The 83,045-nt window shown below is 59.2% G+C and carries 70 protein-coding genes, 1 tRNA gene and 1 pseudogene; 41 read left to right on the plus strand and 31 right to left on the minus strand.

Features of this window, described 5'->3' with window-relative positions:
• The 4 genes and pseudogenes from Q1A59_RS15490 to Q1A59_RS15505 form a co-directional block, all read left to right on the plus strand.
• Nucleotides 1–626 (plus strand): annotated as a pseudogene (locus Q1A59_RS15490) (hypothetical protein); the annotation flags it as partial.
• Nucleotides 627–748: 122 nt separating this feature from the next.
• On the plus strand, nt 749–2,473 hold the full coding sequence (gene argS / locus Q1A59_RS15495; RefSeq protein ID WP_298400508.1) for an arginine--tRNA ligase: 1,725 nt from the start codon (nt 749–751) through the stop codon (nt 2,471–2,473).
• 14 nt (nt 2,474–2,487) lie between these two features.
• Nucleotides 2,488–3,297, plus strand: a complete 810-nt coding sequence (locus Q1A59_RS15500) for an HAD-IIA family hydrolase (protein WP_298400511.1) — start codon at nt 2,488–2,490, stop codon at nt 3,295–3,297.
• A gap of 312 nt (nt 3,298–3,609) precedes the next feature.
• Nucleotides 3,610–4,482 (plus strand): hypothetical protein, encoded by an 873-nt coding sequence (locus tag Q1A59_RS15505; protein ID WP_298400514.1) that lies wholly within the window; start codon nt 3,610–3,612, stop codon nt 4,480–4,482.
• Here the strand turns inward: Q1A59_RS15505 and Q1A59_RS15510 are convergent.
• Nucleotides 4,448–5,386 (minus strand): metallophosphoesterase, encoded by a 939-nt coding sequence (locus tag Q1A59_RS15510; protein ID WP_298400516.1) that lies wholly within the window; start codon nt 5,384–5,386, stop codon nt 4,448–4,450. The two genes, Q1A59_RS15505 and Q1A59_RS15510, sit on opposite strands and share 35 nt — an antisense overlap.
• Nucleotides 5,387–6,031: 645 nt before the next feature.
• Here Q1A59_RS15510 and uvrC point away from each other — a divergent pair.
• The 5 genes from uvrC (at nt 6,032) to Q1A59_RS15535 (ending at nt 13,044) form a co-directional block, all read left to right on the plus strand.
• Entirely contained in the window at nt 6,032–7,996 is a 1,965-nt protein-coding gene (gene uvrC / locus Q1A59_RS15515) for an excinuclease ABC subunit UvrC (protein ID WP_298400518.1), read from the plus strand.
• Between the two features lie 15 nt (nt 7,997–8,011).
• Nucleotides 8,012–9,619: a carboxyl transferase domain-containing protein gene (locus tag Q1A59_RS15520; protein WP_298400521.1), complete on the plus strand. Its 1,608-nt coding sequence runs from the start codon at nt 8,012–8,014 to the stop codon at nt 9,617–9,619.
• Nucleotides 9,620–9,626: 7 nt separating this feature from the next.
• The gene (locus tag Q1A59_RS15525; protein WP_298400523.1) at nt 9,627–10,796 is read left to right on the plus strand and encodes a DUF58 domain-containing protein; all 1,170 of its coding nucleotides are present in this window, start codon (nt 9,627–9,629) and stop codon (nt 10,794–10,796) included.
• Between the two features lie 54 nt (nt 10,797–10,850).
• Entirely contained in the window at nt 10,851–11,768 is a 918-nt protein-coding gene (locus Q1A59_RS15530) for a pseudouridine-5'-phosphate glycosidase (protein ID WP_299645213.1), read from the plus strand.
• 238 nt (nt 11,769–12,006) lie between these two features.
• A complete protein-coding gene (locus Q1A59_RS15535) occupies nt 12,007–13,044 on the plus strand; it encodes an RNA polymerase sigma factor RpoD/SigA (RefSeq protein ID WP_298400531.1) in 1,038 nt (345 codons plus the stop codon).
• A gap of 51 nt (nt 13,045–13,095) precedes the next feature.
• On the opposite strand, the gene Q1A59_RS15540 is transcribed toward Q1A59_RS15535, so the two are convergent.
• The 4 genes from Q1A59_RS15540 to Q1A59_RS15555 all read right to left on the minus strand — a co-directional run bounded on the left by Q1A59_RS15540 (nt 13,096) and on the right by Q1A59_RS15555 (nt 18,484).
• Nucleotides 13,096–14,376 carry a S41 family peptidase gene (locus Q1A59_RS15540; protein ID WP_298400535.1) on the minus strand — a complete coding sequence of 427 codons (1,281 nt, stop codon included), beginning with the start codon at nt 14,374–14,376 and terminating at the stop codon, nt 13,096–13,098.
• 130 nt (nt 14,377–14,506) lie between these two features.
• Nucleotides 14,507–16,228: a penicillin-binding protein 2 gene (locus Q1A59_RS15545; protein WP_298400538.1), complete on the minus strand. Its 1,722-nt coding sequence runs from the start codon at nt 16,226–16,228 to the stop codon at nt 14,507–14,509.
• A 70-nt stretch (nt 16,229–16,298) separates the two neighbouring features.
• Nucleotides 16,299–17,366: an ATP-binding protein gene (locus tag Q1A59_RS15550; protein WP_298400723.1), complete on the minus strand. Its 1,068-nt coding sequence runs from the start codon at nt 17,364–17,366 to the stop codon at nt 16,299–16,301.
• 275 nt (nt 17,367–17,641) lie between these two features.
• Complete coding sequence (locus Q1A59_RS15555; RefSeq protein WP_298400541.1) at nt 17,642–18,484, minus strand: hypothetical protein; 843 nt, start codon at nt 18,482–18,484, stop codon at nt 17,642–17,644.
• A 188-nt stretch (nt 18,485–18,672) separates the two neighbouring features.
• On the opposite strand from Q1A59_RS15555, the gene Q1A59_RS15560 reads away from it, so the two are divergent.
• Nucleotides 18,673–19,176, plus strand: coding sequence for a MarR family winged helix-turn-helix transcriptional regulator (locus Q1A59_RS15560; protein ID WP_298400544.1), 504 nt, complete (start codon nt 18,673–18,675; stop codon nt 19,174–19,176).
• A gap of 10 nt (nt 19,177–19,186) precedes the next feature.
• Here the strand turns inward: Q1A59_RS15560 and Q1A59_RS15565 are convergent, their stop codons facing one another.
• The 3 genes from Q1A59_RS15565 to Q1A59_RS15575 all read right to left on the minus strand — a co-directional run bounded on the left by Q1A59_RS15565 (nt 19,187) and on the right by Q1A59_RS15575 (nt 23,689).
• Nucleotides 19,187–20,200, minus strand: coding sequence for a glycosyltransferase family 2 protein (locus Q1A59_RS15565; RefSeq protein ID WP_298400547.1), 1,014 nt, complete (start codon nt 20,198–20,200; stop codon nt 19,187–19,189).
• A 159-nt stretch (nt 20,201–20,359) separates the two neighbouring features.
• Nucleotides 20,360–22,522: a heterodisulfide reductase-related iron-sulfur binding cluster gene (locus Q1A59_RS15570; RefSeq protein WP_298400550.1), complete on the minus strand. Its 2,163-nt coding sequence runs from the start codon at nt 22,520–22,522 to the stop codon at nt 20,360–20,362.
• A 132-nt stretch (nt 22,523–22,654) separates the two neighbouring features.
• Entirely contained in the window at nt 22,655–23,689 is a 1,035-nt protein-coding gene (locus tag Q1A59_RS15575; RefSeq protein WP_298400552.1) for an ABC transporter ATP-binding protein, read from the minus strand.
• Between the two features lie 223 nt (nt 23,690–23,912).
• On the opposite strand from Q1A59_RS15575, the gene Q1A59_RS15580 reads away from it, so the two are divergent.
• Nucleotides 23,913–24,560, plus strand: coding sequence for a CBS domain-containing protein (locus Q1A59_RS15580; RefSeq protein ID WP_298400554.1), 648 nt, complete (start codon nt 23,913–23,915; stop codon nt 24,558–24,560).
• Between the two features lie 34 nt (nt 24,561–24,594).
• On the opposite strand, the gene Q1A59_RS15585 is transcribed toward Q1A59_RS15580, so the two are convergent.
• On the minus strand, nt 24,595–27,447 hold the full coding sequence (locus tag Q1A59_RS15585) for an N-acetylmuramoyl-L-alanine amidase (protein ID WP_299645214.1): 2,853 nt from the start codon (nt 27,445–27,447) through the stop codon (nt 24,595–24,597).
• 222 nt (nt 27,448–27,669) lie between these two features.
• Here Q1A59_RS15585 and Q1A59_RS15590 point away from each other — a divergent pair, with 222 nt between their 5' ends.
• Nucleotides 27,670–30,297 (plus strand): ATP-binding protein, encoded by a 2,628-nt coding sequence (locus Q1A59_RS15590; RefSeq protein ID WP_298400558.1) that lies wholly within the window; start codon nt 27,670–27,672, stop codon nt 30,295–30,297.
• Nucleotides 30,294–31,481 carry a hybrid sensor histidine kinase/response regulator gene (locus tag Q1A59_RS15595; RefSeq protein WP_298400560.1) on the plus strand — a complete coding sequence of 396 codons (1,188 nt, stop codon included), beginning with the start codon at nt 30,294–30,296 and terminating at the stop codon, nt 31,479–31,481. Before Q1A59_RS15590 ends, Q1A59_RS15595 begins: the two co-directional genes overlap by 4 nt.
• Before the next feature lie 5 nt (nt 31,482–31,486).
• Here the strand turns inward: Q1A59_RS15595 and Q1A59_RS15600 are convergent, their stop codons facing one another.
• The gene (locus Q1A59_RS15600; RefSeq protein WP_298400562.1) at nt 31,487–33,271 is read right to left on the minus strand and encodes an ABC transporter ATP-binding protein; all 1,785 of its coding nucleotides are present in this window, start codon (nt 33,269–33,271) and stop codon (nt 31,487–31,489) included.
• Nucleotides 33,272–33,324: 53 nt separating this feature from the next.
• Nucleotides 33,325–35,073 carry an ABC transporter ATP-binding protein gene (locus Q1A59_RS15605; protein WP_298400565.1) on the minus strand — a complete coding sequence of 583 codons (1,749 nt, stop codon included), beginning with the start codon at nt 35,071–35,073 and terminating at the stop codon, nt 33,325–33,327.
• A 304-nt stretch (nt 35,074–35,377) separates the two neighbouring features.
• Here Q1A59_RS15605 and pufB point away from each other — a divergent pair, with 304 nt between their 5' ends.
• The 5 genes from pufB (at nt 35,378) to Q1A59_RS15630 (ending at nt 39,658) form a co-directional block, all read left to right on the plus strand.
• Nucleotides 35,378–35,539, plus strand: a complete 162-nt coding sequence (gene pufB / locus Q1A59_RS15610) for a light-harvesting antenna LH1, beta subunit (RefSeq protein WP_298400567.1) — start codon at nt 35,378–35,380, stop codon at nt 35,537–35,539.
• Between the two features lie 32 nt (nt 35,540–35,571).
• Nucleotides 35,572–35,742 (plus strand): light-harvesting protein, encoded by a 171-nt coding sequence (pufA, locus tag Q1A59_RS15615; RefSeq protein WP_015941356.1) that lies wholly within the window; start codon nt 35,572–35,574, stop codon nt 35,740–35,742.
• A gap of 251 nt (nt 35,743–35,993) precedes the next feature.
• Nucleotides 35,994–37,238 (plus strand): cytochrome c-554 Puf2C, encoded by a 1,245-nt coding sequence (gene puf2C, locus Q1A59_RS15620; protein ID WP_298400575.1) that lies wholly within the window; start codon nt 35,994–35,996, stop codon nt 37,236–37,238.
• 170 nt (nt 37,239–37,408) lie between these two features.
• Complete coding sequence (chlG, locus tag Q1A59_RS15625; protein ID WP_298400577.1) at nt 37,409–38,341, plus strand: chlorophyll synthase ChlG; 933 nt, start codon at nt 37,409–37,411, stop codon at nt 38,339–38,341.
• Between the two features lie 30 nt (nt 38,342–38,371).
• The gene (locus Q1A59_RS15630; protein WP_298400579.1) at nt 38,372–39,658 is read left to right on the plus strand and encodes a geranylgeranyl diphosphate reductase; all 1,287 of its coding nucleotides are present in this window, start codon (nt 38,372–38,374) and stop codon (nt 39,656–39,658) included.
• On the opposite strand, the gene Q1A59_RS15635 is transcribed toward Q1A59_RS15630, so the two are convergent.
• From Q1A59_RS15635 to nifJ, 8 genes are all read right to left on the minus strand, one after another.
• On the minus strand, nt 39,550–40,020 hold the full coding sequence (locus Q1A59_RS15635; protein ID WP_298490457.1) for a M20/M25/M40 family metallo-hydrolase: 471 nt from the start codon (nt 40,018–40,020) through the stop codon (nt 39,550–39,552). The two genes, Q1A59_RS15630 and Q1A59_RS15635, sit on opposite strands and share 109 nt — an antisense overlap.
• Entirely contained in the window at nt 39,930–40,388 is a 459-nt protein-coding gene (locus Q1A59_RS15640) for a peptidase dimerization domain-containing protein (protein ID WP_299645215.1), read from the minus strand. The genes Q1A59_RS15635 and Q1A59_RS15640 overlap by 91 nt, the downstream gene beginning before the upstream one ends.
• A gap of 48 nt (nt 40,389–40,436) precedes the next feature.
• Complete coding sequence (locus Q1A59_RS15645) at nt 40,437–40,769, minus strand: M20/M25/M40 family metallo-hydrolase (protein WP_298490461.1); 333 nt, start codon at nt 40,767–40,769, stop codon at nt 40,437–40,439.
• Nucleotides 40,770–41,006: 237 nt separating this feature from the next.
• Nucleotides 41,007–41,141, minus strand: a complete 135-nt coding sequence (locus tag Q1A59_RS15650) for a hypothetical protein (RefSeq protein ID WP_299645216.1) — start codon at nt 41,139–41,141, stop codon at nt 41,007–41,009.
• A gap of 92 nt (nt 41,142–41,233) precedes the next feature.
• Nucleotides 41,234–41,776 carry a TetR/AcrR family transcriptional regulator gene (locus tag Q1A59_RS15655; RefSeq protein WP_298482249.1) on the minus strand — a complete coding sequence of 181 codons (543 nt, stop codon included), beginning with the start codon at nt 41,774–41,776 and terminating at the stop codon, nt 41,234–41,236.
• A gap of 298 nt (nt 41,777–42,074) precedes the next feature.
• A complete protein-coding gene (locus Q1A59_RS15660) occupies nt 42,075–42,485 on the minus strand; it encodes a cupredoxin domain-containing protein (protein WP_298400590.1) in 411 nt (136 codons plus the stop codon).
• Nucleotides 42,486–43,145: 660 nt separating this feature from the next.
• A complete protein-coding gene (locus tag Q1A59_RS15665) occupies nt 43,146–44,213 on the minus strand; it encodes a dihydroorotate dehydrogenase-like protein (protein WP_298400592.1) in 1,068 nt (355 codons plus the stop codon).
• Nucleotides 44,210–47,788: a pyruvate:ferredoxin (flavodoxin) oxidoreductase gene (gene nifJ / locus Q1A59_RS15670; RefSeq protein ID WP_298400594.1), complete on the minus strand. Its 3,579-nt coding sequence runs from the start codon at nt 47,786–47,788 to the stop codon at nt 44,210–44,212. Before nifJ ends, Q1A59_RS15665 begins: the two co-directional genes overlap by 4 nt.
• Nucleotides 47,789–48,028: 240 nt before the next feature.
• Between nifJ and Q1A59_RS15675 the strand changes: the two genes are divergently transcribed.
• The 11 genes from Q1A59_RS15675 to Q1A59_RS15725 all read left to right on the plus strand — a co-directional run bounded on the left by Q1A59_RS15675 (nt 48,029) and on the right by Q1A59_RS15725 (nt 57,868).
• A complete protein-coding gene (locus Q1A59_RS15675) occupies nt 48,029–48,586 on the plus strand; it encodes a DUF2064 domain-containing protein (RefSeq protein ID WP_298400596.1) in 558 nt (185 codons plus the stop codon).
• 136 nt (nt 48,587–48,722) lie between these two features.
• On the plus strand, nt 48,723–49,853 hold the full coding sequence (hrcA, locus tag Q1A59_RS15680) for a heat-inducible transcriptional repressor HrcA (protein ID WP_298400598.1): 1,131 nt from the start codon (nt 48,723–48,725) through the stop codon (nt 49,851–49,853).
• 33 nt (nt 49,854–49,886) lie between these two features.
• The gene (gene grpE / locus Q1A59_RS15685) at nt 49,887–50,462 is read left to right on the plus strand and encodes a nucleotide exchange factor GrpE (protein WP_298400600.1); all 576 of its coding nucleotides are present in this window, start codon (nt 49,887–49,889) and stop codon (nt 50,460–50,462) included.
• A 150-nt stretch (nt 50,463–50,612) separates the two neighbouring features.
• Nucleotides 50,613–52,454 (plus strand): molecular chaperone DnaK, encoded by a 1,842-nt coding sequence (gene dnaK / locus Q1A59_RS15690; protein WP_298400602.1) that lies wholly within the window; start codon nt 50,613–50,615, stop codon nt 52,452–52,454.
• 63 nt (nt 52,455–52,517) lie between these two features.
• Nucleotides 52,518–53,636: a molecular chaperone DnaJ gene (gene dnaJ / locus Q1A59_RS15695; RefSeq protein WP_298400604.1), complete on the plus strand. Its 1,119-nt coding sequence runs from the start codon at nt 52,518–52,520 to the stop codon at nt 53,634–53,636.
• Nucleotides 53,637–53,694: 58 nt separating this feature from the next.
• On the plus strand, nt 53,695–54,453 hold the full coding sequence (gene rlmB, locus Q1A59_RS15700) for a 23S rRNA (guanosine(2251)-2'-O)-methyltransferase RlmB (protein ID WP_298400606.1): 759 nt from the start codon (nt 53,695–53,697) through the stop codon (nt 54,451–54,453).
• A 102-nt stretch (nt 54,454–54,555) separates the two neighbouring features.
• A complete protein-coding gene (locus Q1A59_RS15705) occupies nt 54,556–54,708 on the plus strand; it encodes a hypothetical protein (protein ID WP_172812265.1) in 153 nt (50 codons plus the stop codon).
• A 13-nt stretch (nt 54,709–54,721) separates the two neighbouring features.
• Complete coding sequence (locus Q1A59_RS15710; RefSeq protein ID WP_298400611.1) at nt 54,722–55,372, plus strand: N-acetyltransferase; 651 nt, start codon at nt 54,722–54,724, stop codon at nt 55,370–55,372.
• 44 nt (nt 55,373–55,416) lie between these two features.
• Nucleotides 55,417–56,682, plus strand: coding sequence for a Glu/Leu/Phe/Val dehydrogenase (locus tag Q1A59_RS15715; RefSeq protein ID WP_366144861.1), 1,266 nt, complete (start codon nt 55,417–55,419; stop codon nt 56,680–56,682).
• Between the two features lie 107 nt (nt 56,683–56,789).
• Nucleotides 56,790–57,158 carry a response regulator gene (locus Q1A59_RS15720; protein WP_298400617.1) on the plus strand — a complete coding sequence of 123 codons (369 nt, stop codon included), beginning with the start codon at nt 56,790–56,792 and terminating at the stop codon, nt 57,156–57,158.
• 20 nt (nt 57,159–57,178) lie between these two features.
• Nucleotides 57,179–57,868, plus strand: coding sequence for an HAD family hydrolase (locus tag Q1A59_RS15725; RefSeq protein ID WP_299645217.1), 690 nt, complete (start codon nt 57,179–57,181; stop codon nt 57,866–57,868).
• Between the two features lie 85 nt (nt 57,869–57,953).
• Here the strand turns inward: Q1A59_RS15725 and Q1A59_RS15730 are convergent, their stop codons facing one another.
• From Q1A59_RS15730 to Q1A59_RS15745, 4 genes are all read right to left on the minus strand, one after another.
• Nucleotides 57,954–58,211, minus strand: coding sequence for a hypothetical protein (locus Q1A59_RS15730; protein WP_298400624.1), 258 nt, complete (start codon nt 58,209–58,211; stop codon nt 57,954–57,956).
• A gap of 140 nt (nt 58,212–58,351) precedes the next feature.
• A complete protein-coding gene (gene trxB, locus Q1A59_RS15735) occupies nt 58,352–59,311 on the minus strand; it encodes a thioredoxin-disulfide reductase (protein WP_298400628.1) in 960 nt (319 codons plus the stop codon).
• Between the two features lie 299 nt (nt 59,312–59,610).
• Nucleotides 59,611–60,789, minus strand: a complete 1,179-nt coding sequence (locus Q1A59_RS15740) for a DUF58 domain-containing protein (protein ID WP_298400631.1) — start codon at nt 60,787–60,789, stop codon at nt 59,611–59,613.
• 172 nt (nt 60,790–60,961) lie between these two features.
• Entirely contained in the window at nt 60,962–62,524 is a 1,563-nt protein-coding gene (locus Q1A59_RS15745; protein WP_298400634.1) for an ATP-binding protein, read from the minus strand.
• 455 nt (nt 62,525–62,979) lie between these two features.
• Here Q1A59_RS15745 and Q1A59_RS15750 point away from each other — a divergent pair, with 455 nt between their 5' ends.
• The 8 genes from Q1A59_RS15750 (at nt 62,980) to Q1A59_RS15785 (ending at nt 70,146) form a co-directional block, all read left to right on the plus strand.
• A complete protein-coding gene (locus Q1A59_RS15750; RefSeq protein ID WP_298400637.1) occupies nt 62,980–63,270 on the plus strand; it encodes a helix-turn-helix domain-containing protein in 291 nt (96 codons plus the stop codon).
• Nucleotides 63,271–63,358: 88 nt separating this feature from the next.
• Entirely contained in the window at nt 63,359–63,724 is a 366-nt protein-coding gene (locus tag Q1A59_RS15755) for a roadblock/LC7 domain-containing protein (protein ID WP_066782371.1), read from the plus strand.
• Nucleotides 63,725–63,796: 72 nt separating this feature from the next.
• Nucleotides 63,797–64,291, plus strand: coding sequence for a roadblock/LC7 domain-containing protein (locus Q1A59_RS15760; protein WP_015941405.1), 495 nt, complete (start codon nt 63,797–63,799; stop codon nt 64,289–64,291).
• A gap of 66 nt (nt 64,292–64,357) precedes the next feature.
• On the plus strand, nt 64,358–64,945 hold the full coding sequence (locus Q1A59_RS15765; RefSeq protein WP_066782374.1) for an ATP/GTP-binding protein: 588 nt from the start codon (nt 64,358–64,360) through the stop codon (nt 64,943–64,945).
• 48 nt (nt 64,946–64,993) lie between these two features.
• Nucleotides 64,994–65,794, plus strand: a complete 801-nt coding sequence (locus Q1A59_RS15770; protein WP_299645218.1) for a DUF4388 domain-containing protein — start codon at nt 64,994–64,996, stop codon at nt 65,792–65,794.
• A gap of 91 nt (nt 65,795–65,885) precedes the next feature.
• Nucleotides 65,886–67,403 carry a bifunctional phosphoribosylaminoimidazolecarboxamide formyltransferase/IMP cyclohydrolase gene (gene purH / locus Q1A59_RS15775; RefSeq protein ID WP_298400654.1) on the plus strand — a complete coding sequence of 506 codons (1,518 nt, stop codon included), beginning with the start codon at nt 65,886–65,888 and terminating at the stop codon, nt 67,401–67,403.
• Nucleotides 67,404–67,499: 96 nt separating this feature from the next.
• Nucleotides 67,500–68,120, plus strand: coding sequence for a bifunctional phosphoribosyl-AMP cyclohydrolase/phosphoribosyl-ATP diphosphatase HisIE (gene hisIE / locus Q1A59_RS15780; protein ID WP_299645219.1), 621 nt, complete (start codon nt 67,500–67,502; stop codon nt 68,118–68,120).
• Nucleotides 68,121–68,145: 25 nt separating this feature from the next.
• Entirely contained in the window at nt 68,146–70,146 is a 2,001-nt protein-coding gene (locus tag Q1A59_RS15785) for a response regulator (RefSeq protein WP_298400658.1), read from the plus strand.
• Nucleotides 70,147–70,152: 6 nt separating this feature from the next.
• On the opposite strand, the gene rimM is transcribed toward Q1A59_RS15785, so the two are convergent.
• The 4 genes from rimM to ffh form a co-directional block, all read right to left on the minus strand.
• Entirely contained in the window at nt 70,153–70,662 is a 510-nt protein-coding gene (gene rimM, locus Q1A59_RS15790) for a ribosome maturation factor RimM (RefSeq protein ID WP_298400660.1), read from the minus strand.
• A gap of 62 nt (nt 70,663–70,724) precedes the next feature.
• On the minus strand, nt 70,725–70,952 hold the full coding sequence (locus tag Q1A59_RS15795; RefSeq protein WP_066782385.1) for a KH domain-containing protein: 228 nt from the start codon (nt 70,950–70,952) through the stop codon (nt 70,725–70,727).
• A gap of 23 nt (nt 70,953–70,975) precedes the next feature.
• Complete coding sequence (gene rpsP, locus Q1A59_RS15800; RefSeq protein ID WP_298400665.1) at nt 70,976–71,245, minus strand: 30S ribosomal protein S16; 270 nt, start codon at nt 71,243–71,245, stop codon at nt 70,976–70,978.
• 119 nt (nt 71,246–71,364) lie between these two features.
• The gene (gene ffh / locus Q1A59_RS15805; RefSeq protein WP_298400668.1) at nt 71,365–72,717 is read right to left on the minus strand and encodes a signal recognition particle protein; all 1,353 of its coding nucleotides are present in this window, start codon (nt 72,715–72,717) and stop codon (nt 71,365–71,367) included.
• A 310-nt stretch (nt 72,718–73,027) separates the two neighbouring features.
• Here ffh and Q1A59_RS15810 point away from each other — a divergent pair, with 310 nt between their 5' ends.
• From Q1A59_RS15810 to Q1A59_RS15825, 4 genes are all read left to right on the plus strand, one after another.
• Nucleotides 73,028–73,501 carry a PAS domain S-box protein gene (locus Q1A59_RS15810; protein WP_299645220.1) on the plus strand — a complete coding sequence of 158 codons (474 nt, stop codon included), beginning with the start codon at nt 73,028–73,030 and terminating at the stop codon, nt 73,499–73,501.
• The gene (locus Q1A59_RS15815; protein ID WP_299645221.1) at nt 73,494–74,996 is read left to right on the plus strand and encodes a PAS domain S-box protein; all 1,503 of its coding nucleotides are present in this window, start codon (nt 73,494–73,496) and stop codon (nt 74,994–74,996) included. The genes Q1A59_RS15810 and Q1A59_RS15815 overlap by 8 nt, the downstream gene beginning before the upstream one ends.
• Before the next feature lie 40 nt (nt 74,997–75,036).
• Nucleotides 75,037–77,484, plus strand: coding sequence for a PP2C family serine/threonine-protein phosphatase (locus tag Q1A59_RS15820; RefSeq protein ID WP_299645222.1), 2,448 nt, complete (start codon nt 75,037–75,039; stop codon nt 77,482–77,484).
• A gap of 77 nt (nt 77,485–77,561) precedes the next feature.
• Complete coding sequence (locus Q1A59_RS15825; RefSeq protein ID WP_299645223.1) at nt 77,562–78,086, plus strand: hypothetical protein; 525 nt, start codon at nt 77,562–77,564, stop codon at nt 78,084–78,086.
• Between the two features lie 86 nt (nt 78,087–78,172).
• Here the strand turns inward: Q1A59_RS15825 and ftsH are convergent, their stop codons facing one another.
• The 4 genes from ftsH to Q1A59_RS15845 all read right to left on the minus strand — a co-directional run bounded on the left by ftsH (nt 78,173) and on the right by Q1A59_RS15845 (nt 82,620).
• On the minus strand, nt 78,173–80,143 hold the full coding sequence (ftsH, locus tag Q1A59_RS15830) for an ATP-dependent zinc metalloprotease FtsH (RefSeq protein ID WP_298400678.1): 1,971 nt from the start codon (nt 80,141–80,143) through the stop codon (nt 78,173–78,175).
• A 345-nt stretch (nt 80,144–80,488) separates the two neighbouring features.
• On the minus strand, nt 80,489–81,031 hold the full coding sequence (gene hpt, locus Q1A59_RS15835; protein ID WP_298400680.1) for a hypoxanthine phosphoribosyltransferase: 543 nt from the start codon (nt 81,029–81,031) through the stop codon (nt 80,489–80,491).
• A 2-nt stretch (nt 81,032–81,033) separates the two neighbouring features.
• Nucleotides 81,034–82,455, minus strand: coding sequence for a tRNA lysidine(34) synthetase TilS (gene tilS, locus Q1A59_RS15840; protein WP_299645224.1), 1,422 nt, complete (start codon nt 82,453–82,455; stop codon nt 81,034–81,036).
• Nucleotides 82,456–82,545: 90 nt separating this feature from the next.
• Nucleotides 82,546–82,620, minus strand: a tRNA-Met gene (locus tag Q1A59_RS15845).
• Between the last annotated feature and the right edge of the window lie 425 nt (nt 82,621–83,045).

The raw sequence follows: 83,045 nt of genomic DNA on the forward strand, positions 1-83,045 counted from the left end.
TTAGCGGGATGGTGCAGCGAGTGGCCGATATGTGGGCCGATGCCAACCTGCCGACCCATTATGGCATGTGCGGCGGCATGGCGTTCGCCGCTGCCGACTATTTTCGCGCGGGTACGCCATTGCCGCGCGGTAAGGATTGGAACGATCTGCCACTCGATGACTCGCCTCGCTCGCGCGCGTTGCGTGACTATCTCTGGCAGCGGCAGGTCGAGAGTTTTGTCACCAATGCGCCGCAACTGTTGGCGTGGATGGTAATGCTGCATATGCCATTGCCGTTCGCCGGTCCGGGCTGGCTGCTCGAACGCACCAAAGCCCAATGGCGCACGCTGAAGGCCAAGATCGACGCCGGCGAGCCATGGCCGATTTGTTTAATCGGCAGTTCCCGCTCGCCGTTTGATAATCATCAAGTACTGGCGATTGGCTACGACGAAACTAGCCCCGATACCAGCGTGATCAGCCTCTACGATATGAATAGCCCCGGTCGCGCGCAGACTATCACCCTCGATATGCGCGGGTGCGAATTGATCGCGTTCGAGACCAGTCCGAGCCCGGCTCGTGGCCAATTGCGCGGCTTCTTCGTCGAGCAGTATACGCCGCAACCGCCGCCAATCTTGCCGGCAGCATAGAGAGAATGCAACGGCCCGGCAAGGGTTTGCCTTGTGCGCACATTACGTCTTGACGGCTGCTCGCTGCGTTCCGCGCAAGATACGGTATACTAAAGGCCGGAATTGCATAAGGGAGCAGAACTATGCGCTACGCGCTCGAACGCTTCATTACCGAAATTACAGACGCGATTGCCGCCACCGGCAAAGTGCCGGTCGAGCTTATCGAGATTACAACCCCTAAACCGAATATTCCCGCCGACCGCACCTTTGTCGCGTTTAAGGCAGCCAAGACGCTCGGCGTTGATCCGGCAAAGCTGGCCGCTGAACTCGCTGCCGCTATCGCGCCGCCCGCCAGCTCACTGATCGGTGAGGTGACGGCCACCGGCGCCTTTCTCAACTTCTCGCTGCACCCGCAACGGCTGGCGGCGGCTGTCTTGACCGAGATCGAGACCGCCGGTGAAGCGTATGGCACTGTGGCCGATGGCGCCGGGCGCACGGTGGTGATCGACTATTCCTCGCCCAACATCGCCAAGCGCATGCACGTCGGCCACATCCGCTCGACGATCATCGGACAGGCGCTCGTGCATATCTTCCGCGCGCTTGGCTATCGCGTGATCGGCGACAACCATCTCGGCGATTGGGGGACGCAGTTTGGCATTATTTTGGCCGCAATGCAACGCTATGGCCGTCCGCAAAACGAGGGTGAAGCGGCGATGGCCGAACTTGAGGCGCTCTATGCCCGCTACAACGCCGAGATGAAAGACAATCCCGCCCTCGAAGACGAGGCCCGACGCTGGTCGCTGGCGCTCGAACAGGGTGATCCAACCGCCCGCGAGCTCTGGCAGTGGTGCGTTGATCTCTCGCTGCGGGCGGCGCAGCGTAACTACGACCGGCTCGGCATCCGCTTCGATTACGCCTATGGCGAAAGCTTCTACGAGGCGATGCTGCCCGGTGTAATCGAAGAGGCGCTTCGTTCCGAAGCAGCCTTCCGCGATGTTGATGGCGCGGTGGTGGCCGAACTCGATAAGCTGCCCAAGTTTATCATCCAGCGCAACGATGGCGGCACCGTCTATATGACCCGCGACATCGCCACGATTAAATTCCGCCTCCAAGCGTTTAACCCGTCACACATCATTTACGTGGTCGATGCCCGCCAAGAACTACACTTCCGCCAGCTCTTCGCGATAGTGCGGGCGATGGGCTATGCCCGCGATGTCGAATTGGTGCATGTACCTTTCGGCGTGATTACCACACCCGATGGCCAGCCCCTCTCGACCAAGAAGGGCAATATGGTCTACCTCGAAACCCTGCTCGACGACGCGGTAGCGCGAGCGCGCGCCTTGGTCGATGCCAAGAGCGCCGATCTGCCGCCTGCAGAGCGGGCCGCTATCGCCGAGGCAGTGGGCATTGGCGCGGTGATCTACAACGATCTGTATCAAGACCCGCGCCGCAACATCACCCTCGATTGGGATCGCATGCTCTCGATCGAGGGCAATAGCGCAGCGTACCTGCAATACTCGCACGCGCGCTGCCGTTCGATCCTACGCCGCGCTGCCGAGGAAGGGGCAACGCTGGCTGCTGCCGATCCTGCCTTGCTCACCCACCCCAGCGAGCAACGTCTGATCCGCCATCTGGCCCGCCTGCACGAAGCGGTACGCGAGGCCGGCGCGCGCTACGCGCCGTTCGTCATCGCCGACTGGTGCTACACCACTGCCCGCGAATTCGGTATCTTCTTCGAGCAGTGCCCTGTCTTGCGCGCCGAAACGCCAGCCCTGCGCGCCGCCCGGCTGCAATTGGTCGCAGCGACGGCTAATGCTCTGCGTAATGGCTTGGCCCTACTGGGCATCCGCGCGCCCGACCGAATGTAACAAGGGAGATGGGCATGCTCGCTTTCACTACCATCCGCGCCGTGTTGTTCGATATGGATGGCGTGCTCTACCGGGGGCAAACCCCGCTGCCCGGTGTAGCCGATCTGTGGCAGTTTTTGACCGAACGCCAGATCGCTTTCGCCTGCATCACCAACAACGCCTCGATGACGCCGCAGCAGTACGAGGCCAAGCTAGCGGCGATGGGCATCGCGCTGCCGGCTGAGCGCGTGATCACGTCGGCACAGGCCACGGCCCGCTATCTGCGCGAGCAGTACCCACCCGGCACGCGAGTGTTTGTGATTGGTATGCAAGGCTTGCGCGAGGCGCTCTTCGCTGACGCTCACTTCGTCGAGGATGATCACGCGCCGGAGTTGGTCGTGCAGGGGGCCGATTTTACGCTCACCTACGAGCAGCTCAAGCGGGCAACGCTGCACATCCGGCGCGGCGCTCGCTTCATTTCCACCAACCCCGACCGCACCTTTCCCAGCGAAGAGGGACTGATCCCCGGCGCCGGTGCGATCGCCGCCGCTCTCAGCGCCGCCACCGATGTTACGCCGCTGGTCATCGGCAAACCGGCTCCCACGATGTTTCTGATCGGTGCGGCTATGCTCGGCGTAACCCCAGCCCAAACCCTCGTCGTCGGTGATCGGCTCGACACCGACATTGCTGGCGCAATCGCCGCCGGTATGCCATCGGTATTGGTCTTGACCGGCGTCAGCACAGCGGCGGAAGCGACTTCCGGCCCGATCCATCCTGATCTCATCGTCACCGATCTGCCCGATCTCTTGGCCCGCTGGCGAGCGGCGGCGAGCCATGGGTCATAGAAACGGATAGCCACGACGCTGGCGAGCCGGACGGCTGGTCGGCTCCAACAACGGACGCAGGGGAATTGGTATCATCCTCTGCGTCCTCTGCGGTAAACTATTCCCTCTTCACGGCGGGAGAGTGGCCTAGATACATAGACCAAGCATTCATGCTCGGCACCTGCACACACCCGCACCGCTCTGCGCTATCATACATGGGTTAGCTCCATGCCACCATTCCACCCAGAGGGCTACGCATGCATAAGCCGACGCCAAAAGGCTGGGCGTCGAACCTGACCCTACCGGGCCAGACGCAAGCACAAGAGCACAGCTATGATTCAACCTGCTATTGTCAGTTATAACCGCGCACAGGTGATCGAAATCATCCGCACCCAATCACCCGAAGCGATTCGCGCTCGCTTGCGCGCCGGCGACTTCGATCAGGTACTTGACCCCGACGGCCATGCCCTGCTCGATGAGTTACTGACGGCATGGATTCAACGTGCGGTTGGCCCGCTGACACTCCGCGATGCGATGCTGATCGATCCCTACCGCGGCCGGCAGGTATACGGCATTCTTTGTGCAATGACTGTTCGCCAGCGGGTTGAAGTGCCGGCGGATATGGCAATCTATCTCCCCGCCGCACCAACCGATCTGGCCCAACTGCCACCGCCCTTAGCCGGCCTGCCGGAATTAGCAGCCTTGGCCGCCCAAGCCGCCCAAACCGGCCTCACCCTCGCGTGGCAGGCTCAACGCTACGACTTTGCCCCGCCCTCTAACTTGCTTGAACTAACTCCACCGCCGCCAGCGCCTTATCGCAACGATCTCGTCTTTGAACAACCCACCGGCTTGCGCCGCTGGATCGCCATCGTGTTAGCGGTATCCGGGGTGATTGTGTTGATCGTACCACTGCTCTTCGGCCACATTCCCGAACACCCGGCAAGCTGGCCACTAGCCTTGCTCACACTGGCCTTGATGATCGGCATCAAGGCCGGCCCGCTCGGCTACCTCGGCGCATTCTGCATCTGGTTGGTCGCCAATTTACCATCATTGCGCCAAGGCACGCCGCCGATCAGCCTCTGGCCGGATATCCCGCTCGTTGCGCTAGGATTGCTGCTCTTGTGGCGTGATCGCCGGGTGCGCGCGATGTGGCAGTTCATCCGCCGCCAATTCAAGCGCCGGCACGACGTAAGCGATGCAGACTAACTTCAGGTGGGCAGCCAAAGCGTAGTGGTAGCCCGCCTACCCCGCGCGTAACGAACAAATGCATCGCACCGACGCGGAAGTGGCCCATATCGTAGCGCCAGCCGTGCCGCGGCAGGCAAAGCGGGCCGAGAACCGGTATGCGCACGTGTCCGCCGTGGGTATGCCCGGAAAGTTGCAGGTGGAAACCGACTGCCGCTGCTTCATCAGCAATATCGGGGCAGTGCGCCAGCAAGAGGCGAAAGTCGTGATCTGGCGCGCCACCCAATGCCAACCCCAAATCAGGCTGCCCATCCCAGTGATCATCAACCCCCGCCAGCAACAGCCGCGCGCCATTGCGCTCGATCAACCGGTGGCGATTAATTAGCAGCTGCACTCCATGCTCGCGCAAAAGCTCGGCAATGTGCGGCATCCCTTCCCAGTAATCGTGATTGCCGGGCACGGCATACACGCCAAGCGGTGCGCGCAGCCGACCCAATACCTCCGGCAATCGCGTAATGGCCGCCCGCGTCTGCACCAGATCACCGGTCAACACGATCAGCTCCGGCTGCGCCGCCAGCAGATGCTCGATCGCGCGCTGAGCATTAGCAAAGCTGTAGCGATGGCCGAGGTGCAGATCACTCAACTGGCCGATGGTCAACCCATCAAGACCGGCGGGTAAATCGGCAAATGGCAATTCATGCTCGACCAACTGCAACCGCCGCGGCTCAATCGCCAGTGCATAACCGGCCCCCGCCGCTCCTGCCCCGACCAGCGCCGCCGCCACCACCGGCCCGCCGTAAACACTGGCCACACCGGCCAGCACCCCGCCCGCTAGCCCGACCCCGATCCAGCGCGGCGAATAGCGCAACCGCGGTTGCGGTTTTGGTTTCGTTGTCGGTTGTGATGATGAAATAATCGATGCCATATCCACACCTGTCATGTGGTGACAGAATATCATCCCTCTGTAGAGCCGCACCGCCGTGCGGCGTCATCACGAGCCAGCACCTATCACCCCGCCCGGACGACCACCGCCACAAATAGCGCGCAGGATAGGTCTGTCTCATCATGCAGCCCATCCTGCGCCATTACGCCCCCTCGCCATTGACAATATACCACGAAGATGAATAATACCTGAATATGAGGGGTAACACGTGACATTGTGACTGGATCGTCATCGCTGGCCGTACCTTCCCCCTCTCCCAGTTCACTTCAAGCGCGGACAGCAAACCTGAGCGAAGATACGGTTTATGGCTTTGGGATGTGCTGGCTCAACCTCACCCCTGTCCCCTCGCCCGCCAGCGCGGGAAAGGGGCGCTGCTGCGTTCGGCTCAGCTATGCCTCTCCCGCGTTGCAGCAGCTCCCCCTCGCCCGCCGTCGGGGGGGAGAGGGGGCCGGGGGTAAGGGCCATCAGCCCGCGTAGCAGGTTCGTAGGGTTCTCTCAGATCAAAGGTTCTGTCTGCTCTTGAACCTCATTCACGGGAAAAGGGGCTGGGGGTGAAGGTGCAACCCTACCATTCATTGGTAGCTACATTCGCCGAGAATTCGCTCGTTTTGGATTATACTACCGCGTATGGATCTCTCTCACACTGCTGTGCGTGATCACGCCGCTTTTCTCGAGCGGCTCCGCTTAGTGCCCGATCAGCCGGGTGTCTACCTTTGGAAAGACGCCACCGGTCGCTTGCTCTACGTTGGCAAGAGTAAGCGGCTGCGTGACCGCATGCGCTCGTATTTCGGCTCGCCGCGCAGCCTTACCGGCAAAACGCGCCGGCTGGTCAGCCATATCGCCGATTTTGAAATTATCGTCACCCAGAGCGAGTTAGAGGCGCTGCTGCTTGAGATGAATTTGATTAAACAGCATCGCCCGCCGTATAACATTTTGCTTAAAGACGATAAAACGTATCCGTATATCAAAGTCACCGTCAACGAAGAGTGGCCGCGCGTCTTCGCCACCCGGCAGGTGCTCAACGACGGCGCGCGCTATTTTGGCCCCTACGCCAGCGCCGGCTCGGTCTACCATGCCCTTGATATTCTCAATCGCCTGTTCGCCTTCCGCCCGCCCTACGAATGCAAAGACGACAAGTTCAACCGCCACCGCAAGCTCGGCAAACCCTGTCTCTACCACCAGATGCGCCGTTGTTTGGGGCCGTGTGTACCGGGGTTAGTGACGAAAGAAACCTACCGGCAGGCGATCGACTCCGTCTGCCGCTTCCTTGAGGGCAAGAGTGACCAAATCGTGCGCGAGTTGCGCGCGCAGATGGAAGAGGCCGCCGAGCGGCTTGAGTTCGAGCGCGCCGCCTATCTGCGCGATCGGATTCAAGCTATCGCCAAGATTTCCGAGCGCCAGCAGGTGTTGCGCACGGTTGATACCGACCAAGATGTGATCGCGTTTGCGCGCGAAGACGGTAGCGCCGTAGTGCAGGTGCTCTTTATTCGCGGCGGCAAGCTGATTAACGCCGAACCATTTACCTTGCAGGGGGCCGAAGACGAGAGCGACGAGGCGTTGCTCACGTCGTTCCTTACTCAGTTTTACCAGAACGCTCCCAGCATTCCGCCGAGCCTGTTGCTAGCCGATCATGTCGAAGAGCCGCTGATTATCGCGTCGTGGCTGCAACAGAAGAGCGGGCACCGAGTCGAGATTACCGTGCCCCGCCGTGGCGAGAAGAAGCAATTGGTTGAGATGGCTGCTGCCAATGCCCGCCAGAAATTGCGCGAGATTCGCGAGCAGTGGCTCAATTCCGAGCAGCGAGCAGTCGCGGCATTGAGTGAGTTGCGTGATCTGCTGGAGTTGCCTGCCCTGCCGCGCCGGATCGAGTGCTACGATGTCTCGAATACCCAAGGCCAGCAGTCGGTGGCCAGCATGGTCGTCTTCGAGCACGGCGAGCCGCGCCCGGCCCATTACCGCCGCTTCAAGATCAAGACGGTCAGCGGCGCGAATGATGTCGCCTCGTTGCGCGAGGTGATCAGTCGCCGTTTCCGCCGTGCCGCCGAGGCTCTCGGCGAAGCGCAGCAGGCCGCTGCCGCCGTCGAGATCGAAGGCGACAGCGAGCCATCAGCTACCGAGACAAGTGACGCCGATCGGCAGGCGCTCGAACGCTGGGCCGATCTGCCCGATCTGCTGCTGGTTGATGGCGGGCCAGCGCAGGTGGCGGCGGCGCAGGCCGCCTTGCACGAATTGGGTTTTGCCCAGATTCCAGTAGTTGGTGTGGCCAAAGGCCCCGATCGCAACCGGTTTGATCTGGTGCGCGCTGGCAGCGAGCCGCTCGTGTTGGCCCGCGATAGCAAAGCACTGGCGCTGGTGCAGCGTATCGACGAAGAGGCCCACCGCTTCGCTATCGCCTACCACCGCAAACTGCGCAATAAGGCCGCTCTGCGCTCACCGCTCGAAGAGATTCCGGGCATTGGCCCTAAACGCAAACGCGCCTTGCTCAAGGCGTTTGGTTCCCTTGACGGTATCCGCCGGGCAAGCGTTGACGAGATCGCCGCTGTGCCCGGCATGACCCGCAAAGCCGCTGAAGAGTTGAAGAGTTTGCTCTAGCCGCCGGAGGCAGCGATGTCGATCATTCATTCGCACGTGCAAACCAACAGCCCCGATTTTCAAGCCAATTTCGCCCACCACCAAGCATTGGCTGCCGACCTGCGTGAACGGTTGGCTCAAATCCGGCAGGGTGGCGGCTCCGAACAGCGCCGCCGCCACGAAGAGCGTGGCAAGCTTTTTGTCCGTGACCGGATCGACACCTTGATCGACCCCGATAGCGCCTTTCTCGAAATTGGCGCGCTGGCGGCCTACAACGTCTACGAGGAAGAGGTGCCCGCCGCCGGAATTGTCTGCGGCATTGGCCGCGTCGCCGGTCGCCCGGTGATGATTGTCGCCAACGATGCCACCGTCAAGGGCGGCACCTACTTCCCGCTCACGGTCAAGAAGCACCTGCGCGCCCAAGAGATTGCCCGCGAAAATCGCTTGCCCTGCATCTATCTCGTTGATAGCGGCGGCGCCTATCTGCCCTTGCAGAGCGAGGTCTTCCCCGATCGCGACCACTTTGGCCGCATCTTCTACAATCAGGCCCAGATGTCTGCCGAGGGCATTCCCCAGATCGCCTGCGTGATGGGCAGTTGCACCGCCGGCGGGGCCTATGTACCGGCCATGAGCGATGAAGTGGTGATTGTGAAGGGCAACGGCACCATCTTCCTCGGCGGGCCGCCGCTGGTCAAGGCCGCTACCGGCGAAGAGGTCACCGCCGAAGAACTGGGCGGGGCCGATGTCCATACCCGGATCTCCGGCGTCGCCGACTATTTCGCCAACGACGACCGCGAGGCGCTCGCGATTGTGCGCGATATTGTCGCCAATCTGGGGCCGCGCCAGCGCGCCCAATGGGAGCTGCGCGATCCTGAACCACCGCGCTACGATCCGTGCGAAATCTACGGCATTTTGCCGCGCGATTTCCGCCAGAGTTACGACGTGCGCGAGGTGATTGCCCGCATCGTTGATGGTAGCCGTTTCCACGAATTCAAAGCTCGCTACGGCACCACGCTCGTCTGTGGGTTTGCCCACATCGAAGGCTTTCCAGTTGGTATTCTCGCCAACAACGGCATCCTGTTCAGCGAAAGCTCGCTCAAGGGCGCGCACTTCATCGAGCTGTGCAGCGCGCGCAATATTCCGCTCGTCTTTTTGCAAAACATCACCGGCTTTATGGTCGGCAAGCAGTACGAAAACGGCGGCATCGCCAAAGACGGGGCCAAACTGGTGACGGCGGTGAGCTGCACCAATGTGCCGAAGTTTACCGTCATCATCGGCGGCAGCTTCGGGGCCGGCAACTACGGCATGTGCGGGAGAGCCTACCAGCCACGCCAGCTCTGGATGTGGCCCAATGCCCGCATTAGCGTTATGGGAGGAACGCAGGCCGCGAACGTGCTCCTCACGGTGCGCCGCGATAATCTGCGCGCTCGCGGCCAAGACATGACTCCCGAAGAGCAAGAGCGGTTTATGGCGCCAATTCTAGCCAAATACGAACAGGAGGGCCATCCGTACTACGCTAGCGCCCGTCTGTGGGACGATGGCGTGATCGATCCGGTCGAGACGCGCCGGGTCTTGGCGCTCGGTCTAGCTGCCGCCGCCGAAGCGCCGGTGCAACCGACCCGCTTCGGCGTCTTTCGCATGTAGGCGCGCGATGACCTTCCTCCGCGCCATCACCATCGTTCTGCTGATCTGGCTGTTCTTCGATTCTAAGCCGGTGATCAGCCTGACCGTGTATGTTTTAATCGGTGTGCAGGTGATCGCGTGGCTCTGGCCGCGAATCGCGGGTCAGCAGATCGAATGGCGGCGGCAAGCGCCTCTTGTAGTATCACCCAACGAGCCGGGCGAAATCACGATCACGATCACGTACCGGGGTCGCTTGCCACTGCCATACCTTGTCATTACCGAAGACATCCCGCCCGCCCTCAGCACCGACGCGCGCAAGCGGTGGGTGATCAGTCTCAAACCCGGCCAACAACAGGTGTTGCGCTATACCATCCAAAGCCGCCAGCGTGGTCTCTACTGGCTTGGGCCATTGCGGATATCGATTGGCGCTGTGCTCGATCTGAACGAAGTCCAGTTGGTCGAACAGCAGCAGACCCCGGTGACCATCATTCCCTCGGTGGTACCACTGCCGCTGCTCGCGCTGCCGGCTGGGTTGCCCTTCAGCCACGAACGGCAGCGCCTAAGTCTGTTTGACGATCCGGCGCAAAAGATGGGGGTGCGCCCCTACCGTCCCGGCGATTCGCCGCGCCGGATGGATTGGAAGACCAGCGCCCGGCTCGGCGAGTTGCAGGTGCGCGAATTGGCGCCGGTCATCGCCCGCGAAACACTGATCGCGCTTGAGTTTAGCGAAACCGCTTACCGGGGTCGCTTCGCCCGTGATGATCGCGAGCGAGCGGTGATCGCCGCCGCGTCGCTGGCAACCGCGCTGATGAACCGCCGCCAAGCGGTTGGTCTGTGCAGCAACGGCTACGATCCGCTGACCGATGATCGCATCGCTCCGTTACCACCGGCGGCTGAACTCGAACATCTCCGCGAGATCTTAGCCCGGCTCGGACGGATTGAGCCTGAGCGCAGCAGCCCGTTCCTTACCGATCTCATTGCCGCTGACCGGTACTTGAGCTGGGGTGGTACACTGATGATTATCACCGCCGCGCTGGATGAACGCTGGCTGGTTGATCTCACAACGCTCAGCCAAAGTGGTTTGCGCATCGCCGTAGCCTTGGCCGAACCGGGGCCAACCGATATCTTACTGGCGCGCCGCTATGGCCTGACTGCCTATCGAATTGATCGCACCGGCGCTATCGTACCGGAGGCGTAAAAGCGCCGCCACCCGTCGTTTATACCGGTGCAGCATTATTGCAGGAGGTTCCGTATGCTCCGCATCGCTGAAGAGGTTGCAACTGCTCTGGAAGAGGCCCACGCCGTCGTCGCCCTTGAAAGCACCCTGATCAGCCATGGATTGCCCTACCCCCATAATCTGGCCGTAGCCGAAGGGCTTGAGGCCGAAGTGCGTGCAGCGGGGGCTGTGCCGGCGACTATCGGCCTGATCGAAGGCGTGCCAGTGATCGGGTTGAACGGCAACGAATTGGAACGGCTAGCCACCGGCGGCGAGCAGGTGCGCAAGCTGAGCCGGCGCGACATCAGCGCCGCGATTGTTGATCGAGTTGATGGCGCCACCACCGTGGCAGCGACAATGGCGCTAGCTGCCGCTGCTGGTATCGAAGTCTTCGCCACCGGTGGGATCGGCGGCGTTCATCGCGGCGCCATCCACAGTTGGGATGTGAGCGCCGATCTGACCGAACTGGGCCGCACGCCGGTGCTGGTGGTCTGCGCTGGCGCCAAGGCGATCCTTGACCTGCCGGCTACCCTCGAATACCTTGAAACGCAAGGCGTACCGGTAGTTGGCTATCAGACCAACGAATTCCCTGCGTTCTATACCCCGCATAGCGGCTTACCGGTCGCCGCCGTTGCGGCTGACGCGCTAGCAGCGGCACGGATGTGGCGCATGCAACGCCGCTACCGCACCTTTGCCGCGCCGGGAGGTATGCTGCTCTGTGTGCCGCCCCCCGAACGTAGCGCCCTCGAACGCGAAGCGGTCGAAGCTGCCATTGCACGCGCACTGGCGCGCGCTGAAGCGGAAGGGGTGCGCGGGCCAGCGGTCACCCCCTTCCTCTTAGCCGCAATGGCCGAAGAGACCAGCGGCGAAAGTATCGAAACTAACATTGCCTTGCTGCGAAACAATACCCGTGTCGCTGCTGAAGTCGCCGTTCGGATCAGTGAATTAGGATAAACGAGCATGTGAACAAATGGTGTGCAAAGTACTTGACAAATTGCGTTATTACTCGTATACTAACACTCGCTGTTACCAGATAGAGCAGCAAGTGTCGCCATATCCTTGGCGGTTCTATCCTCACACGTTACCCCGTTTTGTTACGTGCTGGGCGCCTCTGATGGCATCTCCGCTTGCGCGGAGATAAATGGTATTTTGTCCTATCATAGCTGCATAGTTCAGGCAGGAGTGCCCGCCAATGCTCAAGCGACGACCATCAAGCTGGGAACACGAAGATGCGCCGCTCTCTACGCACGAGCGCGCTGACCGTTTCGGGCACGAAGAAGATTTGCTCTCACCCGATCTGAGCGAGGTTGAGCGGATCGAGCCATCCCTCGATGCCGTACAGCACTATCTGCAAGAGATCGGTCGTGTCTCATTGCTCACCGCTGCCGAAGAGATCGAATTGGCCGAGCGGATCGAGCGCGGGAATGAAGCGGAAGCGCGTCTCGCTTCCGCAACCGATCTCACACCACGTGAGCGGTGTGAACTACTCAAAGCCGTGCAACAAGGCGAAGATGCGCGCCGCCACCTGATTCAGGCCAACCTGCGGCTCGTGGTCAGTATCGCTAAGAAGTATGTTGGCCGCGGCCTCTCGCTGCTCGACCTGATCCAAGAGGGTAATATCGGCTTGATGCGGGCCGTTGAGAAATTCGATCACCATAAAGGCAATCGCTTCAGCACCTACGCCACATGGTGGATCCGGCAGGCCGTCACGCGCGCTATCGCCGAGCAAGGCCGCACCATCCGACTGCCCGTGCATATGAGTGAGTCGGTTGGGCAAGTTAAGCGTATTGCTGACCGCTTGGCCCAATCGCTCGAGCGCCAGCCGACCGCCGAAGAGATTGCTATGGCCCTCGGCCAGCCGGTCGAGCGCATTCAGCGCGTGCTTGAAGCATCACGCCGGCCCGTCTCGCTCGAAACGCCGGTTGGCGATGAGGGTGAGCATACGCTTGGCGATTTCATCACCGACGAGGAGCTGCCAACTCCCGGTGAAGTGGCCGCGCAGAAGTTGTTGCGCCGCGATCTGTGCGCTGCGCTCGACCAGCTCAATGAACGCGAGCGCCGGATCATCGATCTGCGCTACGGCCTTATTGATGGTCGCCGCCGCACGCTCGAAGAGGTCGGGCGCGTGCTCGGCATGACCCGCGAGCGCGCGCGCCAAATCGAGGCTGAAGCTCTCCGTCGCCTACGCAGCCCCGAAGTCGGTCAGCATCTGCGGGATTATCTTGAATAAGGTTGTGACCGGCGGGGGATAGGTTGCCAACCTATCCCTCGCCGCTGTCCCTCACCGCATCCACTCGAGCGCCAGTCCAACCCATGGATCAGCCTCTAACCGGAAGCGTGTCCAGTCACTGGTTGGCTGCACGTCAGGCTGCACCCCGTGCCCTTCTAAATCAGAACCGTCATTGAGCCGGAAACCTTCCTGCGCTACCCACAACCGCGCCCCGCCAGTAATTTCGTAGGCGTAGATCGTCTCGGTGTTGCCGGCTGATGGCATTCCAATGACAATCGCGCCCGCTTCGCGCTGCAAGATTGCTGCCAGTAGCTCGGCATACGATGCTGTGCCGCGATCGATCAAGACGGCAACTGGCAGGCCGCGCAGATCGGGATCACGCGCTGCCACCACCAACGGGATTTCCCCTTTCCGGCTGATAAATGCGCCTACCTCGCCGGTGACAAAATGGCCGAGCAACCCGCTCAAGACATCGCGCCAGCCCCCCGGATTGCTGCGCAGATCAAGGATGACGCCGCGCAACGGGCGTTCAGCGCCGAGTTGTTGCAACGCTGCTGCCACCTGATCATGCATGTCGCGCACCCACAACGTGCTAACGGCTACATAAGCGATATCATTGCTCAACCGCAACACCAACGGCTCGATCCGGCCTTCGACCCGTTCGCGCACTAACTCCAACTCGCGCGAACCACCCTCTGGTTGGGCGACAAGCAGGCGAACACGACTCCCCAATGGCCCTTCAATCGAACCGAGCGTGAAGGTCTGCCCATCAATCGCTACGATCCGGTCACGCGGGCGCAAACCGGCCTGCGCCGCCGGACTCGCTGGAAAGACATGTTGGATCAGCAAGCCATCACTGAGCCGCAGCGTCGTGACCCCAATCCCAACCTGCTCTTCCCTCCCACTCGTCAGCCGATCTTCGGCCACCACCGCCTGCGGCGGCACAAAGCGCGAATGATCGTCGCGTAACAGTGCTACCATCGCGCTGATCACGTTGAAGAAGGCAGAGTCATCTTCGGCTGCCAACGCTCGCGGGCTATATTCAGCTCGCACTGCGGCCCAATCAACCCCGTTAAAGGTAGGGTCGAGGTAGTGCTCATTAATTGTCGTCCAAACCTCGGTAAAAATCTGTTGGCGAAGGGTGGCATCAAGCGGCGGGAGTGGTGTTGGTGTGGCAACGCTGGCCGCCGTAACAGCCGGCACTGGCAGTGCGGTCGCTGTTGGTTCTGGTTGAACCGTGGTTTGCCGCCCACAGGCGATCAGGCTGCCAGCTACCACCCAGAGGATTGCCCAACGGAGAACTGTGACGACGACGGTTCGTATGCAGCGCATACAATCTGAAGCCTCCCCCCTGCGGGGAGAGGCACGGGGTGAGGTATGCCAACGGTGAGTGATGCTACGAACTCGGTCTCGCACCCTACGAACCTTGCCAGTCTGTACCATGCCCATCACCGGCGCGCCATCATTCCACTGCAAAGGCCGCCGCCAACACCTCGCCAGCCAAGCGGGCAGCTGCGCCGCTCCCCTCGCCACCCTGCTCAATGATCACTGCCACCGCGTAACGCGGGGCATCGATCGGACCGATCGCGATAAACCAAGCATGCGGCGGCGCGCCGGGGACATGCTCGGCAGTCCCCGACTTGCCACCCACTGGTTGCGGCACAAACTGCGAAATAACGCTGCCAAAACCGTACTGGGCAACCGCCGCCATATAGTCGCGCATCCGGCGGGCATTCCCGCTCGACATCACCCGGCGGATCCCATTCGGCGACGCTCGCCAGATTTCACTGCCATCAGGGCGGGTGATCCGCTGCACCAAATACGGTTGCATCATCACGCCATCGTTAGCGATCGCTGCCGCCACCAACGCCATCTGCAACGGTGTCACTAATAACTGCCCTTGCCCGTAGCCGGTATCGGCTAATGCCCGCGGCTGATCGAGAAAGTCAGGCCGCACCGCCAGCAGACTCGGCTCAGACGGCACATCACGCAACGGGCGAAATCCTGTGGGCACCCGGTCGGGTGTGAAGATATTAAAGCGTTGCGCGACTTCAGCCAAACGCTCGGCACCAAGCCGCACGGCGTATTGGGCAAAGGCGGTATTGCACGAGAACGCGTATACCCGCTCTAAGGTGGCCGGTTCGCCAATCCGCGCGCCGAGGTTGTCAACCGCATTAACGATAGGCGGTGCGTCAGGTTGCGGGAAATATTCATTCGGACAGGTAATCTGGTTTGGTTGCCCTTGCAGCGGGTGTTCCAACACCGCTACTGCTGTCACCGTCTTGAAGGTCGAACCCGGTGGATAACGACCCTGCGTGGCCCGGTTGAGCAATGGCTGCCCAGAGTCATCACGGTTCAACTGAGACCAATAGTCGCTCACCCGGCGCCGCTCGGCGGCTAGATCGGGCGCTGCCGGATCAACCACAAGCTGGCTCGGATCGAAGCCGGGCCGGCTAACGAGGGCCAAGATTGCACCACTACGCGGATCGAGCACTACGACTGCGCCGCGTCGATCGCCAAGCAACGCTGCAACCCGTGCCTGCAATTCAGCATCGAGCGTTAGGGTCAACGAGTTACCCCGTTGCCCTTCCCCTGTCCATTCACTAAGTAGCATCTGCCATTCGTTACCGCGCTCACCTGACAGATAGGCATTGTACGTGGCTTCAAGACCGCTTTGCCCGTAGCGAGGGCTAAAAAACCCCAACACCTGCCCAAAGGCGGTCATGTCATATTGAGCAGCGAGCGGATAGGTACGGCGGGCAATGCCGTTGACCGAGACACTCTCGGCGAGCGTGCGTCCTCGCCGGTCGAGAATCGCGCCCCGCACCACGCGCTGCGTCGCTAAGACTGGGCGAACATTGCTGGTGGTGCTACCATCGGCACTCGTGACGATATAGTTGCTGATCACACCCGCCTGAACAAACTGTTGGCGGAGCAGTTGCAGGCTCAGCATTAGAAAACCAATCATAACTACTGCCCCCAACCGAGCAACCGTGCGCGCAAGATCACTGCCCGGCGGGGTGTCGCTGAACCGGCTGATCAACACTAACCCGGCCAATGGCCCGCCAATCCAGAGGAAGAGCAACCAACGGGATTCTTGCTCAACCGGTAGTGAGATGCCGTACCCTAATAACGCCAGCGCCAAGACGAGCGCCGGCGCATGCCAAAAACGGCGCGGTCTCATGCGTTTAGAACTCCTCGCCAATTCCTCCACTGCTAGCGCAGCGAGTGCCTATCGGCATGATACCGCAACTTCATGGTTCGAGGGGAAGCGTTACCCGCACGGTCAGGCCACCCTGTTCGCCTTCAAAGACGGCGAGCTGGCCGTCGAATTCCGCGACTCGGTAGCGCAGTGCACGCAGAGCATGCAAATGCGGACGCTCATAGGTGCCATCGAGCAAACCAACGCCATCATCTTCGACTTGCAACGTCGCCGCCTGATCATCAATATGGAGCCAGACCTTACATGACGAGGCGTGGGCATGGCGGCGCACATTCGCCAGCGCTTCTTGAGCGGCGCGCAACAGCACCCCTTGTTGGGCCGCCGTCAACTTCTGCACCGCACCATCAATCTGGCACGCCACTTGTAAGCCGCCGCGCTGCCGTTCACCATCAACTAACTGGGTGATGGCAAGGCGCAGGTCTGGCCGTAACGAGACCGCAGGCGCCAATTCGGCCCCGCGCCGGCTGCCAGATCCGGAAATGGATGGCGGATACCATTCCGGCGCTGTCCCGATGTGCTCGCTACCCGGTAACGTTGGGCGGCGCAACGCTGCTGGCGGGGCTGAAGCATCGAGGTGTAACAGCGTCCGCCCTCGCGCACGATCCGGCGGCATGCGCCGCCACGCCGCGAACGCCGCCCAACCCAGCGCGAAGAGCAGCGGCACACCCGCCCGCATCCCAGCCAGATCGGTAATGCCGAGGATTGAGCCGCCGATCAAATGCAACAGCCCAGCTCCGATCCCGCTGATCAGCGCGCCTTGCCAACTAAACAGTAACGCTGGCGCAATCAGGCTGCTCAAGGCATACGGCCCAAACGGCAGCAAGCCACCGCCACTCAAGATGACCACCAGCCAGCCTAACAACACATCAAGGATGAGTAACACTGGCCGGCGTTGCATCAGGCGCAGATAGCCCTCTGCTTGGCGAGTAATCACGAGCGTGACTAGCAATACCACTAGCAAGAGACCAGCGTGTTGGGGAAGACTCGCAACTGCGTAGCCGGGTAAGGTCAACGCAAGCCCGGCAATGAGCCATGCCAGCCAGCGATAACCGGCGAAGAGAAAGACGGGGTTGAGGCGCTGTCGCCACTCATCAATCATGTGTCGCACGCGCTTTCTCCCGGCGGCGGCCGGAAGGATGAGGTCGCCGCGATGAATCTGGGGTACGATCAATAAAGCATGAGTAAGTGTAGCAGAAAGCCTGCAACGCGGCAAGACCGATCTTCACGACACTTGTTTGGAAGATTGATGATGCCTAGAGCTAGCCCAAACAGACGGCGCTTCAGTGATCACAACCAAGCGACAAGCATCGCGTTAAGAGTCTTTATTGCAATCACTACCAATCTCAGCTATGGCCCGGCGCAGTCGCCACCACCTTAGCGCAATGACATATATGCCACACCGCCTACCAATGCTATCCCCACAAGGCTGTATTCAAGCAGAAGCCGACGATTCAATTGACCGATACAGGCATAGCCCAACAATCCGACGACAACATACAATACCGTCACCAACACCACTCCCGCCAACAGAAAGGTGGTCTGCCAATAGTTGAGAGCCCACATCAGCTCGGCGATCCCGATGCCGGCAACCAGCGCCACCCCAAACGAAACCGGCCGGCGCTGGATGTTGAGCAGCGCATAGATGAGGAACGCAGATACCAACGCCACCATTGTCGCCGAATAGAGCGTGCGATAGCGCGTATAGTAAATCGCGCTAAAGCTGCCAAACGCGATGAGATAGCCGATGATATGCAACACGATCTGCGCCGGCGTATGGATCTCGGCCCGCCGGTCGAGACTAAAATATTGCGCCGCGAGTGTCACGATTAACATCCCGGCAGTGACTATCAACGCTAGCAAGAAGGCCGTCCCGCCCAACACTGAATTGAAGAGTTGCCAGAAGGCGTAGGCTGCTACCACACTCAGCCCCGGCAGGAACCAGAATGCTGGAGTTACACTGCGTAATGGCCCGAACGAACGGACAATCCAGTTCATCGGGTGCGGATGCGAGCGCGCAACCCAATCGGCGCCCATTGCCGCTAACAATGCTAGTGAGCCGATTAACAACCATGATAGGCTGATTTCAGGTAGATCGCCGCCAAACGCAAAGCGTGGATTGACCGTACTGGTGTCGATGAGAAACACGATTACCAGCCCGATTGTGACGATAAACGCAATCGTAACAATCTGCTCATAACGCGGTTGTGGTGATTGCACGCCCCGTTCTCCTTAAATGAGTAGAAACTGTTTCATTTGAAACAATATTGACACGCCAGTCATAGTCATGTTATAGTTGCATGTAGCAGGAATTATACGGTAGACAACTATTACTCCTGTTTGCCTAGTGACACTATTTTATTTGACTCCTACCCCTGCGCCTCCAGCGCACTAGTGAGGAGACAGCGATGAGCCTCTCCACCGAGCCTACCGGACGGCAGCAGAGTAGTGAGACGACGCCTGAGCTTGAGGCATATACCTTGCTGCGTCAGGTTCACTCGATGCTCGAGACGTACAATCGCTACGATCTGCGCGGTGAGGATTTGACGGTTCCGCAATTTATGATCCTGAATTATGCGTCGCGTAGCGGTGTGCCGCTCAGCGAGATCAGCGCACGCATGATGTGCGACAACTCCAATTTGACCGGTATTGTCGATCGTCTGATCGCCAAAGGGTATGTCGAGCGCCGTCCCGATCCGAACGATCGCCGGGTGAGCCTCATTTGCCTCACCGAAGCCGGCGCTGAGAAATTGCGTAATTTGCGCCCGCGCCATCACGAACGCTTGCGCAGGCGGATGCGTTCGCTCTCTGAGCACGAGGTGCATCAATTGCGCGAATTGCTGCGCTCATTGTATAGCGGGTTGCTTGCGCCAGTTGAGGATGACCGCAATGGGCAAGAGGCGAACGACTAAGCCCTGCCATTTATCCCACGCTGAGATAATCCCGGCCCGGTTGATAGCCCATCTCCGCTAACCAGCCATCGATCAAGTCGCGCGCGCCATGGTTGGTGACGTACACCAGCACGAATGGCCGTGGCTGGCGGTCGAGCCATTTCGGTGCATGCACCGGCGCGCCCCAAATGGTTTGGCCGATTTTGGCTGGATCAATATCGATCCATGCCGCTGGCGGAAAGCCGCGTTCGATCAGCCGGCGCGCCCGTCGGCGCGTAACTCGGCCTGCCCCCCAATAAACCAGCGCCCGCCCGCTGTGTAGCCGTGGATCATTGGCTAAGAAACAAGCCCGTAATTCGTCAAAAGCGGCGCGGGCATAGCGCGGATCGGTGCGCGTCGCGCGATCGGGTCGCTCGCGCCAAGCCAGCAGATTGCGCGGTAGTTTGGCCATCTGCAACCCCGCTGCATGCATCCGTAGCCACAATTCGTAGTCTTCGGGCCACGGTTCATTAGTGTAACCGCCCAATCTCTGCACTGCCTCGCACCGGAACATCACCGAGGGGTGAGCAAAGGGCGACTCAACGTAGATCTCAGCCGCCACCTGTTCCGGTGTAAGCACCCGATTCTGCCAACGCAGGTATTCGCGTAAACCGGCTCGCACTTCCCGCGCCGGAAAAGCCACCACCCGGCTAGCAATCAGAGCGAGCTGAGGCTGCGCCATTAAGGCCTGATATTGCAGCGCCAGCCGATCTGGGTGCATCACGTCATCAGCATCCATCCGGGCAATGATCGGCGCGCGTGCTAACGCAAGACCGAGATTGAGCGCCGCCGTCAATCCGATCCGTCCGGCCTTGATCGGCACGATCCGCGCGTCACCCGCCGCCGCTGCGGCGACAATGGCCGGCGATTCGTCGTCAGAACCATCGTCAATCGCCAGCACTTCGTAGTCTGTGAAACGCTGCCGCGCCAGCGAACGCAAACAGGCCGGCAAGGTCGTTGCCGCATTGCGGATGGGCAAGATGATTGAGATACGTGGTACAGTCATGAATATGTAACGCAAAGGCGCAACGAGCGCCAAGGACATTGAGGATGGTGACTAACGAGTGGAAAAACCACCCCAATCCCAACGCTTTGCGCCCTTGGCGTCCTCTGCGCCTTCGCGTTTCACCCTCTACGGCGTAGGGAGACGGACGAACGTCCGTCTCTACATACCACGCTCATCGCCGGACGCCGTGCCGCTAACGCTCTCTAACAACATTTCGGCCACATCGCGCCGCTGCAACGTCTCGGCGCGACCGGTGTTCTTGGCCGCATCTTCAAACATCACCATGCAGAATGGGCAGGCAACCGCCAGCGTCTGCGGTTGCGGCGCAACGAGCTGTTCCAGCCGGATCACATTCACATTGCGCTCACCCCAGCGTTCTAGCCAGACGTTGCCGCCGCCGCCGCCGCAACACATTGCCCGCTCGCGGTTGCGCTCCGGCGCTTCGACCAGCTCAAGGCCGGGGATGCTACTCAGCAAGCTGCGCGGATCATCGTAGATGTCGTTGTAGCGCCCGATATAGCAAGGATCGTGGTAGACTACGCGCTCTCTCACCGCTTTGGCCGGCTTGAGTTTGCCCTCGCGCACCAAGCGGGCCAAAAACTCGGTGTGATGGACGACCTCGTAATCAATGCCGGCCCGCCCGCCGAACTGCGGGTACTCGTTCTTGATACTGTTGAAGCAGTGGGCGCAGGTGGTGACGACCGTGCGGAACTTGTATTGGTGCATAGTCTCGATCGCCTGTTGGGCTTGGGCTTGAAAGAGCATCTCTTCGCCCATGCGACGGGCCGGGTCGCCAGTGCAGCACTCCTCTTCGCCGAGGATGGCGAAATCAACCCCAGCTTGTTGCAGCAGTTGCACCATGGCCCGCGCCACTTTGCGCGATCGTTCGTCATAGCTCGGCGCACAACCAACCCAATAGAGCACCTCGACCTGCTCTTTCTCGGCTAGCACTGGCACATCTAGCCCTTCCGTCCACGCGCTACGCTCGCGGGCCGGCAGCCGCCATGGGTTGCTCTGCCGCTCGATCCCTTCTAGCACCCGCTTAACGCCTTGCGGTACCTCGCTCGCGATCATCGTCAAGTGGCGACGCATGTCAACGATGTCATCAACGTGCTCGATCATCGCCGGGCATTCATGCACGCAAGCATTGCAGGTGGTACAAGCCCACAGCTCCTCAGGTTCGATCAACGTGCCAATCAATGGCATCGTCTCGGCAGTCACGCCGTTACCATTCAATTCGGCCAGCTTACGCACCGTGCCATCTTTGAAATGGATAGGATCGCCGCGCTGCAAGTCGGCTAGCTTGGTGATGATGTACTTCGGCGAGAGCAACGCACCGCTGGCATGAGCCGGGCAGACACTCTGGCAGCGACCGCAACGCATACAGGCATCAAGATCCATCCGCCGCTTCCACGTCAGATCGGCCAGCGTCGTCACACCTAGACGCGGCTCGTCTTTCTCGATCTCAGCCTCAAGGTTGGGGATCGGATCGAGCGCGCCTTTTGGTTGCAAGTCGCGGAAGAGTGTATTCAGCGGCGTGTAGATAATATGGCGGAACTTGCTGAACGGCAGCGAGGCCATGAATAGGCCGGTCGCGGCAGCGTGGGTATACCAAAGCACCGGATGGATGGCGAGCGCCACCGGACTACCGTCACCGAGGCCGATTGCGCGGAAGATGGTGGCTAGCGCAAAGCCAACATACGCCAGCTTGGCCCACTCTTGCTCGTAAACCGGCACACCGCCGATAGTCTGGTTCGCGATCCGCAACCCCTCGATGAGAAAGCCGCCAATCCCCAAAAACAACAGCACCCCCAACACCCAACTATCGGTGCGCCGGTTATCGAGCCGGTCAGGCTTGGTGCGGTAGCGCCGCCACGTTGCCCACAGCAAACCGGCGACGAAGGCTAAACCGAGCGTATCGAGGATGAACTCATACGCCTTGTAGAAATCGCCGACCAAAATCTTGCCGGCCTGCTCACCCATCAGCGGAATGGTAAAATCTTCTTCGACCGCAATAATATCGGTGCCGATGAACAGAGTGAGAAAGCCAAAGAAGATCAAAGCGTGCATCACGCCGGCCCGGCGGTCGCGCAGCACCTTCTTTTGACCAAGACTCTGGCGGGTAAACTCAAGCAAGCGGGTGATCGGATTGCCGATCCGGTTGGCGGGCCGTCCGCGTCGCCAACGGGCGATATCGCGCAGGATGCCCCATGCCATCACCGCAGTGGTAATCAGAACCGTCAAGTAGAGGAACGTTGCGCCAATCGTATGGTCAATGTTCCAATAGATCTCGCGGATCGCGATAATCTGCTCTTGCTCCATTGCCTTTCTCCGCACAAATGCCGGCGCCCGGAACTGGGCCGATCATAGCATTCGTGCTGCAAAGCGTCAATGCGACAAGGATGGCATACGACATCACGCTCGAAACGCCGCCAGTACCGGCACCCTTCTGCATCACTCGGCAAAGGCCACCAACGCCCCCCGCACCACGACATTGACCCGTGTGCCCACTGGCACATCGTGCCACGGGGCCAGACGCGCTGTGATCATAGCACCGTCGCTCAGGCGCACCTCGTATCGCACATCGGCACCGAAATAGTTACGCTCGACGATCTGGTGCGGCGATTCGTCATCGACCTCTAATTCGATCGCTTCGGGCCGGATCATTACGCTGACCAAGCCATGGTGCGGGGTCAGCAACGGCAGGCGCCCGATCACGCTCTGCGCAACCAGACCGTGCGCTTCCGCTGGAATAAAATTAGCAGCACCGACAAACGAAGCGACGGCGCGATTGGTCGGACGCTCATACAGGTCACGCGGCGGTGCAACCTGCACAATCCTCCCGTTGATCATGACCCCGACCAGATCGGCAATGCTGAGTGCCTCTTCCTGATCGTGAGTGACGAAGAGAGCCGTCGCGCCTTCGCGGCGCAGAATCTGGCGTACTTCATTGCGCACCGCCATACGCAATCCGGCGTCGAGGTTCGAGAAGGGTTCATCGAGCAAGATCAAGGTCGGACGGGGAGCCAAGGCGCGTGCCAGTGCCACTCGTTGCTGCTGCCCGCCCGACAATTCGTGCGGCATGCGCCGGCCAGCATCAGCCAACCCCACCAACGTCAGCAACTCATGCACCCGCGTCTCGCGTTCAGGACTACGCGGCAAGCCGTAGGCCACGTTTTGCGCCACGCTGAGATGGGGAAAGAGGGCGTAATCTTGAAACACCATCCCCACTCGACGCTGTTCGGGAGGGATGCCAGCCCCGCATGGCCCCACCACCGTGCGCCCGCCGATCATAATGACACCGCTATCGGGCTGCTCGAAACCGGCAATCAGGCGCAGCAACGTGGTCTTGCCGCAGCCCGATGGGCCGAGCAGGGCCATAAACTTGCCGGCAGCCAGCTCGAGACTGACTTCATTGACCGCCGTGAGCGATCCGTAATGGCGGCTCAGGCGTTGAATGGAGAGCGCGGTTGTTTCGATTGAGATCATGGTTTACGGATGGCGTAGAGGGCAGAGCGGCGCTCGGCCCGCACAATACGGATAGCGTAGAAGGCAGAGCGGCGCGCTGCCTGTACCGGTCTTTCGATTCGGATTGTAACATACCCGTGAAAGTTGTTACCCATTTACTTCGCACAATACAGGCGCATGGTATAGTTGAAGATAGAGAGCAGCGAAGGCGCTGCTCGTGACGAGGCGTCAGGGAGGTAGCGTTATGTTTGTTGGCGAGCGGATGTCGCATCCCCCGATTACGGTAACTCCAGAAACGTCGATCCACGATGCAATGCACTTGATGCGTACCGAACATATCCGGCGCGCGCCGGTGGTTTCCCACGGTCGTCTGGTCGGTATTGTCTCGCTGAAAGACCTGATCAACGCCTCGCCTTCGCCAGCAACGACGCTGAGCGTGTGGGAATTGAACTACTTGCTAAGCAAGCTGACGGTTGACCGCGTGATGACCCGCGATGTCTATACGGTTTCGGTTGACACGCCGATCGAGGAAGCGGCGCGAATTATGGCCGACCGACGGGTAGGCGGGTTGCCGGTCATGCGCGGGAATGAGCTGGTCGGTATTATTACCGAGACCGATCTATTTAAGATCTTTCTTGAGCTCATGGGCGCACGCAGCCCCGGCATCCGGGTGACGGTGAGCATGGCCGATGAACCGGGATCGCTCGCCAAACTCACGGCAGCGATTGCCAATAGCGGCGGGAATATCATTGCGCTTGGCACCTTCGCCGGCGAGACGGCGGCTATGTCGGAAGTGACCTTTAAGGTCAGCGGAATGGCGATCGATCAGGTGCGCGAGGTGATTACGCCAGTGGTGGCGAAAGTGATAGATGTGCGCGAGACGCATCCATAATAGCAGCGCGGTAGGCACAACGTCTGCGTTGCCCCTACCGCGTGACCCACGGCAACATTGCACGGTAAATCGTCATCGCGCTATCGACCCGCAATGGCAACGAGAGGATTTCGCTCTCGTTGCCGTTGGTATCAATGGCCTGATAGCGCAAGCGGTATTCGCCATCGGCCAGCGCCTCGATCTCGATCACGTTATCAGTCGTGGTAATCCACGTTTCGCCATCCCACGAGTAGCGTAGCCGCGCGCTGCCGCCGCCTAAATCAGATGCACTTAGCCGTAGACCGGTGAGTGTGCGGAAATGTGATCCAACCCCCTCACCTTGGGCCAACCCATCACGCACAAGCTCAAAATCGTCAGCCCCCGGCGCTTTGACCCGGTAGCCAACCGCTGCTCCGCCCTCCAACTCAAAATATTTGATCGCAAGCGTATGCAACCCGGCAGTGAGCGAGATAGTGCCGGTCACCGTCGTAAAGGGATGAATACCAGCATTTGCGACAACCAGTTGCTCGTTGACCCACAGCCATGCCCCGTCGTCGCTGCTCAGCTCGAAGGTATATTCACCGCTCACCGGCGCGACAAAGGTGCGAGTCTGTTCGATCAGAAAGTGGTTGCTCAGGCCGGGCAACGGCCCGCCGCCACCCCAATCGCGCAACTCGCCATACCAGACGAAACTGCCGAGCAGTGCGCCACGCCGGATGCTGAGCGGGTTTTGCGTGCGGGCAAGCAGCCGTTCCGGGGTGTTGGCCAATTCGTACACCATCGCCAGCGGTTGCAAGCTCTCATTATAGCGGGCCGGCTGCGGCGGCTGCCGTTCCGGCGTGATCGTAATCTGCTGCTCAGCTTGTGCCGTGGTCACGTAGGCCACATACTCTTGGATCGCGCCAGCCCGCAGCGTCACCGTCCCCGGAGCCCGGAACCGCACATAGCCGACAATGGTCTGGGTTTGGCCGGGGTCAAGCCGCCCGCTGATCCCCCATCGCCACGGGTAGCCACCGGTTGCGCCGGCGCAGCTTACCTCGCGATCTACCGGCCCCAACATCACCCGGAAGGACCCAGCTTCTTTGGGAAAGGTTGGGTAACTCTGATTAGGCGCGCCAAGGAAGCATTCGCCTTCATCGTAGACGTACCCTTCGCGCTCGAACGTGCCGGCGCTGAGATCAAACACACTTCCCCCCAGTGGATCTTGGCCATAGATCGGTGCTGCGCCGGCATTGCGCACGGTAAAGCGCACCGGCAATACCTCGCCAGCGGCAATGGTTGTGGCGCCATACTCCACCGCTACTAGTTCAAGGCGCTGGTTAGCGGTATCAATCGGCTGCCATTGCATGGCATCAAACAGCACGGCCCGCCGGTCGCTTAACGGTTCGCCAGTCAGATCCGAAAGAGATATGCTCGCAGTGCTGCCGGCAAAGTTATACACCCCGAGCTCGACCCAACCTTGCTGAGTCGCTTGGTCAACCACCCGTTCGACCACCCCGTTGGCAGTCGTGATCCGGTAGCGCGCTTGCCGGCTGGGATTGAGATTGGCGCAATTGGCCGGAATATGCACCAGTACCCGATAGACGCCGGAGGCCGGCAGATTGGGTCGCCACGTTGCCCAGTTGGCACTTGCGGATGGTTGATTGGTGGCGTAGGTATAGAGCGCGCTGCCGCCATAGCCGCAGGCGCTCTGATACCACGTAGCGTTGCTGCGCGTAAAGCCGCTCTCGTGTTCTTCGATCACCAGATCGCCGTTGTCGGGTTGGCTTTCGCCGGCAAGCCGGGCCTGCACCCGCTGGCGAACCAGCGGCAACAGGTTAAACAACCGGTCGCCGGGGCAGGTAGTGTAGCCGTTAGGGGTAACCTGCCGGTGGCCGCTGATATGGTCAATCACGGCGCCGGGATTGAAGGGAGCACAGTAGCGCGAGATCGAGCAGCCGTAGTAGAAGCTGCGCCCCATCGGATCGATCCGCTTTTGATCTGCTTTCCACGCCAGTAGCGCCACGAGCGAGTCAATCGCAGCCGCGGTTGGCTCAACCGTGCTATAGTTACCGATCAGCGAGACCCCCATTGAACCGTAATTGGCCGTATCGTGAAAGCCAACCACATCATCGCCGCCAGCCCGCCCTTCGTAGATCACGCCATCGGGGTCGATCAGATAGTTATAGCCGATGTCGCCCCAACCACGGGTATACGTATGGAACGACCAGATCGAACGCACCACATCAACCCACGTCTGGCCTTCGGCCAAGGTATTTGAGCCAGCAGTATGGTGAACCACCAAATGGCGCACCGGGTAATAGGCTGGCGGTGCTTGCGGGCTGGTCTGGCCGTGCGGATTGCCCCATGCCGTGCGGCTCACTACCGGCGGGCGCGAGACGGCGGCGACTTCCGCGGATGGCGTTGCCACCGGAACCGCCGGGCCAAACCGGCTATCGACCGTGTTGACCGCAACCGAGCGAAACGCGGCAGGATCATTAGTTTCAACCCGCACCTGATACCAGTTCCGATCTTCACCGGCATAGACAATCTCGCTCCAGTGCAGATCATCGCCATCACCAGCCTGCCAGAGTTCCTCATCCTCGGCCACAATGGCCCAATCACTCCACATCACACCATCGCTGCTCACCCGTACCATCACGACCGGCGCACTAGCCGGATCAGCCGTCCAGTTCAGCAGCAAATGGGTAAACGGGCGCGGCGCGGGAGTCGGCGCAGTTTGATACCCGCTAGCGGTTGCCAACAGAGGCAGAGCGGCTGCCGGTGCGGTCGTCATATCGGTGGCAAAGAGCTGCGTATCGGGCCGGCCATCGGCATTGGCAGCCGGGGCTGCCGGCACCGGCGTTAACGGCAGAAGCAGCGCCCAGAGGAGGCCGATGGAGAGGAGAAGACGAATGCCCGTAATCATCGTACACCTCGGCGAATAGGTTTTCATCTGCCCTCATTCTAACGATAGCTCGTCGTAAAAGCGAGAGGCTGGGGTGACGAATCGATGACAGCCACCCTGTAAGCCATCCGTCATCTGCACCCGATTGCTGATTGGGGAAACTTCTGTTACCATACACAAAGGTTTAATTAACCAGTCAACCAAACCGTGCTCTGAGCTTCATCGCCATATTTGCCAGCGTTTATGAACGCCATTCGCTCAAGCATTCAACTCAAAATCCTGCTGCTGCTGCTCGGTCTTGCCTTACCACCGCTGATTATCGTCGGCTGGCTCGGACTGAGCAGTTTGAATATTGCCCGTGAAACGGCGGTAGTCGAGGGCACGAATGGTCTACGCCAACAGGCCACCTCCAGCTTGCGCCAGCGCGCCGCCGACAAAGCGCAGTTGTACGATACGGCGTTGATGAGCGTGCAGCAACAAGTCGAGACAGTGGCCGGGTACGCACTCGATCGTTATAATGTGCCGGTCATCGCCTTCAGCAGCGACCGGGTATGGATCGCGCCGCGCCCCACCGATGACTTGCTGCGCCAATACGCCAATCAAGCAGCCTACGTGCGCCAGATGATCCCCCTCCTGCGTGAAATGGTTGCGAAGAATCCACTCGTCAACATTGGGTACATTGCGCTGGAAGAGGGTGGGATCCTCGCGTTTGACAACGAAGCGGTCATTGACCAACTACTGACGCTCGAAGCGTTCGACCCGCGGGTGCGCCCGTGGTATCGCAAAGCGCGTGACGCCGGCGCAACGGTGTGGACGGAACCATACGTTGATGCCAATACCGGTTTGCTCGCCACAACCTGCGCCAGCCCGCTCTACGACCGGCAGGGCCGGTTTATCGGGGTGGTAGCGTTCGATCTCCTGCTCAAGACCATCCAGCAAGACCTCCTTACTGTTGATGTTGGTTCAAGCGGATATGCGTTGCTGATTAATGCCGACGGCGATGTGATCGTGCGCCCAGATATGCGAGCTAATGTGCGGTGGGATCAACCGTACCGCACCGAGAATCTGCTCGAGTCAACCAATACCGATCTGCGCGCTGTGGCTGAAATGATGGTTGGCCGCCAATCGGGGGTGCAATTGATCCAAGAGCAGGATCAGGCGAGCTATGTCGCCTTCGCGCCGATCACCACTGCCGGCTGGAGCGTAGCTCTGATCATTCCCGCGAATGAAATTGACGCCCCTGCGATCACCGTCGGCCAGCGCCTCAGCGAGAGCCAGAGCCGGCTGTGGAACCAATTAGTGGCTGTGTTGCTGATGATCATTGTCACCATCAGCATGCTTGGCCTCTTGCTTTCGCTCTCGTTCACCAACCGGATCAGCGTGCTGCGCGAGGGTGTGCAAGCGGTAGCCGGCGGCGATCTGACTCAACGCCTTCCCGCTGCGGGTAGCGATGAGATTGGGCAGTTGGTCGATGCCTTTAACCGCATGACCGACACTTTGCAAAGCAAGATTGCCGAACTCGAAGAAAACGCGCGCCAATTGGCCACCCTGAATGCCGTCTCGAACGAACTGAAAGGCATTCTCTCGTGGCCCGTCTTGCTCGAAACGATCCCTAAGGCCGTGCGCGAACGATTTGGCTTCGATCGGGCCGTGCTCTATCTGGTTGACGGCGAAGTCCTGCGCGCGGTCAGCGCCTCATTCGGCCCCGGCAACGAGTTGCAAGCGCAGCAGTTTCTGGCGGTGGCAAACGCGAAACCGCTGCGGCTCGATGGCAATAGCGTCGAAGCTGATGTGGTGCGCAGCCGGAAGGCGATAATCGTTGATAATCCATGGGAGAATCCTTGGGTTGATCAGACCAAGCAGGCTGCTTCGGCCAGCCGGTCGTATGTGCAAGCCCCTATCTTCGGGCGCAACGATGCGGTGATTGGGATCATTTCCGCCGATTACAAACTGAGTCAGCGTCCGGTGCAGACCCGCGACGCCGCGCAATTGCTGATGTTTGCCAGCATGGTCGGCCTGACGATTGAGAACGTACAACTGTACAACGACCTCGAACAACAAGTAGCGCAACGTACTGAAGAGCTGCGCGCTGCGCTCGAACGGGCGCAACTCGCCGACCGGCGCAAGAGCGATTTCCTCGCCAGTATCAGTCATGAATTACGCACGCCGCTGAACGCGATCATCGGCTTTTCGACCGTCTTGCTCGACGATACCGACCAACCGTTGACGCCGACCCAACGCGAAGATGTGCAGAGTATCAATCGCAATGGGCGGTTCTTGTTGCACTTGATCAACGAACTGCTTGATCTGGCACGCATTGAAGCCGGTCACCTAAATCTTGAAATTAGCCCAGTTGATCTGCAACAGGTGGCCGGTGAAGTGTGTGACACGGTGCAGACACTGTTGCGCAACCGTCCGGTTACGCTGCGCAACGCCTTACCGGCGACGCTGCCTAAGGTAGCGGCTGATAGTGACCGGTTGCGCCAGATTCTGTTTAATTTACTCTCGAATGCGATCAAATTTACCGAACGTGGTACTATTACAGTAAGCGCGCAAATGTATGATGAGGTCAATGGCGATGGTAAAATTGAGCGGTACGTGGCGGTAAGCGTCTCTGACACCGGCATCGGTATTCCGCTCGAGCGGCAACAAGATATCTTTGGCGAGTTTGTGCAGATCCATGGCCGGCGTTCACGCCTCGGTGGCACAGGGCTAGGGTTGGCGATTACCCGCAAGCTGGTGCTAGCCCAAGGCGGCCGGATCTGGGTTGACAGCACACCGGGTATTGGGTCAACGTTCACCTTCACCTTACCCGTTGCCCAATCAGCGTTGCTTGCTGCGCCGGTTAGGGCCAATGTCGTCATGTCATGAGCCAACCAGCACAGATCTTATACATCGAAGATAATCCTGATAATCAACGTCTGGTGCAGCGGGTGCTCAGCGCTCGCGGCTATCAGGTAGTGATTGCTGAAGACGGGCCAAACGGGTTGGCGCTCGCCCGTACAAGCCATCCGACGCTCGTGCTTGTCGATCTCGGCATTCCCGGCCTCGATGGCTACGAAACGACCACGCGCCTACGCTCGCTGCCGCATTTGCGTGGCGTGCCGATTATTGCCTTGACCGCTGATGCATCGCCGGGCTCGCGCGAGCGGGCCTTGGTCGCGGGGTGCGATGGCTATTTGAGCAAGCCGATCGATGCCCGTGCACTGCCGGCCCAAATCGCCGAATTCATCGAGGGGCGGCGCGAACGATTGCCGGAAACGATGGAGACGGCGCTGCTGCGGTCGTATAACCAAAAACTGGTTGAGCGGCTAGAGGCGCGGGTACGGGAGTTGACAATCGCCAATGCCCAACTGCAAGACCTCGACCGGCTTAAAGATCAGTTCCTCGCCACCCTCTCGCACGAATTGCGCACCCCGCTTACCTCGCTGCTTGGTTATCTCGAACTCTTCGATCGCGGCATGCTTGGCCCGCTCAACCCGCAACAAGAAGAAGCGGTGCGCGTGATGCGGCGCAGCGGCGAGATTTTGGCGCGTCAGCTCAACAATTTGCTCTACTTTCAAGAGATCCGCAGCCGCGCGCTCAACTTTGTGGCCTTGCAGCCGCTTGATGTGCTGCGTCCGCTGATCGCGATGTTCCGTGAACGAGCAGCGCAGGCGCAGTTGCAGTTCGATGTGGCACTCTCGGATATCCAACCGATTGAGGTTGATCGATCAGCATTTGAGCATTTAGTGCGCAACTTGCTGGATAATGCCTTCCAGTACAACAAACCGGGTGGGAAGGTGTGCTTCATTGTGCGCGATGAGCCGACCCGCTTGATTATGCGGGTAGAGGATACTGGGATCGGGATCGCGCCCACCGAACACGAAAAGATCTTTCTCCCCTTCTATCAGGTTGATCATTCGTTGGCCCGCGGCCATCCCGGCAGCGGACTTGGGTTGGCGATTGTGCGCCATATCGTCGAAGCGCACGGTGGCCAAATCGCGTTGCGCAGCGCGCCGGGTGAGGGCAGCGCGTTCACCGTCGCCATCCCGCGCCGGTCGGTAGGGGTATAGCACCGTTATGCCCCTACGTCAGCAAATTGCAATTGGTAGAGCCGGTAGTAGTAGCCACGCCGAGCCAATAGCTCGTCGTGGGTGCCATCTTCGACCACCCGCCCCTTGTGCAGCACGATAATCCGATCCACGTGGCGGATGGTGCTAAGGCGGTGGGCAATAATGATACTGGTACGGTTGCGCATCAAGCGAGCCAAGGCCGCTTGAATCAACGCCTCGGTTTCGGTATCAACACTGCTGGTCGCTTCATCGAGAATCAGCAACACTTCAGGGTTAAACGCAATCGCGCGGGCAAAGGCGAGCAACTGGCGCTGGCCGATCGAGAGATTCGCACCACGTTCACGCACTTCGTACTCGTACCCGCCGGGCAGCCGTTCAATGAAGCGGTGCGCACCGACCAGCTCGGCGGCGGCGCGCACCTGCTCATCGCTGATCGCGTTGTTGTGCAGGCGAATATTGCTGGCAATTGTCCCGCTGAAACAGATCGGGTCTTGGGGCACGGCGGCGATATGGCGGCGCAACTCGGTTTGTGCGAGCTCGCGAATGTCGATGCCGTCGAGCATAATGCTCCCGGCTTGCACATCGTAGAAACGCGCCAGCAGGCCAACCAGCGAACTCTTGCCGGCGCCGGTCGCGCCGACGATTGCGACCGATTGGCCGGCAGGAATATGTAAGTTGATCCCGCGCAGCACCGGTTCCGCCGGATCGTAGCCGAACACCACATTGCGCAGCTCGATTTCGCCGCGCACCGGCGTGGGCAGCGCACGGGGATGGGCCGGATCGCGCACTTCGGCTTGAGTATCAAGGACGGCAAAGATACGCTCGGCGGAAGCCATCGCCGATTGCAGGATGGTATACCGCTCAGCGAGATTGCGAATCGGCTGAAACGCGCGCTCAAGGTACTGGATAAAGGCCGCCAGCATACCAAGCGATGCCCAACCGGCCAGTACGCCGTTGCCGCCGCCCCACAGCAGCGCCGCAGTGCCGATCGCCGCTAGCAAGTTGACCGAGGGGATAAAGATGGCAAAGATCAAGACTGAGCGAATGTTGGCTTGCATATAATCGTCGCTCAGACGGGCAAACGCAACGCGACTGCGCCCTTCACCGTTAAAGAGCTGCGTCACAAGCATGCCGCTGATCTGTTCACTGAGGAAAGCGTTGATTCGGGCCAATCGCTGCCGCACCAGCCGGTAGGCCGAGCGCATCAACCGCTGGTAGATCGCAACGATCACCACCAGCACCGGCAAGGTGGCGATGCTGATCAAGGCCAACCGCCAATTGAGCACAAACATCACCACGATAATGCCAATCAAGGTGAGCAGATCAGCCACGATCATCACTACCCCTTGGGTGAGAAACTCGTTGAGCGCATCGACATCGTTCGTGATGCGGGTGATCAAGCGGCCCACCGGGTTGCGGTTAAAGAACGACAGGCTCATGTGCTGAATGTGGCGAAAAATTGCCACCCGCAAGTCTTTCATCACCTGCTGACCAACGCTGTTGATAAAGTAGGAATGGCTATAACGAAAGGCGAAATTAGCCAACAGTGCGCTAAGAAAAGCGACGAAATAGGGCCAGACGCCATCAACCGCACCGGCGCTGATTGGGCCGTCAATCGCCTGCTGAACGAGCAACGGTGGCAGCAGATCGGTCAAAATCGCACCGATCAACAACCCAATGGCAACGCTCAACCGGCCCCAGTACGGGATCACGTAACCGGCCAAGCGGCGCACCAGTCGGCCATCGTAGGCTTTGCCAAGGATGGTATCGTCATCAAACCCGTGTGACATGAGCAACTCCGATATGTATTTCGTAGTCGTAAGGATACAGCGGCACTGTATCCCTACTCTTCGCGTTCGAGTTCAGCGGCGAGCAACTCACGGCGATACATTGCGGCGTAGCGACCGTTCAGCGCCAACAACGCCTGATGCGAACCCTGTTCAACAATCCGGCCCTCATCGAGCACAATAATCTGATCGGCGTCGCGCACGGTGGCGATCCGTTGGGCGATGATAATGGTGGTGCGTCCGGCCATCTCGGCGCGCAAATCGGCCAGAATTTGGGCCGCAGTATGGGTATCGACACTGCTCAGCGCATCGTCAAGAATGAGAATACGCGGATCGCGCATCAGAGCACGGGCAATCGCTACCCGCTGCTTTTGGCCACCCGACAACGTCACGCCACGTTCACCAACCATCGTCTCCAAGCCGCCGGGAAACTGGTCGAGATCGTTTACAAGGCGCGACACGGTAATCACGTGTTCCAGCCGGGCAGGATCGATCGTCTCGACGCCGAAGCCAACATTCTCGCGCAGTGGGATGCTGAACAGAAAACTCTCTTGTGGCACATAACCAATCATGCGGCGCAAAGCGGCCAGATCCAACTCACGCACATCAACACCATCAACCAACACCTGACCCACATCTGGATCCCGTACCCGGCCTAGCAGATGTACCAGCGTCGTCTTGCCGGCACCGGTCGCGCCGACGATGGCCAGCGTTTTGCCGGCAGGCACGGTAAACGACAGATCGCGCAATAACCAGCGATCGGCGGAGTGATCGGCGCGAATGCCCACCTTGCGGAACTCGATCGCGCCATGACCGGCGGGCTGGCGCGGCGCAGGAGGCGACGCAATCGTCGGTTGGCGACGTAACACCTCACCGAGCCGTTCGAGCGAGGCGATCGCCTGCTGCGACAGATTGACCATCCAACCCAGAATGATCATCGGGAAGGCCAGCAGCGCCAAATAGGCATTAAACTGCACCAACTCGCCGATCGTCAACGTCCCGGCAGCCACCATCCGCCCGCCCACCAACAAGATCAGCGCGGCAATCAGGCCAAGGCAAAGGGTCATTGCCGGCCACAACAGGCCAGAGAGCAGCACATAGCGCAGATTAAGATCGCGGTACCGTTCGTTATCGGCAGTAAAGACGGCAACTTCAGCCTCTTCTTGGGCAAAGGCTTTAATCGTGCGAATGCCGGCAAAATTCTCTTGGGCGCGGGTTGACAGCACCCCAAACTGATCTTGCACCCGGTGAAAGATCTGGCGCATACGGCTGCCAATCGCGACAAAGACAACAGTCGCGATCGGCAACAGCAAGATAACAATCAACGCTAGCAATGGTTGGACAACCAGCATCAGCACCGCCGCGGCCAGAAAGGTCAGCAACGCCGTCGCCGCGCCATTGAGGCCGGGGCCGAGAAACTGGCGCACGGCGCTGAGATCGTTGGTCATACGAGCCATCAAATCGCCAGTGTAGTGCTGATGGTAAAACGCCTGATCAAGACTGAGCAAGCGGTCAAACAGATCGGCGCGCAGATCGTTCTCGATGTAGTACGAAGTGACGGCAATCAACATCCGTTGGGCGAATTTCATCACTCCATCGACAACAGCCAGACCAATCAACGCACCGCCGAACCAAAGCAACTGCTGCGAGGAGAGATGGCCACTGGCGACACTATCCACCGCTATGCGCAAGACAAGCGGAGCAAGCGCGCTTACCGCTGCGCCGAGCGCGGCAACCAGCCCGCCGAGCAGCAGCCGGCGGCGGTAACGGCGCAGATAAGGAAACAGCAGGCGCAGATGAGTCATAGCAACTCCTGACAAAGCAAATATCGCCCTTGCAGTATAAAAGATTGCCAACCGGGTGTCGTCAGTCGCAAGGTGGAAGCGAGTTGCGCTACGCCACGCAAATCGCAACCTACAATTGTCTTTTTTCTTAAAAGCAACGGATTGACATTTTTCGTTGACTTCTATATAATTTAAGCAACACACCACTGATGCATGGTCTTCACCAAACGCCGCTGAGGGGCGCAGAGGAGAGCGGAAGCGTTGTGGAAGACTGGCCGGGTGTCAAAGGAAGTCGTGTTGGTAGCAGAAAAGTGGAGGTTCGCCCATGCGCGACGATGACGATCTGGTTCCACCGAAATGGCGTTCTCTGTTCAACAACCAAGACTGGCTGTTGCATGACATCGTGGTGAAGTCGTTCTACGGCTTCGGCGCCATCGCGGTGGTCGCGCACTTGCTGGTCTATCTGTGGAAGCCGTGGCTCCCCTAAGCAATGGCCTATAGTGTGAGGAGGAACAATTCATGCAGCCTCGCAGCCCGGTGCGGACGAATATCGTCATTTTCACCATTCTCGGTTTTGTGGTAGCGTTGCTCATTCACTTCATCGTGCTGAGCAGCCCAGAGTACAACTGGCTGTCGGATTCAGGCGGCGCTCTGTTGCTGAGCACAGCGCGTGCGCTGTTCGGGATCTGATCGATGGCGGGCCGGCCACGGCTCGCGTGAGACGGCAACCGCCAGCAGAGACGCTGCTGGCGGTTGTTGTTCGTAAGCAGCAAGGAATCTACGCTTTTTTTGCACATAGATAAAAAATTGACCTTCTGAACCAATTCGTGTATACTTAAGATCAGGCACGAAGTGACAGGCGGCGTAGCCCTTCCGCCGCGATCTCACGTTTGCATCGGCGCCGGCATCGTCGGGCAGCCGATCTGGAGCAGGAGAGACCCATGCAATCGTCACGACCAAGTGATCGGCAATTGGCGATCGTTGTCTCGGTGGCGGTGGGAATTATTGTTGCAGTCATTACCACAGCCACCTTCTGGTGGGTCTACGATCTGACATTGGGCCGCGCACAACGGGTAGCGGCACAATTAGCGGGCGTACGCTGGAGTCCGAGCGACGGCATTAAGGTAATCACAGAATCGCAACCAGTTACCCCCACCGATGGGCGGCAGAATTGGTTGGGCCAGCAAGCATGGACGGAAGGTGTACAAGCTGGCCAAGCTTGGGTCCAGCAGTATCCTAACACCGTAAACGTACAGGTGCTGGTCGGCATGAGTTCAGCGCAGATCTGGACGTACATGCAACAGTATGTATCTGGCGCGCTTGGTGTAGGCTGCCAATATTGCCACAACATTAACAACTTTGCTAGCGATGAGTATCCTCAAAAGATAGCAGCGCGCAACATGCTGCGGCTCGTTCGTGATGTCAACGCCGAGTTTATTGTCAATTTGCCCAACTGGAAGGGCAACTACGTGCAGTGCGCCACCTGCCATAACAATGCACCCAACAATCTTGAGAGCTTTGGCGCACAGTTTATCAATTCGGTTCCACCGATTAAGGTAACGGTTGATCCGCTCGATGCAAACGGCCAAGCGATCCTTGATCCCGCGCTCAAACCGGAAGCCATCCGTGATCAGGTGCTGCTCAAGGATGCGGTTCTTTACTACATCTATAACTATCAGGTCTGGAAACCGTTCGATCCGGCAGTTCCCGACAGCGGACGAGGATCGCTGGCGTTGACCTACGATGGCGGCCGAACGCAGGATCAGGTGACGATCAACCAGAACGTGATGAATTATCAATCTTGGTCGCTCGGAGTCGGTTGTACCTTCTGCCACAATTCGCGCAACTTTGTTGCCTATGAGCTGAATCCGGCCGGCGATAATGTGCTTAATCCGGCCTACGCTTACAACAAGTTGAAGGCGCAGCGCATGCTGTTGCTGACCACATGGCTGGCTGAAAATTGGACGAAGTATGGCGCGATCGGCAAGCCGGAAGTGCCAACTGGCCGCGACGCTGCCAGCCGCTATTCGTACCAACGGCTTGGCGACGGGCAGGTTTACAATGTGCCCGGCTGCTATACCTGCCACCGCGGCAACAGTATTCCGCTGGCCTCGATCAATCAAGCAGACATTCCCAACAACGATGCTGGCGTGGTGATTTTGCCACCGCAGATCCGCGGACGTTGACAGTATGTGCCGGGGGCATTGGTAAGCTCCCGGCGATCCTACTTTGCGATGGGTTGACGCGAAGACGCAACGGCGCACAAGTTGCGCATGCTGGCTACTGCTGGTATGCAAGCTACGGTATTGGTGATCGACATCGCTAGCCGCGGCTTCTGAACTAGAGAGCACTCGTTATGAGCGACATGAGCGACCGCACCGGATTGAATCCTCCACCGTCGCTGCCACTAACTGATCAGCCCCAACCGCGCTATGCGTGGTTCACCCGTTCCATCCAATTAATGAAGCCGGTCACGTGGTTTGCACCGACGTGGGCGTTTATGTGCGGCGCGATTGCGAGCGGCGCGCTCGGATGGAACGAGTCGATCGGGCGCTTGCTGCTCGGTATGTTTATGGCTGGGCCGGTGTTGTGTGGCTTGTCGCAGGTCGTGAATGATTATGCCGACCGCGAGGTCGATGCGATTAACGAGCCACACCGGTTGATCCCCTCGGGCAAAGTCTCGCTGCGCCATGTCTATATTCTGACTGCCATCTTGACGTGGATCGGGGCAAGCATTGCGCTCTTCCTTGGCCGGAACGTGGCGTTCTTTGTCGCTCTCGGCTTGATCTTTGCGCTGGCCTATAGCCTGCGCCCGGTGCGCGGCAAGCGAAATGGCTGGATCGGGAACGCACTGGTGGCGATCTCATACGAAGGGTTAGCATGGATGGCTGGGCATGCCGCGTTTGCTCCGCTGACCGGTGAGAGCGTAACGATTGCGCTGCTCTATTCGCTCGGCGCGCACGGGATTATGACAGTCAATGATTTCAAGAGCATCAAAGGCGATACCCTGATGGGTATCCGCTCGATTCCGGTGCAGTATGGCAAGGTGATGGCGGCGCGCATGGTGGTGACGACGATGGGCGTAGCCCAGATCGCGGTGATTGGGTTGCTCTACCATTGGGGTCACCCGGTGGCAGCTACCGTGGTCTTGATCTTGCTGGCGGCACAAAGCATTCCGAACGCGCGCTTTATCCGTGATCCCGAAAACAATGAGGTCTTTTTCAACGCCACCGCGATTATGCTCTACGTCTGGGGCATGTTGGCGGCGGCGATCGGTCTGGCGGCGTGATGGGCGTAAGCCCCTAGAAGTGTGATGTTGATGGCACCACGAGTTCTCGTCGTTGGCGCATCGGTCGGCGGAGCGACCGCAGCAATTACGCTGCGGTCGTTCGGTATTGAAACCATCATGATCGAGAAGGAGTTGGTGAAGGCTAAACCATGCGGCGGCGCAGTGCCGCCGGCAGCCTTTCACGAATTTGATTTACCAACCAGCTTGATCGACCGCAAGGTGCGCCAGTGTCTGATTGTATCCCCCTCTGGTCAAGAGACTCACGTGCCGGTGGCGGGGACGGTTCCGAGTGACGATGATTATGTCGCGATGGTGCGGCGCGAGGTGTTCGATAGCTTTTTGCGCCAGCGCGCCCAAGAACGCGGCGCTGAACTGATCCACGCCCAGTTGACCGGTTTGCGGGTTGACCGGCGCGGGGTAGAGGCGACGTACCGTACCCCAACGGGCCACGAGGGTTCGGTGTGGGCCGACGTCGTGATCGGGGCCGACGGCGCGTACTCGCCAACGGCTAAATTCCTTGGCCTGCCCAACTTGCCGCGGGCAGTGGCAATGCAAGAGCGAATTAAGTTGCCGCCCGACAAGATGGCGCGCTGGGAAGAGACGGCTGACCTGTACCTTGGCCGCGAAGTCAGCCCCGACCTGTACGCATGGGCCTTCCCCAAACGCGACCACATCGCAGTCGGCATTGGCGCTGGCCCCGGCCACGGCTCAGCAGCCAAGCAGTTGCTGGCCAATCTCAAACGGCGGCTGGGCCCGGCCCTCGATGGCGGGCAGGTGATTCTGCGCGAGGCCCACGCCCTGCCGATGGAACCGCGCCCACATATGGCTTTTGACCGGGCAATGCTGATTGGCGACGCGGCCGGACTAGTGGTGCATACCTCTGGTGAAGGCATCTATTGGGCAATGAAGAGCGGGCAGATGGCGGCGCAAACGCTGGCCGAGTATCTCGATGTGCCGAGCGCGGCCAATTTGCGCCACTACGAACGGCGCTGGTGGAAGCAGTACGGCACGATGTACCGCTTCCTGCGCTTTTTGCAGATCTGGGGCTATGGCAACGAGCGGCAGATGGAGGTCTTTACCGAAATGTGCCGCAATTACGATGTGCAACGACTCACCTTCGACAGCTATATGCACAAGAAGATGGCCCCGGCGCCGTGGCTGGCCCAGTTGCGCATGACCGCCGAGATTATTGCCAGCGAGGTGCGCAATTATGTCCGCCCACGCACACCGTTACGCGAACAGCTCGGTTTGATGGTGGTTGAAAAGGCACGGGCCATGGCGGCTGACGAGGCGATAGCGGCCAATTCAGCCAAATAGCGCGCTACCATCTCGCTACCGCCGAACAGGCAAGGTAGCGCGATTTTTTCATTGGGCGCGTGCAGGTTGTCGTCGGGTAGGCCAAAACCGGTGATGATTAACGGCGCGCACAGGTATGTCTGAAATGTCGCCGCAATCGGCAAGGTGCCACCGTCAATGGTAAACGTTGCCGGATTGTCAAAGGCGGCGGTGAAGGCATCTGAAGCGGCTTGTACAGCGGGGTGGCGATAATCAACCAGCACCGGATGCGAGGTGCTCAGCACTTCAACGCTTAACGTGACGCTCGGTGGCGCGAGCCGCTGCAAAAACGCATGCACGAGTTCGGCAATCTCATGCGGGGCTTGCAGGGGAACCAGTCGCATTGAGAGCTTGGCTGTCGCTTGGGCTGGATCACCGTCTTCTTCCCCGGCCCGGTAAAGCCGCCGCCAATGCCGTGAATGTCGAGCGTCGGGCGGATGCTGGCCCGTTCGAGCACGGCACATTCGGTCTCGCCAGACAATGCCGGCGTGCCGGTCAACGCCAGCCATGCCTGCTCGCTCACCGGCAGTTGGGTGATCAATGCGCATTCGGCGTCATCAACCTCACGAACGTTGTGGTAAAAGCCGGACACTAACACGCGCCCCGTGTCACCGTCTTGCAGAGCAGTCAGTAGGCGCACCAGTACATTGAATGGATTGTCTACCACCCCGCCAAAGGTACCCGAATGGAGATCGGTCGCCAGTCTGCGCATGGTCACTTCGAGATAGCAGTTGCCGCGCGTGCCGTAAAGAATGAGCGGCTATTGCGGGCTGAGCATCATCGAGTCGACGAACAGAACGGCATCACAATGCAGCCGCCCGGCAGCCGCAACGACAAAGTGGTGGAGCGCGGTGCTGGAAACTTCCTCTTCGCCTTCGATGAGCAGCTTAACGTTGACCGGCAACCGGCCACTCGTTTGCAACCACGCTACGAGCGCGGCCATCACGGCCATCACCTGCCCTTTATTGTCAGAGGCGCTGCGGACGTAGAGGTCATCGCCGATGATGATTGGGGTGAAAGGCGGCGTGCGCCATTCGGCGAGAGGATCGGCGGGCTGAACGTCGTAATGGCCGTAGATGAGCAGAGTTGGCACCGCCTCAGCGCCAAGTCATTCGCCGTAGACAGTGGGTAGACCACCCTCAGCTATGATCTCAGTGTAGCGCATGCCAATCTGGCGGAGATAGGCGGCTAGCTATTCGGCGGCCTGCACTATATCGGCCTGATGAGCCGGATCTAGGCTCACGCTGGGAATGCTGAGGAATGCGCACAGCGCCTCAACGTTGGCGAGCACGGTGTTCGGCGAGATAGGCGAGAGCGGCAGGTAACGCGGTCACTGTGCTTCTCCTCTCAGGTACTCAACAATACTGCTCGGTTGGCTGGGAGCGTTAATCACGTTGATGATCGCCAGCAACTCGCTCGCGAAGACGCGGCAGAGGGTGGGAGCGAGCTGATCAAGCTGGCGCACCAGCTCACCATACCCGCCCAAGGAGCAGACCAATTCGCCGTAGCCGGTGAGGCGAGCGTCGTGCTGGCCATCGCCTATTCAACCCAACGTGGCTATTGCGCATACAGAGGCAACAACTGCTTAAAGGCAGCCACGCGGGCCGGATCAGCGAGATCGAGCCGGATTCCGGCTGGATCGAGCGGGCCACCGATAACATAGCCGGAGAGGATCCACGTAAGGCTGTGGATGATGAGGCGAAGATTGGGAACAGCCGGCGCGATCGCGCTGGCAGTCTGCGCTCGTTGCCACAGATCGAGCGCCAGCGTAGAGAGCGGCAGCGAAACCTCAACCTCAATCGTCGCCAACGAGTCGTCTTGTTGCAGCCACCGCTGTAACCAAAAACGGCGCAATTCAAGGTAGGGCAAGGACAGATCGACGAGGGCATCAATGATGAACACGTGTTCGCGCTTGACCAAGCGACCCAAGACGGCGCGATACCGATCGAATGTACTACCGCAATGACTATGAATTGGCACGACCGAGCGACTGGTGGCAGTTGCTAGTGTTCGCATCGAGATGCAATGATAACCATCACCGGCAAGCAGCGCGGTCGCCGCAGCCATCATCCGCCCGGCGCTGCTCTCAATTGGGTTCAACGTCTGCCATTGCTGAGCATCTCCGGGCAGGATAAACGATAACGCAAGACCACACTACGTCACGCTAGCCCAACCACGCCTCCCGCAACAGGCGCTCATCCGGCGATGACAGCATGCCAGCGTGAGCGTTCGTTCGTTGCTTCCGCACCATTGCGTTGCGCCATGTCATCAATCGTTCGATGGAATGATGTTAGTATGAAGAGCAGGCAGGGGCGCGTCAAGAGGCGATACCTGAGAAATGCCACAGGCGTACAGCAGCGCTATACGCCTGTGGTTTACGCTCACTTACGACTGAGATTTACGGTTGCGCCACTTGCAACGTACCCGACATCCCGGCGGTAAAGTGGCCTTCGATGCCGCAGAGAAATTGATATTGGCCGATCTGTTCAGGTGCGGTGAACGTAACCGTTGTCGTTTCACCGGGTTTCACTTCAATTTCCCAATAGATATTTTCTTCATCTTCATCACCAAAATTCTCGCCAACGTTTGTACCATATTTCATAATTACAAATTCATGCTCTATTGCACCTTTATTAGTAATGTTGAGAGTAATCTCTTTCCCCGGCGGAATAATGAAGGTGTTTGGTTCATACTTATAATCGGTCATAACAACATCGATCACCGTTGCCGGCGCTTGGCGACGGCCACAAGCGGTCAGCGAAATCATCGCGAGCACTAACGCGAGTAACACCAGCCCGACTTTGTTCATTGTCCTCTCCTTGAGAAAACGATGCCAATCATTGGCGTCAATTGTGGAGGTTACGGCAATCGTCAATCCGACCTTTGAAACCCGTGATCAATTTAGCGAGGGCATAGATATTCCTCACCGCACAGTGATCCTGTCCCTCCTTGCTAGGTAGCGACTGGGGTGAATCGCATGCAAAATTCGATGAAAGAACATCATCCTTCATCGCTTAGGAATGGTTGCCCCTCATTCCCTACACAGCATATTTGGTTTTCCTCATCAGGAACCGATATAGTGAATATACATCAATCCATTTCGATTGTCAAGTGTTATCTGAATATACAAATATCTGAATATATCAAAATGATTTCATATCGTAACCACCGGCCAGCAACAGGGCGCGCGTCCGTCTGTCATTGCGAGGAAGCGGCGGCCCCCAGCCGCGCTGAGGAGCACTCGACCGCAGCGATCTCCCTCTTCAGGGGAATGGGTCGCTGTGCGGATATACCCCATCCTCGCGGGAGATTGCCTCGCTACAGGGCAGGGCTGCGCGCTGCCCTCGTAGCGAAGCATGACAGCGGGGGAGCGGGGGCACACAATGACAGAATTCAACGCGAAGAGCGCAACGCCACGGAGTTTATCCGGGGCGTCGCGCCCTGCCCCTCTTATCGGATCAGCGCAACGTCATACCTCATCACCAAGGAAGGGGTACAACATCCGACCGGTCAGATCGTTATGGCTACCGATGGCGTAGGGTGGCCGGTAATCTTCCAGCACGCGGATGTAGTTCGCCCGCTCGAAAGCTGCCGGTTCGGCGACCGCGCGCTGGCTCATACTACCGCGCAACTGCTCGATCGACTCGTATTCGTGTTCGGTCAGCCACAACTCTATATCGCGCAGCACGTTGCGCACAATATCAGGGGCGCGCCCGCGCAGCAACGCCGAGGCCATGGTGGCTACGCTCGCCCCCGCCATCAATCCTTTGAGGGCATCGATAGCGCTATGCACGCCGCTGCTAATAGCGAACTCGACCGGAATGCGCCCGTAGAGCAGCGCAATCCAGCGCAAGGGCAAGCGTAGATCGCCTGACGTGCTCAGTTGCAGATTGGGCCGCACCGAGAGCTGTTCAAGGTCAAGATCAGGCTGGTAAAAGCGGTTGAACAGCACCAGTGCATTCGCGCCGGCCTCCATCAAGCGCCACGCAAAATTGGGGAGGGCGGTGAAGTAGGGACCAATCTTCACCGCCAGCGGGATGCTGATCTCGGCGCGCACCGCGCGCACCAGCTCGATGTAGATGTTTTCGAGTTCGGAGCTGGTGATGTTGGTGTCAATCGGCAAAAAATAGATATTCAGTTCGAGAGCATCAGCCCCGGCCTCTTGGATGAGACGCGCGTAATGCACCCAGCCACCTACCGAAACGCCATTGAGGCTCCCGATCACCGGAATGCTCAGCGCCTTCTTCAAGGCCACGACCTGCTCGAGATAGCGTTCAGGACCAACACTGTACACACCGTGTTCGGGTAAGTAGCTGAGCGCCTCGGCGAAACTCTCGGCCCCATGGCTGAGCATCCGATCGAGTTCGAGACTGTTGTGAATGATCTGCTCTTCAAAGAGCGAATACATCACGATCGCGCCCAACCCGGCCTCTTCGAGCTGGCGAGCCAACTCGACATCACGGCTAACAGGTGATGCGGCAGCGACCAGCGGCGATCGGAGCCGCATCCCCAGATACGTGGTACTCAGATCGATCATCGCAGCCCCTCCTTCGTCTCGACAGCCAGCTCATTGGCCATCCATTGCAGATGCGCCCACTTCAGCGCCACTTGCCGGCGCAAGCTATTGAGCAATTGCTCGTAGCGGGCCGGGTTGGCTTGTTGCAGCATCTGGAAGCGACCCTCGCCGCGCACATAGATTTCGGGATCGATGCTAGGGGCCTTCGAGTCGATGGTCAGCGGCGAACCTTCATGAATTGCCGGGTTGTAGCGGTAGAGCGGCCAAATGCCCGATTCAACCGCCAACCGCTGCTGTTCAAGCCCGCGGCGCAGGTCGTAGCCATGGGCAATGCAGTGGCTGTAGGCAATGATCAGCGAAACGCCGGGATAGGCTTCGGCCTCTTGGAAGGCGCGCAAGGTTTGCACATCGTCAGCGCCAAACGCAACCCGCGCTACGTAGACATCGCCATAAGTCATTGCAATCTGGGCCAAATCTTTCTTGACCCCGCCTTTACCGCTGGCGGCAAACTTAGCCACTGCGCCAGTTGGCGTTGATTTGCTGGCCTGCCCGCCGGTATTGGAATAGACCTCGGTATCGAGCACGAGAATATTGACATCGCGGCCAGAAGCAAATACGTGGTCGAGACCGCCGAAACCGATGTCGTAGGCCCAGCCGTCGCCACCAACGATCCAGATGCTGCGTTTGATGAGGACATCGGCCAGCGCCAACAGGTCGCGCATCTGAGCCGCTTCGGGCAGGTTATCGGCCAGCAGCTCACGCAGGCGCTGTTTGAGGATCGCCACCCGCTCGCGCTGCTCGCGGATACCGGCTTCGGTATGCTGATCGGCGCGGAGCAGGTCTTCAACAAACTCGGCGCCAAGAGTGGGGCGCAGCCGGTTGAGCAGCATACGGGCATGTTCAAGCTGCTGGTCAATGCTGAGCCGCATACCAAGACCAAACTCAGCGTTATCCTCAAACAGCGAGTTACACCACGCCGGCCCACGTCCATCGGCATTGACCGTCCACGGTGTAGTCGGCAAGTTTCCACCGTAGATCGACGAACAACCGGTGGCGTTCGCGATAATCGCCCGGTCGCCAAAGAGCTGGCTGAGCAACTTGAGGTAGGGTGTCTCGCCGCAGCCGGCGCACGCGCCGGAGAATTCCATCAACGGCACGAACAACTGGGTGTGCTTGACGCTGCCCGCCGGAATGAGGGTGCGATCGACATCAGGCAGGCTGAGGAAGAAATCCCAGTAAGCGGCTTCGCGAGCGCGAATGGGCGGTTGCGGCTGCATATTGATCGCCTTGCGCCCCACCGCGCGTTTATCTTTGACCGGGCACGCCTCGACACAGAGACCACAGCCGGTGCAATCTTCAGGCGCGACTTGCAACGTATAGCGCTGACCGGGAAACTCTTTGAAGCGAGCTGGTGCGCTCTGGAAACCTTCGGGAGCGCCAGCCAGCGCCTCTTCGGGATACACTTTCGCTCGAATGGTCGCGTGCGGACAAACGAAGACGCACTTGTTGCACTGGATGCAGATATTCGGATCCCAGACCGGTATCTCAAGCGCAATATTGCGCTTCTCCCACTTGGTCGTACCGGTGGGGAAGGAGCCATCGATCGGGATGGCGCTCACCGGCAGCTCATCGCCGCGACCGGCGATCATCATGCCAAGCACGTCACGCACAAACTCCGGCGCATTGGACGAAACTGGCGGGCGCATCGGCAAGCCGTTGTCTTCGCTTGGTGGCGGGATTGGCACCTCGTAGAGCCGGTCGAGGGTGCGATCAACGGCGGCCCAGTTTTGCTTGACGACCGCCTCGCCGCGACGGCCATACGTCTTCTTGATCGACTGCTTGATGGCCGCAATCGCGTCTTCGCGCGGCAGCACACCGCTGATCGCGAAGAAGCAGGTCTGCATCACTGTATTAATGCGCCCACGCATGCCGACTTCATTCGCTACTGCGGTCGCGTCGATCACATAGAAGCGCAGATTGAGTTCGCGGATCTTGCGTTGCACGACGGTCGGCAACTGATGCCAGACCTGATCAGGGCCGTAGGGGCTATTGAGCAAAAAGACGCCATTGGGTGCAGCGTATTGCAACACATCAAACCGCTCGAGGAAACTGAAATGATGGCAAGCGACGAACTGAGCTTGACCCTTGCCGATCAGGTATGGCGTCGCCAGCGGCGAGGGACCAAAACGTAGGTGCGAGATCGTCACCGATCCTGACTTCTTCGAGTCGTAGACGAAGTAGCCTTGGGCATAGCGTTCGGCCTCGCCTTCGCTGCTATCGCCGATAATTTTGATGCTATTCTTATTCGCACCGACAGTGCCATCAGCGCCGAGTCCCCAGAAGACACAACGCACCGTACCGGGAGGATCGATGCAGAGGTCGGGATCGTAGCTGAGACTGCTATGGGTCACATCGTCGTTGATACCCACGGTAAACCGCTCTTTGGGCTGCTCTTTGGCCAGCTCGGCGAAGACGGCGGCTGCCATCCCCGGCGTAAACTCCTTCGACGACAACCCGTAACGTCCACCGATTATCGTGATCGGCTGCCCACGCAGCGCATACACCACATCAAGCAAGAGCGGCTCGCCGGAAGCGCCGGGTTCTTTGGTACGGTCGAGCACGGCAATCGCCTTCACAGTCGGCGGCAACACGGCGCGGAAGGCCTCAGCAGCAAAGGGCCGGAAGAGACGCACCTGCACCACACCCACCTTCTCGCCCTGCTGGTTGAGATAGAAGGCGGTCTCGCGAGCAGTTTCACCGCCCGAACCCATCACCACGATCACCCGCTCGGCATCGGGGGCGCCGAAGTAGTCAAACAGGTGATAACGGCGACCGGTGATTTCGGCGAAGCGATCCATCTGGGTTTGCACCACGCTGGGGAAGGCATTGATAATGGGCTGGATGCGCTCGCGGGCCTGAAACGCGACATCGGGATTCTGAGCTGAACCACGCAAGACCGGATGTTCGGGCGAGAGGGCATGGGCGCGTTGCTCATGCACCCACTCATCTTTGATCATCGCCCGGATTTCCGCTTCTTCGAGCAACGTAATCGAGTTCACCTCGTGCGACGTGCGGAAGCCGTCGAAGAAGTGAATCACTGGCAACTTGCCGGCCAACGAGCTCGCATGCGCGATCAGGGCCAAATCCTGCGCCTCCTGCACCGACGCCGAGGCCAGCATGCCAACGCCGGTCATCCGGGCTGCCATCACATCCGATTGATCGCCAAAAATCGACAGCGCCTGCGTGGCAATAGCGCGAGCGGCGACATGAAACACGCCGGGAGTCAACTCGGCGGCCATCTTAAACAGGTTGGGGATCATCAAGAGCAGCCCCTGCGAGGCGGTGAAGGTTGTGATCAGTGCACCCGTCTGCATCGCGCCGTGCAACGCGCCGGCAGCGCCGCCTTCTGACTGCATCTCATATACGGTTGGCACGACTCCCCACAGATTGGTCTTGCCGGCGGCGGCCATTGCATCGGCCTGCTCGCCCATTGGAGTCGAAGGGGTAATCGGATAGATCGCTATCACTTCACTCAGTTGATAGGCAACGTTAGCAACCGCTTCATTGCCATCAAGCGTTACACGCCGTGATCCCATTGCTGCCTCCTTGGCTGTATGCAGGAAAAACACTGCCTGCTCCATTCAGTATAGAAGCAGAGCGGCAACGCTTCAGATGAAACTCAGGCAACCTTCAGTGATAATTGCTTCATTCTGAGACCATTCCGACCGGAAAAGATTCATCGAATTTTTAACTTTAGGGCACCGTTTCTGTCGTTCAGAACGATACGACGTTCTATAATAGGTGCGATTTCGCGTACTACACAAATGGAGTAGCGCATGCAGCGCACAACCCTGATCCTCGAGCGCACCGCCGCTCTGCGGGAGACATTCGGCGTTGAAGCGAGTTGGTGGTCAAGCGCGTTTCTGGCCGATACACAGGCATTAGTGATGCGCATCACCGGCGCTGTCGCCATTGTCACATCAACTATCCACATCACCGCCGAGACCATCGATGGGCCATTCATCGTCATCAGCGGCGACACACCGCACATCCCAGAAACGCGGATCCGCGATACGTTTACCTTGCTCGAGCGCGGATATGATGTGGTGGTCGGGCCATGCGATCGGGGCAGTTGGTACATCTTGGGCCTGCGCCAAGCGAGCCTAGCGACCCACATCCCGCTCAGCGAAGGCGGGTTGCTACCGTGGATTGAACAGATACACCAACGCGGCGTGCGCATCATACAATTGCCGCTCTGGTTCCGGATCGTCCACCCAACTGATCTGGCGACGCTCGCGATCGCGTTACGCACGATGCCGGCTTGGTATGCGCCAGCCACCCGCCATCTGCTCGGCGATAACGAGGGTTCGTTGGCGCGGGAGTGGGGGGCATAGGGGGGTGACAACAGCCATAACTTATGGTATACTCTTTATCGGCGTGCATCAGATGCACGCCAACCTTTTACGTTAGAAGCCTTAGCACTCTCGCCTCACGAGTGCTAACCATCGACCAGCGAGGCAGGACACAGCGATGAGCGGACCTCTGACCGAACGCCGGCAGACGATTCTCAAGCTGGTCATCCAAGAGTTTGTTGACACGGCCACGCCGGTCGCATCCGAGACGTTAGTGCGCAAATATCGTCTGCCCGTCTCGCCAGCGACGGTGCGCAACGATATGGCTGCGCTCGAAGAGTTGGGCTTTCTCACCCACCCGCACACGTCGGGCGGGCGGATCCCGACCGATGCCGGCTATCGCTTTTTCGTCGAAAATCTCATGGAGCGCACGTCGCTGTCGCCCGCCGAGCAGCGTATGATTCGCCACCAATTTTACCAAGTGCGCGGCGAGCTGGATCAGTGGGTACAACTGGCCTGCGCAGTGTTGGCGCGCACCGCGCACAACGCCTCGGTGGCAACCGCGCCGCGCGCCGAGCAGCTCCGCTTCAAGAGCCTTGAGCTGATCGCGATCCACGAGACGATGGTGTTGGCGGTGATGGTCTTCCACAGCGGAATCGTCAAGCAGCAGACGCTGCCGATCGAGCCGGGCCGCACGCCAGAGGATCTGCGCCGCGCCGCCGGCATCGTGAGCGATCTATTGGCTGACACGACCCTGAGCCGGGCCGAAGAGCTCGCGGCGACAGCAACCCTTAACGGCGTCCCGCTCAGCGATTTCGAGCGCGGGCTGGTCGATCTGGTAGTGCGGGCCATGCAGGCGTTTGAAGAGCAAGCGCAAGAGCAAATCTATTCTGATGGCTTGCTCGAAATGCTCAGCCAACCGGAATTTTTGCCGGCAAGCGGGCGCGATGACGCTGAACGCGCGATTGAACGGATGCGCCGCACTCTAGAAATCTTGAAGAGTGGGCGCGGTCTAAGCCCGCTAATCCCGCAGGCGCTCGCTTCGGGTGGCGTGCAGGTGATTATCGGCGGCGAGCATGGCGAAGATGCGATGCGCGACTATAGCGTGATCCTTGCTCGCTATGGCGTCGAGGGTGCGATTGCCGGTGTGCTTGGCGTGATTGGCCCTACCCGGATGGCCTATCCGCGCTCGATCTCGACTGTACGCTATATCGCGTCACTGATGAGCAATTTGTTGGCCGAACTCTATAACGTCAATGCGCGCCCCTCTGAGGTCGAGACCGATCCTCAAGATGATCAGCACGCATAATATCATAATATATTGTCTATGAACGAGGAAGCTATGTCGAACCCGGAAGAAGTCAAACCCGACACAACCACCACGACCGGCGATGACGCCGCTGCGACGACGCCAGATACGGCTACCGTCGAGACGCCGGACGATCCGGCAGCGGTGATTGCCGATCTGCAAAACCGATTGGCACAGGCTGAGGCGCAGGCGGCTGAATATAAGGATCAGTGGATGCGGGCGGTGGCCGATTATCGCAATTTCAAGCGCCGCACCGACACCGAACGCGCCGAACTGATCCGCAACGCCGGCGCGGCGCTGATTCTTAAACTGCTGCCGGTGCTCGATGATTTCGAGCGCGCCATTGCCAACATTCCACCTGAGATCGCCAGCACGCCGTGGTGGCAGGGGACGCAACTGATTGCCCAGAAGTTGCGTACTATCCTCGAAAGCGAAGGCGTGAAGCCGATCGAGGCGTTGGGGCAAGATTTTGACCCCAATCTGCACGAGGCTGTCATTTACGAAGAGGCGGAAGGGCAAGAGGGCAAGGTGATCGCCGAATTGCAGCGCGGCTACCTGCTGCACGATCGCGTGATCCGGCCTAGTATGGTCAAGGTCGGACGCGGATGATAGCGGTATAAGGCGGTACCTCCATACGGGCGGGGTTGAACCCCGCCCGTACACCCATCCGTACCAGCGGGGTTAAAACTCGCCGCTCCCTATGCCATAACGAGAATCACGATAACGGCCTGTGTCATCGCATATTGTAAAGGTTCTTTCATGCCGAAGGTTATTGGGATTGATTTAGGCACAACCAACTCAGTGGTGGCAGTCGTCGAAGGCGGCGATGTGGTGGTTATCCCCAACGCCGAAGGCGCGCGCCTCACCCCCTCGGTGGTGGCGATCACGAAGTCGGGCGAACGGGTGGTCGGCCAAGTTGCTCGCCGGCAAGCCGTCACCAACCCCGAAAACACGGTCTTCTCGGTCAAGCGCTTTATCGGGCGCAAATTCACCGAGCCGTCAGTGCAGCGCGATAAAGATCTGGTACCGTACCAGCTCACCGCAGCGCCGAATGGTGATGTGCGGGTACTGATGGCAGGCCGCGAGTATGCCCCGCCGGAGATTTCGGCGATGGTGCTGCAAAAGCTCAAGGCTGATGCTGAAGCCTATCTGGGCGAGCCGGTCACGCAGGCAGTGATTACGGTGCCGGCCTATTTTAACGATAGCCAACGGCAGGCCACCAAAGATGCCGGCAAGATCGCCGGCCTTGAAGTGTTGCGCATCGTCAATGAGCCGACTGCCAGCGCGCTGGCCTACGGCCTTGACAAGAAGGGCAAAGATGAATTGGTGGTCGTCTATGATATGGGTGGCGGCACCTTTGATGTCAGCATTCTTGAGCTGAGCGAAGGGGTGGTCGAGGTTAAAGCGACCAGCGGCGACACCCATCTCGGCGGTGATGATTTCGATCAGCGAATTATCGATTGGCTGGCTGAGGAATTCAAGAAAGAATATGGCATTGATCTGCGTGATGATCGGGTAGCCCTGCAACGCTTGAAAGAGGCGGCTGAGAAGGCAAAGATGGAGCTCAGCTCGCTGATGCAGACTGAGATTAGTTTGCCCTTCATCACTGCCGATTCCAGCGGCCCCAAGCATCTCAGTGCAACGCTGACCCGCGCTAAGCTCGAACAGCTCTGCGCCGATTTGATCGAGCGCAGTATGGGGCCGGTGCGGCAAGCCCTGCGCGATGCCGGTCTCCAACCGAGCCAGATCGATGAGATTATTCTGGTTGGCGGCCAAACTCGGATGCCGGCCATTCAGGCGGCGGTACGCAACTTCTTTGGCAAAGAACCGAACCGCAGCGTCAACCCCGACGAGGTGGTCGCAATTGGGGCGGCCATCCAAGCCGGCGTGCTTGGCGGCGAGGTGAAGGATGTGTTGCTGCTCGATGTGACGCCGTTGACGCTCGGCATCGAGACGCTCGGCGGCGTGATGACGCCGATTATCGAGCGCAATACCACCATTCCCACCCGCAAGAGCCAAGTCTTTTCGACCGCTAGCGATAATCAGAGCAGCGTCGAGATTCACGTCTTGCAGGGTGAGCGGGCCGAAGCGCGCTACAACAAGAGCCTTGGCCGCTTCGAGCTAGCGGGCATTCCACCGGCGCCGCGCGGTGTGCCGCAAATTGAGGTAACGTTCGATATTGACGCTAATGGCATCGTGAGCGTGAGCGCGCGCGATAAGGCCACCGGCAAAGAACAGCGCATCACGATTACCGCTTCGTCGGGCCTCTCGCAAGACGAGATCGCGCAGATGGTGCGCGACGCCGAGCTGCACGCCGAGGAAGATCGCCAGCGGCGCGCGTTGATCGCAGCCCGCAATCAGGCCGACAGCGTGTTGTACGCTGCCGAAAAAGCGCTGCGTGAAGCTGGCGAAAATCTTGACCCGACGCTCCGCAGCAATGTGGAAGAGAAGGCGACGGCCCTGCGCAGCGTGCTCGCTGACGACGACGAGCAGGTGATTCGCAATCGGATTGCTGAATTGGCGGTTGCATTGCAACATGTGACAGCCGCCGCACCCAATGGCGCTGCCGGCGTCGTTGATGGCGAAAAGGTCGAAGAGTAGGTCCGATGGCGGGCCGGTACGCATCGGGATACCGGCCGGCAGCGTGCGTAACGAGGAAACCGTATGACAGCGGGAGCCAAACGTGACTATTACGAGGTGCTCGGGGTGAGTCGCAGTGCGACGCCCGACGAGATCAAGAAGGCATTTCGCCGGCTAGCCCGCCAGTACCACCCCGATGTCAATAAATCGCCTGAGGCTGAGGCGAAATTTAAAGAGATTAACGAAGCCTACGAGGTGCTGTCTGACGAGCAGAAGCGGGCGATGTACGACCGCTTCGGCCACAACCCGCCCGGTTTCGGCGGCATAGGTGGCGATCCATTTGGTGGCGTTGATCCATTCAGCTCGATCTTCGACGCCTTTTTCGGAGGGGCTAGTGCGGGACGCAGCACCCGCGGGCCATTGCGCGGCGCCGATCTGCGCTACACGCTGCGCCTGACCTTTGAAGAAGCGGTGTTCGGTGCCGAAAAGGAGATCGAGTTTCGCCGATTGGAAACCTGCGCCGCGTGCCATGGTTCCGGCGCCGAACCGGGCACCGAGCCGGCGCGCTGCCCGCGCTGCGGCGGCACCGGCGAGATCCGCCAGCGTGCGCCGATTTTCAATATGGTGACGGTGACGACATGCGACACCTGTGGCGGCACTGGCTACGTCATTCCCATCCCCTGCCGTGAATGCCGCGGCGAGGGGCGCGTGCGCAAGAATCGCAAGATTACGGTGCGGGTCCCTGCCGGCGTCGATGGCTCGCAACAGATCCGGATCAGCGGCGAGGGTGAAGCCGGGCCGCGCGGCGGGCCGCCCGGCAATCTCTACGTGGCGCTCGATATTCAACCGCATCCGATCTTCGAACGCGATGGCAATGATATTATCTTGCCGTTGACGATCAACGTCGCCCAAGCGGCACTGGGCAGCGAAGTTAGTGTTCCCACCCTCGAAGGCATCGAGAAGTTGCGCCTGCCGCCCGGCACCCAGCACGGCCAGACCTTCCGCATACGCGGTAAGGGGGTGCCTTTCCTGCGCCAACAGGGTCGCGGCGATCTGATCGTGGTCATCCGAATCGAAGTACCAACCAAACTTACCGATCAGCAGCGCCGACTGTTCCAAGAACTGGCGCAAACTTTTGCGCACGATGGCGACCAAGGTGATAAGGGGTTGTTCGGCCATATCAAAGACGCGCTAGGGTTGTAGCCGGATGGAAACAACCCACGCCCTGTTGCGGCCATATGTAACAGCGAGTGAGTAGATTATGACGACCGAGTTGCTCTATGGGCGCAACGCGGTGCGCGAGGCTCTCCGCGCTCGCCGCCGCGCGTTGCGCCGTTTAGTTATCTCGCGCAGCGTGCAAGAGAGCGGCATTATCGCTGATATTATCCGGCTGGCCGAACAGGCCAGCGTGCCGGTAGAGCGGATCGAACGGCAGGCGCTCGACCGCCAGTTGCGTGACGCCAACCATCAGGGGGTGATGCTCGAAACCGGCCCCTATCCATATGTCGAGATCGACGAATGCCTGCAAGCAGCGGCTGACCGGCGTGAGCCTGCGCTCCTCTTGTTACTTGATCATCTGCAAGACCCGCAAAACATCGGCACCCTGTTGCGTACCGCCGAAGCAGTCGGCTGCCATGGCGTTGTCATTCCGGGCCGGCGCGCCGCCGAAATTACGCCGGCAGTGGTCAATGCTAGCAGTGGCGCAGTCGAGCATCTGCGAGTGGCGATGGTGACTAATTTGGCCCAAACGATCGAAGATTTGCAACGCACCGGTATTTGGGTGGTTGGGCTTGAGCAAGATGAAGCGGCCCAAGATATCGACACAGTCGATCTTGATCTGCCGCTAGCCCTCGTGATCGGTGCTGAAGGAACGGGCATAGCCCGCTTGGTGCGTGAACGGTGCGATTTTCTCGTGCGGTTGCCGATCGTTGGGCAAGTGGGATCGCTCAACGCTGCCGTGGCTGGCAGCATTGCTATTTACCACGCATGGCGGCAGCGCTTCCGTTCGGTGGCGGAATAACCTTGCCAATGATGGCAGGAGCCGGTTGACGTGGACTTGATTTCTACTTGAAGCCTCGCCGAGCCTGCGCTAGAATACAGTGCGGCAGAGCAAGGAGGAACTATGCGTTGGGTAACACTGGTAGCGTTGTTGGCAGCTCTTGGCTATATCGTCTTCTTGCAGCGAAAGTTGGCCGTCGCCGAGCGGCGCGGTGATATGTACCGTGATATTGCTAGCCGGCTGGAATTGCGTGTGGCCGAACTGACGGCACGCTAAGCAGGCGTAGGCAATGTACGCCGTCGCGACTCCTCCAATTGGCGTGCCTGCCGATAATGTAGTGATTCGACCGGCCCGCCTGAGTGATATTGAAGCAATCGTCGCCCTCCACCGCGAAGCTTTTGCTGACACGTTCGGCGCAGCGTTTGGCCCACGCGATCGGGAACGTGGCGCGCAAGCGTTGGCAACCGGCTGGCGGCGGCAAGGGCCAGCGGCGTTGCGCGGCATGCTGGTAGCAGAGTACGCTAGCCAACTCATCGGCACGACCAGCTTGCGCACCCGTGATATGATCGGCGATGGCGGGGGGGTTGCCGAGGCGGCTTTTTTTGAGATATTAGGCGTCTGGGGGGCGTTGCGTTCCCTCTTTGCCCTTTCGCTGCTCGATCATCAGATCGAACGTGGTGAAGGGTTTATCGCCGATGTCGCCGTTGCCCCAGAATGGCGGCGACGCGGCATTGCACGCGCACTGCTGCAACGTGCCGAAAACGATGCTCGCGCCCTCGCCCTCGCCTATCTAGGGTTGTACGTGCGCGAGAGCAATCACGGCGCCCGCGCGCTCTATGAGCGGCTTGGCTTTCGGCCACTGTATATCCGCCGCTCCCTGTTCGCCCGGTTGTTCTTCGGTCAGGACGGTTGGATCTATATGCGAAAGGATCTGGCCTGATCGAGAGGAGATACAGCTTGAAGATCAATGAAGAGGGGAAGACAATGACGTCTCACCAGATCAACCCGTTTTACGTCGCGCAACAGCAGTTCGATCAGGCTGCCGATATGTTGCACCTGCCCGATGATGTGCGGGCGATTCTGCGCGTGCCCCAACGCGAATTGACGGTCAATTTTCCAGTCCAGATGGACGACGGCTCGACCCGCGTCTTTACCGGTTATCGGGTGCAGCACAATCTCAGCCGGGGGCCGGTAAAAGGCGGCATCCGTTATCATCCTAGCGTTGACATTGATGAAGTGCGCGCGCTGGCGATGTGGATGACATGGAAGTGTGCGCTGGTCAATATTCCCTACGGCGGCGCGAAGGGTGGTGTGATCGTCGATCCCAAGCAGCTCTCGCCGGGTGAGCTTGAACGGCTGACGAGGCGCTTCGCCACCGAAATTAGCATCCTGCTTGGCCCCGAAAAGGATATTCCGGCGCCCGATGTCGGCACAAATGCCCAGACCATGGCGTGGATTATGGATACGATCTCGATGCACCGCGGCTATACGGTGCCGGCGGTGATCACCGGTAAACCGGTGAATGTCGGTGGATCGCTGGGCCGCGTCGAGGCGACCGGACGCGGGGTGATGCTGATGGTGCGCGAGATGGTGCGCAAGCTCAATTGGCCGCTGGCGGGGTTGCGCGTCGTCGTGCAAGGGTTCGGCAATGTCGGCAGCACGGCGGCGTATCTGCTCCATCAGCTCGGTTGCACGATCATTGGTGTGGCTGATGCGTCAGGCGGCTATTACTGCGCACATGGGCTTGATATTCCGGCTATGCGTGCCTACGTTGACCGCCATCCGTTCCACTTGCTGGAAGGCTACAATGCACCCGGTGTTGAACGGATCAGCGGCAGTGAGTTGTTGGAACTTCAATGTGATGTCTTGATCCCGGCAGCGTTGGAAAATCAGCTCACTGGCGCGAACGCAGAACACATCCGCGCCAAGCTGATTGTCGAAGGCGCCAACGGGCCAACCACACCGGAAGCGGATGCGATTCTGGGTGAACGCGGCATTATCATCGTGCCTGATATTCTGGCCAACGCCGGCGGTGTGATCGTCTCGTACTTTGAATGGGTGCAGGGCCTGCAAGAGTTTTTCTGGGACGAACAAGACATCAACGAGAAGCTGGAACGAATTATCGTCGGCGCCTTCCAGCAGGTGACAACTATGGCCGAACAGCGCCGGATCCCGCTGCGCCTTGCAGCCTATCTGCTTGCTGTGCAGCGAGTGGCCGATGCGAATATGACCCGTGGGGTGTATCCGTGATGAATGCTAAGCCGCTACAATGTTAAGCAAAGACCGGCTGGCGCGTAAGGTTGTTGCCAACGCCGCTGAACATCGTGGCGGTTTGTGCTGATTGCGCAGGAGACCGTATGCAGATTGTGGTCGTTGAGGATAATCCACTGATGCAACAATTGTTTGCGATCTTCCTGCGCGGGCAGGGCTTTGAGGTAACGGTCGCCGCCACCGGTGCGGCCGCATTGGCCGCGCCGGTCTCATCACCAGCCCTTTTTCTCATCGATCTGCGCTTGCCCGATTGTGATGGGGTTGATCTCTTGCACCAATTGCGCACCCACCCTGAGCTGCGCCACTGTCCGGCCATTGCGCTTAGCGGCCTTGGCGAAAGCGATCGGCGCACGGCGCTCGCTGCCGGTTTCGATCGCTTTCTCACCAAACCGACCGATCTCGATGAATTGATCCTGACGATTACCGAGTTGTTGGGCGGCGCGCCAGATCGTTAGGCTGCGCCGCAGTAGGAGTGATGATGAAGCGGTTAGTGTTGTGGGATGTTGATGGCACCTTGCTCTCGACCGACGGGATCGCCGCTAACGCGATGCGCACCGCGCTGCGGCAGTTGGTTGGGCCAGAGGTTCGGATCGAGCGCACCTCGTATGCTGGCAAGACCGATTGGCAAATTGTGCGCGATAGTCTGCCTTCGTTGGATGAAGCAACTATTCAAGCCCGGTTGCGCGAGTTTATCGCTCTGTACGTCGCCGAACTCACCGCGCAACGCGAGGCGCTGATCGCGCGTTCGACCGTCTTTGCCGGCGTGATGGCCGCATTAAGCGCGCTGACCGACTATGCGTACCAAGCCCCGCTCACCGGCAATGTCGCCGCCGCGGCCCGGATCAAACTCGAATGCACCGGTCTGTTACCGTGGCTCGATGTCGAAGCCGGCGCGTATGGCGATGACCACTTCGACCGGCTGGCCTTACCGCCCATTGCAGCCCGCCGCGCCGAATCCCGTTATCGACGCGCTTTTACCCCCGCTGAAGTAGTGATTATCGGCGATACGCCGCGCGACATCGCCTGCGGCAAAGCTTTCGGCGCGCGCACGGTCGCTGTTGCCACCGGCCCCTTCTCGTTGGCCGAATTGGCCGATCACCGTCCTGATTCGCTCTTGCCCGATCTGAGCAATACTGATGCTGTGCTGGCGGCAGTGTTGGGCTAAGTGTATAGCGTTTGCGGCCAAAAACGAAGGGAGGGCGTTAATAGCAAACGTGCCCTCCCCTTCGCTGCGGACCGGCAATCACACCTTACAATGCGCGCGGCCCGCCATGGAGTTCCTCAACCAAATGCGCGCGCGCCTCAACCGTGGCCATCTGCGCCGAAGCGTAAATTGAAGCGGCGCGCATAATCTCCTTCGCCTGCTCTGCTGGCATGGCACGCACTTGCTCGAGCGTAAGCCCTTGGCTGCGCAAATACTCCTGAATGTAGGCTTGCTCGAGGTGTTCATAGCTTTCACGAGCACCGGTATCGGTCAATTCAGGATCTGTAGGGGGCGTCGTTGCCATAGCGCACCTCCTCGGTGTGGGTTGACGCTTTTACTATAACATACCGGTGCGCTTCGTTTAGAAAAAAGTTCACAACTATCTGTAAAGTAAGGGTGGGTTGGTAACGGCAGGTTTGCAACCCACCGCTACTGGCGACCTACCTATGACGCCGTGGCGGTTGCAGTCGCCTTGGCGCGGGCATGCTCTTGCTCGGCAAGGTACCACGTCGCTTCCATTGCAGCGCGGCAACCATCACCGGCAGCGGTGATTGCCTGCCGGTAAACGTGATCGGCCACGTCGCCGGCGGCAAAAATGCCGGGGATATTGGTGCGGGTACGCCCGTCGGTCACAATATACCCGCCCTCATCGAGATCAAGGATACCGCGGAACAGCTCGGTGTTCGGCACGTGGCCGATGTACGGGAAGACACCATCAACCGGCAGCTCGCTGATCTCGCCGGTTTGCAGGTTGCGCAGCGTCACCGACTCGACCTTGTCGTTGCCGTTGATCGCCACGACCACCGAATTCCAAATGAAGCGCACCTTGGGGTTGCTGAAAGCGCGCTCTTGCAAGATCGGATCGGCGCGCAAGCTGTCGCGACGATGCACGATGAATAACTCATCAACGTAGCGGGTGAGGAACAGACCCTCATCGAGCGCACTGTTGCCGCCGCCAACAACTACCACCTTCTTGCCGCGGAAGAAGAAGCCGTCACAAGTGGCGCAATAGCTGACGCCACGATTAGCCAGCTCTTCCTCGCCGGGCACACCCAGCTTGCGCGGCGACGCGCCGGTACTGACGATGATCGTATCGGACGTGATGGTCTGGCCGCTGTCGGTATGAATCACGAAGGGACGTTGATCAACCTCAACCTTCGTTACCATCGTTTCCAGATACTGAGCGCCGAAACGGGCAGCTTGCTTCTCCATCGCCTCGGCTAGCTCAAAGCCGCCAATGCCTTCGGGAAAGCCGGGGTAGTTCTCTACTTCGCTCGTGGTCGCAATCAGACCACCGGGTTGCATCCCGCGAATCACCAGCGGCTCGAGGTTGGCGCGCGCTGCGTAGAGGGCAGCCGTCAGACCGGCTGGACCCGAACCGATGATAACAACTTTGTGATGCATAATGAATAATCTCCTCGCCTTTGCGTAATGACACACAGATCAAACTAGCGGCGCGACCAGCAGCGCGTCGCTCACAACAGGGAGTATACCATGCTGTGGTATCGTTTGTCTGTAATCTAGATTACCCCCCGGGGGTATGGGGGTAGTAGAATAGGATACAGATGAACTCGGCGCTCACGGATTAGCACGGCTGCCCGATCCATGTTCATCCATCACATGAGCATCCTAATCCCACCGATCACGGCCTCACACGGGCACCATAGATGGTCACGGTTGCCTACTCCGTGTCACTTTCACCTTTATCCATCACCTTCACCCTTCCGCGGCACCCAATGCACCTGCACGCCGGGCACCGCCGACGGCGGCGCGGTGCCGCAATAGATCCAGACTACCCGGAAACCCAATTCCCGCAAGCGCAAGAGCGTCGCGCGGATCGGCTCAGCGGCCACAGCGCCGATCAACCCAATCGTCGCGCCGGGATGAAGTTCGGGTGTAATCAAGCGCAACAAACGCGCGCCGGGCAACACCGAGTAGGCCGTCAACCGGGCCAGCGTTTCCATGATTTGGCTCAGTTGGTTAGGGCTGCGCCCGGGTGGCAGTCGGACGAGATGTTCATCGGCGGGGGGCGCACCGTTGGCGTAGAGACCAACCGCATGACCGGCGGCAAGGCTGCTACGGGCCAGCGTTGCCGTCACACTAATCAGATGCTCCACCAGTTCGGGATCGATGCCTTGAAAATAGAACTCGAAGGTGTCGAGATCAAGCACGAGGGCCAGCGTATGCGATGTTGTCGGCTCGTAGACACGGGTCTGCAACGTGCCGGTTCGCGCCGTCGCCACCCAATGCACATCTTTGAGCGGATCAGAGGGCGCGTAGTCGCGCACGCCAACCACTCGCAGCGGGTCGCGCAACAACGCCGGCGCACGCATCAATCCCAGCGGGTCACGGGCCGGTAGGCCAAGTTCGGCCAGCGTCAGCAGGCGCGGATAGACGAGGAGGGTCGCATCGGCAGGAAAGGTCGCGTCGCTGCGATAAAGCCCAAATGGATCACCACTCTGGGCTTGGGCCGGCCCCAAGTGAAACGCGCCACGCCGCTCGCACCGCAGCCGGTAGCGCCAGATCACCCGTTCGTACCAGCGTAATCCGGTACTGCGACGAAGCAGGCTGGTCTGGCGGCTGCCGCTGAAGATGACCGGAGCATCAAGTGCGCGCAAACCGTTGGGAATAGCGTCGAAGATTTGGATCTGGGCTAGCGGTAACGGTTTACGGTTCGTGATCGTAATGGTCAGTGTCACCTCATCGCCGGGAAAGGCGCGGGTCTGGCTCAGCTCACGGCGATATTCGACCCGGCGCAATGCCCACCGCTGCCAAAGGCGGGCCGCGCCAAGACTGGTTAACAAGGTGACGGCCAGCAACGCCAAGGCTGCTTGGCGCGCGAGCAAGGCAAGGATCAGAATGGCGAAGAGAGCAGGGATCATGGTGCAACAACGTTCTTGCGCGGTTACGCAGCGAGAAAACAGGACACGGGGCGACGGATGAGCCCAGATCAGGCCAAAGGAGGCAGACCAGTGTCCTATCTTCACTCCCAAACCTTGCGCATCCGTTTTATCCGTGTGTATCCGTGTCCCATTCCAAAACTGGGATCATCCATCACTCTCCCGGCAGACGGCGCCGGCTGAGCGGCAAGGTAAAGAAGAAGCGCGAACCGCGCCCGACTTGGCTTTCGACCCAGATCCGGCCACCGTGGGCCTCGACAATAGCGCGGGTAATAAAGAGACCCAACCCGCTGCCCGGCTGATCGCGGCGCAGACGGGTATCAACACGGTAAAACCGCTCGAAGATCAACTCCTGCTCTTCGGGGGGAATCCCGATCCCCTGATCAGCGACATAGACAATCGCCATCTCGCCCTCAGCGCGAGCACCGATCCGGATCGTGCCGCCGTTGGGGCTATATTTGACCGCATTCTCGATCAAATTGGTGAACACTTGCCGCAGTCGCTCGTAATCGGCATACACCGGCGGCAGATCGTCCGACACCCGGATCTCAAACTCAATCCGTCCGTCGACCTGCGCGGCAAAGCGGCGCACTACCTCTTCGACCAGCAGGCGCAACGACACATCACTCCGTTCGAGGCGCAACCCACCGGCGGCAATCCGCGACACATCGAGCAAATCTTGAATTTGGCGGGCGAGCCGGTCAGCTTCTTCGCCAATCACTTGCAACGCCTCGCGGTACTGTTCAATCGTAAACTGGCCATCGGGGCGCAGCATCGTTTCTGCAAAGCCCTTGATAATACTCACCGGCGTGCGCAACTCGTGCGAAATCACCGATATAAAGGTATTCTGGCGCTCTTCCTCAACCTTCTGGGCCGTAATATCGCGCACATTCGCGATCGCGCTAAGCAAATGGCCATGGGCGCCGCGCTGCGGGGCATAGCGGTTTTGAATAAACAGTTCGCGCCCATCGCGCGTAGTGATCCGGCCCTCGACCACAGGGTTCGTAAGTTCGGGATAGCGTTGCAACGGGCACTCATTGAGACAAATATTCACCCCTTGCGCATTGCGAATAGCGAGCACCTCGGCGCAGGGGCGACCAATCGCCTCTTCGCGTGACCAACCAGTCAATTGTTCCATCGTATGGTTAAAGGTGGTGATCCGCCAGCGGCCATCGATAATCATCACCCCATCGGCAGACTGCTCGATCAACGCATTGAGATGCTGCTTTTCACGCAACACACTCTGGAAAAGGCGAGCATTGCCGACCGCAATCGCCGCTTGATCGGCGAAATCCTGCAATATCTGGCGATCATCAGCCGAAAACGCAACATTGAGCGCGGCGCGAAAGACATAAATCACGCCCAGCGGCGTCTCGCGCACTGTGAGCGGCAGCGCGATCATTTGGCGGAGGGGAATGCCGGTGTCGAGCGAGATTTCGCGTAACGTTTGCGGGCCGAAGCGACTAAGGTCAGCGATTGGGATGCGTAGCAAGGGGGTGAACGCCGGCCAATTCTCGCGCGGCAGGTGCGCGGAAGCCCGAATGCGCAGTATCCCATCTTCGTCGTCGAACAGAGCAATAAAACCGAGCGTACCGGCAAGCAGCTCGACAGCGTAGGTGATGACCAGATTGAGCACGCTGCCCAAATCGAGCTGGGCCGTTAGGGCACGGCTAATCTGCAACAAATATTCGTGTTGGCGCAGGCGGAGATCAGTCATCGTTGGGTATTGTACCACAGCCGGCATGGGCCGGGGCCATCATCGCCCAGTGTAAACTTTTACACTCATCAGCATGCATGTTCGTGCTAGCTGTCAAGGATTACTAAGGATCAAGCAAGCGCAGATTGCCGCGACCATAGCAGCGAGCTTGATCTCATGCGCTATCTTAACGACAAGGCTATGCGGGCGGAGCAAGATAACATTGTTACTATTTACACACCGACTCGACAATCTCAGTTATGCATGATATGATGATAAAAAATTACACCCCAGCACGCAAACTTGGTTTCGCACCCAGTTCGTTGATGGCACGAACAACACCAAGCGATCGGGCAGCGCAGTAAGCGACTACCTACCCCATCGCCACAGCAACAGTGCAACTCGTGCCAAGCTGAGCAAGATCCGGTGGCGATGCCGCGAAACGGGCGCCATCGCCTAGCACGAGGAGAGGCGGCATGAAGTTGGACCTGAGCGGCAAGCGCGCACAAAAGCTGATTCGCGAACACAATCTCACCCCCGAGGAGATCCAGCAGATTGTGGCGGCTGCCCGGATCAACCTCGCCACCTTTGACCCCGGCTACCGGGCGAATGTGACCCAGATCGCCGACGAATTGCGCAAGAGCCGCCCAACCATTTACGGCTGGGCCGATCGGGCGCTGGCCGCAACCATCGACTCGTTGCGCAACATTCGCACTGGCCGGCCTCCCAAAGATCGCGAGCGCTCCAGCCCGCTCAGCGAGGCGTAGGGCACTTTGGAAATGGCATGGTTCCACGACAGTGTATAATAGGGATTGATGCGCAGAGGGGGGAATCCCGGCGCGAGAGTGAGGCAGCATGAGCAGTGGGCTGAAAGAGCTTCTCACCCGGTTCCGGGCGGTCGAGAGCGTAGAAGCAGCCGCCGTGGTCGCTACCGATGGGTTACTGATTGAAAGCGTGGCCCGCCCCGGCGTCGATATCGATGCCGTGGGCGCAGTGGCCTCCAACGGGTTAGCGATGGCTGATGCATTGGGGCGTGAAGTAGCCAAAGGCAGCACCGTGCAGGCGGTGTTGGAATACGATGACGGGTTGGTCTTGATCGAGCCGATCAGCGATGATGCAATGCTCTTGTTACTCACCAACTCGCGCGATGATCTTGGCTTGCTCCGGTTTCTCGCCGCCAAACATCGCGACGAGATGATCGATGCGCTGAGCGCAATCTGACAACGGGTATGCTATAATTTTGAAAAGCGACGCATCGACTCTCGCCATTCTCAGACGTGAAGGTAGGCTGCGATGGATCCTCAGTTGACTAGTATCATCGTGCCCTCAGAAGAGATCGCTCAGATTGAAGAGTGTCTTGCCCGTTTGGTGGAAGACACCGGCAGCGATTACGCCCTTTTGCTCGACAAAAGCGGCCAAGTCATCTCTTCAAAGGGCGATGGCGACCGGCAAGACATTACTGCGCTCGGCGCATTGATAGCCGGCGTGTTTGCTTCCTCGCGCGAAGTTGCCAAACTGCTGCGCGAACGCGATTTTCGCGCCTCGTTCCAACAAGGCGTGCGTGAAAACATCTTTATCGCCCTGATCGAAGAGCAGTGGATTCTGTGCATCATCTTTAATAAAGGGACGCATATTGGCTTGGTGAAGGTCTTGACCAAGAAGGCGACCGATGAGTTGGCCGCCGTGCTCGAGCGGGTGCGCCAGCAGCACAAAGCCCGCGATGAAGTGCTTGGCTCGGCATTCCGCACGTCAATGGAAGACACAATCGATCTGCTGTTCCGCGATTAGCCGCGCTCATGCCCTGCCGATTGGCCGTGTCGGCGCTCGCGTTCGACCGGCTACGCGAGAGAATGTATGGCTCTGATTAATGTCGCTGCGCGTGAAATACATTGCAAGATCGTCTACTACGGCCCCGGTATGTGCGGCAAGACCACCAACTTGCAGTACATCCATAGCCAAGTACCAAAAGAAGTAAAAGGCGATCTGCTCTCAATTGCGACTGAAACGGAACGAACGCTCTTCTTCGACTTCTTGCCGCTTGACCTTGGCAAGGTGCGCGGGTTTCAGACCCGTTTTCACCTTTACACCGTGCCGGGGCAAGTGCTCTATGAACGCACCCGCGTCGCGGTGCTGAATGGCGCCGACGGCGTGGTGTTTGTGGCCGATTCGCACAAGGGCAAGATGCAAGAGAACATCAATAGCTTGCGCGAGTTGGCACAAAATATCACACGCCAAAATAAGCGGTTTGCTGATTTCCCGATCGTATTGCAATACAACAAGCGTGATTTACCGCCCGATGTGTTGGCGCCGGTGGCAATGATGGATCATTTCCTCGGCGTGAACAAGATGAATTGGCCGCGGATTGAGGCGATTGCAACCAAGGGGGTGGGGGTGTTCGAGACGTTGCGCGCTATTAGCCGGGTGGTGATCAGTAAGCTGTAGCGCTAGACGAAGCAGCGTTGCAGCCGGTAGATGAGGTGAGGCGCACCTATGGCGCTGGCAGGCGATCTGAGTGAGTTCTCACTCACTGACATTATCCAATTATTACAATTGAGTAAAAAGACCGGCGGAGTTGAGATTGATGGCCGCCGTGGCGGGCAAAAACTGACAGGCTGGATCTTTTTTCGAGATGGCAAAATTGTCGATGCGAAATTGCCCGGTTTAGAGCCGCTCGAAGCAGTCTATGCCTTCTTTACGGTCACTAGCGGCCCCTTCCGCTTCCACGAAGGGGTGACGTCGCCGCAGGTCACCATTACCGCGAGCAACGAGTCGATCATTATGGAGGGAGTGCATCGCCAAGAGACGTGGTCTCAGCAACAAGAGGCTGGGCCAACGTTGGCGATGGTGCCCCGGCTGGTACCAAACCCGGCCTCCGGTAGTGTAGAGATTAGCCTTGGCGCAGAAGAGTGGCGCGTGCTGACGATGATCAATGGCAAGCAGACAGTTGGTCAAATCGCCCAGCGCAGCGGCCTTGGCGAAGTGCGCACGTGCGAGATAATCGCCAAGCTGATGCAGAGCGGGTTGATCGAGCGGCGCGAGGCCGCCGCCGGTGAGTCGTTGGCGCCGGAGTTTGAGCAGATTGCTGCCGGCTACCTTGGTGCCGACGCGAATGTGCTGTTGCAAGAAGCGTACCGGATCGCCGGTGTGATCGACCCCTCTCGCGCTTCGGCGGCCGAGATGCTCGCCGCCGCTGATGCTTTTGAAGCTGAAGCGCGCCGGTTGATCGGCGCTGATCGGGCAGGGCAAGCCGCTGCCCAACTCCGCGAGCGCGCTCGCGAGTTGCTCGTTTGATCTGTGGTACAATGGCAACGCGCGACCCTGCCCGTCGCTTCGGGCAGGTTTTTGATTCTGGGTGCCGCAGTTGTATATTGAGGAGCGTGTCGTGCGCGCATTAATGAGCGTCTACGATAAGTCGGGCATCGTTGAGTTTGCACAGGCGTTGCACGCATTGGGCGTTGAGATTATCTCCACTGGCCAAACGCAGCGTGTGCTCCGCGAAGCCGGCCTTCCGGCCCTAGCGGTAAGCGAGGTCACTGGCTTCCCCGAAATTCTCGATGGTCGCGTCAAGACGCTGCATCCGGCCATTCACGCCGGTCTGCTCGCTCGCCGTGATTTGCCGGCGCATTTAGACGAATTGGCTGCTCACGATCTCAAACCAATCGATTTGGTGGTGGTCAATCTCTACCCGTTCGCAGCAACGATCTCCCGGCCCGGCGTTTCTATGGCTGAAGCCCAAGAGCAGATCGATATCGGCGGCGTCGCGTTGTTGCGAGCAGCCGCCAAGAATTTCCCGGCAGTGCTGGTGCTGGTCGATCCGGCTGACTATGACGCTGTCTTGGCCGGGTTGCGCGCCGGCGAGGTGCCATTGGCAGAACGGCAACGACTGGCGGCCAAAGCTTTTGCCCATACCGCCGAGTACGATGCCACGATTGCCGCGTATCTCCGCACTGAACCGCTGCCCGACGTGTTGCCGCTGGCATGGCGCAAATACCAACCGCTCCGTTACGGCGAGAACCCGCATCAGGCAGCAGCCCTCTACGGCGATTTCGGCGCCTTCTTCCAGCAGTTGCACGGCAAAGAGCTGAGCTACAATAACATCCTCGATACAGCCGCAGCCCAAGAGTTGATCGAGGAATTCCCCGCTGCCGAAGGCGCAGCCGTGGCAATTATTAAGCATACCAACCCTTGTGGCGTGGCTATTGGTCGCGATCTGCGTAGCGCGTGGGAGGCAGCGTTTGCCACCGACCGCGAAGCGCCGTTTGGCGGGATTATCGCTGTGAACCGCCCGGTTGACCTTGCCTTCGCTGAGGCGGTGAATGAGATCTTCTCAGAAATTATCATCGCGCCGGAGTTTATGCCTGACGCGCTCACACTGTTGCAGCGCAAGAAGAACCGGCGGCTATTACGCAGCCTGCGCCCAGTAACGAGCGCCGGGAATTGGCAGATCCGCAGCGTGCCCGGCGGGGTGCTGGTGCAAGAACCGGATCACGCGCCCCTCGCTCAGGAGGAGTGGCGCGTTGTGACCAAGCGCGCGCCGACCGATGCTGAAGTGGCGGCATTGCGCTTCGGCTGGCGAGTGGTTAAGCACGTTAAATCGAACGCGATTGTTTATGCTGCCGCCGATCGCACCCTAGGCATCGGCGCGGGCCAAATGAGCCGGGTTGACAGCTCACGCTTGGCGGTGTGGAAGGCGCAACAGGCTGGTCTCGATTTGCGCGGCAGCGTGGTGGCAAGCGACGCCCTCTTCCCCTTTGCCGATGGGGTCGAAGCGGCGATTGCCGCCGGCGCAACCGCCATCATCCAACCCGGTGGTTCCGTGCGCGACGAAGAGGTTATTGCCGCCGCCGACGCCGCCGGCGCCGCGATGGTCTTCACTGGCCGCCGCCATTTCCGCCACTAGTAGGGCCGCGCCACACGGCCGTGCGGCCTAAACCCACGGCGGTGCGCCCGCCAACACAAGCGGATCATCCGCACCAATACGGAGAATTGAGACTCTATGATGGTACAGATGCGTGACAACGAACTCTTACCAGTCATCGTGCAACATGCTCGCAGCGGCGAAGTGTTAATGCTCGGCTATATGAACACGGAAGCGCTGGTCGCAACGCGCGAAAGCGGCTTTGTCACCTTCTACAGTCGGTCACGCCAGCGCCTGTGGCGCAAAGGGGAAACCAGCGGTAATACCCTCCGCGTCGTCGAAATGCGGCAAGACTGTGATGGTGACGCGCTATTAGTGTTGGCAGAGCCGGCCGGCCCAACATGCCATACGGGCCGGCCAAGTTGTTTCTTCCGCGATCTCGATGAGACCGAAGTCGCCGGCCCGGTACCGCCGGTCGCCATCGTGACCCGGCTAGCCGACCGTATCCACGACCGCCGTGATGTGACCCCTACCGAGTCGTATACGGCTAAGCTGTTACACGGCGGCGTTGATCGGATCGGCAAAAAGATTGGTGAAGAAGCGGCAGAGGTCATTATTGCCGCCAAGAACGGCAATCCGGCAGAAGTCGCCTATGAGCTGGCCGATCTGATTTATCACTGTCTGGTCTTGCTTGAGAACCAAGGCATGAGCGCCGAGGCAGTGTGGGCCGAATTGGCCCGCCGCTACGCTTCCTCGTAATCAACGGAGATTACTGGCTAACGCTATGAGTAGTTGGGCTGGGCGAGTATTAGTCGTAGACGATGATCCGCAGTTGCGCGATCTGTGCCGGCAGACGCTGGCGCGAGCCGGGTTTGTCGTCACGACAGCGGCAAATGCGCCAATGGCCCTTGAAGCGCTCGACCAGTCAAGCTTCGACCTCATCATGGTTGATCTCGCCATGCCAGAGGTAAATGGGCTGCAACTACTCGAGCAGATCCGGTTGCGAGACATTAGCGTGCCGATATTGATTGCCAGCGGGGTAGCCTCGGTTGAACAGATCGCCTACGCAATGCGGCTAGGTGCGCGCGGTCTGCTCATCAAGCCCTTCCGCCCGCATGAGCTAGCTGAGATTGCCCGCGAGCTGGTAGCGAAACGGCAAGCAGTGCGGGTAAGTGACCGGGTCGCTGCACTGCGCCCCGTTTTACAGATCAGCCAGCACCTGTTGGCCGACTTAGATCTGGCACGGCTCTATGCCCTGATCATCGAGACGGTACGGGTAGAGATAAACGCCGAGCGCGCCTCATTAATGTTGCTGGAACCTGACGAACAGGCATTGCGGATCGTCGCTTGCACCGGTTTGCCTGACACAGTGGGCATAGGCACGCTTGTGCCAGTTGCGCACAGCTTATCGGGATGGGTGATTCAGCATCGTCAGCCATTGCTGATCGATACGCAAGTAACAACATCACCGTGGTTTGCCGAACTCCACCAACACTTGCTCGCGCCGGAATTGACCACGGCGCTGTCAGTGCCGATTATGGCCGGCGAGCGGGCGCTTGGGGTGCTTAATGCAGCCAAAGCTACCCCGCACGCTGCCTTTACTATCGCCGATCAAGAGCTGTTGCAGCTTTTGGCCGGCCAAGCGGCAGTTGCGTTGGAAAATGTGCGCCTCTATAGCAAAGTATCGCGTTCAGAGGCGCGCTACCGCGCCCTCTTGCGCCACGCCAGCGATGCGGTGCTTTTGCTCGATGCCACCGGCACAACGGTGCTCGATGCCAATCTGGCGCTGGCTCGCTTATCGGGGTATAGCAGTGAAGAGTTGTTGGCGCTCGATCCGCGCCGTTTCTTGCCGACCTTGCCCCAATTGCTAGGCACCGCCGTCAATGGCCGGAGCGAGCAGAGCGAGATCGAAACGATGCTCTGCACTGCTGCCGGCCACGAGACGGCGGTCGCCGTAAGCGTGAGCGTTGTCCCCGATGGTGATCAACGGCTTTTTTTGGTCATTGCCCGTGATATTAGCGAACGCCAACGTATGGCGCGCGAGCTGGCTCAAGCCGAAAAATTGGCCGCCATTGGACGCTTGTCAGCCTCTATGGCGCATGAGATCAATAACCCGCTCCAAGCCCTCTCGAATACGGTGCGGTTGTTGCGCAATCACGATTTGCCCCCCGATCGCCGTGATCTTTACCTGACCAAAGCGGCTGCCGAACTCGATAGTCTGATCCACCGCGTGCAGCGCATTCTCGACCTTTCGCGCCCCAACCTCGACGGGCGGCGACCAGTGGATCTCAATCAGGTGGTGCATGATGTGATTGCTACCTATCGCGCCACAATGATGGCCCGCGGCATCAAGTATATCGGTGAATTAACCTCAACGCTGCCGTGGGTAACAGCCGTGATCGGGCATCTCAAGCAGGTCTGCCAGACTTTGGTGCAAAATGCGATCGAGGCTATGCCCAACGGCGGCACACTGCGCATCCGCACCTACCTGCGACCGCCTGACGGCGAGCCGGATCGGGCGCTCTTTTGGCGAGCCGGCGGCGGGACGCGCCAACCACTGCCCGATCCAGCCGTCATCCTTGAGATCAGCGACACCGGCGTGGGCATTGCGCAAGAAGAGGTACCAAAGATCTTTGAACCCTTCTATTCAACGCGGTTTGACGGGCTAGGGCTAGGGTTGCCGCTCTGCTATAGCATCATTGACTTTCACGGCGGCGATTTGCTAGTGCATTCCCAACCGGATCAAGGTACCACCTTCCGGGTTGTGCTGCCGGTGTCACATTAGCAGGCCCTAGTCAAGCAAGCCGTCAATCGGGCGAATGACAAGTTGGCGGCCACCGAGGTCGATCGCGATGATAAAATCGCGCACCATGGGTACGAGGGCATCAGGACGACCGTCACGCGCAATCACGGCAATCTCGCCCGCGCCGGTTTCGAGTATCTCGCGTACCTTACCGATCACATCGCCGGTATCAGTCACCGCGTGCAGCCCTATCAGATCGTGGTAAAAGAACTCATTGGCAGCCAGCGGCGCGGCATCAGCAGCGGCGATGTAGACCTCGGCACCGCGCAGGTCGGCAGCCGCATCGCGATCGGTAACGCTCTGCAATTGGATGATAAGTAACCCCGGTTTGTGTAAAAAGAGGCGTGTCACCTGATGCGGGATGCGCTTGGGGCCGATGAAGACGGTGCGCAGATGGCGAATCAGGTATTCGGGATGGCTCGAAATTGAATGGAGTTTAATCTGGCCGCGAACGCCAAACGGAGCGCCAAGCGCACCAATGTACAAAAGATCGTCCATATTTCGACATGCCAAAACAGCCGGACAGTCGCTTGCGCCGGCCGGCTGTCCGCTAAGTACCGTTATTCAATATCAACGTGAACCCGCTTCTTCTGGCGAGCCGCTGCCACACCCATCAAATCGCGGATTGCCTTAGCCACCCGCCCGTTGCGCCCGATCACCTTGCCGGTTTCCGAGGGAGCAACGGTCAATTGGTAGGTAACAGTAAAGCGACCAGTACGCTCTTTGATGCGCACGGCTTCGGGGGTGTCAACCAGATTACGGGCAATATATTCGAGGAGCGCCTTCATCGAGCTCTCTCCATCGTTGACGATTAGGCTTCCGTTATCACTTTACCCTGCTCATCGAGAATGTTGCGCCGTTGGAACAGCTTGACTACCACCTCGGTCGGCTGCGCGCCGACGCTGAGCCAGTAGCGAGCGCGGTCGGCATTCACCTCCAGCACTTTGGGCTGGCGCGTAGGCAGGTAATAGCCAATGGTCTCAATAAACTTCCCATCGCGCGGTGAACGCGCATCGGCGACGACAATGCGATAGCTGGGCTGCTTGGTTTTACCAGTGCGGCGCAGACGAATTTTAACCATAGATCGTATCGTTCCTCATTCGTAGACCAATATCACACACTTATCACACACTAGCCATATAGTATAGCATAAATTGGCGCGAGCGTTGCAAACAGGCGCGTAGACACAACCGGACGGCCTTAGCGCAACCGGCGCAGCAGCTCGTTGGGATCGATGCTGCCGCGGCCCTTGCCGACTTTGCCGGCGATCTGCTTCATCATGCGCTGCATCTGTTGGAACTGCTTGACTAGCTGGCTCACCTCTTCTTCCGACGTGCCACTACCGCGCGCAATCCGCTTGCGCCGACTGCCTTTAATGATTTCCGGGCGGCGCCGCTCTTCCGGCGTCATCGAGAAGATGATCGCCTCGACCCGCTTGACATGCCGCTCATCGAGCAATTCCTCGTTGCGGGCCAACTGGTTCAGGCCGGGGATCATCGCAATAATCTGTTGCAACGGCCCCAACTTGCGCATCTGATGGAGCGAGGTGAGGAAGTCTTCAAAATCGAACTCACCCTTACTCAGCCGCTTCTGCATCTTCTTGGCCTGCTCGGCGTCGTAGAGCTGTTCGGCCCGTTCGATCAGCGAGAGCACATCACCCATACCGAGGATGCGCGACGCCAACCGGTCGGGGTGAAAGACCTCCAGTGTATTGCCGTCAACCTTCTCGCCGGTCGAGAGAAACTTGATCGGCACCCCCGTAACGGCACGCACCGACAACGCCGCGCCACCGCGGGCATCACCGTCCATCTTGGTCATCACTACGCCGGTCAGCTTGACGCGCTGATTAAACGTCTCGGCGACGCGCACGGCCTCTTGGCCGGTCATGGCATCAACGACCAGCAACCGCTCAGTAGGATGGACGCGTGCCTCGATCTGCTCCAACTCTTGCATAAGCGGTTCGTCGATCTGCAAACGACCGGCGGTGTCGATAATCACTACGTTAAACAGCTCTTTACGGGCATGTTCAAGCGCATGTTCAGCAATATCCGGCGGGCTGGCCTGCACCCCCTCACTATAGACCGGAATGTTGAGCTGGCGGCCCAAGGCCTGCAACTGGGTAATTGCCGCCGGGCGATACACGTCGGCGGCCACCAGCAGCACGCGCTTACCCTTCTTGCGCAGATGCAGCGCTAGCTTCGCGGCGAGGGTCGTCTTGCCGGTACCTTGCAAACCGACCAGCATAATCACCGTCGGACCGGGGCGCGCCTCTTGCAAGGGCACGTTTTCAGTGCCTAACAGGTTGATCAGCTCTTGATGGACAATCTTGATGACCTGCTGGTGCGGGGTAAGGCTCTTCGTTACCTCTTCCCCAATCGCCTGCTCGGTCACTTTGGCGACAAAATCTTTGACCACGCGGAAGTTGACGTCGGCTTCGAGCAGGGCTAAGCGCACCTGCTTCATCGCCTCGCGCACATCTTCCTCGGTTAGGACGCCTTTGCTGCCTAGTTTTTGAAAAACGGCTTGCAATCGATCGGACAGGCTTTCAAACATAGTTTATACTCGTTTCGTGATAGTTATTGGTTATGCTGATTGCATTGTACGAGCGAGCGGCGCTGGCGTCAATCTCAGAGTGAATGAGGTTGCTTGATACCCAGCGGAAGACATTCATATTTAGGCTGTCGGAAGCGGGTTGGCCCACAGGCAGGATAATCCATCATACCTTTGACGCACAGTCTACCCTCTGCTATACTTGTTTATGTCTTCGGCCGCGTTTGCCGGTTCTCTTCATCTCTGCTTTCCCCCGCCACGTCGCGTCCATCTGCTTTCCGCTTTTCCAACCCCACTTGACAGGAGGGTCGTCATGGCGCTAACCGACCTTACCACATTGCAGGCTGAAAACGCGCACTTACGCGAGCGAGTGGCGCAGCTTGCGCGTTTTCAACGCATCGTCGAGACGACCGATCAGCTCATCACGGAAGTTGACGCGCAAGGAGTATTTACGTATGTTAATCCGGCGGCGGCCTACTATTTTGGCTACCCGCCGGAAGAGGTGATTGGCCGGCAATCGCTCGATTTTCTTCACCCCGATGACCGCGAACGAGCGCAGCAAGCCTTTATTGAATGGGTGCAACGCGGTCAACGTACTGTAACCATCGAAAACCGTATTCTGCACCGTGATGGCCGCGTCTTCCACAAACAATGGGCGATCACCTTGCACTACGACGAGCACGGCCACGTCTGCGGCGCCACCTCTCTTTCCTACGACATTAGCGAACTGCAACAAGCTCGGCGATCGGCGATAGAGAGCCGGTTAATGTTACAAACTCGTGATTGACAACCTACCGCAAGCGGTCTTTTGGAAAGATCGCGAGGGCCGGTTTTTGGGCTGCAATCGGCACTTTGCCGCTGATGGCGGATTACAGACGGTAGAGGAGATTGTTGGGCGCACCGATTTTGACATGCCGTGGCGCGATCGGGCAACCGAGTATCGGGCCGACGATCAGATGGTGATGGAGCACGGCCCGAAATTGAACGTCGAAGAACCGCTGCGCCAAAGCGATGGTTCGGTGATCTGGCTGCGTACCGGTAAGATACCATTGCGAGACGATGGTGACGTGATTGGGATAATCGGCTTTTATGAAGATGTTACTGCCCTCAAGCGCCAAGAAGAGGAGCTGCGCACCTTTAAGCTCTTGGTTGAGAATGCGCCGGATGGGATTGCGATTGCTGATCTGAACCTGATTATTACATATGCCAACCCGGCGCTCTGTTCCATGTTAGGGCACGAAACATTGGTCGGGACATCAGTTGCAGAATTGATATACACACCGGATTTGGACAAACTGGCCAAGATAGCCGAACACGTCACCCAAGGGCAGACGCTGCGCGAAACGGTGCGCTACGTGCGCAGCGACGGAGCATTAGTAACCGTGCAAGCTTCAGCATTAGCCTTGCGCGATCGTTATGGCAATATGACCGGCTACGCTTCGCTTAATCGCGACATTACCGAGCAATTAGTCGCCGAAGAGGAGCTGCGCGCCAGCGAGCGGCGCAACCGGGCATTGCTTGAGGCAATGCCTGATCTGATGTTCTTGCTCAGCAACGACGGCGTCTTTCTCGATTACAAAACTGATCGCAGCGGCACCCTTATCGTGCCGCCAGAGGTGTTCTTGGGTCGCCGTGTCAGCGATGTGTTACCGCCAGCATTGTCCGAACAGGTGCTTTATCACATCGAGCAACTGCGCCGCACCGGTGAAATGCAATCGTACAGTTATCAGATTGACTTTGGCGATCACCTTGAGGAATATGAAGCGCGCATGGTCGCGAGTAATGATGATGTGCTGGTACTGGCACGCAATGTGACCGAACAACGCCGGATTGAACGTGAGCGGGAAGCGATGCAAGAGCAGGTGATCGCGGCCCAACAGGCAGCATTGCGTGAATTGAGCACGCCACTAATGCCAATTGCCGATGGCGTGGTGGCAATGCCCCTGATTGGCGCAATCGACAGCAGCCGCGCCCAACAGGTCATGGAGACGTTGCTCTACGGCGTAGCTGAACATCACGCACAGGTGGCAATTATTGACATTACCGGCGTGAAAGTGGTTGACACCCAAGTCGCCGGTGCGTTGATGCGGGCAGCGCAGGCGGCGCGTATGTTGGGCGCGCAAGTCATCTTGACCGGGATTAGCCCGGAAATCGCGCAGACCTTGGTGCATATTGGCGCGGAATTGCGCGAGGTGATCACCAAAGCGACGTTGCAAGAGGGGATTGATTATGCCCTGAAGCGGCGTATGCTAACAGCCCGCCAACCCGTAGCGAGAGCATAACCGGCAGCGGTTGCGTTTCTTCTGGTATAATCGCCATGGTATGCAACCGCTTGAGCTACAAACAGGCCAGCGCGTCGCGGTGGCCGGCACGATCCTCAATAACAGCGCGCGGACACTGGTCGTAACTCCCGTGCTGCACCAGCCCGTGGCAATTACTCGCGGGCAATTGTTGGTGCTGTGCGAACCGGTTGGGCCAACCGAGCGCGCTGAACATGCCTGCCGGATCGTCACCAAGACCATCCGCCAGACCTTTTATGAAAGCGACGCTACCAGCGCCGCATCGGCGCTGCGATTGGCGATTGTCGCCGCCAACAAAGCGTTGTATCAGGATAATATGCGCTGCGCGCCAGACCGCCGGATTACCGTAGGCGTGACGGCGGCAGCGTTGTTGGGCAACGATCTCTTTATTGCCCAAGTGCAGCCGGCGCAGCTCTTCTTGCGCACCGGCAACACATTGCGCGCTATTCCAACCCATCCGAGTTGGGATCCGGCCCAAGTGAATGTAGCGCATGTAGCGCTGACCGGAGCGCTAGGTGCCAGCCTGTTTGTCGAACCGGAGTTTTTCCGGGCCGTGGTGCAACCGGGAGACGCGCTGTTATTGAGCAGCAGCGCGTTGGTAACCCGGTTTGACCCACCAACGATGGCGGCCTTATTAGCTAGCGGCGACACAGCGGCGATACTAGACGCTGCTTATGAGCGGGCAAGCGAACTGGCGGCCATCGAACTGCTCGCGTTAACCTTCAAAGCGCCTCAGCCGCAACCGGTTGCACCACCGCCACCAGCACCCGCGCGCCGATTAGCGAACTGGTTCCGGCGCGCGCCCGATCTGCCAGCCCACCAACCTACACCGGCGCCTGATTCGCTGGCAGCGCCACCACCACAACCGACCTTCTCACCAAACCCGTTGCCACGCCCCGCCCCAATTGATCTCGGCGAACCCCTAGCCGAACGGGTTGCGCAACGGGCAACGCCGTTACCGCCGTCAAGCACGTTGGGCGAAGACCCGCCACCGCTGCCGATCGATCTTGGCGATACGTTGACCGATGCCCGCCCGTATGGCTTACGCCAGCTCGTGCGCCCACCATCTACAATGACGTGGCGCGAGCGACTAGCATGGCCATGGTTCGCACTCAACGACATTGTGCGCGAATGGCGGCGCGAGCGCCAACTACGCCGTAAATCGCTCACGGTCAGCAGTTACGTTCCACGTGGACGAGGCCTCACTTACCGGCGCACAGCGCCGCCCTTCCCGTGGCAGTTGTTGCTGATCACGGTGTTAGTGGTGGCTGGAGCCGTGGTATATGGAATGAATCTGTCGCAGCGCAATAACCTGCAATTAGCCACCGAATATCTGGTAGCCGCGGAAGAACGGGTAGCAGCGGTGCGCACCGCACCCAATGAAGTCGCCGCACGTGAGGCATTACAAATAGCCCAACAGGCGATCGAAGCAGCCCGCGCGAGCGCTGAGATAACAGTGACTAATCCGGGGTTATGGCTGCGCTTTGGCGAACTCGAACGCGAGTACGAACGATTGCTGGCCGCAGTGGATCGGGTGTCGTTCCTTGAACCGGTTGTACTGGCGCGACACCCGTTGCCGAATGGTGTGTTTACCACGGTAATTGTGCCGCCAGCCCTCAGTGGCGTGAGCGATCCCAACCGACTCGAAATCGTGCGCTACCTTTACGCGCTCGATAGCGATCGCGATGCAGCGCGATTGTACCGGATTCCACGCGATGGCGGCCCGCCAGAACCTTACCTCGAACCCGGCCAACCGGTTGGCGCATCAATTGTCGGGTCGCTGCGCGCGGCGCTCTGGCGAATTGATCAAGTAGTTGCCATCGATCAAGCGCCAAACGGGTTCGGCTACTATTTTCGCCAGAATGACACGTGGAACTACTCGAAGCTGGGGAGTTCGGAAATCTGGCCCACCCCAGAGCGGCTAGATGTGGAAGAGTACGCCGGCAATCTCTATGTGTGGGGGGCACAAGCAGGTGAGGTGTTGAAGTTTGCTTCCGGCCGTTACGGCGACACACCGGAATTTTGGCTCAACCCCGGCGTCACCCGCGATGCTGCTGTATTGTCTGCCATTGATATGGCAGTGGATGGCAGTATTTATCTATTGCAAACCAACGGGACGGTGTTGGTCTTTAGTTTCGGGCAACTGGTTGGTCAGATTGTGCCGGCCAACGTCTCACCGCTCATTACAGAAGTGACACGCTTTGTGATCACGGGCGCACCCGATGCCGGCTTTATCTTTATGCTCGAACCGGCCAACGAGCGTATCTTACAACTTGACAAGCGTACTGGCGCATTGATCCAACAACTTCGCGTGCGGGCTGATGGTGAGATCAACCTAAGCCAACTCACCGCGTTGAGTGTAGATACCAGCGGCGCGCGACCGGTGATCTACTTTGCCAGCGGCAACGTAATTGCGCGGGCGGAATTGCCGCCGCCACCGCGGAGTTTTCGAGACGAAGCGCAGCCATGAGTTGAACGCACCGGCGCGTAAAGGTGATGGGGTTCAATTGAATGATGCACAGCGACCTTTGGCGCAACACAGCCAGTATGGCAATGGTTCTCTGGCTCGTACTTGGGTTCTTCCTCGGCGGTTGCGGCGCAGTGGCACTCGATGAGAATGTTGGTCTAGGCGGCGTGACTCCCGAAGCGGTAGTTGAAAGTTTTCTCGAAGATATTAATGCTGCGCTGGCTGACCCCGCGCTCAACGAGGCAGCAACGCGACAGATGTGGGCCAACCGGCTCGCCAGCTATTTTGCCCCCAGCGAGCGCGCCGATCAGCGACAAGTCATGCGCGAGATGCTTGATGGGTTTGCCAGCGCAAACACCCGCCCGACACGCGGCAGCCGGGCCGAGGTAACAATTAGCTACGATCGCACCCGGGTGCTGCGCGCCGATGACCGCACCGCGTTGGTGAAGATCGCGAATGCCGTTATAACGGTGCGTTGGCGTGATAATGAGGGAAACCTGCTGCTTGAGCGTAACGGCGCTTTATTGCGACTAATCGGGCGAGAAGAAAGCAGCTTGCCAGTCATCCGGGTTGATGGTCGCTGGTATCTGACCGAGGCGGGATAAGACGACTAGCGCCATAGCGATCACTAAGGGCGGGTTTGAAACCCGCCCTTACACCTACATTCCAATGGTCATCTCTCGGGTGCACGTCACGCTGGCAGCGGATTAGGCCCACCCAGACCCATCTGCGGCGCATCGGGCTGGGCCGAGCGATCACTGCTGCGACCGTTTGGCGTTGTACCACCGGTCTTGCTCAGATCGAGCGCCAGCGGCTTCACCCGCCGGATCAGCTCTTCAAGCTGTTCGCCGTCGAGCGTCTCATACTCGATCAGCGCATTGGCCATATCGTCGAGCACAGCCCGGTTCTGAAGCAGGATCTGCTGCGCCGTCTCGTAGGCTTCACTGACGATCGCATGCACCTCTTCATCAATCTGGCGGGCCACCTCATCGCCATAATTGCGCTGCTCACTAATCTCGCGGCCAAGGAAGATAAGCTCTTCCTTCTCGCCGAAGACAATCGGGCCAAGGCGCTGGCTCATCCCGTAGCGAGTCACCATTGCGCGGGCGATGCGGGTCACCTGCACTAGATCGCCGGAAGCGCCGGTCGTCACCTCTTCACTCCCAAAGACAATCTCTTCGGCAACCCGACCACCCAGCGAGACGGCCAGCCGCGCCTTGAATTGCGAGACCGTGCGCAGGCTCAGGCTATCTTCATCGGGCAGGAAGAGGGTATAACCACCGGCCTGCCCACGCGGGATGATCGTCACCTTCTGCACCTTGTCGGCCTTGGGAATAGCTGCGCCGACAATCGCATGCCCAGCCTCGTGATAGGCCACCACCAACTTCTGGCGGTCGGTCATCACCCGCGAGCGACGCTCAGGGCCACCGATCGCGACGCGCTCAACCGCATCTTGGAATTCAGCCATGCTAATCTTGCGCTTTGAGCGACGCGCAGCCAGAATTGCCGCCTCATTCACCACGTTCATCAGATCAGCGCCAGAGAAGCCGGGAGTCTGGCGAGCGATCACTTCGAGGTTGACATCCTCAGCCAGCGGCTTACCCTTGACGTGAACCTTCAGAATCTCGATCCGGCCCCGCACATCGGGCGCATCGAGCACAACCTGCCGGTCGAAGCGGCCGGGGCGCACCAACGCCGGGTCGAGCACGTCAGGCCGGTTGGTGGCAGCAATCACGATCACGTTGGTATTGGTATCAAAGCCGTCCATCTCAACCAGAATTTGGTTGAGCGTCTGTTCACGCTCATCGTGCGAACCACCTAAGCCAGCACCGCGCTGGCGGCCCACGGCGTCAATTTCGTCAATAAAGACGATGCAGGGAGCGTTCCGCTTAGCCTGATCGAACAGATCGCGGACGCGCGAAGCGCCAACGCCGACAAACATTTCGACAAACTCGGAGCCAGAGATGCTAAAGAAGGGCACCCCTGCCTCGCCAGCTACCGCCCGCGAGAGCAACGTCTTACCGGTGCCGGGCGGGCCGACCATGAGCACGCCGCGTGGAATGCGCGCACCGAGGGCAGCGAACTTATCTGGGAACTTGAGGAACTCAACCACCTCGGCCAAATCTTGCTTGGCCTCTTCTTGGCCGGCAACATCGGCAAAGGTAATCGTCGGCTTATCGCCAGCAAACATACGGGCCCGGCTCTTGCCGAACGACATCGCCTGATTGTTACTGCCCTGCGCTTGGCGCATAAAGAAGACAAAGAAACCGATCAACAACAGGGTTGGCAAGAGAATGGTAAAAATGCTTAATAAGCCGCCCCACGCCGGCGCCGGCTGCACAATAACGTTAATCGTGCGCTGACCTTGCTCGTTGCGCAGCGGCACGCCATAATCGGCCAACAACCGCATTACACTATCAGCCGACTCAAGGCGCGAGCGGTACTTCTTGCCATCGTTATACGTCACCACAATCTGCTCATCGCCGGCTTGGGCTTGAATTTCGCGCACCAGACCAGCCTGAGCATCGGCAATCACATCAGCAATGCCTTTTTCTTCCGTCTGGCTTGCTCCCGGCCCTAGATACTGGAAGAACAGCGCCAGTGCAGCGACCAGAATGATGAGGTAGACAAAGCTATTCTTTAACCAACGATTATCACCCATACATCATCTTTCTAGAGGGGTTGCCTCAGTACCCGATTCTGATACCATGCTGGATCAGTCGATTCAGAGGGACATGCCCCGACTACGAGGAATTTTAGGTTGCACGTGACAACATGGTGTTACGCATGCCATCCGTATTGGAATTATAGCATCAGCCGATCGGCAGAGGCAAGGGAACAGATCACAGTCAGAATGTGATCTGGATCACATATATACGGATGGACGACCGGGCAAGCGGCGGTTCCATCCCAACGGTTAGTCAACCGACGGGTGATTAGGAGTCGCGCTGCCGTGCGTCTGGTAATGGTGCCGCACTGCCGTGCGGCTTGGGGACATTCCGGTGTGTTACGACAGGTAGACCTCGGGGCGCAGAACACCGATGAACGGCAAATTGCGATATCGTTCGGCATAATCAAGGCCATAACCAACGACGAAAGCATTGGGAATATTGAAACCGACATAATCAACTGGCACATCGGCGGTGCGGCGTTCAGGCTTATTTAGGAGAGTGCAGATGCGCAGACTAGCCGGATTGCGGCGTAACAGTTGACCACGTAGGTAGGCAAGAGTTAAACCACTGTCGATAATATCTTCGACAATAAGCACATGGCGATTAGTAATATCGGTGTCAAGGTCTTTGATCAGGCGCACGACGCCAAATGACTCAGTACTGGTGCCATAGCTGGCAACAGCGATAAAGTCGATGGCTAAGGGCAAATCGATCGCACGTGCGAGATCGACCATAAACATTGCACACCCCTTCAACACCCCCACTAAGAGCAGGTCGTGGAGCGGGCGATAAGTGGCGGTGATTTCGGCGGCAAGCTCGGCAACGCGCTGCTTGATCTGTTCCTCGGTAATCAATACATAGTCAATGTCTTGGCGCATACTTACTCCTGTTTCGTAGCGGGAGCAACCATTCCGATCCACATTGTAGCCTGATTTGGTTCAACTGCGGCAATCCCAGCAGCGACGCGCAACCCTGCCAGCCAGAGGATCTGACCGTCGGCAGCGACGAGCAACGGCCAACCATCACGCAACGCGCGCGGTACGTGCAGATCGACAAAGATATCTTGCACACGACGACTGCCGGGCGCACCGGCGGGGCGCATACGGTCGCCGGCGCGGCGCGGGCGCAGCGAGAGTGGGCCAACCGCAGGGCGGGCCAACCCTAGCCACCAGCGATCGAGGTGAGCAGGGGGATAATCCTGCACGACACATTGCCAGCCGTTGGTCAACGGCACGCTGCCATTGTCAGGCAACGACACGGGTTCGGCAATCTGCGGCACGGAAGACGGTTCGGCGGTAGGCAAGCGCAGCGTTACCACCTGTTGATCACAAACGAGCGTCACTTGCGGGGTAAGCCGCATCTGGCTGCCAGCGTGCCCGGCCACCAGATACAGGGCCGCATCAATTTGGGCAAGGCTCGGCTCTTCATCGCCGAGTTCGGCGATCGCGCGGCGCAGGGCATAGCGGCGCAATGATGGATGCAACGCGCGCAGAGCAGCGCGGTCAAATGCAATGAGACCACGCCGCTGCTCGGCGATGAGCAGCGGCCACTGTGCCGCCAGCGCCTGTTGGATAAAATCGTAGTCTTCGGCGCAGATGCGGGCGGTCCGGCCAAGCGCAGCGGTAATATGCCGGTTTTCGGCGGCCAGTTTTGGTAACAATTGATGGCGGATGCGAGCACGTAAGGAGTGTAAGTTATGGTTTGTCGGGTCTTGGCGAGGAGTAAGACCGTGGTCAGCACAATAGGCAGCGAGCGCAGCCCGCCTGATCGCAAGCAGGGGGCGGAGCAATGGCGGGCCATGGAGCGGCGCTTGGCCCGCGGCAATAGCCGGCGCGGCCCATTCCGGCCACTCGACGCGCGGTCGCATACCGCGTAAGCCAGCTGGCCCCGCGCCGCGCAACAGATGCATCAACACCGTTTCGGCCTGATCATCGGCTTGATGAGCAACGAGCACCGCATCGACCTGCTCGACAGTAGCAGTCCGAGCAAGGAACGCATAGCGAACCGCACGCGCCGTCGCCGCCGTTGTCCCCGCCGGGAGGTTTGCCGACTCAACGATGACGCGCAGCCCCCATGAAGTCGCTGTTGCCACCACGAACGCTGCATCTGCCGCCGACTCGGCCCCGCGCAACCCGTGATCGAGGTGAGCGACGATTGGAACCGGCCCGCCAGTCATGTGCAGCGTGTAGAGCATGTGGAGCAGAGCGAGCGAGTCGCCACCACCGGAAACGGCTACTAACAAGCGGGTTGACGACTGCCCGAAACCTTCAGTACACAGAAACTGGCGCAGGTGATTGAGCATAGATCAGCGGCTATTTTCAATTGCAGGGGAAGGTAGTTAGGCAGCGTGGGTTTGAACTGAAACGCCGGTGAGCAATGCTCACCGGCATTGTGGTGCCGGAGGCGGGATTCGAACCCGCGACCTAACGATTATGAGCCGTTTGCTCTACCGCTGAGCTACCCCGGCACAGCTCCCAAGTGTATCACTGATGTGAGCATTAGTCAAGCGTCGGCCTCACCTCCCTATCATTGCATAGAGGGCCGGCAGAGGCGGGTTTCAAAGCCACCTTCCCCGCTCTGCTACACCATTGCGCAATTCCCCCTCACCCCCCTCTCCCCGCTGGGGAGAGGGGCACCCTTGTCTTGGCGAGAAGGCGCCCCCCCGATACAATCGCCACCTTCGTCTGCCCCAGCACCTCGCCCGGCGCGCCCCCTCACCCCCCTCTCCCTGCTGGGGAGAGGGGCACCCTTATCTTGGCGAGGAGGCGCAGCGCGTAGCGGTAGGGGCGGGTCTGAGACCCGCCCCTACCGGCACCGGACGCAGCACGTAACGGCACACTGCTGTGCGCTCCTACGGGGTATCAGGCTCAAGAGGTGCTCCGACGATACATC

This window comes from uncultured Chloroflexus sp. (genome assembly GCF_937951745.1).
In the GTDB taxonomy this organism is placed as follows: Bacteria; Chloroflexota; Chloroflexia; order Chloroflexales; family Chloroflexaceae; genus Chloroflexus.

Excerpts from the sequence above, each read along its gene's own strand:
- rlmB (WP_298400606.1), top strand. The coding sequence starts at position 53,695 with ATGACGACCGAGTTGCTCTATGGGCGCAACGCGGTGCGCGAGGCTCTC.
- Q1A59_RS15750 (WP_298400637.1), top strand. The coding sequence starts at position 62,980 with ATGAAGTTGGACCTGAGCGGCAAGCGCGCACAAAAGCTGATTCGCGAA.
- dnaK (WP_298400602.1), top strand. The coding sequence starts at position 50,613 with ATGCCGAAGGTTATTGGGATTGATTTAGGCACAACCAACTCAGTGGTG.
- trxB (WP_298400628.1), bottom strand. The coding sequence starts at position 59,311 with ATGCATCACAAAGTTGTTATCATCGGTTCGGGTCCAGCCGGTCTGACG.
- Q1A59_RS15560 (WP_298400544.1), top strand. The coding sequence starts at position 18,673 with ATGAGCCTCTCCACCGAGCCTACCGGACGGCAGCAGAGTAGTGAGACG.
- Q1A59_RS15745 (WP_298400634.1), bottom strand. The coding sequence starts at position 62,524 with ATGACTGATCTCCGCCTGCGCCAACACGAATATTTGTTGCAGATTAGC.
- Q1A59_RS15710 (WP_298400611.1), top strand. The coding sequence starts at position 54,722 with ATGTACGCCGTCGCGACTCCTCCAATTGGCGTGCCTGCCGATAATGTA.
- dnaJ (WP_298400604.1), top strand. The coding sequence starts at position 52,518 with ATGACAGCGGGAGCCAAACGTGACTATTACGAGGTGCTCGGGGTGAGT.
- Q1A59_RS15595 (WP_298400560.1), top strand. The coding sequence starts at position 30,294 with ATGAGCCAACCAGCACAGATCTTATACATCGAAGATAATCCTGATAAT.
- Q1A59_RS15765 (WP_066782374.1), top strand. The coding sequence starts at position 64,358 with ATGGCTCTGATTAATGTCGCTGCGCGTGAAATACATTGCAAGATCGTC.
- Q1A59_RS15600 (WP_298400562.1), bottom strand. The coding sequence starts at position 33,271 with ATGTCACACGGGTTTGATGACGATACCATCCTTGGCAAAGCCTACGAT.
- nifJ (WP_298400594.1), bottom strand. The coding sequence starts at position 47,788 with ATGGGATCACGGCGTGTAACGCTTGATGGCAATGAAGCGGTTGCTAAC.
- Q1A59_RS15675 (WP_298400596.1), top strand. The coding sequence starts at position 48,029 with ATGCAGCGCACAACCCTGATCCTCGAGCGCACCGCCGCTCTGCGGGAG.
- Q1A59_RS15590 (WP_298400558.1), top strand. The coding sequence starts at position 27,670 with ATGAACGCCATTCGCTCAAGCATTCAACTCAAAATCCTGCTGCTGCTG.
- Q1A59_RS15820 (WP_299645222.1), top strand. The coding sequence starts at position 75,037 with ATGCAACCGCTTGAGCTACAAACAGGCCAGCGCGTCGCGGTGGCCGGC.
- Q1A59_RS15520 (WP_298400521.1), top strand. The coding sequence starts at position 8,012 with ATGTCGATCATTCATTCGCACGTGCAAACCAACAGCCCCGATTTTCAA.
- Q1A59_RS15665 (WP_298400592.1), bottom strand. The coding sequence starts at position 44,213 with ATGATCGATCTGAGTACCACGTATCTGGGGATGCGGCTCCGATCGCCG.
- tilS (WP_299645224.1), bottom strand. The coding sequence starts at position 82,455 with ATGCTCAATCACCTGCGCCAGTTTCTGTGTACTGAAGGTTTCGGGCAG.
- chlG (WP_298400577.1), top strand. The coding sequence starts at position 37,409 with ATGAGCGACATGAGCGACCGCACCGGATTGAATCCTCCACCGTCGCTG.
- Q1A59_RS15525 (WP_298400523.1), top strand. The coding sequence starts at position 9,627 with ATGACCTTCCTCCGCGCCATCACCATCGTTCTGCTGATCTGGCTGTTC.
- hrcA (WP_298400598.1), top strand. The coding sequence starts at position 48,723 with ATGAGCGGACCTCTGACCGAACGCCGGCAGACGATTCTCAAGCTGGTC.
- Q1A59_RS15725 (WP_299645217.1), top strand. The coding sequence starts at position 57,179 with ATGATGAAGCGGTTAGTGTTGTGGGATGTTGATGGCACCTTGCTCTCG.
- ftsH (WP_298400678.1), bottom strand. The coding sequence starts at position 80,143 with ATGGGTGATAATCGTTGGTTAAAGAATAGCTTTGTCTACCTCATCATT.
- rpsP (WP_298400665.1), bottom strand. The coding sequence starts at position 71,245 with ATGGTTAAAATTCGTCTGCGCCGCACTGGTAAAACCAAGCAGCCCAGC.
- Q1A59_RS15640 (WP_299645215.1), bottom strand. The coding sequence starts at position 40,388 with ATGCGCAGACTGGCGACCGATCTCCATTCGGGTACCTTTGGCGGGGTG.
- Q1A59_RS15785 (WP_298400658.1), top strand. The coding sequence starts at position 68,146 with ATGAGTAGTTGGGCTGGGCGAGTATTAGTCGTAGACGATGATCCGCAG.
- pufB (WP_298400567.1), top strand. The coding sequence starts at position 35,378 with ATGCGCGACGATGACGATCTGGTTCCACCGAAATGGCGTTCTCTGTTC.
- argS (WP_298400508.1), top strand. The coding sequence starts at position 749 with ATGCGCTACGCGCTCGAACGCTTCATTACCGAAATTACAGACGCGATT.
- Q1A59_RS15575 (WP_298400552.1), bottom strand. The coding sequence starts at position 23,689 with ATGATCTCAATCGAAACAACCGCGCTCTCCATTCAACGCCTGAGCCGC.
- Q1A59_RS15760 (WP_015941405.1), top strand. The coding sequence starts at position 63,797 with ATGGATCCTCAGTTGACTAGTATCATCGTGCCCTCAGAAGAGATCGCT.
- Q1A59_RS15740 (WP_298400631.1), bottom strand. The coding sequence starts at position 60,789 with ATGATCCCTGCTCTCTTCGCCATTCTGATCCTTGCCTTGCTCGCGCGC.
- Q1A59_RS15630 (WP_298400579.1), top strand. The coding sequence starts at position 38,372 with ATGGCACCACGAGTTCTCGTCGTTGGCGCATCGGTCGGCGGAGCGACC.
- hisIE (WP_299645219.1), top strand. The coding sequence starts at position 67,500 with ATGATGGTACAGATGCGTGACAACGAACTCTTACCAGTCATCGTGCAA.
- Q1A59_RS15565 (WP_298400547.1), bottom strand. The coding sequence starts at position 20,200 with ATGACTGTACCACGTATCTCAATCATCTTGCCCATCCGCAATGCGGCA.
- Q1A59_RS15580 (WP_298400554.1), top strand. The coding sequence starts at position 23,913 with ATGTTTGTTGGCGAGCGGATGTCGCATCCCCCGATTACGGTAACTCCA.
- Q1A59_RS15530 (WP_299645213.1), top strand. The coding sequence starts at position 10,851 with ATGCTCCGCATCGCTGAAGAGGTTGCAACTGCTCTGGAAGAGGCCCAC.
- Q1A59_RS15730 (WP_298400624.1), bottom strand. The coding sequence starts at position 58,211 with ATGGCAACGACGCCCCCTACAGATCCTGAATTGACCGATACCGGTGCT.
- Q1A59_RS15755 (WP_066782371.1), top strand. The coding sequence starts at position 63,359 with ATGAGCAGTGGGCTGAAAGAGCTTCTCACCCGGTTCCGGGCGGTCGAG.
- hpt (WP_298400680.1), bottom strand. The coding sequence starts at position 81,031 with ATGCGCCAAGACATTGACTATGTATTGATTACCGAGGAACAGATCAAG.
- Q1A59_RS15715 (WP_366144861.1), top strand. The coding sequence starts at position 55,417 with ATGACGTCTCACCAGATCAACCCGTTTTACGTCGCGCAACAGCAGTTC.
- Q1A59_RS15795 (WP_066782385.1), bottom strand. The coding sequence starts at position 70,952 with ATGAAGGCGCTCCTCGAATATATTGCCCGTAATCTGGTTGACACCCCC.
- Q1A59_RS15605 (WP_298400565.1), bottom strand. The coding sequence starts at position 35,073 with ATGACTCATCTGCGCCTGCTGTTTCCTTATCTGCGCCGTTACCGCCGC.
- Q1A59_RS15570 (WP_298400550.1), bottom strand. The coding sequence starts at position 22,522 with ATGGAGCAAGAGCAGATTATCGCGATCCGCGAGATCTATTGGAACATT.
- Q1A59_RS15585 (WP_299645214.1), bottom strand. The coding sequence starts at position 27,447 with ATGATTACGGGCATTCGTCTTCTCCTCTCCATCGGCCTCCTCTGGGCG.
- Q1A59_RS15545 (WP_298400538.1), bottom strand. The coding sequence starts at position 16,228 with ATGAGACCGCGCCGTTTTTGGCATGCGCCGGCGCTCGTCTTGGCGCTG.
- Q1A59_RS15810 (WP_299645220.1), top strand. The coding sequence starts at position 73,028 with ATGGCGCTAACCGACCTTACCACATTGCAGGCTGAAAACGCGCACTTA.
- Q1A59_RS15550 (WP_298400723.1), bottom strand. The coding sequence starts at position 17,366 with ATGATTGATGAGTGGCGACAGCGCCTCAACCCCGTCTTTCTCTTCGCC.
- Q1A59_RS15635 (WP_298490457.1), bottom strand. The coding sequence starts at position 40,020 with ATGCGACTGGTTCCCCTGCAAGCCCCGCATGAGATTGCCGAACTCGTG.
- grpE (WP_298400600.1), top strand. The coding sequence starts at position 49,887 with ATGTCGAACCCGGAAGAAGTCAAACCCGACACAACCACCACGACCGGC.
- puf2C (WP_298400575.1), top strand. The coding sequence starts at position 35,994 with ATGCAATCGTCACGACCAAGTGATCGGCAATTGGCGATCGTTGTCTCG.
- Q1A59_RS15535 (WP_298400531.1), top strand. The coding sequence starts at position 12,007 with ATGCTCAAGCGACGACCATCAAGCTGGGAACACGAAGATGCGCCGCTC.
- rimM (WP_298400660.1), bottom strand. The coding sequence starts at position 70,662 with ATGGACGATCTTTTGTACATTGGTGCGCTTGGCGCTCCGTTTGGCGTT.
- Q1A59_RS15510 (WP_298400516.1), bottom strand. The coding sequence starts at position 5,386 with ATGGCATCGATTATTTCATCATCACAACCGACAACGAAACCAAAACCG.
- pufA (WP_015941356.1), top strand. The coding sequence starts at position 35,572 with ATGCAGCCTCGCAGCCCGGTGCGGACGAATATCGTCATTTTCACCATT.
- ffh (WP_298400668.1), bottom strand. The coding sequence starts at position 72,717 with ATGTTTGAAAGCCTGTCCGATCGATTGCAAGCCGTTTTTCAAAAACTA.
- uvrC (WP_298400518.1), top strand. The coding sequence starts at position 6,032 with ATGGATCTCTCTCACACTGCTGTGCGTGATCACGCCGCTTTTCTCGAG.
- Q1A59_RS15705 (WP_172812265.1), top strand. The coding sequence starts at position 54,556 with ATGCGTTGGGTAACACTGGTAGCGTTGTTGGCAGCTCTTGGCTATATC.
- Q1A59_RS15500 (WP_298400511.1), top strand. The coding sequence starts at position 2,488 with ATGCTCGCTTTCACTACCATCCGCGCCGTGTTGTTCGATATGGATGGC.
- Q1A59_RS15770 (WP_299645218.1), top strand. The coding sequence starts at position 64,994 with ATGGCGCTGGCAGGCGATCTGAGTGAGTTCTCACTCACTGACATTATC.
- Q1A59_RS15505 (WP_298400514.1), top strand. The coding sequence starts at position 3,610 with ATGATTCAACCTGCTATTGTCAGTTATAACCGCGCACAGGTGATCGAA.
- Q1A59_RS15720 (WP_298400617.1), top strand. The coding sequence starts at position 56,790 with ATGCAGATTGTGGTCGTTGAGGATAATCCACTGATGCAACAATTGTTT.
- Q1A59_RS15540 (WP_298400535.1), bottom strand. The coding sequence starts at position 14,376 with ATGCGCTGCATACGAACCGTCGTCGTCACAGTTCTCCGTTGGGCAATC.
- Q1A59_RS15825 (WP_299645223.1), top strand. The coding sequence starts at position 77,562 with ATGGCAATGGTTCTCTGGCTCGTACTTGGGTTCTTCCTCGGCGGTTGC.
- Q1A59_RS15660 (WP_298400590.1), bottom strand. The coding sequence starts at position 42,485 with ATGAACAAAGTCGGGCTGGTGTTACTCGCGTTAGTGCTCGCGATGATT.